The organism is Hydrogenophaga luteola (assembly GCF_042648585.1).
GTDB lineage: Bacteria > Pseudomonadota > Gammaproteobacteria > Burkholderiales > Burkholderiaceae_C > Hydrogenophaga > Hydrogenophaga luteola.
On record NZ_JBHRXX010000007.1, the window covers coordinates 552,431 to 660,768 of the forward strand.

At 67.9% G+C, this 108,338-nt stretch carries 113 protein-coding genes and 3 pseudogenes (2 of these 116 running past the window's edge); 62 read left to right on the forward strand and 54 right to left on the reverse strand.

From position 1 onward, the window contains the following. Both ACFOPI_RS17355 and ACFOPI_RS17360 read right to left on the reverse strand, forming a co-directional pair. On the reverse strand, positions 1–421 hold the 5' portion of the coding sequence (locus ACFOPI_RS17355) for an alpha/beta fold hydrolase (RefSeq protein WP_382176476.1). 398 nt of this gene lie to the left of the window's left edge; the window shows 421 of its 819 coding nt (coding positions 1–421); its start codon is at positions 419–421; its stop codon lies off the left edge, out of view. Next, a complete protein-coding gene (locus ACFOPI_RS17360; RefSeq protein ID WP_382176479.1) occupies positions 421–1,731 on the reverse strand; it encodes an O-acetylhomoserine aminocarboxypropyltransferase in 1,311 nt (436 codons plus the stop codon). The genes ACFOPI_RS17355 and ACFOPI_RS17360 overlap by 1 nt, the downstream gene beginning before the upstream one ends. A 120-nt stretch (positions 1,732–1,851) precedes the next feature. Between ACFOPI_RS17360 and ACFOPI_RS17365 the strand changes: the two genes are divergently transcribed. After that, a complete protein-coding gene (locus tag ACFOPI_RS17365; RefSeq protein ID WP_382176482.1) occupies positions 1,852–2,322 on the forward strand; it encodes a CBS domain-containing protein in 471 nt (156 codons plus the stop codon). Positions 2,323–2,382: 60 nt separating this feature from the next. Here the strand turns inward: ACFOPI_RS17365 and ACFOPI_RS17370 are convergent, their stop codons facing one another. Continuing rightward, positions 2,383–3,600 carry a polyhydroxyalkanoate depolymerase gene (locus tag ACFOPI_RS17370; protein WP_382176485.1) on the reverse strand — a complete coding sequence of 406 codons (1,218 nt, stop codon included), beginning with the start codon at positions 3,598–3,600 and terminating at the stop codon, positions 2,383–2,385. A 130-nt stretch (positions 3,601–3,730) separates the two neighbouring features. Between ACFOPI_RS17370 and ACFOPI_RS17375 the strand changes: the two genes are divergently transcribed. Continuing rightward, positions 3,731–4,387: a glutathione S-transferase gene (locus tag ACFOPI_RS17375; RefSeq protein ID WP_382176488.1), complete on the forward strand. Its 657-nt coding sequence runs from the start codon at positions 3,731–3,733 to the stop codon at positions 4,385–4,387. Between the two features lies 1 nt (position 4,388). Here ACFOPI_RS17375 and ACFOPI_RS17380 read toward each other — a convergent pair whose 3' ends face one another. Further along, a complete protein-coding gene (locus ACFOPI_RS17380) occupies positions 4,389–4,823 on the reverse strand; it encodes a cupin domain-containing protein (RefSeq protein WP_382176491.1) in 435 nt (144 codons plus the stop codon). A 111-nt stretch (positions 4,824–4,934) separates the two neighbouring features. Here ACFOPI_RS17380 and aroC point away from each other — a divergent pair, with 111 nt between their 5' ends. After that, a complete protein-coding gene (gene aroC, locus ACFOPI_RS17385) occupies positions 4,935–6,035 on the forward strand; it encodes a chorismate synthase (RefSeq protein WP_382176494.1) in 1,101 nt (366 codons plus the stop codon). Further along, entirely contained in the window at positions 6,028–7,197 is a 1,170-nt protein-coding gene (locus ACFOPI_RS17390) for an MFS transporter (protein ID WP_382176497.1), read from the forward strand. Before aroC ends, ACFOPI_RS17390 begins: the two co-directional genes overlap by 8 nt. Here the strand turns inward: ACFOPI_RS17390 and ACFOPI_RS17395 are convergent. Beyond that, the gene (locus ACFOPI_RS17395; RefSeq protein ID WP_382176500.1) at positions 7,194–7,982 is read right to left on the reverse strand and encodes an IclR family transcriptional regulator domain-containing protein; all 789 of its coding nucleotides are present in this window, start codon (positions 7,980–7,982) and stop codon (positions 7,194–7,196) included. The two genes, ACFOPI_RS17390 and ACFOPI_RS17395, sit on opposite strands and share 4 nt — an antisense overlap. A 161-nt stretch (positions 7,983–8,143) precedes the next feature. On the opposite strand from ACFOPI_RS17395, the gene ACFOPI_RS17400 reads away from it, so the two are divergent. After that, on the forward strand, positions 8,144–9,067 hold the full coding sequence (locus ACFOPI_RS17400) for a VOC family protein (protein ID WP_382176503.1): 924 nt from the start codon (positions 8,144–8,146) through the stop codon (positions 9,065–9,067). Between the two features lie 3 nt (positions 9,068–9,070). Continuing rightward, on the forward strand, positions 9,071–9,985 hold the full coding sequence (locus ACFOPI_RS17405; protein WP_382176505.1) for a sugar phosphate isomerase/epimerase family protein: 915 nt from the start codon (positions 9,071–9,073) through the stop codon (positions 9,983–9,985). Between the two features lie 44 nt (positions 9,986–10,029). On the opposite strand, the gene ACFOPI_RS17410 is transcribed toward ACFOPI_RS17405, so the two are convergent. Genes ACFOPI_RS17410 through ACFOPI_RS17440 form a run of 7 tightly spaced genes read right to left on the reverse strand, consistent with a single transcriptional unit; the run spans position 10,030 to position 17,929 of the window. After that, a complete protein-coding gene (locus ACFOPI_RS17410) occupies positions 10,030–11,610 on the reverse strand; it encodes an acyl CoA:acetate/3-ketoacid CoA transferase (RefSeq protein WP_382176507.1) in 1,581 nt (526 codons plus the stop codon). Between the two features lie 13 nt (positions 11,611–11,623). After that, positions 11,624–12,787: an acyl-CoA dehydrogenase family protein gene (locus tag ACFOPI_RS17415; protein WP_382176509.1), complete on the reverse strand. Its 1,164-nt coding sequence runs from the start codon at positions 12,785–12,787 to the stop codon at positions 11,624–11,626. A gap of 27 nt (positions 12,788–12,814) precedes the next feature. Further along, complete coding sequence (locus ACFOPI_RS17420; RefSeq protein ID WP_382176512.1) at positions 12,815–13,627, reverse strand: sugar phosphate isomerase/epimerase family protein; 813 nt, start codon at positions 13,625–13,627, stop codon at positions 12,815–12,817. 7 nt (positions 13,628–13,634) lie between these two features. After that, positions 13,635–14,261 carry an NIPSNAP family protein gene (locus tag ACFOPI_RS17425; RefSeq protein ID WP_382176514.1) on the reverse strand — a complete coding sequence of 209 codons (627 nt, stop codon included), beginning with the start codon at positions 14,259–14,261 and terminating at the stop codon, positions 13,635–13,637. Positions 14,262–14,279: 18 nt separating this feature from the next. Next, positions 14,280–16,013 carry an FAD-dependent oxidoreductase gene (locus ACFOPI_RS17430; protein ID WP_382176517.1) on the reverse strand — a complete coding sequence of 578 codons (1,734 nt, stop codon included), beginning with the start codon at positions 16,011–16,013 and terminating at the stop codon, positions 14,280–14,282. Positions 16,014–16,031: 18 nt separating this feature from the next. Beyond that, positions 16,032–16,865 (reverse strand): IclR family transcriptional regulator, encoded by an 834-nt coding sequence (locus ACFOPI_RS17435; RefSeq protein WP_382176520.1) that lies wholly within the window; start codon positions 16,863–16,865, stop codon positions 16,032–16,034. Between the two features lie 17 nt (positions 16,866–16,882). Next, positions 16,883–17,929 (reverse strand): Gfo/Idh/MocA family protein, encoded by a 1,047-nt coding sequence (locus ACFOPI_RS17440; protein ID WP_382176522.1) that lies wholly within the window; start codon positions 17,927–17,929, stop codon positions 16,883–16,885. A 127-nt stretch (positions 17,930–18,056) separates the two neighbouring features. Between ACFOPI_RS17440 and ACFOPI_RS17445 the strand changes: the two genes are divergently transcribed. From ACFOPI_RS17445 to ACFOPI_RS17465, 5 genes are all read left to right on the forward strand, one after another. Beyond that, complete coding sequence (locus ACFOPI_RS17445; protein WP_382176525.1) at positions 18,057–18,851, forward strand: shikimate dehydrogenase family protein; 795 nt, start codon at positions 18,057–18,059, stop codon at positions 18,849–18,851. A 2-nt stretch (positions 18,852–18,853) separates the two neighbouring features. Beyond that, positions 18,854–20,587, forward strand: coding sequence for an FAD-dependent oxidoreductase (locus tag ACFOPI_RS17450; protein ID WP_382176528.1), 1,734 nt, complete (start codon positions 18,854–18,856; stop codon positions 20,585–20,587). Between the two features lie 142 nt (positions 20,588–20,729). After that, on the forward strand, positions 20,730–21,743 hold the full coding sequence (locus ACFOPI_RS17455) for a Bug family tripartite tricarboxylate transporter substrate binding protein (protein WP_382176530.1): 1,014 nt from the start codon (positions 20,730–20,732) through the stop codon (positions 21,741–21,743). Positions 21,744–21,830: 87 nt separating this feature from the next. Further along, positions 21,831–22,340 (forward strand): tripartite tricarboxylate transporter TctB family protein, encoded by a 510-nt coding sequence (locus ACFOPI_RS17460; protein WP_382176533.1) that lies wholly within the window; start codon positions 21,831–21,833, stop codon positions 22,338–22,340. Next, complete coding sequence (locus ACFOPI_RS17465) at positions 22,340–23,827, forward strand: tripartite tricarboxylate transporter permease (RefSeq protein WP_382176536.1); 1,488 nt, start codon at positions 22,340–22,342, stop codon at positions 23,825–23,827. Before ACFOPI_RS17460 ends, ACFOPI_RS17465 begins: the two co-directional genes overlap by 1 nt. A 64-nt stretch (positions 23,828–23,891) precedes the next feature. Here ACFOPI_RS17465 and ACFOPI_RS17470 read toward each other — a convergent pair whose 3' ends face one another. After that, positions 23,892–24,797 (reverse strand): helix-turn-helix domain-containing protein, encoded by a 906-nt coding sequence (locus tag ACFOPI_RS17470; protein ID WP_382176539.1) that lies wholly within the window; start codon positions 24,795–24,797, stop codon positions 23,892–23,894. A gap of 105 nt (positions 24,798–24,902) precedes the next feature. Between ACFOPI_RS17470 and ACFOPI_RS17475 the strand changes: the two genes are divergently transcribed. The 3 genes from ACFOPI_RS17475 to ACFOPI_RS17485 are packed head-to-tail and all read left to right on the forward strand — an operon-like array spanning position 24,903 to position 27,851. After that, on the forward strand, positions 24,903–25,727 hold the full coding sequence (locus tag ACFOPI_RS17475) for an SDR family NAD(P)-dependent oxidoreductase (protein WP_382176541.1): 825 nt from the start codon (positions 24,903–24,905) through the stop codon (positions 25,725–25,727). Positions 25,728–25,737: 10 nt separating this feature from the next. Further along, entirely contained in the window at positions 25,738–27,432 is a 1,695-nt protein-coding gene (locus tag ACFOPI_RS17480) for an FAD-dependent oxidoreductase (protein WP_382176544.1), read from the forward strand. Continuing rightward, positions 27,429–27,851, forward strand: a complete 423-nt coding sequence (locus tag ACFOPI_RS17485; RefSeq protein ID WP_382176546.1) for an NIPSNAP family protein — start codon at positions 27,429–27,431, stop codon at positions 27,849–27,851. The genes ACFOPI_RS17480 and ACFOPI_RS17485 overlap by 4 nt, the downstream gene beginning before the upstream one ends. A 21-nt stretch (positions 27,852–27,872) precedes the next feature. Here the strand turns inward: ACFOPI_RS17485 and ACFOPI_RS17490 are convergent, their stop codons facing one another. Beyond that, positions 27,873–29,129 (reverse strand): Hsp70 family protein, encoded by a 1,257-nt coding sequence (locus tag ACFOPI_RS17490; protein WP_382176548.1) that lies wholly within the window; start codon positions 29,127–29,129, stop codon positions 27,873–27,875. A 184-nt stretch (positions 29,130–29,313) separates the two neighbouring features. On the opposite strand from ACFOPI_RS17490, the gene ACFOPI_RS17495 reads away from it, so the two are divergent. The 4 genes from ACFOPI_RS17495 (at position 29,314) to ACFOPI_RS17510 (ending at position 34,158) form a co-directional block, all read left to right on the forward strand. Next, the gene (locus ACFOPI_RS17495; RefSeq protein ID WP_382176551.1) at positions 29,314–29,778 is read left to right on the forward strand and encodes a (2Fe-2S)-binding protein; all 465 of its coding nucleotides are present in this window, start codon (positions 29,314–29,316) and stop codon (positions 29,776–29,778) included. Positions 29,779–29,780: 2 nt separating this feature from the next. Continuing rightward, positions 29,781–31,931 (forward strand): xanthine dehydrogenase family protein molybdopterin-binding subunit, encoded by a 2,151-nt coding sequence (locus ACFOPI_RS17500; RefSeq protein ID WP_382176554.1) that lies wholly within the window; start codon positions 29,781–29,783, stop codon positions 31,929–31,931. A gap of 83 nt (positions 31,932–32,014) precedes the next feature. Beyond that, the gene (locus ACFOPI_RS17505) at positions 32,015–32,728 is read left to right on the forward strand and encodes a YebC/PmpR family DNA-binding transcriptional regulator (RefSeq protein WP_382176557.1); all 714 of its coding nucleotides are present in this window, start codon (positions 32,015–32,017) and stop codon (positions 32,726–32,728) included. After that, positions 32,728–34,158 (forward strand): phospholipase D-like domain-containing protein, encoded by a 1,431-nt coding sequence (locus tag ACFOPI_RS17510; RefSeq protein WP_382176560.1) that lies wholly within the window; start codon positions 32,728–32,730, stop codon positions 34,156–34,158. The genes ACFOPI_RS17505 and ACFOPI_RS17510 overlap by 1 nt, the downstream gene beginning before the upstream one ends. Positions 34,159–34,165: 7 nt before the next feature. Here the strand turns inward: ACFOPI_RS17510 and ACFOPI_RS17515 are convergent, their stop codons facing one another. Together ACFOPI_RS17515 and ACFOPI_RS17520 are read right to left on the reverse strand one after the other, a co-directional pair. Continuing rightward, complete coding sequence (locus ACFOPI_RS17515; protein WP_382176563.1) at positions 34,166–35,047, reverse strand: pirin family protein; 882 nt, start codon at positions 35,045–35,047, stop codon at positions 34,166–34,168. Between the two features lie 67 nt (positions 35,048–35,114). Next, a complete protein-coding gene (locus tag ACFOPI_RS17520) occupies positions 35,115–35,714 on the reverse strand; it encodes an FMN-dependent NADH-azoreductase (protein WP_382176566.1) in 600 nt (199 codons plus the stop codon). Between the two features lie 115 nt (positions 35,715–35,829). Between ACFOPI_RS17520 and ACFOPI_RS17525 the strand changes: the two genes are divergently transcribed. Further along, complete coding sequence (locus ACFOPI_RS17525; RefSeq protein ID WP_382176569.1) at positions 35,830–36,780, forward strand: LysR family transcriptional regulator; 951 nt, start codon at positions 35,830–35,832, stop codon at positions 36,778–36,780. 18 nt (positions 36,781–36,798) lie between these two features. On the opposite strand, the gene ACFOPI_RS17530 is transcribed toward ACFOPI_RS17525, so the two are convergent. Beyond that, positions 36,799–37,590 carry an IclR family transcriptional regulator gene (locus tag ACFOPI_RS17530; protein ID WP_382176572.1) on the reverse strand — a complete coding sequence of 264 codons (792 nt, stop codon included), beginning with the start codon at positions 37,588–37,590 and terminating at the stop codon, positions 36,799–36,801. A gap of 112 nt (positions 37,591–37,702) precedes the next feature. Here ACFOPI_RS17530 and ACFOPI_RS17535 point away from each other — a divergent pair, with 112 nt between their 5' ends. Genes ACFOPI_RS17535 through ACFOPI_RS17545 form a run of 3 tightly spaced genes read left to right on the forward strand, consistent with a single transcriptional unit; the run spans position 37,703 to position 39,879 of the window. Next, complete coding sequence (locus tag ACFOPI_RS17535) at positions 37,703–38,710, forward strand: TRAP transporter substrate-binding protein (RefSeq protein WP_382176575.1); 1,008 nt, start codon at positions 37,703–37,705, stop codon at positions 38,708–38,710. An 11-nt stretch (positions 38,711–38,721) separates the two neighbouring features. Next, the gene (locus ACFOPI_RS17540; protein WP_382177217.1) at positions 38,722–39,168 is read left to right on the forward strand and encodes a type II 3-dehydroquinate dehydratase; all 447 of its coding nucleotides are present in this window, start codon (positions 38,722–38,724) and stop codon (positions 39,166–39,168) included. A 21-nt stretch (positions 39,169–39,189) separates the two neighbouring features. Further along, entirely contained in the window at positions 39,190–39,879 is a 690-nt protein-coding gene (locus tag ACFOPI_RS17545) for a hypothetical protein (protein WP_382176578.1), read from the forward strand. A gap of 6 nt (positions 39,880–39,885) precedes the next feature. Here ACFOPI_RS17545 and ACFOPI_RS17550 read toward each other — a convergent pair whose 3' ends face one another. Beyond that, a complete protein-coding gene (locus tag ACFOPI_RS17550; RefSeq protein ID WP_382176581.1) occupies positions 39,886–40,725 on the reverse strand; it encodes a DUF3047 domain-containing protein in 840 nt (279 codons plus the stop codon). 99 nt (positions 40,726–40,824) lie between these two features. Continuing rightward, positions 40,825–41,445: an NUDIX domain-containing protein gene (locus ACFOPI_RS17555; protein ID WP_382176584.1), complete on the reverse strand. Its 621-nt coding sequence runs from the start codon at positions 41,443–41,445 to the stop codon at positions 40,825–40,827. Positions 41,446–41,530: 85 nt separating this feature from the next. On the opposite strand from ACFOPI_RS17555, the gene ACFOPI_RS17560 reads away from it, so the two are divergent. Beyond that, positions 41,531–42,289 (forward strand): DeoR/GlpR family DNA-binding transcription regulator, encoded by a 759-nt coding sequence (locus ACFOPI_RS17560; protein ID WP_382176587.1) that lies wholly within the window; start codon positions 41,531–41,533, stop codon positions 42,287–42,289. A gap of 26 nt (positions 42,290–42,315) precedes the next feature. Here ACFOPI_RS17560 and ACFOPI_RS17565 read toward each other — a convergent pair whose 3' ends face one another. From ACFOPI_RS17565 to ACFOPI_RS17610, 10 genes and pseudogenes are all read right to left on the reverse strand, one after another. Continuing rightward, positions 42,316–42,873, reverse strand: coding sequence for a dihydrofolate reductase family protein (locus ACFOPI_RS17565; protein WP_382176589.1), 558 nt, complete (start codon positions 42,871–42,873; stop codon positions 42,316–42,318). A 10-nt stretch (positions 42,874–42,883) separates the two neighbouring features. Further along, the gene (locus tag ACFOPI_RS17570) at positions 42,884–43,336 is read right to left on the reverse strand and encodes a VOC family protein (protein ID WP_382176592.1); all 453 of its coding nucleotides are present in this window, start codon (positions 43,334–43,336) and stop codon (positions 42,884–42,886) included. An 80-nt stretch (positions 43,337–43,416) separates the two neighbouring features. After that, positions 43,417–44,235: a DUF6597 domain-containing transcriptional factor gene (locus ACFOPI_RS17575; RefSeq protein ID WP_382176595.1), complete on the reverse strand. Its 819-nt coding sequence runs from the start codon at positions 44,233–44,235 to the stop codon at positions 43,417–43,419. 9 nt (positions 44,236–44,244) lie between these two features. Continuing rightward, positions 44,245–44,688: pseudogene (locus ACFOPI_RS17580) on the reverse strand (class I SAM-dependent methyltransferase); the annotation flags it as partial. A gap of 12 nt (positions 44,689–44,700) precedes the next feature. Then, the gene (locus ACFOPI_RS17585; RefSeq protein ID WP_382176598.1) at positions 44,701–45,126 is read right to left on the reverse strand and encodes a GFA family protein; all 426 of its coding nucleotides are present in this window, start codon (positions 45,124–45,126) and stop codon (positions 44,701–44,703) included. A 128-nt stretch (positions 45,127–45,254) separates the two neighbouring features. Further along, positions 45,255–45,695, reverse strand: a complete 441-nt coding sequence (locus tag ACFOPI_RS17590; protein ID WP_382176601.1) for a hypothetical protein — start codon at positions 45,693–45,695, stop codon at positions 45,255–45,257. Between the two features lie 45 nt (positions 45,696–45,740). Beyond that, a complete protein-coding gene (locus ACFOPI_RS17595) occupies positions 45,741–46,280 on the reverse strand; it encodes a hypothetical protein (protein ID WP_382176604.1) in 540 nt (179 codons plus the stop codon). Between the two features lie 44 nt (positions 46,281–46,324). Beyond that, a complete protein-coding gene (locus ACFOPI_RS17600) occupies positions 46,325–46,876 on the reverse strand; it encodes a GNAT family N-acetyltransferase (RefSeq protein WP_382176606.1) in 552 nt (183 codons plus the stop codon). Positions 46,877–46,945: 69 nt separating this feature from the next. Further along, positions 46,946–47,281, reverse strand: a complete 336-nt coding sequence (locus ACFOPI_RS17605; protein ID WP_382176609.1) for a DUF4288 domain-containing protein — start codon at positions 47,279–47,281, stop codon at positions 46,946–46,948. A gap of 266 nt (positions 47,282–47,547) precedes the next feature. Beyond that, complete coding sequence (locus ACFOPI_RS17610; RefSeq protein ID WP_382176612.1) at positions 47,548–48,420, reverse strand: LysR family transcriptional regulator; 873 nt, start codon at positions 48,418–48,420, stop codon at positions 47,548–47,550. A 71-nt stretch (positions 48,421–48,491) separates the two neighbouring features. Here ACFOPI_RS17610 and ACFOPI_RS17615 point away from each other — a divergent pair, with 71 nt between their 5' ends. The 6 genes from ACFOPI_RS17615 to ACFOPI_RS17640 all read left to right on the forward strand — a co-directional run bounded on the left by ACFOPI_RS17615 (position 48,492) and on the right by ACFOPI_RS17640 (position 52,751). Then, on the forward strand, positions 48,492–49,187 hold the full coding sequence (locus ACFOPI_RS17615) for a class I SAM-dependent methyltransferase (RefSeq protein WP_382176614.1): 696 nt from the start codon (positions 48,492–48,494) through the stop codon (positions 49,185–49,187). 110 nt (positions 49,188–49,297) lie between these two features. Next, complete coding sequence (locus tag ACFOPI_RS17620; RefSeq protein ID WP_382176616.1) at positions 49,298–49,852, forward strand: hypothetical protein; 555 nt, start codon at positions 49,298–49,300, stop codon at positions 49,850–49,852. Between the two features lie 25 nt (positions 49,853–49,877). Then, positions 49,878–50,258, forward strand: coding sequence for a hypothetical protein (locus tag ACFOPI_RS17625; protein WP_382176618.1), 381 nt, complete (start codon positions 49,878–49,880; stop codon positions 50,256–50,258). Positions 50,259–50,278: 20 nt separating this feature from the next. Continuing rightward, positions 50,279–50,572: a hypothetical protein gene (locus ACFOPI_RS17630; protein WP_382176621.1), complete on the forward strand. Its 294-nt coding sequence runs from the start codon at positions 50,279–50,281 to the stop codon at positions 50,570–50,572. A gap of 137 nt (positions 50,573–50,709) precedes the next feature. Next, positions 50,710–52,350 (forward strand): sensor histidine kinase, encoded by a 1,641-nt coding sequence (locus tag ACFOPI_RS17635; protein WP_382176622.1) that lies wholly within the window; start codon positions 50,710–50,712, stop codon positions 52,348–52,350. Then, a complete protein-coding gene (locus ACFOPI_RS17640) occupies positions 52,347–52,751 on the forward strand; it encodes a response regulator (protein ID WP_382176625.1) in 405 nt (134 codons plus the stop codon). Before ACFOPI_RS17635 ends, ACFOPI_RS17640 begins: the two co-directional genes overlap by 4 nt. Before the next feature lie 8 nt (positions 52,752–52,759). Here ACFOPI_RS17640 and ACFOPI_RS17645 read toward each other — a convergent pair whose 3' ends face one another. The 8 genes and pseudogenes from ACFOPI_RS17645 to aroE (ACFOPI_RS17680) all read right to left on the reverse strand — a co-directional run. After that, on the reverse strand, positions 52,760–53,617 hold the full coding sequence (locus ACFOPI_RS17645; RefSeq protein ID WP_382176627.1) for a DMT family transporter: 858 nt from the start codon (positions 53,615–53,617) through the stop codon (positions 52,760–52,762). A 26-nt stretch (positions 53,618–53,643) separates the two neighbouring features. Beyond that, a complete protein-coding gene (locus ACFOPI_RS17650; RefSeq protein WP_382176629.1) occupies positions 53,644–54,477 on the reverse strand; it encodes a shikimate dehydrogenase family protein in 834 nt (277 codons plus the stop codon). 142 nt (positions 54,478–54,619) lie between these two features. Further along, positions 54,620–55,096, reverse strand: coding sequence for a type II 3-dehydroquinate dehydratase (gene aroQ, locus ACFOPI_RS17655; protein ID WP_382176632.1), 477 nt, complete (start codon positions 55,094–55,096; stop codon positions 54,620–54,622). 67 nt (positions 55,097–55,163) lie between these two features. Beyond that, positions 55,164–56,162: a TRAP transporter substrate-binding protein gene (locus ACFOPI_RS17660; RefSeq protein ID WP_382176635.1), complete on the reverse strand. Its 999-nt coding sequence runs from the start codon at positions 56,160–56,162 to the stop codon at positions 55,164–55,166. Between the two features lie 94 nt (positions 56,163–56,256). Continuing rightward, positions 56,257–57,537 (reverse strand): TRAP transporter large permease subunit, encoded by a 1,281-nt coding sequence (locus ACFOPI_RS17665; protein ID WP_382176638.1) that lies wholly within the window; start codon positions 57,535–57,537, stop codon positions 56,257–56,259. Positions 57,538–57,558: 21 nt separating this feature from the next. Next, on the reverse strand, positions 57,559–58,092 hold the full coding sequence (locus tag ACFOPI_RS17670; protein WP_382176641.1) for a TRAP transporter small permease: 534 nt from the start codon (positions 58,090–58,092) through the stop codon (positions 57,559–57,561). Positions 58,093–58,201: 109 nt separating this feature from the next. Then, the gene (locus ACFOPI_RS17675) at positions 58,202–58,792 is read right to left on the reverse strand and encodes a TetR/AcrR family transcriptional regulator (protein WP_382176644.1); all 591 of its coding nucleotides are present in this window, start codon (positions 58,790–58,792) and stop codon (positions 58,202–58,204) included. A gap of 221 nt (positions 58,793–59,013) precedes the next feature. Then, positions 59,014–59,238, reverse strand: a pseudogene (aroE, locus tag ACFOPI_RS17680) (shikimate dehydrogenase); the annotation flags it as partial. 297 nt (positions 59,239–59,535) lie between these two features. On the opposite strand from aroE (ACFOPI_RS17680), the pseudogene ACFOPI_RS17685 reads away from it, so the two are divergent. Further along, positions 59,536–59,778, forward strand: a pseudogene (locus ACFOPI_RS17685) (hypothetical protein); the annotation flags it as partial. 36 nt (positions 59,779–59,814) lie between these two features. On the opposite strand, the gene ACFOPI_RS17690 reads toward ACFOPI_RS17685, so the two are convergent. Next, positions 59,815–60,708 carry a DMT family transporter gene (locus ACFOPI_RS17690; protein ID WP_382176646.1) on the reverse strand — a complete coding sequence of 298 codons (894 nt, stop codon included), beginning with the start codon at positions 60,706–60,708 and terminating at the stop codon, positions 59,815–59,817. Between the two features lie 134 nt (positions 60,709–60,842). Here ACFOPI_RS17690 and ACFOPI_RS17695 point away from each other — a divergent pair, with 134 nt between their 5' ends. Next, positions 60,843–61,502, forward strand: coding sequence for a glutathione S-transferase family protein (locus ACFOPI_RS17695; RefSeq protein WP_382176649.1), 660 nt, complete (start codon positions 60,843–60,845; stop codon positions 61,500–61,502). Here ACFOPI_RS17695 and ACFOPI_RS17700 read toward each other — a convergent pair. After that, positions 61,460–62,131, reverse strand: coding sequence for an FMN-binding negative transcriptional regulator (locus ACFOPI_RS17700; RefSeq protein WP_382176651.1), 672 nt, complete (start codon positions 62,129–62,131; stop codon positions 61,460–61,462). The two genes, ACFOPI_RS17695 and ACFOPI_RS17700, sit on opposite strands and share 43 nt — an antisense overlap. Positions 62,132–62,179: 48 nt before the next feature. Further along, the gene (locus ACFOPI_RS17705; RefSeq protein ID WP_382176654.1) at positions 62,180–62,830 is read right to left on the reverse strand and encodes a LysE/ArgO family amino acid transporter; all 651 of its coding nucleotides are present in this window, start codon (positions 62,828–62,830) and stop codon (positions 62,180–62,182) included. A 73-nt stretch (positions 62,831–62,903) separates the two neighbouring features. Here ACFOPI_RS17705 and ACFOPI_RS17710 point away from each other — a divergent pair, with 73 nt between their 5' ends. Together ACFOPI_RS17710 and ACFOPI_RS17715 are read left to right on the forward strand one after the other, a co-directional pair. Next, on the forward strand, positions 62,904–63,800 hold the full coding sequence (locus tag ACFOPI_RS17710; RefSeq protein WP_382176657.1) for a LysR family transcriptional regulator ArgP: 897 nt from the start codon (positions 62,904–62,906) through the stop codon (positions 63,798–63,800). A gap of 54 nt (positions 63,801–63,854) precedes the next feature. Next, positions 63,855–65,837 (forward strand): acyltransferase family protein, encoded by a 1,983-nt coding sequence (locus ACFOPI_RS17715; RefSeq protein ID WP_382176660.1) that lies wholly within the window; start codon positions 63,855–63,857, stop codon positions 65,835–65,837. A 6-nt stretch (positions 65,838–65,843) separates the two neighbouring features. Here ACFOPI_RS17715 and ACFOPI_RS17720 read toward each other — a convergent pair whose 3' ends face one another. After that, positions 65,844–66,152 carry an AzlD family protein gene (locus tag ACFOPI_RS17720; RefSeq protein ID WP_382176663.1) on the reverse strand — a complete coding sequence of 103 codons (309 nt, stop codon included), beginning with the start codon at positions 66,150–66,152 and terminating at the stop codon, positions 65,844–65,846. Beyond that, positions 66,142–66,864, reverse strand: a complete 723-nt coding sequence (locus ACFOPI_RS17725) for an AzlC family ABC transporter permease (protein ID WP_382176666.1) — start codon at positions 66,862–66,864, stop codon at positions 66,142–66,144. The genes ACFOPI_RS17720 and ACFOPI_RS17725 overlap by 11 nt, the downstream gene beginning before the upstream one ends. An 89-nt stretch (positions 66,865–66,953) precedes the next feature. On the opposite strand from ACFOPI_RS17725, the gene ACFOPI_RS17730 reads away from it, so the two are divergent. Beyond that, a complete protein-coding gene (locus ACFOPI_RS17730; RefSeq protein WP_382176668.1) occupies positions 66,954–67,823 on the forward strand; it encodes a LysR family transcriptional regulator in 870 nt (289 codons plus the stop codon). Positions 67,824–67,866: 43 nt separating this feature from the next. Here the strand turns inward: ACFOPI_RS17730 and ACFOPI_RS17735 are convergent, their stop codons facing one another. The 3 genes from ACFOPI_RS17735 to ACFOPI_RS17745 all read right to left on the reverse strand — a co-directional run bounded on the left by ACFOPI_RS17735 (position 67,867) and on the right by ACFOPI_RS17745 (position 72,093). Continuing rightward, positions 67,867–69,777, reverse strand: a complete 1,911-nt coding sequence (locus tag ACFOPI_RS17735; RefSeq protein WP_382176671.1) for a potassium transporter Kup — start codon at positions 69,775–69,777, stop codon at positions 67,867–67,869. Between the two features lie 67 nt (positions 69,778–69,844). Beyond that, complete coding sequence (locus tag ACFOPI_RS17740; RefSeq protein WP_382176673.1) at positions 69,845–70,546, reverse strand: response regulator; 702 nt, start codon at positions 70,544–70,546, stop codon at positions 69,845–69,847. Then, positions 70,543–72,093, reverse strand: coding sequence for an ATP-binding protein (locus ACFOPI_RS17745; protein WP_382176676.1), 1,551 nt, complete (start codon positions 72,091–72,093; stop codon positions 70,543–70,545). Before ACFOPI_RS17745 ends, ACFOPI_RS17740 begins: the two co-directional genes overlap by 4 nt. Positions 72,094–72,199: 106 nt before the next feature. Between ACFOPI_RS17745 and ACFOPI_RS17750 the strand changes: the two genes are divergently transcribed. The 5 genes from ACFOPI_RS17750 to ACFOPI_RS17770 all read left to right on the forward strand — a co-directional run bounded on the left by ACFOPI_RS17750 (position 72,200) and on the right by ACFOPI_RS17770 (position 78,094). Continuing rightward, a complete protein-coding gene (locus ACFOPI_RS17750) occupies positions 72,200–72,934 on the forward strand; it encodes an ABC transporter ATP-binding protein (RefSeq protein WP_382176679.1) in 735 nt (244 codons plus the stop codon). Between the two features lie 10 nt (positions 72,935–72,944). After that, the gene (locus tag ACFOPI_RS17755) at positions 72,945–75,314 is read left to right on the forward strand and encodes an ABC transporter permease (RefSeq protein ID WP_382176682.1); all 2,370 of its coding nucleotides are present in this window, start codon (positions 72,945–72,947) and stop codon (positions 75,312–75,314) included. Further along, positions 75,311–76,522, forward strand: coding sequence for an efflux RND transporter periplasmic adaptor subunit (locus ACFOPI_RS17760; RefSeq protein WP_382176685.1), 1,212 nt, complete (start codon positions 75,311–75,313; stop codon positions 76,520–76,522). Before ACFOPI_RS17755 ends, ACFOPI_RS17760 begins: the two co-directional genes overlap by 4 nt. A gap of 500 nt (positions 76,523–77,022) precedes the next feature. Next, positions 77,023–77,490 carry a helix-turn-helix domain-containing protein gene (locus ACFOPI_RS17765; protein ID WP_127805221.1) on the forward strand — a complete coding sequence of 156 codons (468 nt, stop codon included), beginning with the start codon at positions 77,023–77,025 and terminating at the stop codon, positions 77,488–77,490. A 13-nt stretch (positions 77,491–77,503) separates the two neighbouring features. Then, complete coding sequence (locus tag ACFOPI_RS17770; protein ID WP_382176688.1) at positions 77,504–78,094, forward strand: RES family NAD+ phosphorylase; 591 nt, start codon at positions 77,504–77,506, stop codon at positions 78,092–78,094. Here ACFOPI_RS17770 and ACFOPI_RS17775 read toward each other — a convergent pair. The 5 genes from ACFOPI_RS17775 to ACFOPI_RS17795 form a co-directional block, all read right to left on the reverse strand. After that, positions 78,091–78,588 (reverse strand): VOC family protein, encoded by a 498-nt coding sequence (locus tag ACFOPI_RS17775; RefSeq protein ID WP_382176691.1) that lies wholly within the window; start codon positions 78,586–78,588, stop codon positions 78,091–78,093. The genes ACFOPI_RS17770 and ACFOPI_RS17775 overlap by 4 nt on opposite strands. 67 nt (positions 78,589–78,655) lie before the next feature. Then, positions 78,656–79,462 carry an alpha/beta fold hydrolase gene (locus tag ACFOPI_RS17780; protein WP_382176694.1) on the reverse strand — a complete coding sequence of 269 codons (807 nt, stop codon included), beginning with the start codon at positions 79,460–79,462 and terminating at the stop codon, positions 78,656–78,658. A 12-nt stretch (positions 79,463–79,474) separates the two neighbouring features. Beyond that, entirely contained in the window at positions 79,475–80,455 is a 981-nt protein-coding gene (locus tag ACFOPI_RS17785) for a Bug family tripartite tricarboxylate transporter substrate binding protein (RefSeq protein ID WP_382176697.1), read from the reverse strand. Between the two features lie 40 nt (positions 80,456–80,495). Further along, positions 80,496–81,509 carry an alpha/beta fold hydrolase gene (locus ACFOPI_RS17790; RefSeq protein WP_382176699.1) on the reverse strand — a complete coding sequence of 338 codons (1,014 nt, stop codon included), beginning with the start codon at positions 81,507–81,509 and terminating at the stop codon, positions 80,496–80,498. 1 nt (position 81,510) lies between these two features. Further along, positions 81,511–82,506 carry a Bug family tripartite tricarboxylate transporter substrate binding protein gene (locus ACFOPI_RS17795; protein WP_382176702.1) on the reverse strand — a complete coding sequence of 332 codons (996 nt, stop codon included), beginning with the start codon at positions 82,504–82,506 and terminating at the stop codon, positions 81,511–81,513. Positions 82,507–82,598: 92 nt separating this feature from the next. Here ACFOPI_RS17795 and ACFOPI_RS17800 point away from each other — a divergent pair, with 92 nt between their 5' ends. Next, positions 82,599–83,555: a LysR family transcriptional regulator gene (locus tag ACFOPI_RS17800; protein WP_382176705.1), complete on the forward strand. Its 957-nt coding sequence runs from the start codon at positions 82,599–82,601 to the stop codon at positions 83,553–83,555. Positions 83,556–83,585: 30 nt separating this feature from the next. Here ACFOPI_RS17800 and ACFOPI_RS17805 read toward each other — a convergent pair whose 3' ends face one another. Then, positions 83,586–84,488 (reverse strand): LysR family transcriptional regulator, encoded by a 903-nt coding sequence (locus tag ACFOPI_RS17805; protein ID WP_382176708.1) that lies wholly within the window; start codon positions 84,486–84,488, stop codon positions 83,586–83,588. 117 nt (positions 84,489–84,605) lie between these two features. On the opposite strand from ACFOPI_RS17805, the gene speB (ACFOPI_RS17810) reads away from it, so the two are divergent. The 8 genes from speB (ACFOPI_RS17810) (at position 84,606) to ACFOPI_RS17845 (ending at position 92,704) form a co-directional block, all read left to right on the forward strand. After that, entirely contained in the window at positions 84,606–85,556 is a 951-nt protein-coding gene (gene speB, locus ACFOPI_RS17810) for an agmatinase (RefSeq protein WP_382176711.1), read from the forward strand. 16 nt (positions 85,557–85,572) lie between these two features. Then, a complete protein-coding gene (gene speB, locus ACFOPI_RS17815) occupies positions 85,573–86,565 on the forward strand; it encodes an agmatinase (RefSeq protein WP_382176714.1) in 993 nt (330 codons plus the stop codon). After that, positions 86,562–87,431, forward strand: a complete 870-nt coding sequence (locus ACFOPI_RS17820; protein WP_382176716.1) for a sugar phosphate isomerase/epimerase family protein — start codon at positions 86,562–86,564, stop codon at positions 87,429–87,431. Before speB (ACFOPI_RS17815) ends, ACFOPI_RS17820 begins: the two co-directional genes overlap by 4 nt. Before the next feature lie 17 nt (positions 87,432–87,448). Beyond that, entirely contained in the window at positions 87,449–88,531 is a 1,083-nt protein-coding gene (locus tag ACFOPI_RS17825; RefSeq protein WP_382176718.1) for an isopenicillin N synthase family dioxygenase, read from the forward strand. 70 nt (positions 88,532–88,601) lie between these two features. Then, positions 88,602–89,399 (forward strand): ABC transporter substrate-binding protein, encoded by a 798-nt coding sequence (locus tag ACFOPI_RS17830; protein ID WP_079367141.1) that lies wholly within the window; start codon positions 88,602–88,604, stop codon positions 89,397–89,399. Positions 89,400–89,429: 30 nt separating this feature from the next. Beyond that, positions 89,430–90,974: an amino acid ABC transporter permease/ATP-binding protein gene (locus ACFOPI_RS17835; RefSeq protein WP_382176720.1), complete on the forward strand. Its 1,545-nt coding sequence runs from the start codon at positions 89,430–89,432 to the stop codon at positions 90,972–90,974. 15 nt (positions 90,975–90,989) lie between these two features. After that, the gene (locus tag ACFOPI_RS17840; protein WP_382176723.1) at positions 90,990–91,742 is read left to right on the forward strand and encodes a class II aldolase/adducin family protein; all 753 of its coding nucleotides are present in this window, start codon (positions 90,990–90,992) and stop codon (positions 91,740–91,742) included. Then, complete coding sequence (locus ACFOPI_RS17845; RefSeq protein WP_382176726.1) at positions 91,739–92,704, forward strand: 2-hydroxyacid dehydrogenase; 966 nt, start codon at positions 91,739–91,741, stop codon at positions 92,702–92,704. Before ACFOPI_RS17840 ends, ACFOPI_RS17845 begins: the two co-directional genes overlap by 4 nt. 198 nt (positions 92,705–92,902) lie before the next feature. Here the strand turns inward: ACFOPI_RS17845 and ACFOPI_RS17850 are convergent, their stop codons facing one another. Continuing rightward, positions 92,903–93,712, reverse strand: a complete 810-nt coding sequence (locus tag ACFOPI_RS17850) for an alpha/beta fold hydrolase (protein WP_382176729.1) — start codon at positions 93,710–93,712, stop codon at positions 92,903–92,905. A 499-nt stretch (positions 93,713–94,211) separates the two neighbouring features. On the opposite strand from ACFOPI_RS17850, the gene ACFOPI_RS17855 reads away from it, so the two are divergent. Together ACFOPI_RS17855 and ACFOPI_RS17860 are read left to right on the forward strand one after the other, a co-directional pair. After that, positions 94,212–94,589, forward strand: a complete 378-nt coding sequence (locus tag ACFOPI_RS17855) for a bleomycin resistance protein (protein ID WP_382176732.1) — start codon at positions 94,212–94,214, stop codon at positions 94,587–94,589. A 74-nt stretch (positions 94,590–94,663) separates the two neighbouring features. Further along, positions 94,664–95,098, forward strand: coding sequence for a GNAT family N-acetyltransferase (locus ACFOPI_RS17860; protein ID WP_382176735.1), 435 nt, complete (start codon positions 94,664–94,666; stop codon positions 95,096–95,098). 25 nt (positions 95,099–95,123) lie between these two features. Here ACFOPI_RS17860 and ACFOPI_RS17865 read toward each other — a convergent pair whose 3' ends face one another. Together ACFOPI_RS17865 and aroE (ACFOPI_RS17870) are read right to left on the reverse strand one after the other, a co-directional pair. Beyond that, on the reverse strand, positions 95,124–96,011 hold the full coding sequence (locus ACFOPI_RS17865; RefSeq protein ID WP_382176738.1) for an EamA family transporter: 888 nt from the start codon (positions 96,009–96,011) through the stop codon (positions 95,124–95,126). A 7-nt stretch (positions 96,012–96,018) separates the two neighbouring features. Further along, positions 96,019–96,840: a shikimate dehydrogenase gene (aroE, locus tag ACFOPI_RS17870; protein ID WP_382176741.1), complete on the reverse strand. Its 822-nt coding sequence runs from the start codon at positions 96,838–96,840 to the stop codon at positions 96,019–96,021. Between the two features lie 77 nt (positions 96,841–96,917). Between aroE (ACFOPI_RS17870) and ACFOPI_RS17875 the strand changes: the two genes are divergently transcribed. The 12 genes from ACFOPI_RS17875 to ACFOPI_RS17930 all read left to right on the forward strand — a co-directional run. Continuing rightward, positions 96,918–97,571 carry a DsbA family oxidoreductase gene (locus ACFOPI_RS17875; protein ID WP_382176744.1) on the forward strand — a complete coding sequence of 218 codons (654 nt, stop codon included), beginning with the start codon at positions 96,918–96,920 and terminating at the stop codon, positions 97,569–97,571. A gap of 81 nt (positions 97,572–97,652) precedes the next feature. After that, a complete protein-coding gene (locus ACFOPI_RS17880; protein ID WP_382176747.1) occupies positions 97,653–99,695 on the forward strand; it encodes a sensor histidine kinase in 2,043 nt (680 codons plus the stop codon). After that, positions 99,692–100,408, forward strand: a complete 717-nt coding sequence (locus ACFOPI_RS17885; protein WP_382176750.1) for a response regulator transcription factor — start codon at positions 99,692–99,694, stop codon at positions 100,406–100,408. Before ACFOPI_RS17880 ends, ACFOPI_RS17885 begins: the two co-directional genes overlap by 4 nt. A gap of 151 nt (positions 100,409–100,559) precedes the next feature. Further along, positions 100,560–101,378 carry a type II secretion system protein gene (locus tag ACFOPI_RS17890; RefSeq protein ID WP_382176753.1) on the forward strand — a complete coding sequence of 273 codons (819 nt, stop codon included), beginning with the start codon at positions 100,560–100,562 and terminating at the stop codon, positions 101,376–101,378. Positions 101,379–101,409: 31 nt separating this feature from the next. Then, the gene (locus ACFOPI_RS17895) at positions 101,410–102,306 is read left to right on the forward strand and encodes a pilus assembly FimT family protein (protein WP_382176756.1); all 897 of its coding nucleotides are present in this window, start codon (positions 101,410–101,412) and stop codon (positions 102,304–102,306) included. After that, positions 102,306–102,785: a hypothetical protein gene (locus tag ACFOPI_RS17900; protein WP_382176759.1), complete on the forward strand. Its 480-nt coding sequence runs from the start codon at positions 102,306–102,308 to the stop codon at positions 102,783–102,785. Before ACFOPI_RS17895 ends, ACFOPI_RS17900 begins: the two co-directional genes overlap by 1 nt. Continuing rightward, on the forward strand, positions 102,782–104,071 hold the full coding sequence (locus ACFOPI_RS17905; protein ID WP_382176762.1) for a hypothetical protein: 1,290 nt from the start codon (positions 102,782–102,784) through the stop codon (positions 104,069–104,071). The genes ACFOPI_RS17900 and ACFOPI_RS17905 overlap by 4 nt, the downstream gene beginning before the upstream one ends. Positions 104,072–104,090: 19 nt before the next feature. Further along, the gene (locus tag ACFOPI_RS17910; RefSeq protein WP_382176764.1) at positions 104,091–104,681 is read left to right on the forward strand and encodes a hypothetical protein; all 591 of its coding nucleotides are present in this window, start codon (positions 104,091–104,093) and stop codon (positions 104,679–104,681) included. Further along, positions 104,681–105,373 carry a hypothetical protein gene (locus ACFOPI_RS17915; RefSeq protein ID WP_382176767.1) on the forward strand — a complete coding sequence of 231 codons (693 nt, stop codon included), beginning with the start codon at positions 104,681–104,683 and terminating at the stop codon, positions 105,371–105,373. Before ACFOPI_RS17910 ends, ACFOPI_RS17915 begins: the two co-directional genes overlap by 1 nt. Continuing rightward, positions 105,370–106,164: a type II secretion system protein gene (locus ACFOPI_RS17920; protein ID WP_382176770.1), complete on the forward strand. Its 795-nt coding sequence runs from the start codon at positions 105,370–105,372 to the stop codon at positions 106,162–106,164. The genes ACFOPI_RS17915 and ACFOPI_RS17920 overlap by 4 nt, the downstream gene beginning before the upstream one ends. Before the next feature lie 44 nt (positions 106,165–106,208). Continuing rightward, positions 106,209–107,927 (forward strand): pilus (MSHA type) biogenesis protein MshL, encoded by a 1,719-nt coding sequence (gene mshL, locus ACFOPI_RS17925; RefSeq protein ID WP_382176773.1) that lies wholly within the window; start codon positions 106,209–106,211, stop codon positions 107,925–107,927. Further along, a protein-coding gene (locus ACFOPI_RS17930) for a tetratricopeptide repeat protein (protein ID WP_382176775.1) crosses the window boundary here: on the forward strand, positions 107,924–108,338 show its beginning. Its footprint extends 578 nt past the window's final position; only the first 415 of its 993 coding nucleotides appear in the window; it begins with the start codon at positions 107,924–107,926; its stop codon lies beyond the right edge, outside the window. Before mshL ends, ACFOPI_RS17930 begins: the two co-directional genes overlap by 4 nt.

The following is a 108,338-nucleotide window of genomic DNA, read 5'->3' on the forward strand; positions in this document are numbered from 1 at the left end:
CGGGCTCGTTGAGCGAAGCCTCGATCAGTGCCGGCGAGACCTTCATCGGGAAGGCAGTGCCAACCAGCACCATGTGGGTGATGCGGTCCTTCAGGCGTGCTGCCGCCTCCATGGCGATCAGCGAACCCCAGCTGTGGCCGACCAGCGCGGCCTTCTGCACGCCGGCCGCGTCGAGCAGGGCACCGATGAAATCGGCGGCTTCTTCGACAGTCGAAGGCGCTTCGCCAGCGCTGCGGCAGTGGCCGGGCAGGTCCACCGCCAGCACGTTCCAGCCGTGGTTCGCCAGGTAGCGGCTCTGCAGGATCCAGACGCTGTGGTCGTTGAGCACGCCGTGGATGAAGACGACGGTGGGTTTGGCCGCGTCGAAGGCCTTGCCGCCGGTGTAGCAGTAGGTGGTGGCGCCGTTGACGGTGAGTTCCATCACGCACCTGCCTTTTCTGCGGCTTTGAGGGCACGCTTGAGGTCGTCGATCAGGTCGTCCGCATCCTCCAGCCCGATGGACAGGCGGATGGTGCCGGGGCCGATGCCCGCGCCGGCCAGCGCTTCGTCGCTCATGCGGAAGTGTGTGGTCGAGGCCGGGTGGATCACCAGCGAGCGGCAGTCGCCCACGTTGGCCAGGTGGCTGAAGAGCTTGAGCGCTTCGATGAAGGCCTTGCCCTGTTCGCGCGAGCCTTTGATGTCGAAGCTGAACACCGACCCCGCGCCCCGGGCGCCGTGCTTGAGCAGCCGGTTGGCCAGCGCATGGCTGGGGTGCGATTCGAGCAGCGGGTGGCCGACGCGGCCCACCAGCGGGTGGCTGGCCAGGAACTGCACCACCTTCTTGGTGTTGGACATGTGCCGATCCATGCGCAGCGACAGGGTCTCCAGCCCCTGCAGGATCAGCCAGGCGCTGTGTGGGCTGAGGCAGGCACCGAAGTCGCGCAGGCCTTCGCGGCGTGCGCGCAGCAGGAAGGCACCCACGGTGCTTTCTTCGCTGAAGGTCATGCCATGGAAACCGTCGTAGGGCGCGGTCAGCTCGGGGAATCGGCCCGAGGCATCCCAGTCGAAGCTGCCGGCATCCACCACCACGCCGCCGATCACGGTGCCGTGGCCGGACAGGAACTTGGTGGCCGAGTGGTAGACCAGATCGGCGCCGTGCTCGAAGGGTTTGATGAGGTAGGGCGTGGTGAGCGTGCTGTCCACGAGCAGCGGCACCTTGGCTTCGTGGGCGATCTGCGCCACGGCGGGGATGTCCAGCACGTCGAGGCCCGGGTTGCCCACGGTCTCGCCGAAGAACAGTTTGGTGTTCGGCCGCACGGCGGCCTTCCAGCCGTCGATGTCGCCGGGTTTGACGAAGGTGGTCTCGATGCCGAAGCGGCGCAGCGTGTAGTGCAGCAGGTTCTGGCTGCCGCCATACAGCGCGGTGCTGGCGACGATGTGCGAGCCTGCGCCCATGAGCGTGGCAATCGACAGGTGCAGGGCGGCCTGGCCGCTGGCCACCGAGATGGCGCCGATGCCGCCTTCGAGCGCCGCCATGCGCTGCTCGAAGACCGCATTGGTCGGGTTGCTGATGCGGCTGTAGACGTGGCCGGCGCGTTCCAGGTTGAACAGCGCGGCCGCGTGGTCGCTCGATTCGAAGACGAACGAGGTGGTGAGGTGGATGGGTACGGCGCGGGCGCCAGTGGAAGGGTCGGGGGCCGAACCGGCGTGCAGCGCGAGGGTGTCGAAGCCGGGGTCTGAATGGCCGGGCATGCGTGTGTCTCCGAAGGTCACGTCCGGGCAGTCCCGGTGTGTTGTTCGCGCCGATTGTGGGCTATATTCATCTCCACGCCTGCTCAGCCGGCGACAGCATCCATCCTGAGGAGAAGTGCCATGAAGGTCAGCGACATCCTGCGCGTCAAGGGCAATGCCCTGTACACCGTCACCCCCGAGGACACCCTGGCCGACGCCGTCAAGCTCATGGACGAGAAGGACATCGGCTCGCTGGTCGTGATGTCCAACGGTCTGGTGGTGGGCATGCTCACCTTCCGCGAGGTCATCAAGACGCTGGTCAAGAACGACGGCCAGCTGGGTGGCACCACCGTCTACCGCGCCATGGACCCCGGCCCGCTGACCTGCACCATGGCCACCGAGATGGACGAGGTCCGCCGCATGATGCTCGACCGCCACGCGCGCTACATGCCCGTGATCGAGAACCGCATGCTCATGGGCGTGATCAGCTTCTACGACGTGGCCAAGGCCGTGGTGGATGCGCAGAACTTCGAAAACAAGATGCTCAAGGCCTACATCCGCGACTGGCCTGAGGAAGAGTCCGAAGGCAAGAACGAGCCGAACTTCCCCTGATCCGGCTCTCTTCATGCAAAACGCCCCGCTGGTCGGGGCGTTTTTGTTTGCGGGCCAGGTTCAGCCTTGGGCGGCGTGGATGTGCTCGCGCACCCGCGGGTAGATCTGCTGGTTCCACTTGCGGCCGCTGAACACGCCATAGTGGCCCACGCCGGTCTGGATGTGGTGGGTCTTGAGGTAGGGCCGGATGTTGGGGCAGAGGTCCTGTGCGGCCACCGTCTGGCCGACCGAGCAGATGTCGTCGCGTTCGCCTTCCACGGTCATCAGCGCGGTGCGGCGGATGGCTGCCGGATTCACGGTGCGGCCCTGGTACTGCAGCGTGCCCACCGCCAGGTCGTAGGTCTGGAACACCTTCTCCACCGTTTCCAGATAGAACTCGGCCGGAAGGTCGTTGACCGCCAGGTATTCGTCGTAGAAGGTCTGGATCGTGCGGGCTTCTTCGGTCCGGCCTTCGACCAGGTGTTCGTACAGATGGCGGAACGACTGCTGGTGGCGCTCCAGATTCATGCTCATGAAGGCCGTGAGCTGCACGAAGCCCGGATAGACACGGCGCATGACCCCTTTGTGGGGCAGCGGCACATGGCTGATCAGGTTCTTCTCGAACCATTCGATGGGCTTGCTGGTCGCCAGCCAGTTCACCTCGGTCGGGTTGACGCGGCAGTCCACCGGGCCGGCCATGAGGGTGAGGCTGCGAGGCGTCGCCGGGTGGTCGTCCTCGGCCATCACGGCGGTGGCGGCCAGGGCGGCCACGCAGGGCTGGCACACCGCGACCATGTGCGCCCCTTCACCCACCGTTTCGACGAAGCGGATCATGTAGGTGATGTAGTCCTCCAGCCCGAAGGCGCCATGGCGCAGCGACACGTCGCGGGCGTTGTGCCAGTCGGTGATCCAGACCTCGTGGTCTTGCAGCAGGGTGCGCGCGGTCTCCCGCAGCAAGGTGGCGAAATGGCCCGACAGTGGGGCGACCAGCAACACCTTGGGTTGTTCGGGCAGCGAGGGGTCGTCCTTGCGGAACCTCAGCAGGCTGCCGAAAGGCAGCTTGAGCACGCTCTCTTCGATCACCGGCACGCTGCGTTCGCCGATCTGCACGGCATCGATGCCATAGGCGGGCCGGGTGTGGGTCAGTCGCAGACGAGAGATCACGTCGCAGGCAGCGGACACCTGCCGCAGCAGGCTGCGCTCGGTCCGCTGCAGCCAGAGGGCGGCGCTGAGGTGCTGGGCCATCAGGCGCAGCGGGGAACCCAGATCGGTCTGGAGCTGATAGGCCTGGTAGAGCATGGTGGTTCCTGATGGGATAGGTGCCCCAAGGCAATTCCCGGGCCAGACCGGATCGCACCGCGCCGGTGCGTCCCGGGCGCCCACCCATGGCACAGGGCTTGCGTGACCGTGGTGCACAGAGGAACACGTCATGGCCAAAGCGGTACTCACCATCAGCAGCAAGAACTACGGCGCCTGGGCCTTGCGCGGCTGGCTCATGTGCAGGCTGGCGAAGCTCGATTTCGACGAGCACGTGATCCCGCCCGACGACCCGGCGATGAAGGCCGAGATGCTGCTGCTGTCGGCGTCCATGCGCGTGCCTTCGCTGGACCACGACGGCATCCACGTCTGGGACACGCTGGCCATCGGCGAATACCTTCACGAAATCAAGCCCAAGGCCGGCCTGCTGCCGGCCGACCGCAAGGCGCGCGCGCACTGCCGCGCCATCTGTGGCGAGATGCACTCGGGCTTCTCGGCGCTGCGCAGCTCGCTGCCCATGAACATCAAGGCTCACTTTCCGGGCTTCAAGGTCTGGTCGCGCGCGCAGGCCGACATCGACCGTATCGAAGCGATCTGGAACGAGTGCCTCGACACTTACGGCGGGCCCTACCTGTTCGGCGACAAGCCCTGCATCGCGGATGCGATGTTCGCGCCGGTGGTGACGCGCTTCATCACCTATGACGTGGCCATCGATCTGCCCTGCGTCGCTTACTGCGAGACCATCATGGCCTTGCCGGCCATGAAAGAGTGGGTCGCAGCCGCAGAGGAGGAGCCCGACGAGATCGACGAGCTCGACGCGGAGTTCTGACTCAGGGTTCGGTCCAGGATGCCGGCTCGGGAATGTCGCAGACCGGCTCCACGTCCACCGTCTTGAAGTCGGCCGGCGAGACGATTTCCAGGTATTCCATGTCGGGCGAGTAGTCGAACAGGTAGTGGCGGATGCCCGGGCGTTGGTGCACCACGTCGCCAGCCTCGACCAGGGTCACCTGATCCTCGTACATGAACTTGGCCCAGCCCTTGGTCATGATCACGATCTGGAAGTCGGCCTCGTGGCGGTGCCAGCCGGTGCCGCCGCTGCTCTCGGGCGGTAGGTTGGCCTTGACGAGATGGGCGATCACCTTGCCGTGTGTGGCCTGGGCCACGCCCAGGTCGCGGTAAAGAAAGAAGTCGCGCAGGCCACCGCCCTGAAATGAGGTGTCCGTGGGTTTGACGTGCGAGAAGAGGGTGCCTGTCTTGTCCAGCATGGTGCGCTCCTTTCGGTTTTGGGGCGGCCTGGGGCCGCGGGGTGGGGGTGTTTGTTGCGATGCACGAAGCGCGCCAAAGCCTGGCAAGCCCCTCTGGGATAATCCCCACCCATGAGCGGCAACACCTTCGGCACCCTGTTTTGCGTCACCAACTTCGGTGAATCCCACGGCCCGGCCATCGGCTGCGTGATCGACGGCTGCCCCCCGGGCATGAGCCTGACGGAAGCGGACATCCAGCACGACCTGGACCGCCGCCGCCCCGGCACCAGCAAGTTCGTCACCCAGCGCAACGAACCCGACGCGGTGGAAATCCTCAGCGGTGTATACGAAGGCCAGACCACCGGCACACCGATCGCCCTGCTGATCCGCAACACCGACCAGCGCAGCAAGGACTACGGCAACATCCTGCAGACCTTCCGCCCTGGCCATGCCGACTACGCCTACTGGCAGAAATACGGCATCCGCGACCCGCGTGGCGGCGGCCGCAGCTCGGCCCGCCTGACGGCGCCCACCGTGGCGGCCGGTGCCGTGGCCAAAAAGTGGCTCAAGGAGAAGTTCGGCACCACCTTCCATGCCTGCATGACGCAGATCGGCGAAGTGCCCATCGCCTTCGAGAGTTGGGACCATGTGCCGGAGAACCCGTTCTTCGCCCCGGTGACCGACGTGTCGGCGCTGGAGGACTACATGAACGCGCTGCGCAAGAGCGGCGATTCGTGTGGCGCGCGCCTGCGCGTGGTGGCGAAGAACATGCCGGTGGGTCTGGGCCAGCCGCTGTACGACAAGCTGGACGCCGACATCGCCTACGCGATGATGGGTCTGAACGCCGTCAAGGGCGTGGAGATTGGCGCTGGTTTCGCATCGGTGGCCGACAAGGGCTCGACGCACGGCGACTCGCTGACGCCGGGCGGCTTCGTCGGCAACAAGGCCGGTGGTGTGCTCGGCGGCATCAGCACCGGGCAGGACCTGGACGTGTCGGTCGCCATCAAGCCCACCAGCTCTATCCTGATCCCGCGCGACTCCATCGACGTGGCGGGTGCGCCGACCGAGGTCATCACCAAGGGCCGCCACGACCCCTGCGTGGGCATCCGCGCAGCGCCCATCATGGAAGCGCTGCTGGCTCTGGTGGTGATGGACCACGCGCTGCGTCATCGCGCGCAGTGTGGCGACGTTGAGGTGACCACACCCGACATTGCGGCCGCCGGTCGTGCCTGAGCAAAAGAAGCAACTCCTGCCTTTTGCCGCCCTGTCCGCGAGCTACTTCGCGCACATCGGTTTCTTCAACCCCTACCTGCCGCTCTGGCTGAAGGACCTGGGCTTCGGGCTGCTGGCCATCAGCGTGCTGACCTCGGTGCAGTCGGCCACGCGCCTCTTTGCGCCCTATGCTTGGGGCACGCTGTCGGACCGCACGGGGGAACGCGTCAAGCTGCTGCGCTACGGCGCCACGGCGGCGCTCATCTTCTCGCTGGCGTTGTGGTTCCCGCTCGGACCCCTGGCCCTGTTCGTGGTGTTGCTGCTGATGTTCACCCACACCAGCGCCATGATGCCCATGAGCGAAGCCGCGCTCGCCCACCTGGTCAGCCAGGGCGGGGCGTTCGACGCGAAACGCTATGGCCGGGTGCGGCTCTGGGGCTCGCTGGGATTTCTGCTCACGGTCATGGTGGCGGGCTGGTGGTTCGAGCGCTTCGGCCTGAGCCACTTTCCGGCCTGGACCCTGGTCACCTTGCTGGCGGTGGTGGCCAGCGTCTGGTGGCTGCCCGACCACAAGGAGGCGGCACACCACGAGGATGAGCACCCGGCCATCTGGCCTCTGCTCAGACAACCGGCGGTGCGCTGGTTCTTCGCGTCGGTGTTCTTCCACATCCTCGCGCACATCGCCATCTACGTCTTTTTCTCGCTCTACCTGGACAGCCTGGGCTACAGCAAGACGGTGATCGGTCTGCTGTGGGCGGTGTCGGTGCTGATCGAGATTGGCTGGTTCTTCACCCAGGGGCGCTGGCTGCCCAAGCTCAGTCTGACCGGCTGGCTGGTGCTGGCCTCCGCGCTGATGGCGCTGCGCATGGGTGTCACCGCGGGTCTGCCGCAGGTCTGGCCGCTGCTGCTGGCCGCGCAGGCGCTGCACGCCATCACTTTCGCCGCCCACCACACGGTCTGCATCGCGCTGATCTCGCGCCATTTTCCGGGCCGGTTGCGTGGGCGTGGGCAGGCGCTGTACACCGTGATCGGCTATGGCCTGCCGGGCACGCTGGGTGGCCTGGGGGGCGGTGTGCTGTCCTCTGCGCTGGGCCTGGCCAGTGTGTTCTGGCTGGCTGGGGCACTGGCCGTGATGGCGACACTGTGCGCGGTGCGTTTGCGGCGGTTGGAGCGCCACGCCTAGATCAGATTGCGCAGGCCGCGTGCCGCCTCCTGCAGCACCGGCAGCACGCGCTTGACCGCGTCCTCGCTGCTTTCCTGGTTGATCGGCATGGTGATGCTGATCGCGCCGTGCACCTCGTTGTTGCGGTCCAGCAGCGGCACCGCAATGCCGCGGTGGTTCAGTTCGAGCTGCTGTTCGGACAGCGCCCAGCCCTGGCGGCGGCAGCGCTGGAGTTCGCTGCGCAGCTGGTCCTTGCTGGAGATCGTGAACGAGGTGAAGGCGCGCAGCTCGTGCTGCTCCAGCCAGGCGTCGGAAGCCGCCTCGCCAGCCGCCGAGAGGATGGCCATGCCCGCGGCGGTCACCTGCGCCGGCACGCGCGAACCGAGCATGTAGCCGGCGTACATGTGGCGCTGCGAGCCGCTGCGCGCGATGTAGACCGCGTCGTCCCCGTCGATCACGCCCAGGTAGGCGATTTCCTGTGTGCCGCCTGCGATGCGCTGCAGGAAGGGCTGCACCAGCCGCGGCAGCCGTGCCGATTCGAGGTAGGCGTGACCCAACCGCATGATGCGCGGCGTCAGCCAGAACAGCTTGCCGTCGGTGCCCACGTAGCCCAGGTGAGCCAGCGTCAGCAGGTAGCGTCGGGCCGCGGTGCGGGTCAGGCCGCAACGCGCGCCGGCCTGGCTTGCGGTCAGCCGCGGGTGCTGATCGTCGAAGGCTTCGATCACGGCGAGGCCTTTTTCAAGCCCGGCGATCCAGTCGCGTTTCTCCAGCGGCGGGGCAGCGGTGGCGGTCAGGTTCAGAGACATGGAAAAACCCTGATATCGTGCGATTGACGTAGCATGCCGTTCGATTATCGACCGACTCAAGCCGCATGTCGGTGCAGTCGCCCACCAGCGCACCTACAGTGGCGGTGGACACCGGCGCGGCACCTGGCCTGGCCGTGCTTGAACCCCATGGAGACTGGAACATGAGTGATTTGCTGCTCAACAACACCGCAGCCAGCCGCGAGCCCCTGCAGGCCTCGTTCAGCGACGCCGCCAACCCGCTGGGCCTGGACGGTATCGAATTCATCGAATACGCCACCACCAAGCCCCAGGCCCTGGGCCAGGTGCTGGAGATGATGGGTTTCCGCCCGGTGGCGCGCCACCGCTCACGCGAAATCCTGCTCTACCGCCAGGGCGACCTCAATATCGTCGTCAACGCCCACCCTAGCGACGCCCAGGGCGCCAGCCACGGCAGCGATGTGCCCTCGATTTCCGCGATGGCGCTGCGCGTGCGCGATGCGCGCGCCGCCTACCACTACGTGCTCGAGCGCGGCGCCTGGTCGGTGCCCACGCACGCCGAGGTGATGGAGCTGAACATCCCGGCGATCCACGGCGCGGGCGGCAGCCGCATCTACTTCGTGGACCGCTACAAGGAGTTCTCGATCTACGACGTGGACTTCGTGCCCATTCCCACCGTCGACCAGAAGCCGCCGGCCACCGCTGGTATCCACTTCTTCGGCATCGTGCAGTACATCGGCCCCGAGCGCAGCAACGACTGGATTGCGTTCTACGAAGAGCTGTTCGGCACCGAGCTGATCCCCGACGAAGAGCGCTTCGGCATCATGCCCAAGGGCACGCTGCTGCGCACCCCGGCGCTGGACGCGTCCAAGCGCTTCATGCTGCAGCTGGTGGAGCCGCCGGTGAACGTGCACGACGCCGACGAGAAGCTGCAGCGCATCGGCCTGGGTGTGCCCGACGTGCTGGCGGCGGTGAAGGCGCTGCGCGCGCTGGGCGTCGAGTTCGTCGAGACCGAGGCGGCGCACACCGAGCAGCGCGGCGCGATCACCAAGACCTACCTGGGCTCGGTGGTGTTCGAGCTGGTGCACAGCGAGCGCGCCGGAGGCTGAGCCATGAAGCCGACCCACGCCGCCATCGCCGAAGCCATCTCCGGTTTCGGCATGGACACCATCACGCTCGCCGGCCCGCTGGAGGCCAAGCTCGCCGCCATGAAGGCCGCCGGCTTCTCGCAGGTCATGCTCAAGGCCAACGACATCAACGGCCACCCGGGCGGCATCGAGGCCGCCGTCGCGGCCGTCAAGGCCAGCGGCCTGCGCGGCACGGGTTTCCAGGTGCTGCGCGACTTCGAAGGTCTCTCGGGCCACCTGCACCACTACAAGATCGACATCGCCAAGGCCATGCTGGAAATGTGCGCGGCGCTGGACTGCAAGGTGCTGCTGGCCTGCTCGTCCACTTCGGCCCATGCCACGCAAGACCTGGATCATCTCGCGCGCGACCTGCGCAAGCTCGCCATGCTGGCGCTGCCGCTGGGCATCAAGATCGCCTACGAAGGCTTGTCCTGGGGACGCACGGTCAACGAGTTCACCACGGCCTGGGACGTGGTCTGCCGCGCCGACTGCCCCAACCTCGGCATCGGTCTGGACTCGTTCCACATCTTCGCCGCCAAGACCGCGCTGGACGAGATCGACTACCTCGACCCGAGCAAGATCTTCCTGGTGCAGCTCTCCGACTTCATGTGGCAGGAGGCCAAGACCTTCGAAGAGCGCATGGCGACCGCGCGCACCTTCCGCGTCTTCCCGGGCGAAGGCGTGCACAGCGAGCAGATCGTCGACCTCGTGCTGCGGCTGGACAAGCTCGGCTACGCGGGTGACTACAGCTTCGAGGTCTTCAACGACGACTACCAGCAGATGCCGCTGCCCATGGTGGCCGAACGCGGCAAGCGCGCCGCGCTCTGGCTGGCCGAGGACGTGCTGCGCCGCTCGGTGCCGCTGCCCAACCAGATGCGGCTGAAGCTCAGGGATCGTTGAACCCGCCCTGAGCCGCGCGGGCCTGGTGAGGGTCAGGCACGGGCTCAGCTGGCGACAAAGTGCGCCGCATCCATCACCTTCAGGTCTTGCGCCACCAGCGGTGCAAAGTCCATCTGGTCGAGGATGTCGCGCTGCAGGTCGATGCCCGGCGCGATTTCGAACAGCTCGACGCCCCGTGGCGTCAGGCGGAAGCTGCCGCGCTCGGTGAGGTAGAGCACTTCCTGCCCGCGCACCAGCCCCTGTGGTCCGCTGAAGGTGATCTGGTCCACCTTCTTCACCAGCTTTTTCACGCCGCCTTGCTGCAGCACGCGCATCTGGCCGTTGCCGGTCTGCAGCTTCACGCCCTTGGCGGCCAGCGTGCCGCAGAAGACGACCTTTTTCGCGTTCTGCGCGATGTCGATGAAGCCGCCGGGGCCGACGGTGACGCCGCCCAGGCGCGAGACATTGACGCTGCCTTCTTCGTCGAACTCGCCGAAGCCCAGGCAGGCCACGTCCAGCCCGCCACCGCCGTAAAAGTCGAACTGCGTGGCTGCGTCCAGCATGGCGGTGGCGTTGCGCGCGTAGCCAAACAGCACGCCGTCCATCAGCGTGCCGCCGTAGGTGCCGTGTTCGATGGTCTGGTAGATGCGGTGCTGCTCGTTGCGCGCCGCGATCAGCTTGGCCACCGCGTCGGGTACGCCCACGCCGTAGTTGATGACCGGACGCGCCTTGCCGGTGTTGAACAGCTCCACGTGGGCACGGCGGGCCACGGCCTGCCGTTCGCTGAAAGCTTCCTGTGAGGCGGCGAGTTCGCGTGCATGGTCTTCCGCTTCGCTGGCGTGGCGCGCGGCGCCAGTGAGTTCGCCGCTGAAGGCCGGGTCGAAGGGGATGTGATAGCTGGTCTGCTGCGCCGGGTCGACCACGATGGCGTCCACCCAGGCCGAGGGGATGCGCACCTCGCGAGCCTTGAGCGCGCCCTTGGGTAGCCGTTCTTTCACCTGCACGATCACCGTGCCCCCGCTGTTGCGCGCGGCCAGGGCGAGCGACTGCGCGTCGAGGTTGGCGGCTTCGTGTTCGAAGCTGATGTTGCCGTCTTCATCGGCCGCGCTGGCGCGCACGATGGCCACGTGGATGGGGAAGGGCTTGTAGCGCAGCCATTCGCGGCCGTCGATCTTGATCACCTCGGCGAGGTCGTCTTTCGCGGCATCGTTCATGCGCCCGCCGCCAAAGCGCGGGTCGCAGACCGTGCCCAAGCCCACGTGGCTGATGAGGCCGGGCCGGCCGGCGCCGATCTCGCGCATGAGCTGGCTGCTCACACCGCCGGGCAGGATGTAGGCCTCGATCTTGTTGCTGAGCGCCAGCTGCTGCATGGCCGGCGACCAGACCCAGTGCCCGCCGATGACCTTCTTCACCAGGCCTTCGTGTGCGAAGCAGTTCATGCCCTTGGTCTTCTTGTCGCCAATGCCCAGCGCGTGCATCACGGTCAGGTGGCGCGGTTGTTGTGTGGCGAGGTAACGCGCCTGCACCGCCTCGAACACGTGCGTGGCTTCCATCAGCCCGCCACCACCGCCCATCAGGCCCACGGTGTCGCCGTCTTTGATCAGGTTCGCTGCTTCGGCAGCGGTCATGAACTTGCTGTGGCTCATGGCGTGTCCCCGCTCAGCGGTTCACGTCGAAGAGCTGCGCGCCCTTCTTGAGTGCCGACTTGGCGATCACGCCACGGTGGATTTCGCTGGTGCCATCGAAGATGCGGTAGATGCGCGCGTCGCGGTAGTAGCGTTCGATCGCCAGTTCCTTGCAGAAGCCCATGCCACCGAACACCTGCACCGCGCGGTCCACCACGCGGCCCAGGGTCTCGGCCGCGTGCACCTTGACCATGGCGATCTGCTCGCGCGCGTCCAGGCCCTGGTCCAGCATCCAGGCGGCGTGGTAGACCATCCAGCGCGCGGCGTTGATCTCGATCACGCTGTCGGCCAGCATCTGCTGCACCATCTGAAAGTCGCCGATGCGGGTGTTGAACTGCTTGCGGTCGTTGGCGTAGGTCAGCATCAACTCGCACACGTGCGTGGCCTTGCCGACGGCGCGCGCGCCCACCTGCGCCAGGCGCACCACGTTGAGCGCGCCCATGGCGAGCTTGAAGCCCTGGCCCTGCTCGCCGAGCAGAGCGGCGTCCTCCAGCACCACGTTGTCGAAGAACAGTTCCAGGTGCGGCGTGCCGCGCAGACCCATCATGGCCTGGTCCTTGCCGACGGTGAAGCCGGGCAGGCCTTTGTCTACCATGAACATGCTGATTTCTTTCTCGCCCGTCTTGGCCGAGACCAGGAAGAAGTCGGACCAGAGGCCGTCGCTGATGAAGTGCTTGCTGCCGTTGAGCACCCACTGGCCTTGCGCGTTGCGCTTGGCGTTCGTCTTGATGCCCGCGGCATCCGACCCGGCGCCCGATTCGGTGATGGTGATGGCGCAGGTGCGCGTGCCTTCCACGGCGGGTTTGAGCCAGCGCTCGACCTGCTCGCCCTTGCAGTGCAGCAGCGGTTCGTAGACGTTGCCAAAGGCGCGGCGGATCAGCATGTCGCTGGTGTGGCCGAACTGCTCCTCACAGAGGATGCGGTCCAGGTTCGACAGGCCGCCACCGCCGAGTTCGGCCGGCATGTTGAGGGCGTACAGGCCCAGCTCCTTGGCCTTGGCGTGGATGCGGCGGGCGTCGGCCTCGGGCAGCGCGCCGGTGTTTTCCAGAGCGTCTTCCAGTGGGTGCAGTTCTTCGGCGATGAAGCGACGGATGGTGTCGATCATCATTTTCTGTTCGTCGTTGAGGGCGAAATCCATGGTGTGTCTCGTTGGGGTCGGGTGTGTTCAGCGGGGGGAGGTGAAGGGCAGGCTGGCGGCCAGGCAGGTGGCGGCCCATTGCGAGGGGTCTGCGTTCTTTTCGGCTTCGAGGTTCACCACCTCGACGCTCACCGGCAGGTCGGCGGGCAGGGCATCGAACAGCCCGCGCACGTCGATGGTCCCGTCCCCGGGCAGCAGGCGTTCGCAGCGCGCGGTGTGGATCATTTCTTCGGTGCTGAAGTGCGTGCCGGCCACGGCGTCGCAGATCTGCGCGTAGTGCAGCAGCTCGCGCGGGATGGCGCGGATGTCGTCCAGCGTGGTGGTGGAGCGGCCGAAGTGCAGCGCGTCGACCAGGATGCCGGCGTTGGCCGGCGTGCCGGCGTTCTGCACGATGCGCAGCGCACTCTTCGCGTCCTTCACTTCGGTCCAGGGCATGAACTCCAGGTCGGCCGTGAGGCCGTAGGGCGCCATCACCTCGCAGAGGCGTGCGTAGTTCGCCGTCAGGCGCGCCTCGTCGGGGTCGTCGCCCGCCACTAGGATGGCCTTGGCCTTGAGCGCCGCGCAGGCGTCGTACAGCGCGTCCCAGGTGTGGGGGTCGAAGGTCTCGCCGATGCGGATGATCTCGACATCGAAGATGCCCACACCGGTGTCGGCCATGGCGGCCTGCGTTTCGCGTAGCACATCGGGCCGGTCGATCAGGAACTGCTGCGGTGCTCCCGGCGCGTTGGGCCACAGGCGCAGGCCGACAAACTGGTAGCCCGTCGCGGCCGCCACGCGGATGGCTTCGGGCGGCGTGCAGCGGTGCGAACTCAGGTATGCAAGGGAATGAACACGGGACATGGTCAACTCACTTCAGAGGAGACACCGCGGTGGGCAGTGCGATGGTCGAGACCATGTCGGTCGTCAGGTGCGCCGGCCCACCCTTGGGCGGCCAGATGCCTTGCGCCACCGCATCGGCGCGGGCCTTGGACCGCGCGTCCAGCGTGGGGTAGGCCCAGATGTTGGTGAAGCGCAGCGGGCCGTCGAGCGCGACCATGGCGACCACGCAGGGCGAGAGCTGTTCGCGCGCCGGCACGTACTGTTCCCAGAGGTCAATGGTCGGCTGCACGCCGCCGGGCTTGATGCCGTAGGTGCGGATCTCGTAGACCGGGCCGGCGATGCCGCTCTCGGCGCTGGGCTGCACCGGCTTCATCCACGGGAAGCCCTGGTAGCTGTGCTGTTCGAGCTTCTGGAAGATCTCGCCACAGTTGAAAGGCGATGCGCTGTGCTGCGTGCGCTCGCGCTCGGCCTGCAGGTCGGCGAGCGATGAAAAACCGCGCAGCACGATCATCTGGTTGAGCACACCGATGTCGGTGAACCAGCAGGCCAGCAGCTCGCCTTTGGCCTCTGGAGCGGCGCAGAAGGTGTGCACGTTTTGAGCGACCGTGGCGGCGGTGCCGAAGGGAAGGGTCAGGGTGGCGAGTTCATAGAACATGGTGTGTCCTGGTGAGGTTCAGAGTGAAGGGGTGCGGCCAGCCGCGTGATGCGCGGCCAGCCAGCCAAACGTCATCGCCGGGCCCAGCGTGATGCCGCCGGCGGGGTAGTGGCCGGCCATCAGGGAATCCATGTCGTTGCCGCCGGCGTAGAGGCCGGGAATCGTTGCGCCCTGTGCGTCCAGTACCTGGGCCTGCGCGTTGACTTTCAGGCCAGAAAATGTGCCCAGGCTGCCCGCGACCACACGCACCGCGTAGAACGGCCCGCGTTCAATCGGTCCCATGCAGGGGTTGGGCCAGCCTTGTTCGGCCGCGAAAGGCGCGTCGCCCTGCATGCGGTTGTAGGGTGTCTCGCCCTTGGCGAAGTCTTCGTCTTGGCCGGCCAGGGCCATGGCGTTGTAGCGCTGCACGGTGCGTTCGAGGCCGTCGGCCGCGATGCCGCAGGCGTGGGCCAGTTCGGCCAGCGTGCGGCCGCGCTTCACGTAGCCGTTGGCCAGCATCGGTCCCAGCGGCATGGGTGCAGGCTTGGCGGCGCCCAGGCCGTAGTGGCGCATGAAGGCGTGGTCGCACACCAGCCAGGCCTGCACCGGCTGGCCGGCGGGTGTGGCGGCGATCAGCGCCTGCATCACGTCGTGGTACGAGTCGGCTTCGTTGGCGAAGCGTTGGCCGTCTGCGCGGACCATGATCAGGCCGGGCTTGGCGCGTTCGATCAGGTGCGGGAAGTGGGCGAACGTGCCGTCGCGCTGCGGCACGAGCGAGACGGGGGCCAGGGCCGCCGCCTGCAGACCGTCGCTGCCGACCCGACCGCCCGCGCTCTCGCCCAGGCGCAGGCCGTCGCCGGTGTTGCCGCGCGAGGCGGCGGACCAGTGTTCGGTGCCGGTGGGGGCGTGCGGCAGCAGGGCGCGCTTGCGCTCGGTGTCGTGCGGGAAGCCGCCACAGGCCAGCAGCACACCGCGGCTTGCATGGACCTCGACCGGGCCGGCGGGTGTGGTGAGCACAGCGCCGGTGACCCGCTCGCCATCGCGGAGCAGCCTGCGGGCAGGGCTGGAGGTGCGGATCTCGACGCCGGCCTCGAAGGCCGATGCCGCGAGCGCCGCCACGAGCGCGTTGCCGTTGACCAGGCGCATGCCGCGGCGATGCAGCAGCAGGTCTTTCCAGTGCGCGAGCACGCGCTTGGTGACGACCCAGAACGAGGCCGGCTTGCGCATCGCGTTGAGGAAGTGGCGAAGCTCGGCGCCGGAGGCGATGCCCATGCCCCAGAGGGTGGACTCGGCCAGCGGGGGCTTCAGGTCGGCGATGCGTTGTCCGAGACGGCGGCCGTCGAAGGGCGCAGCGCACAGCGAGCGGCCGCCGAGGGACGCGTGCGGTGTGCGGCCGTGGAAGTCGGGGATGGCGTTGCCGACGATGAAGCGCAGTGCGGTGTTCGTGCGGAAGAACTGAACCATCGCCGGCGCGGCTTCGAGGAAGGCGCGGGCTCGGGCCTCGTCGAAACGCTCACCGAGCTCGTGGCGCAGGTAGGCCAGCGGTTCGTCGACGGGTTCGACGATGCCCGCCTCGATTGCGAGCGGATTGCGCGGCAGCCACATCCAGCCGCCCGACCAGGCGGTGGTGCCGCCGAACTGCGGGTCTTTCTCCGCGACGATGACCTTGAGCCCAAGATGGGCGGCGGTCACGGCGGCCGAGAGCCCACCGGCCCCGGAGCCGATCACCAGCAAGTCGCAGTGGAGAGGGGACGAGGGTGACCGGTCGGGCATTGAAAAGGGTGAACGCCGTCAGACGGCGTAGATCGGCTTTCGGCTCTTGACGTCGCCCGGGGCGCCCGTCTCGGCCGTGAGGTTGAAGAAGGGCGAGGCCCCGCTGGCGGCGGCCAGCTGCTGCGCGACCGACAGCAGCTCGGGCGCCAGCGCCTGCATGCGTTCGAGCGTGAAGCGCACCGTGGGGCCGGCGATGGTGATGACGCCGATGGCCGGCTGGCCGGCAAAGCGCACCGGCGCCGAGATGGCCGACAGGCCCAGGCTGTAGGTGTCCACCGTGAGGCTGTAGCCGCGCTCGCGCGTCTCGTGCACGGCGGCCAGCACGGCCTGAAGGCTCGTCGGCGCGTTGGGGCCGAACTGCTCGGGCGCACCGAGGCCCTGCTTGGCCACCAGGGCCAGTGCGGCGTCGTCGCTGAGCGTGGACATCAGCGCCCAGCCGGAGGACGAGCAGGACAGTGTGGCGTCGCTGCCCATGTCCGGGTCGTAGCGCAGGCCCTGGCGCGCGCCCTGTGCACGCGCGACCCAGGTCAGGCGTTCGCCGTCCACCACCGACAGGCGCACCAGCTCGCCCGAGATCTCGGCCAGCTGGTTGAGCAGCGGCTGCGCGATGTCGACGATGCCGCTGTTGCTCAGGTACGAAAGCCCCATGCTCACCAGCTTGGTGGTCAGCAGGTACTCGCCGTGGCCTCGCGCCTGGCGCACATAGCCCAGACGGACCAGGTCGGCCAGCAGGCGGTGCACGCCGCTGCGCGGGATGTCGAGCCGGTCGGCAATCGCGGCGAGCTCCATGCCTTCGCCATGTTGCGACAGCAGTTCGAGGATGCCGAGGGTTCGTTCGAGGACGCCGTTCATGGTGGGTTCCGCTTCGTTCAGGGGGTCGAAACCGGACATGTTACGGACTGGCCGCTGGCGGCCGCGTCGAGCAGGGCTCGCGTGGCCTGCAGGGTGCGCAGGCCATCCAGCGCGCTGCACAGCGGCGCCTCTTCGCCGCGGATCACGGCGGCGAAATGTTGCAGCTGGCGCTTGTACGGGTCGGCCTTGAGGGCGGTGCGCTGCTCGCGCACGATGGGGTGGTGCCAGTGGCGCTCACCCAGGTAGCGCCAGAGCGAGAGGTCGGGCAGCGACAGCGAGCCTTCGGTGCCGGCGATGAACAGGGCGTTGACGTCCTGGCGCGGGTACTGGTCCTGCTCGCCGGCGCAGAAGTCCCAGCACCAGGGCGCGACGGCGGTGTCCGACAGCAGCACCGTGCCCAGCGCACCGTTTTCGAAGCGCAGCAGCGCGGCGGCCGTGTCCTCCACCGCAAAGCCGCGCACCGCGTTGCTGGCCAGCGCCTGCACCTGCTCGATCTCGCCGCAGAGGAAGCGCAGCATGTCGATCTCGTGGATCAGGTTGATCAGCACCGGTCCGCCGCCCGGCTCGCGCCGCCAGGCCATATCGAAATAGCCCTGCGGCTTGTAGAAGCAGGCCATGGCGTTGGCGCCGACGAGGCGGCCGAGCTTCCCGCTGGCGATGGTCTGGCGGGCCTGCTGGTTGATGGGGTTGTGGCGGCGGTGATGGCCCACCAGCACCGGCACGCCACTGCGCACCTGGGCGTCCACGAGTTGCTGCGCCTCGGCCACGCTGTCGGCCAGCGGCTTTTCCACCAGCACGGCGACGCCACGGGCCAGGCAATCCAGCGCCATGGGCACGTGTTGCGGGTTGGGCGTGGCGACGATGGCGCCCTGTGGCTGGAAGCGATCCAGAGCGCTCACATGGTCCGGCGCCCAGGGTGCGCCCAGCGATTCTGCGAGCGCGCGACCGGCGTCCGACGGGTCGGCGATGCCGGCCAGCGCCAGGCCGGGTGTGCGCCGGATGCGGTCGATGTGGGTGCGGCCGATGGCGCCGGCGCCCACAACCAGAAGTCGGGTGGTGTCCATGTGCGGTGTTTGTCTCCGGCCCGAAGTCTAGTCAAAAAAAGAACAACATTCAATACTTGAACACAATTCCACTTTTGCATATGATCCAGGTCAACTACCCGATCCACCCGAGATCCGAGCGAGACAGATGACGCAGAACCTCAGCGGCGCCACGCGCCTGCACTACATCGTGGGCGACCCGATCGCCCAGGTGAAATCGCCTGCGGGCGTGACCCAGTCCTTCGCCGACCATGGCCGCGACGCGGTGTGCGTGCCGGCCCATGTGTCGCCCGCGCACCTGGCCGACTGGGTGCGCGGCGCCTCGCTGGCGCAGAACGTGGACGGCATCATCGTGACGGTGCCGCACAAGTTCGCCTGCACCGACCTGTGCGCCACCACCTCGGACCGCGCCGCCTTCCTGCACACGGTCAACACCATGCGCCGCAACGCCGACGGCAGCTGGCACGGCGACATGTTCGACGGCCTGGGCTTCGTGACGGCGATGCAGGACAAGGGCTGCCAGCCCGCGGGCAAAAAGGCCTTGCTGGTCGGCGCCGGCGGCGCCGGCTCGGCCATTGCCTACGCACTGGTCATGGCCGGTGTGAGCGAACTGGCCATTCACGACCCCGACGACCAGCGCCGCGGCGCGCTGGTGGACCGACTGGGCGGTCTGGGGAGGTGCCCAGTCACCCACGGCAGCGCCGACCCAGGCGGCTTCGACCTGGTGCTCAACGCCACGCCGGTGGGCATGAAGGAGGGCGATCCGTACCCGCTGGACGTGTCGAAACTGGACCCGTCCATGTTCTGCGGCTGCGTGATCACCGCCCCGCCCGTCACGCGCTTCATCGCCGTGGCGCGCGAGAAAGGCTGCCCCACCATGACCGGTGCGGACATGTTTGCGCGGGTCCGTGACCTGATGGTGGACTTTCTCCTGGGCCAGTGACCATGCAAGTCCTGAACCCGTTGAACCAGCTTCCAGCCAATGCGACCTTTGACCTGGTCGTGGTCGGCGCGGGCGGTGCGGGCATGGCCACCGCGCTGTTTGCCGCGCTGGATGGCAAGAAGGTGCTGCTGGTGGAGCGCACGGAATTCGTGGGCGGCACCACGGCCTGGTCGGCCGGCACCACCTGGGTGCCGGGCACGCACCATGCGGCGAAGGTGAATCCCGGCGATACGCTGGCCGACGCGGCGCGCTACCTCACCAACGCCATCGGCGAACGCACGCCAGCCGCGCTGCGCCAGGCCTTTCTGGACCACGGTGCGGAGGCGATCCGGCAGATCGAAGAGCGCAGCGAGGTGAAGTTCCGCCCCTACGCCAAACACCCGGACTACATCTCCGACCTGGGCGGCTCCACACTGGCCGGCCGCGCGCTGGAGCCCGTGCCCTTCGACGGTCGCCTGCTGGGCGACCTGTTCAAACTCGTGCGCCCACCGATCCCCGAGTTCACCGTGCTCGGCGGCATGATGGTTGACCGCACCGACATCAACCACCTGCTGGCGCTGACGAAGTCGTTCGCCTCGTTCCGGCATTCGCTCAAGATCATTGCGCGCCATGGCCTGGACCGGCTGAGCCACCCGCGCGGCACGCGCCTGGTGATGGGCAATGCGCTGGTCGCCCGGCTGCTGTATTCGCTGTCGAAACAGACCCAGGTGACGCTGGCGCTGAACACTTCGGTGGAGCGTTTCGAGCGCGATGCCAAGGGTGTGCGCGGCGTGGTGCTCAAAGGGCAGGGTGGCTCGCGCAGCGTCACCGTCTCGGGCGGCGTGGTGCTGGCCAGCGGTGGCTTCAACCGCCACCCGGACCTGCGCGCGCAGCTGCTACCCGGCGCCGACATGGCCTGGTGCCCGGCCGCGCCCGGCCACACCGCCGAGGCGCACGCGTTTGCCAAAGAGGCCGGCGCGGTCTACGGGCAGGGCGCGCTGAGCAATGCGTTCTGGGCGCCGGTCTCCCTGCGAAAACGCGCCGACGGCAGCACCGCCGTGTTCCCCCACTTCGTGATGGACCGCGCCAAGCCCGGCATGCTGACCGTGAACAAAAAAGGCGAGCGCTTCGTCAACGAAAGCACCTCCTACCACCTGTTCGGCATGGCCATGCAGGCCACCGGCTCTGTACCGGCGTACCTGGTCTGCGACGCGGCCGCGCTGCAGAAGTACGGCATCGGCATGGTGCGCCCTGGCGCCAGCCCCAAGGACCTCGCGCCTTTCCTGGCCGACGGCTACCTCACGCAGGGCGCGACGCTGAACGAACTGGCCAGCCAGCTGGGCATCGACGCTGCCGGCCTGAAGGCCAGCGTGGACGAGATCAACCGCTGCGCCGAGACCGGCGTGGACCCGCGCTTCCACCGGGGCGAAACGGCCTACCAGCAGAACATCGGCGACGCCACCGCGGGCAGGAAGAACCCCAACCTGGGGCCGCTCAAGACCGCGCCGTATTTCGCCGTGAAACTCCACCCCGGTGACATCGGCGCCGCCACCGGCTTCGCCACCGACGGCAACGCCCGCGTGCTCGATGCCAGCGGCCAGGCCATCCCCGGGCTCTACGCCGTGGGCAACGACATGCACTCCATCATGGGCGGCGTCTACACCGCGCCGGGCATCACCATCGGGCCGGGCCTGGTGTTCGGCTGTCTGGCGGCGCGGCATGCCGGTGCACGGTCTCAGGGGAAACCCGGCTTCTGATCGATAGTCGATCATTCATGTTCATTTATCGAACCTCTGAGGGGGCTTTCACATGGACCACCCCCGGGCACGGTCCTACATTTCCAACCCATGAGTCCGGGTCACAGGGCTTGCACTTTCATCCAACCGAAGGAGACATCTGATGCAGCAGTTCAAACGTCAATTCCTGGGCGCGGCCGTCGCGGCCCTGGCCACGCTGGGCTTCAGCGGCCTGGCCCAGGCCCAGGGTTACCCGGAGCGCGACGTCACGGCCGTGATCCAGTGGGGCGCCGGCGGCGGCACCGACGTGGCCATGCGCGGTTACGCGCCCTATGCCGAAGAGGCCCTGGGCAAGAAGATCGTGCTGCAGAACAAGCCCGGCGCAGCCGGCGTGATCGGCGCCAACTTCGTGCTGCAGCAACCGTCTGACGGCTACACCATCCTCATGGGCGCCGAGCCGCAGGCCCTGTACCGCGTGATGGGGGTGGCCGAGTTCGACTACAACGAGTTCTACCCGATCAACATCGCCGCCGTGGCCAACACCATCCTGCTGGTCGCCAAGCCCGACGCGCCCTGGAACAACATGCAGGACCTGCTGAGCTTCGTGCAGGCCAACCCCAAGAAGGTCAAGCAGTACCTGGCCGGCCAGGGCACCGTGCCGTTCACCATGAACGCCATGATGAGCACGCTGACCAAATTCGAGACCATCAACGTGCCGTTCGACGGCGACGGCCCGGCCATCGCCGCGCTGCAGGGCGGCCACGTGGACATCGGCTTCATCGCCTCGGGCGCCGCCATCGAACACGTCAAGGCTGGTCGCCTCAAGGCCCTGGCCGTGGTGGACACCAAGCCTTACCAGGGCATCGCGCCCGTGACCGACGCGCCCTCGCTGCGCGGCATCAGCAAGTACCTGCCCTGGGGTTCCTGGTACGGCGTCTTCGTGAAGAAGGACACCCCGGATGCCGTCAAGGCCAAGCTCGTGGCCGCGTTCAAGAAGGCCGGCGACAACCCGCAGTACCGCAAGATGATGGAAAGCCGTGGCACCACCATGCTGAACATCAGCGGTTCCGAAGCCGAAGCCTTCATCAAGAAGTTCCAGTCCACCACCGCCTGGCTGTACCAGGGCGCCGGCGCGGCCAAGAAGAACCCGGCCGACCTGGGCATTCCCAAGCCCTGATCCCGCGGGCGCACAAAGACGGTCTGAGGCGAGGGGTCGCCCAGACCGTTTTTTTCACCCTTTGATCACCACAACGAGGAGAACACCATGCACACCAGCCACCCGCGGCTGCCCGGTGAACTGACCTTCATGGCCTTGGTCGTGCTGTTCAGCGCGTTCATGCTCTGGGCGTCGTACAACATTTCCCGCTTCGACTCGCTCTCGTCGCCGGGCTTCTTTCCCATGCTGTGCGCGGCCACCATGCTGGTGACCGGCCTGATGAGTCTGGTCAAGACCGCCCGGTCGAAGCTGGCGCTGGAGCCCAACCAGACGGTCTTCCAGCAGTTCGTGCAGAAGCTGGCGCCGCTGACGCTGGTGCTGTTCACCGTGCTGATCGTGGCCTACATGCTGCTGCTGGAAGTGCTGGGCTTCATCGTCGCGTCCTACCTGTTCCTGCTGCTGTCCATGCAGGTGCTGGGCAGCAAGCGCTTCGGTCTCAACCTGGTGATCAGCGCCGTGGTGCTGGCGGCCATCTTCATCGTGTTCCAGACGGCCTTCTCCGTGGTGCTGCCCGCCGGCAGCCTGGTCGGCCCCTACCTGCCGGAGTTCCTGAAATGATGGAAGCCATCGGATATTTCTTCATGTCCTGGCTGGACGTGAAGATGCTGCTGCTGACGGCACTGGGCACCTTTGCCGGCATCTACATCGGCGCCATCCCGGGCCTGTCGGTCACGATGGCGGTGTCCATCCTGATCTCGTTCACCTTCAAGTGGGACGTGAACCACGCGCTGGCGCTGATCTCCGGCATCTACCTCGGTGGCGTGTACGGCGGCTCGCGCAGCGCCATCCTGCTCAACATTCCTGGTGCTCCGTCGGCCATCGCCACCGGCATGGACGGCTACCCGCTGGCCAAGCGCGGCGAGGCCGGCCAGGCCATCGGCCTGACCACGGTGATCTCGGTCTACGGCGGCTTCATCGGCATCCTGGCGCTGGCCGTGGCCGCGCCACTGGTGTCAGACCTGGCGCTCATGTTCGGCCCGCGCGACTACATGCTGCTGGCCATCTGGGGCCTGCTGCTGGTGGGCAGCCTCTCGGGCGAATCGCTGGCCAAGGGCATCTTCTCGGGTGCCCTGGGCGCGCTGATCGCCTGTGTGGGCCTGGACCCAATGACCGGCGAGAACCGCCTGACCTTCGGCAGCATGCAGCTGTCGGCCGGCATCGCCTACGTGGCCGCCATGATCGGCTTCTTCGGCGTGTCGGAAGTGATTGCGCAGATCCACGAGCTCAAGCTCACGGCGATCAAGCAGAACGTCAGCAAGATCATTCCGTCCTGGAGTCTGGTGCGCAAACACCTGGGCCTGGCCACCCGCACGTCGAGCATCGGTGTGGTGGTGGGCGCCTTGCCTGGCGCGGGCGGCGACATCGCGGCGCTGATGGCCTACGACCACGCCAAGCGCACGGTGAAGAACCCCTCGCGCCCGTTCGGTGAAGGCGCCTACGAAGGCCTGGTGGCCCCCGAGTCGGCCAACAACGCGGCCGTGGGCGGCGCCTACGTGCCCATGCTCACGCTGGGCATTCCGGGCGACGCGGTCACGGCCGTGATCATCGGCGCGCTCTACATCCACGGCCTCAAGCCGGGCCCGATGCTGATGATCGAGACGCCCCACCTGTTCTGGTTCATCGTTGGCTCGCTGGTGCTGGCCAACCTGTTCCTGCTGGTGTTCGGCCTGACCGGCATCAAGATCTTCGCCAAGATCGTCGAGACGCCCAAGCCGGTGCTGCTGCCGCTGATCCTGGTGCTGTCGGCCGTGGGGGCCTACGCCATCAACAACAACCCGGTGGACGTGTACTGGATGCTGGGCTTCGGTCTGCTGGGCTACTTCCTCAAGATGTACGGCTTCCAGGTGGGGCCGGTCATCCTGGGCATGATCCTGGGCCCCATCATGGACCGCAGCTATCGCCAGGCCATGCTGTCCAGCGGTGAAGACTTGGGCGTGTTCGTCAGCGAGTTCTTCACCACGCCGCTGTCGGCGATTCTGTTGGCCTGTGTGGTGCTCACCGTCGTGAGTCAGGCCGACTGGTGGAAGCGGCTGAGGAATCGTTAACCTCCTGCGCGGCTGCGCCGCTTCCTGAAGACCCCTGGACCTGTTGGTCCCGGGGTCTTTTCTTTTATGGGGCTGTTGTGGCCAGCTGTGCCAGCGCCTGCGCGCGGAAGTCGCGCGGGCTCAGGCCGGTGTGGCGTTTGAAGAAGCGGCTGAAGTAGGCGTCGTCTTCAAAACCCAGCTCGGACGCCAGCTGCTGGATGCTGCCCACGGTGTAGACCAGTTCTCGCTGGGCCTCGTGCACTAGGCGTGCGTGGATCACGTCCAGCGCCGACATGCCCAGTACCTCGCGGCAGATGCGCGAGAGCTGGCCGGCCGTCAGGCCCAGCGCATCGGCGTAGGCCTGCACCGGGCGGTGCTGGCGGAAGTCGCGGTCCAGCAGGGACTTGAACTGCTGGATCTGGCGCTGCTTGCGACGGCCCGCCGTGTTGCCCACCGGGTCGCTGTCGGCCGGTCCCGCCAGCCGCGCCACCTGCACCAGCAGCGCCGTCAGCAGCGCCATGCCGGCGGCGGTCTGGCCTTCGCTGTGTGAGCGCGATTCCCGTTCGATGGCCATAAAGAGGGGCATCAGCGCTTCCAGCGCGCCCGTGTCGGGCAGGGCCAGCACGCGCGGCGCGCGGATCACGTCCACCAGACCCGGCATGAGCAGCACCGCCAGCGATTCCAGCACCTTCTGCGTCGCGGTGACCACCGGCCCGTCGACGTCGGTCGAAAAGTGAAAGCCGTGCGCCGCGCCAGCGGGCACCACGATCAGGCAGGGGGCGCGGGCAGCGATGCGCGCGCCGTTCATGCGCACTTCGCCCGAGCCCGCCGTGAGGCACAGCAGCTGCACGAAGGCGTCGTGCCGGTGCACCTGGATCTCCCACTGGTAGGGCGCCGAGCGCTGCGGAATCCACTCGAAATTGAACGAGTTGGACCAGGCCGGCGCGTCCTGGTCGCCGTAGAGCGCGTAGTTGGGAATGCGGGCGGTCAAAGGGACTCCGTGGAATGCACGAATTGTCCTGGTGCTGGCCGGGATCGTCAAACCTTCAGACGGGGCCGACGCGAACAATCGTGTCCATTCCAACTGGAGACAAACATGTCCGTTTCCCCTTCCCACTGGCTGGGCCTGCAGGGCCGCGTGGTGGCCGTCACCGGCGCCGCCAGCGGCATTGGTGCTGCGACCGCGCGCCAGCTGGCCGAGGCCGGCGCCCATGTGGCGCTGATCGACTGCGACGCCGACGGCGCGCAGCGCCAGGCGGCCGCGCTGGCCGGCGAATTCGCCGCGCAGGGCGTGCGCACCCTGGCCGTGGCCTGCGACATCGCCAGCGAAGAGCAGACCCTGGCCGCCGCCCAAAAAGTGCAGGCCGAACTGGGTGATGCGGTGGCCCTCGTCAACAACGCCGGCCTGCTGCGCCCGGGCGCGCTGGACAGCGTCAGCCTGGCCGACTGGAACACCGTGCTGGGTGTCAACCTCACCGGATACCTGCTGTGCGCGCGCGCCTTCAAACCCCAGCTGGCACGCACGCGCGGCGCGCTGGTGCATGTGGCGTCCATCTCGGCCAACTTCCCGCAAACCGGCAGCGGCGCCTACAGCGCGGGCAAGGCGGGTGTGCTGCTGCTCTCGCGCCAGATGGCGGCCGAGTGGGGGCCGCTGGGCATCCGCAGCAACGCCATCTGCCCCGGAATGATCCGCACCGCGCTGTCGGCGAAGTTCTACGAAGAGCCGGGCTTTGAAGCGAAACGCGCCCGCGTCACCGCCAGCCGCCGCATCGGCGAGCCGCAGGACATCGCCGATGTGGCGCTGTTCCTGGCCAGCCCGCGCTCGGCCTACATGAACGGCGCGGAACTGGCCGTCGACGGCGGCATGTCGTCGATGTTGATGGACATGGTGCCGCGGCCGGGCTTTAACCAGACAGCATGAGGAGACGCCAATGAACAACAAGACTGAGTACGACCTGATCGTCGTGGGTTCCGGCGCCGCCGGCCTGGCGTGCGCCATCACCGCGAAGAAGCGCGGCCTCGACGTCGTGGTGCTGGAGAAGGAGCCGGTGTTCGGCGGTACCACGGCGCTCTCGGGCGGCGTGCTGTGGATTCCGCTCGGGCCCCACGGCCGGCAGCAGAACCCGGCCGACACGCGCGAGGCCGTGCGCCGCTACATGATGGAAGAGACCGGCGCGTTCTACGACGAGGCCGCCGTCAGTGCCTTCATCGACAACGGCCCGAAGATGGTTCAGTTCTTCGAGCGCGAGACGGCGATGCAGTTCGTGCCCACGCTCTACCCGGACTACCACCCCGACGTGCCGGGCGGCGTGGACATCGGCCGCTCCATCCTCGCCAAACCGTTCGACATTCGCGAGCTGGGCGCCGACATGGCGCGCCTGAAGCCGCCGCTCAAGACCATCACCTTCATCGGCATGATGTTCAACTCATCGAACGCCGACCTCAAGCACTTCTTTCAGGCCACGAAGTCGCTCACCTCGTTCCTCTACGTGGCCAAACGCCTGGCCACGCACCTCAAGGAACTCGCGCTCTACCGCCGCGGCATCCAGGTGACCAGCGGCAACGCGCTGGCCGCACGGCTGGCGAAGTCGGCGCTGGATCTGGGCATTCCCATCCTCACGTCCACCCCCGCGAAGTCGCTGCTCATGGACGGCGAAGCGGTGCGGGGCGTGCGCAGCGAGAGTGCCACCTTCACCGCCCGGCATGGCGTGGTGCTGGCCTGCGGTGGCTTCCCGCACGACGTGAAGCGCATCGCACAGGCCTACCCGCACGTGGCGCGCGGCCACCAGCACCTCTCGCCCACACCCGTGGGCAACACGGGCGACGGCGTGGCCCTGGCCGAGCAGGCGGGCGGCGTGGCCGACATCCGTTTCAAGGACAGCGCGGCCTGGATGCCGGTGTCGAAGGTCGACTGCGGCAACGGCGAGGTGGGGGTGTTCCCGCACCTGCTGGACCGATACAAACCCGGCGTGATCGGGGTGCTCAAGAACGGCCTGCGCTTCACCAACGAATCGAACTCGTACCACGACGTGGGCGCGGCCATGATCGAGGCCTGCAAGGACATGGACGAGACCGCGATGTGGCTGGTCTGTGACAAGACCACGCTGGCCAAGTACGGCCTGGGCTTCGTCAAACCCGCGCCAATGCCCATCGGCAAGTTCCTGCGCAACGGCTACCTGGTCCAAGGCAAGACCCTGGCCGAGCTGGCGAAGAACTGCGGCATCGACCCGGCCGGCCTGGAGCAGACGGTGAAGGACTACAACGTCGGCGCCGCGCGCGGCGAAGACCCGGCTTTCGGGCGCGGTCGCACCAGCTTCAACCGCTACCTGGCCGACCCGGCCCACCAGCCCAACCCCTGTGTGGCGCCGGTTCAGAACGGGCCGTACTACGCGGTCAAGGTGATCATGGGCGACCTGGGCACCTTCGATGGCGTGCGCACCAGCGTGGTGGGCGAGGTGCTTCGGCGCGACGGGTCACCGATTGCCGGCCTCTTCGCCGTGGGCAACGACCGCGCCAGCATCATGGGTGGCAACTACCCCGGCGCCGGCATCACCCACGGACCGAACATGACCTTTGGTTTCGTCACCGGCAACCACATTGCCGACATCGCGGGAGCACGCCCATGAGCGCGCCGAGCAAGCCCGTTTCGCCGCCGGGCCGCCCCAAGGCGAAACAGCCCCCTCGGGGGGCAGCGACCCACACCCAGTGGGGGAGCGTGGGGGCCAAAGGTCTGGTGGACCACCGCACGTACACCATCACCTTGCGCAAGATGCCCGAGTTCCTGGACGTGTTCAACCGCCTGGCGATGCCCGTCCTGATGGAGACGCTCGGTCACCCGCTCGGCTTCTGGACCAGCTGGGTCGGGCCGCAGAACCAGTTCGTGCACTGCTGGGCCTACGAGGACCTGGCCGATTACGAGCGCCGTTGCCACGCCCGCGACACGCACCCCGACTTCCCGGCCTACCTGCAGGCCTCGGCGCACCTGATCACGGCGCAGGAAACGCGGCTGATCCGTGCGGTGGGCATGCCGTGCTGGAACGGCTGATCCTGCACCCACACGCCCGTTTCAGATTCTTGTGTACGCCAGCCCCGACGCCACCCCACCAAAAAGATCCCCCTCGATCAGTGGCACCCCCGGGAACGCATTGCGCAGCGTCTGCTGGAACGGCCGCAGGGCCGAGGAGCCGCCGGTGAGGTAGACCGCGTTCAGCTGGTCGCTTCGCAGGCCGGCGCGCTGCACACATTCCTGGGCGCAGACCACGGTGCGCTCCAGCAGCCCACCCAGGTGCTCGCGCAGCGCGGCCGTGCCCAGCGGCGCCGTGAGGGCGGCTTCAACGATGGACAGGTCCACGCTGGTGTCGGCGTCGGCCATCGAACAGCGGATCTTGGCCTGCTCAACCTCGTGGGCGATGTGGTGGCCATGGCGCTCGCGCAGCACGCGCATCAGCCGTTCGTGCAGGCGCACGTCGCTGTAGTTGACGCGCAGCGACTGTGCCTGGCTGACCGCCTTGGGCAGGTAGAGCCACTGGATCAGGTGCCAGGTGGAGAGGTCGAAAAAGGTGCGGCTGGGCACTTCGCGGCCCTGTGGTCCGAGGTGCCGGTAACCGAGCAGCGGCATCACCTGTTCCAGGCTGAGCCGGTGGTCGAAGTCGGTGCCGCCGATGTGCACGCCGGTGGTGGCGAGCACATCGTCCGTGCGGTCGGGCCGTGCGATGCGATCAGGCCCCAGCCGCACGACGGTGAAGTCGGAGGTGCCGCCGCCGATGTCGACGATGAGCACCAGGGACTCACGGTCCAGCCGGCGCTCGTGGTCCAGCGCGGCGGCGATCGGTTCAAGCTGGAAGCGCACCTCGCGGAAGCCGGCGGCTTGTGCGGCTTCCAGCAGCGACTCCTGGGCCGCCGCGTCTCGCGCCGGGTCGTCGTCCACGAAGTGCACCGGCCGGCCCATGACGACCCGTTCAGGAGCACTGCCCAGCGAGCGTGTGGCACGCTCGCGCAGTTCGGCGAGGAAGGTGGTCACGATCTCCAGGAAGCTGACGGGGCGGTGGTTCACCTCGGTGCTTTCATGGATCAGCGGGCTGCCCAGCAGGCTTTTGAGCGAGCGCATCAGCCGGCCCTCGGTGCCGGCCAGGTACTGGGCCACGGCGTCGCGGCCGAAGTGTGTGCGGTGGTCTTCACTGTTGAAGAACACCGCGGTGGGCATGGAGACGGCGTCGCCTTCGAGCGGGATCAGGCGCGACAAGCCGTCGGGTGCCGCCCAGGACATGGCGGAGTTGGAGGTGCCGAAGTCGATGCCGAGGGTGTCGTGGGAGTCTGGATGCATGGGAGGGGCCAACAAGGGGAGCGGCATTCTGCCACCGCGCCGGGTGGCCCGAAACGGAACAGCTTGTCCCCACAGCGTCGTCGGACAAGGGTTTGCCCGGCCAATGGTCCAGGTGCTGCTCGCTACATTGGGGCACGACCTTGGCGCCTTGATCGCCGGGCGAACCTCACAGGAGACAAACCCCATGCTGAACCTCACTGTCAACGGGAAAGTCGCGTCTGTCGACGCCGAACCCGACATGCCCCTGCTGTGGGCGCTGCGCGAAGACCTGCAACTGACCGGCACCAAATTCGGCTGCGGCATGGCGCTGTGTGGCGCCTGCACCGTGCACCTGGACGGCCAGCCGGTGCGCTCCTGCTCCACCCCGCTGTCGGCCGCGACCGGCAAGAAGGTGATCACCATCGAAGCCATCGGTGCCAGCAAGGCCGGCAAGGCGGTGCAGGCGGCCTGGGTCAAGCACGACGTGCCACAGTGCGGCTACTGCCAGAGCGGCCAGATCATGAGTGCGACCGCGCTGCTGACCGCCAAACCGAAGCCGTCCGACAAGGACATCGACGAGGCCATGAGCGGCAACATCTGCCGCTGCGGCACCTACAACCAGATCAAGGCGGCCATCAAGGACGCTGCGACCGCCCTGCAGGGAGCCTGATCATGAGCACCACCGTTCACAACGATTCCCACGCCTTCGAGACCAGCCGCCGCGGCTTCATGGCCGGCTCCGGCGCCGCGCTGGTCGTCGGCTTCACCCTGCCCGCGATGAGCGGCCGCGCGCTGGCCGCCACCGACACCGCCTTCACGCCCAACGCCTGGCTGCGCATCACGCCGGACAACCGGGTCACCGTGGTCTGCGGCAGTTCGGAGATGGGACAGGGCGTGCTGACAGCGATCCCGCAGTTGATGGCCGAGGAACTGGACGCCGACTGGGCCCAGGTGCGCGTGGAGCAGGCGCCGGTGAGCCAGGCCTTCAACAATCCGGCCTTCGGCATGCAGGCCACCGGCGGCTCGACCACGGTGCGCGGCCACTGGGACGTGATGCGCAACGCCGGCGCCACCGCGCGGGCCATGCTGGTGGCGGCCGCGGCCGAGCAGTGGAAAGTGCCGGCCGCCGAATGCCGCACCGAGGCGGGCCAGGTCATCCATGGCAGCAAGAAGCTGAGCTACGGCCAGCTCGCCGAGGCGGCCTCGAAACAGAAGGCGCCCGAGAAGGTGGCGCTGAAAGATCCCAAGGACTTCAAGATCGTCGGCCAGCGCAAGGCGCGGCTGGACACCGCGGGCAAGACCAATGGTTCGGCCAAGTTCGGCATCGACGTGAACCTGCCGGGCATGCTGGTGGCCGTGATGGCGCGCGCGCCGCTGCCGGGCGTGAAGGTGGCCAAGGTGGACGACACGGCCGCCAAGGCGGTCAAGGGCGTGAAGCAGGTGATCACATTGCCGACCGGTGTGGCGGTGCTGGCCAGCGGCTACTGGGCGGCGAAGAAGGGCCGCGACGCGCTCAAGGTGGACTGGGACTTCGGCGACAAGGCCGGGCTCGATTCGGCCAAGGTCATGGCCATGCTGACCGACGGCGCCAGCAAGGCCGATGCGGTGGCGCTCAAGGCGGGCGATGCCGGCATCACCCCAGCCAAGGTGGTTGAAGCCACCTACGAGGCGCCCTACCTGGCGCACGCCTGCATGGAGCCGATGAACTGCACCGCCTGGGTCAAGCCCGACGGCGTGGAAATCTGGGCCGGCACGCAGAGCCAGGGTCCGGTGCAGGGCATCCTGTCGCAGGTGGCTTCGGTGGACCCGGGCAAGGTCAAGGTCAACACCATGCTGCTGGGCGGCGGCTTCGGCCGGCGCTTCGCGCCCGACTTCGTGATCGACGCGACCCTGCTGTCCAAGATCAGCGGTGCGCCGGTCAAGCTGGTCTACACCCGCGAGGACGACATGGCCGCCGGCTTCTACCGCCCGGCTTCGGTGGCCAAGTTCACCGGTGGCCTGGACGCGCAGGGCAAGGCGGTGCTGCTCAAGGCCGGCGTGGGCTCGCCGTCCATCATGGCGGCCTCGGGCTTCATGAAGATTCCCGAGAGCGGTGTCGATAGCTTCGCTATGGAGGGCATCAACGACCACCCCTACAGCGTGCCCAACCAGCTCATCGCCTACGGGCGGCGCGAGCCGGGGCCGCAGGTCTGGTTCTGGCGCTCGGTGGGCCACTCGCAGAACAGCTTCTTCATGGAAGGCTTCATCGACGAGATGGCGCATGCCGCGGGCAAGGACCCGTTCGAGTTCCGCCGCGCGTTGATGGACAAACAGCCGCGTTACAAGCAGGTGCTCGAAGTGGCGGCCGAGAAGGCCGGCTGGGGCAAGCCGCTGCCGGCGGGCGTGTTCCGCGGGATCGCGGTGGTGCAGAGCTTCGGAAGCTACGTGGCCGAGGTGGCCGAGGTCTCGGTGGCCGCGGACGGCACGCCCAGGGTGCACCGCGTGGTCGCGGCCGTGGACTGCGGCATGACGGTGAACCCCACCATCATCGAACGCCAGATCGAAGGCGCCATCGTCTACGGCCTGACCGCGGCGCTGTACGGGAAGATCAGCCTCAAGGACGGCCGGGTCGAGCAGGGCAACTTCCACGACTACCCCATGCTGCGCCACAACGAAATGCCCAAGGTCGAGGTGCACATCGTCAAGAGCACCGAGAAGCCGGGCGGCATCGGCGAGCCCGGCACACCGCCGGTGGCGCCGGCCGTGGCGAACGCGATCTTCGCGGCCACCGGCAAGCGCCTGCGCAGCCTGCCCTTCGACACGGCGCAGCTCAAGAAGGCCTGAGCGCCTGCGCTCCCAGCCTCCCTGTGTGACGACCGGGGTCCACTAAACTCGTGGGCTCCGGTCGAACACACAAGGGACACCCCATGGGCGCGCAATGGAAAGCCAAACACAAGGACATCGCGGCGAACGCGAAAGGCAAGCTGTTCGGCAAGCTGGTCAAGGACATCATCATTGCGGCCCGCAACGGCGCCGACCCCGCGGCCAACGCCCGTCTGCGCCTGGTGGTGGAGCAGGCGCGCAAGGTGTCCATGCCCAAGGACACGCTGGAGCGCGCCATCAAGAAGGGCGCCGGCCTTACGGGTGAGGCGGTGCACTACGAACACGTGATCTATGAGGGCTTTGCGCCGCACCGGGTGCCGGTGATGGTGGAGTGCCTGACCGACAACGTGAACCGCACCGCACCCGAGATGCGCGTGCTGTTCCGCAAGGGCCAGCTGGGCACCAGCGGCTCGGTGTCCTGGGACTTCGACCACGTGGGCATCATCGAGGCCGAGGCCGCGAACAAGGACGCCGACGCCGAGCTCGCCGCCATCGAGGCCGGCGCGCAGGACTTCGAGCCCGCGGACGACGAGGGCGTGTGCACGTTCCTCACCGACCCGACCGACCTTGATCTGGTCAGCCGTGCTCTGCCGGGCCAGGGCTTCACCGTGCTGTCGGCCAAGCTGGGCTACAAGCCCAAGAACCCGGTGAACCCGGCCAGCCTGAGCGCCGAGGCGTTGGAAGATGTGGAAGCCTTTCTCGCCGCGCTCGACGAACACGACGACGTGCAGAACATCTTCGCCGGGCTGGGGGCCTGATGGTCTGGCGGCTCGTCCGGTGGACCGGCATCGCGCTGCTGGTCGTGCTGATCGGTGTGCCGGTGGTGTTCGCCATCGCCTTCCTGGGCATCCAGGAAGCGAGCGAGCGCCAGTGGCTGGGCCAGGCCCCGCAGCACGCCGCCATCGATGTGCGTTCGCGCGAGCCGCACGCGGTGGCCCTGCTGGACGTGGGCTTCGATTCGCTGGCGGCGCGGCTCAAGCTGATCGAGGAAGCCAAGCAGTCCATCGAGCTGGAGTTCTTCATCTACGAACTCGACGAGTCCAGCCGGCTGATCAGCCAGGCGCTGGCGCGCAAGGCGGCGCAGGGCGTGAAGGTGCGCATCCTGGTCGACTTCGCGATGCCGGTGTTCAAGCTCGCGCCGCAGGTGGCTCGCACGCTGGAGCAGGCGGGTGTGCAGGTGCGCTACTACAACACCTCGGGCATCGCGCGCTTCTTCGCCATGCAGCACCGCACCCACCGCAAGCTGCTGGTGGTGGACCGGCAGAAGGCCATCATCGGTGGCCGCAACATCGGCAACGACTATTTCGACCTCTCGAACCACTACAACTTCCTCGACAGCGACCTGCTGATCCAGGGGCCGATCGCGGGCGCCATCGTCGACAGCTTCGAGCTGTACTGGGCGTCCGACTGGGTGACCCACCCGCAGGACATCGCGGTGGACGAGACCGGTGCGCCCCGCATCAACCTGCTGGGCAACCGCACGGTGTCCGAAGAGCGCATCAGCGCCGATTTGCGGCAGCACGCGGCGGCGCCGCGGTTCAGCACCTGCCGCGACCTGCACTTCGTCACCGACTACCCCGGCTCTGGCGTGGAGCGGCGCAAGGTCTACCTGGCGATTGCCTCGCTGGTGCAGGAAGCCAAGCAGCACATCGTGGTCGAGAGCCCATACCTGGTGCTGCGCGACGACGGCGTGGCGCTGATGCAGGGTGTGCTGCAGCGCGGCGTGAGGCTGCAGTTCCTCACCAACACCCTGCATTCCACCGACGCGTTCTACGCCGTGGCCAGCCTGGCCGATTCGCTGGACCGTTTTTCGCTGGCGAACCTGGAGGTCTGGGGCTACGACGGCCGGCCGCTGAAACAGAACCAGCGCCCGCCCGCGTCCGAACGCTGGGGCGTGCACGCCAAGCGCGCCGTGTTCGACAACCGCACGGTGGTCGTCGGCACCTACAACATGGACCCGCGCTCGGCCAACCTCAATTCCGAGCTGATCGTGATCTGCCGCGACAACCCGGAGCTGGCGGCGGCGATGACAGCGAGCCTGAAGGCGCGGCTGGCGCAGTCGCGCGCCATCACCGGCACCCCGGGGGCGCGCGGCTATGACGCGCTGATCGAAGGCGCGGACCCGGACACCATCTTCCAGATGCGCATGGTCCGGCCCTTCGCCAGCTTTCTGGACTTCCTGCTGTAGCCGCCGCTCAGGCCGTGGCGCGCTCGCCCAGGCGGCCGTCGCGGAAGTCGGCCAGCGCCTGGTAGATCTCGTCGGTGGTGTTCATCACGAACGGACCGTACTGGGCGATGGGCTCGTTCAGCGGCCGGCCGGCGATCAGCAGCACCCTGGCGCCGGCCGCGGCCTCGATGCGCACTCCGTCGCTGGCCGGGTCGTTGGCCAGCAGCGCCATGCGCTGCACCGGCACCGCCGTTCCATCCACGCTGACCTCGCCGCGGTAGACGTAGACGAAGGCGTTGTGCGTGCCCGGCAGCGCCTGCTCGAAGTGCGAGCCCGCGGCCAGGTGCAGGTCGAGGTACAGCGGCTGCGTGCCCTCGCGGGTCACCGCGCCGGTCACAGCGTGACTCTCTCCGGCGATCACCGTCACCGCCACGCCCTCGGGCGTGGTGAACTGCGGCAAGTCGGCGTTCGCGAAATCGCGGTACCAGGGCGCGCACAGCTTGTCGCGTGCGGGCAGGTTGAGCCACAGCTGGAAGCCTTCCATCAGACCTTCTTCCTGCTGCGGAATCTCGGAGTGGATCACCCCATGGCCGGCGGTCATCCACTGCACGCCGCCGTTTTCCAGCAGGCCTTCGTGGCCAGCGCTGTCGCGATGCAGCATGCGGCCCGCGATCATGTAGGTGATGGTCTCGAAGCCGCGGTGCGGGTGGTCCGGGAAACCGGCGATGTAGTCGTCGGCCTGGTCGCTGCCGAAGGCGTCGAGCATCAGGAACGGGTCCAGCCGGCGCTGCAGGTTCTGCGTCAGCACGCGGGTGAGCTTGACGCCCGCACCGTCGGAGGTAGGGATGCCCGCCACCAGCCGCTCGACGCGGCGGGGCTGCTGCAGGCGGGAGGTTGAGGTGGCGGTCATGGACTTCTCCTGAAGGTGCGGGGTGTGAAAAGAGCGGCCACCCCGCGCAGCCGCTGTGGATGTGTGCTCAGCCGATGGCGGCGGCCAGGTCGGCCTCGGCCTGGGCGAAGCCCTTGGCGGCGGCCTCAGGGCCCATGTTCAGGCCTTCGGCGTAGATCGGGCGCACATCGGTCAGGCCCAGGAAACCGAGCACCGTCTTGAGGTAGGGCGTCTGGCTGTCGTGCGGCTGGTCGCGGTAGATGCCACCACGGGCCAGCGCCAGGTAGACGGTCTTGCCCTTGACCAGGCCTTCCGGGCCCTTCTCGGTGTAGCGGAAGGTCACGCCGGCACGGGCGACGGCGTCGATCCAGGCCTTGAGCTGCACCGGCACGCCGAAGTTGTACATCGGCACGCCCAGCACGATGGCGTCGTGCGCCTGCAGCTCGGCGATCAGCGCGTCGTACTCGGCCACCAGGGCGGCCTGGTCGGCGCTGCGCTGCTCGGCGGGGGTGAACAGGGCGCCCAGGGCGGCCTCGTCCAGCACGCTCACCGGGGTGGTGCCCAGGTCGCGCAGGGTCACGGTGCTGCCCGGGTGGGCGGCCACCAGGCGCTCGCTCACGCTGTTGGCGAGCTTGGTGGAATTGCCGGCTTCGCGGCGGGGGCTGGCGTTGATCTGCAGAATCTTCATGGCGGGCTCCAAGGAGTTGGGTGATTCGGAAAACGATCAGTAGTTGACCGATGGACTCGACTTTATGGGTTGCGAATGCACCTGAAAAGCCGTCGAAATGGATAAGATTGTTTCCATGGTGGAACAATCACTGCGCGAATGTGGGCCCGATGCCATAGAGCCGACCGACCTGCTCATCTTTGCCCGCGTGGCCGAACTGGGCAGCTTCAGCCAGGCCGCCGTGCGGCTGGGCCTGCCCAAATCCACGGTATCGCGCCGCGTGGCCGCACTGGAGCGGCTGATGGGCGAGCGCCTGCTGCTGCGCACCACGCGCCGCCAGTCGCTCACCGAGTTCGGCCTGCAGCTGCTGGAGCACGCCCGGCAGGTGGTGGCCGAGCTGGAGGCGGTGCACAGCCTGCGCGAGCAGCGCCGCGCCGCGCCCAGCGGCCGGCTGCGCGTGTCCATGCCCAGCGACTTCGCCAACCTGATGCTGGCCGACAGCCTGGCCGCCTTCACCGCGCTGCACCCGGCGATCACGCTCGACCTGGACCTTTCGCCGCGCCGGGTCGACCTGCTGGGCGAAGGTTTCGACGTGGTGGTGCGCATGGGCGAGTTGCCCGACGACAACCTGCTGGTGGCCACGCGGCTGGCGGTGTTTGCCAACGGGCTGTATGCCGCGCCGGGCTACCTGCAATCGCGCGGCGAGCCGCAGCACCCCGACGAACTGGCCGGCCACACGGCGTTGCGGCTGATGCGCGGCAACGGCGAGCCGGCGGTCTGGCCGCTGAGCCGCGGCAGCGAGCGCTGGTCTGCGGTGCCGAGCGGGCAGGTCAGCGCCAACTCGCCCGAGCTGCTGATGCGCATGGCGCGCGCCGGCGCCGGCATCGCCGCACTGCCCACCCATTTCGCCGAGGAGGCGGTGAACGCCGGTCAGCTGCGCCGCGTGCTGCCCGACTGGTGCCTGCCCGAAGCGCCGGCCTGGGCGGTCTACCCGGGCCGCAAGCTGGTGCCGCCCAAGACCCGCGCCTTCGTCGACATGCTCAAGGCCGCGCTCGCGCGCTGCGACTCGGCGCGCAGCCGCGCCTGAACCCGGGCCTGCAGGCGTTCAGCCCTTGCCCAGGGGCGGTCGGCCCATCAGGCTGTTGGTGCTGAAGATCGGACCGAGCTCTGCCGCGGCGGCCAGCAACCCGGGCGCGAATTCGTGCATGCGCTCGGGCGTCAGGCGCTGGCGCGGGCCAGCCACGCTGATCACGCCGATGGCCTCGCCGCGCCGCAGCACCGGCACCGCGATGGCACTCATGCCCGGCGCGAACACCTCGTCGATCACCGCGTAGCCGCGCACCCGCGCCGCGTGCAGGAAACCCAGCAGCGCCTTGACGGTGGTAGGCGCCTTCGGACCGTAGTCGGCCGGTTCGCCCAGCCCCTGGCGCATCACCAGCGTCAGCGCGTCCTCGTCGCTCATGGTCAGCAGCCAGGCGTGGCCCGAGGCGGTGCAGGACAGGCGCGCGTCCTGCCCCATGTCGGGGTCGTAGCGCAGTCCCTTGCGCACGCCCTGGGCCTTGGCCACCCAGGTCAGGCGCTCGCCGTCGACGATCGACAGCCGCACCAGTTCGCCAGTGCGCTGCGCCAGCCGTTCCAGCAGCGGCTCGGCGATGTCCACCACGCCCGCACCACTCAGATAGCCCAGGCCCAGCGAGGCGAGCCGGGTGGTCAGCAGGTAGTCGCCCTGGGCCCGCGCCTGCCGCACGTAGCCACGCGCCTGCAGCGTGGCCAGCAAGCGGTGGCAGGCGCTCAGCGGCATGTCCAGTTCGGCGGCCAGCGAGGCCAGCGGCACGCCGTCCGGGTGGGCGGCGAGGTGTTCCAGCAGGGCCAGTCCACGGTCGAGGGCAAGGCTCATTTTTTGGATAGAGAAACAGGTTTCCAGTCAGGAAAGACTTTCCCGTCGGCTTCCAAGAATACGGCGCAACGGCGCGCAACGGGCGGGCCGGTCCATCACCCAGGAGACAGACATGAAACTTCCGCTCACCCTGATCGTCGCGGCCGCGGCCCTGCTGGCCGGTGGCGCCGCGATGGCCCAGGACATCCAGGAACGCACCATCCGCTTCGGTCACCTCAACAACACCGACCACCCCACCAGCACTGGCGTGAAGAAGTTCGCCGAACTTGTGGCCGCCAGGAGCGGCGGCAAGATCAAGGTGCAGGAGTACCCCAGCAGCCAGCTCGGCAACGAGCTGCAGCAGCAGGCGGCGCTGCAAGGCGGCGTGCAGGAGATGCTGGTGGCATCGACCACCTCGCTGGCTGGCGTCGTCAAGGAATTTGGCGTCTTCGACTTTCCCTTCCTGTTCGGCAACGCGCGCCAGGCCGACGCGATGGTCGACGGCCCGCTGGGCAAGCTGCTCGGCGGCAAGCTGGCCGAGAAGGGCGTCGTCGTGCTGGGCTTCTTCGATCTGGGCTTTCGCAACGTCACCAACGGCAAGCGGCCCGTCACCAAGCCCGAAGACCTGGACGGCCTGAAGCTGCGCGTGATCCCCAACCCGGTGTTCCTGGAGACCTTCAAGACCTTCAAGGCCAATCCGATCCCGATGCCCTTCGCAGAGCTGTACGGCGCGCTGGAGAACAAGACGGTCGACGGGCAGGAGAACCCGTTCTCGGTGATCCTGTCGAGCAAGTTCTACGAGGTGAACAAGTACGTCAGCGCGACGAACCACGTCTACGCGACCAACCCGGTGCAGATCAGCAAGCGCTTCTGGGACAAGCTCTCGCCAGCCGAGCAGAAGCTGCTTCAGGACGCCGCGATCGAGGCACAGAATTACCAGCGCGTGGTCAGCCGCGAGGCCGCCGCCAAGGCCGTTGGCGAGCTCAAGGCCAAGGGCATGCTCTACAACGAGATCGCCCCGGCCGAGCTGGAACGCATGCGCACCGCGGTCAGGCCGGTCTACGACAAGTTCGCCGCGGCCTACGATCCGGCCGTGATGAGCCTCTTCAAGAGCGAACTCGAACGCGTCTCCAAGTTCTGAGCGCCGCCATGATCCAGATCCTCATCCTGCACGGACCCAACCTCAACCTGTTCGGTCGCCGCGAGCCCCACATTTACGGCAGCACCACCCTGGCGCAGATCAACGAGCGCCTGGAAGCCCTGGCCGCCGAGCTGGGCGTGAGCCTGGAGATCCTGCAGTCCAACCACGAAGGCGTGCTGATCGACAAGCTGCACGAGCGCATCGACACGGTGCAGGGCGCACTGCTCAATCCTGCCGGGCTCACGCAGCACGGCGTGCCGCTGCACGACGCGATCAAGGCCATGCCCTTCCCGGTGATCGAGGTGCACCTGTCCAACATCGCGGCGCGCGAACCCTGGCGCTCGCACTCCATCATTTCGCCCGCCGTGCGCGGCACGGTGCAGGGTCTGGGCTGGCGTTCGTACACCGCTGGCCTGCGTGCGCTGGTCGAGCTGTTGCGCGACACTGAGGGTCGCTGACATCACACCCAAGGAGACACCATGACCCACCGCGGACACGCCCAGCTCGCCATCTGGAGCGACATCGAACCCGGCCAGGAAACCGACTACCTGCACTGGCTCACGCGCGAACATGTGCTGGAGCGCGTCGGCGTGGACGGCTTCCTCTCGGGCCGCGTGTTCCGCGCCGAGGCCGGCGGCAAGCGCCGCTTCTTCATCACCTACGAGCTGCAGGACACGGGCGTGCTCGCCGGCCCCTCGTACCTGGCGCGGCTGAACGCGCCCACGCCCTGGTCGCAGCGCACCATGCCCATCCTGCAGAACTTCGCGCGCGGCGGCGGGCCGGTGGTGGCGCGCGCCGGGCTGGGCTGTGGGTCGGTGGTGGCGCCGCTGCGGCTGGACCTCGCAGCCGCGGGCCTGCAGGGCGCTGAGGCACAGCAGGCGCTGGTGCAGAAGGTCGCGGCGCTGGACGCCGTGGCCCAGGTCTGGCTGATGCAGGTGGACGCGGCCGGCACCGGTGTGCAGACCAAGGAGAAGTCCATGCGCCGCAGCGCAGAGGGCGTGTTCGACGGCGTGCTGGTGGTCGAGGCGCTGCACGCGGCGGCCGCAGAGGCGGCGCTGGAGACCTTGCTGAACGGTGAGCTGGCGACTGCGGGCGTGAGCGACAGCCAGCTCTTCAGCGCCTGCTTCCAGCTCGACCGGCGGCTGGCGGGGCTGGACGGCGCCAGCTGAGCAGGCTCAGTTCGCCGGCGCCGACATCGTCAGCTGCAGCGGCCCGTACCAGGCCGTGACCGCAGCCCCCGAATTGTTCGAATCGGTCATCAGGCCCAGGCCGATCATCGGCCCCGGCGCTTCGCCGAAGGCCAGCCGGAAGTCTGCCTCCACATCTCGGTCGAAGTCCACCCACTGGTTCAGCCGCGCCGGCCCCGACTCCACCACGATCTGGCGGATGCGCCCGGTGTAGGGGTTGGGGATCACGGTGCCGGCCGGGTAGCGGTTGTCCCACACATACATGATCGACGCGTAGGGCAGGGGCTTGCCGGCGATCAGGCCCGACAGCTCCGAGACGATGTGGTCGCGCGCCTTCCAGGTGCCGTTGTAGCGGTCGCCGTCGAAGCTCAGGATGAGCCGCGCCACCGAATCGTCCTCGCCCTTTTCACCCAGGTTGAACGCCGGGTTCAGCGCCGGCACGAACAAAGAGAAGTGCAGGCGCTTGGCTTGCGCGCCGGGGGCGGGCTTGAGCAGCAGGTTCAGCGTGCTGTTGGAGCCCATGGCTTCGGCCCGCACGGCCGGTCGGCCTTCGTGTTCGGTGGCCTGGTAGCGCGTGGGCCGGCGGCTTACAAACACCTGATGCTCCCAGTGCGTGGCCGGCGCGGCCCCGTCGATGTGGTTGCTGGCCTGCCAGGCGGTGCCGTCGAGGATCACCGGGCGCTGCTTGGGGCTGGCCTCGTCGGCTTCTGCGGTGGTGTCGTCGGCACCTCCGGCCGAGGGGGACGGGGCGCTGGCGCAGGCACTCAGGATGAGGGCCAGTAGGGGGCCCCAGAGGCGGGACGAGCGAGGGGAGAAAGCAGAAGACATGAGAGACGCGAGGGGCAGCGGCGAAAAAGCCGGGGCATATTGTGACGCCGCGGCCCGGGTTGGGTGGGTTACGAGTTGTGCCGCCCGGTTGGACAGCCCCTACAAGCGCTCCAGCCCCACCAGCGCCGCGTGCTGCAGCAGCATGATGGTCTTGCCGTCCTGGATCTCGCCGCGGCCGATCATGGCCAGGGCCCGGTCCAGCGGCAGCTCGATCACCTCGATGTCCTCGCCCTCGCTGGCGTCGCCGCCGCCTTGGTTCACGCGGTCCCCGGCCTCGTATTCCGCCACGAAGAAGTGCAGCCGCTCGGTGACCGACCCCGGGCTCATGAAGGCCTCGAACACCTTGCGCGGCATGCGCACCGCAAACCCGGTTTCTTCCTGCACCTCGCGCCGGATGGCGACCTCCGGTGCCTCGTTGTCCAGCAGGCCGGCGCAGGCTTCCACCAGCATGCCGTCGGCCAGGCCGTTGGCGTAGGCCGGAAAACGGAACTGGCGCGTCAGCACCACCGTGCCCCGCGCCCGGTTGAACAGCAGCAGCGCCGCGCCGTCGCCGCGGTCGTAGGTTTCGCGCTGCAGCCGCTGCCAGCGCCCGTTGCTGTGGCGGTAGTCGAAGGTGTTCTTCTTCAGCACGAACCAGTCGTCGGCCAGCACGCGCTGTTCGACGATGCGCACGCGCTCGTTCGCGGGCAGCGGGAGCTCTCGGTGGTGGGGTCTGGTCATTGTTTAATTTCGTGCAGTGTCGTGTAATATCGTGCAATCGTAGCGCGCCCGACTTCGTCGCACAAGACATCACCACAAGACCCTCATGCTCACCGCCCAGCGCAAACAGCTCATCCTCAGCCGCCTCGCCATGCACGGTCAGATCGTGGCCGGGGAACTGGCCGTGGAGCTCGGCACTTCCGAAGACACCATCCGCCGCGACCTGCGCGAGCTGGCGCAGCAGGGCAAGCTGCAGCGTGTGCACGGCGGGGCGTTGCCCGCGTCCGCGGCCACGGGCGACCTGCGGGTGAGGCAACAGGTGTCGTCCGATGAGAAGCAGGCGCTGGGGCGATTCGGCGCACAGCTCATCAAGCCCGGCCAGGTGGTGATGCTCGACGGCGGCACCACCGCCATCCAGGTGGCGCGGCAGCTGCCGGCCGACCTGCGCGCCACGGTCGTCACCCACAGCCCCAACGTGGCCGTGGAACTGGCTGGACACCGGCACATCGAGATCATCGTGCTCGGCGGCCGGCTGTTCCGGCATTCCATGGTGAACGTCGGCGCGTCGGTCATCGAAGCGGCGGCGCGCTACCGGGCCGACCTGTTCTTCCTGGGCGTGACCGGCGTGCACCCCGAGGCGGGGCTGAGCACCGGCGACGCCGAAGAGGCCGACGTGAAACGCGCGCTGCACGCCCGCGCGGCGGAAACCGTGGTGCTCGCCTCCAGCGAAAAGCTGCTCAGCGCTTCGGCGTTCGTCATCGCGCCGACGAAGGCGCTGTCGCTGCTGGTGGTGCCCGCCGATACGAAGCCCAAGACGGTGGCGGCCCTGCGGGCGGGGGGCGTGGCGGTGCAGAAGGCGGCCTGACTGCGCCCGGCCCTCGGACGACTCGGTCAGCGCCCGCGCCGGTAGTGCATGGCGACCGCGCCGCAGCGCAGCGGCGTCGATGAGAGCAAGTCAAGCCGACGCGTGCCGGGCAGCCCACCCTCGTACAGCCTCGGGCCGTGGCCGGCAATCCTGGGGTGCACGAGCAGCTGGTACTCGTCGATCAGATCCAGCCGGTCGAGTGCGGTGGCGAGCCGGCCGCTGCCGACGAGCACGCCATCCGGGGTCGCGGCCTTGAGTGCCTGCACGGCCGTGCGCAGGTCACCGGCGAGGTGGTGGCTGTGGGTCCACGGGAAGTCCTTGCGCGTCGACGACACCACGTACTTCGGCTTTACCTCCAGCTTGTTCGCCCATTCGCGCACCGCGGGTGGCGCCACGACTTCGCCGCGGGCCACCGCCGGCCAGTAACTTTCCATCATCTCGTAGGTGGTGCGGCCCCACAGCATCGCTCCGCACCCGTCCATGAGGCGCGTGAAGAAAGCGTGGGTCTCCTCGTCGGCGATGCCTTCCCGGTGGTCGACGCAGCCGTCCAGAGTGACGTTGATGCTGAAGGTCAGGAGTCCCATGGTGCTTCTGTCAGCGGTCCTGTCCGGTCATCAGGGCGGTGTATCGACGCTGCATCTCGTCGGGTTCAAGCTTCTCGATGGAATGGCCCAGCAGCCATGTGTGTCCGAAGGGGTCGCGCAGCCGGCACGAGCGTTCCCCGTAGAACTGGTCTGTGGGCGGCATCAGCACCTTGGCGCCGGCCGCCGCGGCTCGCTCGGCCATGGCGTCGGCGTTGTCGACGTGCAGGTGGATCGTGCAGCCGGTGAAGCCGTCGCCCTGTGGTCCGCGCATGCCGTATTCCGGGAACTCGTCGCAGACCATCAGCACCGCCGGGCCGAGCTGCAGTTCGGCATGGCCGATGCGGCCCAACGGTTCGACCAGGCGGAACAACTCGGTGGCGCCAAACGCCTGCTGATAGAAGGTGATTGCGGCCTGTGCGTCGCGCACCATGAGGTAGGGAAACACTTCGTGGATCGGGTTCATGTCACTTCTCCTTTGCTGCGGCGACCGGCCGCGGGGACCGCAGTCTGCAGGACGACGAGGGGTGGCGTATTGGATATTTTTCAGCGCGCCAGGGCCACGTGCGTGGGTTGGTCGGCGCTCACTGGTGCATAGGCACCGGGCCGAAGCCCCGACATGTGCCGGAACTCGCGGATAAGGTGTGACTGGTCGAAATAGCCGGCGCTGGCGGCGACCTGGGCCCAGTTCTGAGGCCCTGATTTCGCAATCAAGGGCAGCACCGCCCCGAAGCGTGTGACGCTTGCAAAGCGTTTGGGCGTCAGCCCCACGGCGCGTTCGAATCGGCGGATGAACTGTTCGGGGGAGCAGCCGGCTTCCTGCATCACGGGCTGCACGCGCGCCCTCGTGGGATCTCGCCGGAAAGTGGCGACTGCCATGGCCGCCAGCGGATCGGCCGGCGCGGCGTTGGTCAGCCGCCGGAGAAACCAGGTGTCCAGCCATTTCAGAGCCCGATGCGGTGTCGCCGCAGCCTGCAGTTGTTCGCGCAGATCGGCGGCGGCCGGCCCCCAAAGGTCTTCGAGCCGCTCGGTGCGGTTGCGCAGTTCGGAAAGTGCACCCCCGAAGAAAACGGCTGCACCGCCAGGAGCGAAATGCACGCCGACCACCGCAGACGGGCCTTCGGTTCCTCGCACGAAAAACCGGTCGGACGGACCCTGCACGATGGCGCCGCGCAAGCGCCGCATGCCGGCGCCAGGTTCGGTGCCATAGCGAATCAGGTGGTCCTGCAGCAAGGGCACGACGATGTCGGCGCAGCCGGTCGGCAGCATGCTTTCGCGGGTGTGCGGCAAGGGGCCACGCACGCTGTGCCAGTAGCAGTCGATGAAGGGCCGCAGGGGAGGCGATGGTTGAAGGGAAAGCAGCATCATCCGCCTCTAGGTTTGCAGCTCCCGCAGCGGGCTGCCTCCGTCAATGAAGAAGCGGCCACCCGGCACCAAAGCCGCAGCCACCCGCGGCAAGGCCATCCGCCCGGCCTCTGGATGCCGCCCATCGAAAGCGCCGACCCGGAGGGCGAACGCCAGGTCGAATGGAGACTCGCCAGCCTGCAAGGCAAAGGATTCGGCGGCCGCGACCCGAAAGTCCAACTGCCCGAGGTTTACTTCCTGTTTGGACCCGGCGAGTGCCTGCCGGATGGCCGCTGCCGAACGGTCGATGCCGAGCACGAACGCATCGGGGTAGCGACGAACGATTTCCCTTGCAGCAACGCCCGGGCCACATCCGATCTCGAGGACACGCACGCCCGGGCGCAGGGGCAGGGCGTCAATGGCTTGGAGGATGCGCTCGGAGACCGTGGACGCCATTCGACGTTCTCCCGATGGAAAGGTGGTGCATCACGCCTTCGGCTGCGGAGCCACCACCGGAGCACCTTCGAATTGCTCCAACGATGGATCAACGCAAGCCCAGCTGGGTGCACTGGCCACCCAGATGTTGGTGATGGGTTTGACCGCCGATGGCTCGTCCAGCGTGCCCACCCGAACCACCGTCAGGCCCGGGCGACCACTGGAGTCGGAGAACAGTTGGGTGCCGCAGCTTGGGCAGAAGCGGCGGGTCACCGTGTTGCCGCTGTCGGCCGTCTTCTCGTGCTGGCCCGGCGCTCCAGTGATCTGGATGGCATCGCTGGGGAAGACGACGTTGACCGTTCCGTTGGACGCGATCTTCTGGCAGTCCCTGCACCAGCAGATCCTGGATGGACCGGCCTCTGCGTTGATCTCGTATCGAATGGCGCCACAGAGACAACCACCGGTGAATGACTTCATGTGAGCTCCTTGTCAGTTTCAAATTCGGCATCTGCGGGAGAGCCTACAGACCGGAAGGGCTTGCGTCTACCGGGCCAACGGCTTGCAGAGCACACGGTTCCCATAGCCCACGCCGTCGATGACGTGCGTTAGTCCCACCACAGCAAGACCAAGCCTTGCCCGACGTCTCGCTCAACAGAAAAGCCTTCTCGTTTCGCCTCTACGGCAAACACCCTGAAGAGAGCTGCGCGCGCAGATTTCTCCTTTGGCAGGCTGACGATCAGGGTGTCCGCGTATGGGCCACCTTCCTGTTTGACGGTGTGCTCGTCGTCTCTTGGATCAGCAACGAACACCTGCGCTGCACCCAGACGATGAAGCTCCTTCACAAACTCCCGTGCGTTGGCGGTGGAGCCAAACCTGTTGGAAGCAAGTGCATATGGATTCTTGTTGGCGTCCAACCATGCGAGGGCGGGCACCTTGCGCATGGCCTTCAGCTCTCCATCGGGGTCTGCATTCGGTGGTGTGGCGCATGCAACCTGGGAAAGGAGCACGCTTGTCGAAAGGGCAATGACAGTGATGAGCCGACGCATGTTGTGAAGTCTTTGTTCAGGTTGAGACAAACCGGGGTTCTGGGCTTATAGAGGGCCGGGAGCCTCTGGCGACCGGCTATCGACTTGACTGCCCCTCGGCCGCATTTCTCTTCCAGTAGGGTCAGTGACCAGTACTGACTCGTGCAGGCACGACATCATCTGCTTCGTTGGCTCTGACTCGTTGTCGGTCTCAACCAGCGCCCAGCCGACGTCTTCGACACCCGGCTCGGAATCCTCCGGCCCGTCCAGCAGGTAGCAGATATCAAAGAGCAACTGGGCTTGCATGCCACGAGCCAGATCAACGATATCTTCTCGGGCAACCCCAGCGGCGAGCATTCGATGAATGGCCTGCCCGACGCCCGCGTAGGGTCCATCCGCATACCGCTCGGATTCGGACACTTGCTTGTCAATCCAAGTGTCGTCGCTCTCCGAAACCACTCGCGCCCATGCCTGGCGGAGAAACAGAAATCGATGCAGTTGATGAATGCCTTCTGACACTTGCGAGGATGCCCAGGCTTCAGGGTTTCGAGCGCCCAGCTCGCGGAAGAGTTTTGTCAGGTCTTCTTTGTTTTGTGGAACAGGCATTGGTGCTCCTTTGCTCTGGATTGGTTTGATTGGATCGCGTACTTCTACTCGCACCACTCACCCTGGGTCCCATCGTGAAGCATTGGCTTGCAGAGCACACGGTTCTCATAGCCCTCGCCATTGATGACATATTCCGTAGCCCCGATGTCCCGGAAGCCCTCCGACTGGTAGAACGCCAGAGCACCGTGGTTGCCGGCCCAGGCGGCGAGCCAGATCGCATCCAGGCCCCGTGCACGCGCCGACGCTTCGGCCTTGGCCATCAGTGCGCGCCCCAGGCCACGGCGCAGGAACGGGCGCTGCACGTACAGCCGGGACACCTCGGCGCCGTGCACGCTAGGAACCGGGCAGCTGGTGGCAAAGGCAATGTCCACGAAACCTACCGTGTACCCGCCGGCTTCGACCATCCACAGCTCGGCAGCGGAATCCCGCAACCGCCGTTCAAACACCTCGGCGGAGTAGACCGTGGCCACTTCCCGGGCAAGGGCGTTGTTGATGCCTTGGGTGGCGTAGGTGTCGAGGAAGACCTGCGTTGCGAGTGTGCTAAGGGGCAGGGCGTCAGCGGTGGTCGCGCGGAGGTAGATGAAGTCTTCGGGCATGGGGTTTTGGGCCGGTGTCGACCATTGGCGACAACCTTTCAGTTGCAGAGGCCAGTGTCGAAAGACCAACTAAACAACATGCTCATCATGGCTTCGTGGGTAGTAGCGGCGTATGAATGCATCGGCAGAAAGACTTGTCTTTGAGAGCCGCGAATACACCTCGACCCCTGAGCTGGGCTCTTCCTCCACACGATATGCATCCCACCAGCCCATCGACTCAATACTGAAGTTTGCCTTCGGGTCGTCTGCGCAGTACACCTGTGCCTCTGACTCTGCCATGGCAAGTGCCTCGTCGAAGTTCGAGGCCAAAAACAAAAGCACACGTTCTTCCACACTATCCGTAGAACCATCGGACTTGAAGTACCAACGGAACAGCCCCTTCACGGCGTACCACTCTCGTTCCATGTTGGCTAACTCCGCGTATCCCACAGATCCGGCTGAGTTGGTTTGCCTGTGCGGGGTGTTTGGGTCATGAGAATCTCAAGAACTAAGGTCAGATCAAAGGTTTACGTGCATCAAGCCGGTTCTTTCAACCGCGTGGTCCACCTCTACATCTCCGCAGTCTCGCACACCGCCGAGAGCAGGGAGGCACCAGACCCTGGACTTACCGGCAGTGTGGCGGATGGAGGTCATATGCCACTTGCAGTGGCACAACCAGCCTTTTTTTGACATCACCCCAACCCCTCCGCCAACGCCTCAAACACCACCCGAATCCTCCTCGACGTACGCAACTCCCGGTGCGTCACCAGCCAGACCGGGAACCGGATGGGCGGCAGGTCGTCGAGCACGCGGACCATGCCCGGCGTGTCGCGGGCAATCTCTTCCATCATCGCGCCGATGCCCAGGCCCTGTTGCACCAGCGCCCAGTGCGCCACGGTGTGGTCGGCGTAGCAGCTGAAGTTGGCTTCACTCAGGTTCAAGCCGTGCATGCGCAGGTAGCCCAGGTAGCGGCCCTGGCGGTCGGAGCCGACAAAGGGCAGGTGGGCGGCGTCGTCGGCGCTGCGCGGGTGGCCGTGGGTCTTCACCCAGGCTTCCGACGCATAGAAATAGGCCGTGGCTTCGCGGATGAAACGGGCGATCAGCTCCGGCTGCTCGGGCTTGACGTGGCGCACGGCGATGTCGGCCTCGCGGCGCAGCAGGTCGCTCAGCGCGTTGGATGGGATCACCTCGACAGCGATGCCCGGCTCCTGCTCGCGCAGCTGTTTGACCAGCGGCGGCAGCAGCATGGCGGCGACCGCGTCGCTGGCCGAGACCGAGACCACGCCGCCCAGGGCCTGCGAGCGGCCGGTGGCGGCCAGGCTCAGCGCATCGGCGGCCGCGCCCATGGCGCGCGCGTGCTCCAGCAGGTCCATACCGGTGGGGGTGAGCACCATGCTCTTGCCCACCCGCTCGAACAGGGTCACGCCCATGCGCTGTTCGATCGCGGCCACCTGGCGGCTGAGCGTGGGCTGGGTCAGGCCCAGCTTGCGTGCGGCGGCCGAGAGCGAGCCGGTTTCGGCGGTTTCAAGGAAGGCCTTGAGCTGGTTCCAGTCGAGGTTGTTCATGCGTTTACGTATATGTTCGCTGCAATTTACCGCAGTTCCTATCGGGCCTGTGCATGGATAGGATGCCGGTCATGCCGCTGTCCACCACCCCCTCCATCGACTCCCAACAGCCGCCGCAGAGCGGCGACGCGGTGTCCCGCAAGGCCCGTTTCTGGGACCGCATCGCTCGCAAGTACGCGGCCGACCCGATTGCCGACATGCCGGGTTACGAGGCCACGCTGCGGCGCGTGCAGGGCCTGCTGACGGCCGAGATGAACGTGCTGGAGATCGGCTGCGGCACCGGCAGCACCGCGCTGCGGCTGGCGCCGTTCACGCGGCGGCTGCTGGCCACCGACGTGTCGGCCGGCATGATCGCCATCGCCCGCGAGAAGCTGGCGGCTGAGCCCATCCCGCAGCTGGCGTTTGCGCTGGCCGACGCCGACGCGCCGGCGATCGGCCCGGGCGAGTACGACGCGGTGCTGGCCTTCAACCTGCTGCACCTGGTGAGCGACCTGGACGGCGCGCTGGCGCGCGTGGTGCAGGCCTTGAAGCCTGGCGGCCGGCTGATTTCCAAGACGGCCTGTGTGGCTGAGATGAACCCGCTGATCCGCTGGCTGGCGATTCCGGTGATGCAGGCCATCGGCAAGGCGCCCCACGTGCTGCTGTTCGATGCAGACACGCTGCAGGCCGCGATGGTCCGCCAGGGCCTGGAGATCGAGGCGGTCGAGCGCCACGGCACCAGGGGCAAAGACATCCGCGTCTTCATCGTGGCCCGCAAGCCGGGCTGAGTTCCTCCGCTTTTCACCACCACCCACCCGTTCCGGGCGGGGCGCCGGTCGCCCTGCCGGGGGGCTTTCGTCCGCGCTTTTTTCTTCTCGATCACCACAGGAGCTGTTTCATGCCACGCCTTCGCCCGCTGCCCGGCTTTGCACGCCGCTCCGCCACCGCTCTGGTGGTGCTCTCCGCCCTGGCCCTGGGGGCCTGCGGCGGCGGGGGAGGCGACGACACGCCCGACGGCGGCGCGGGCGGGGAGACGCCCTCGGCCTCCCTCAACGCGCTGGCCGGAGACTGGGTGCAGAAGGGCTGCGTGGCCACCGGCGGCCAGTCGTACAAGAAGATGCTGCGCGCCCGCGTCACCGGTGCGAACACGCTGGACTACTACGAAGGCGTGTTCACCTTTGGCGGCAGCGAATGCGCCGGCGGCGGGCGCCTGACCGGCCCGTCCAAGCTGGGCACGCTGAGCTTCGACCGATCCGAGGCGGGCGCCGGCGTGGCCGCGCACTGGGGCGTGTACCGCACCGTCATCGGCACGCGCCACGGCGCCATCTGGGCGCTGCGCTCGCCGCCGCTGCTGTGCCTGCTGGGCGACGAGATACCGAGCATCCAGCCCACGCTGTCGGCGGTGGCGGCCAGCCTGGCCACCGTGCCCGCCGACAACTGTTTTGTCCGATGAACCTTGCCCACCCTTGGAGCCTTTGATGCACCTTCGATCCATCGTCCCTGCCGCCGCCGTCCTGGCCTTGCTCACCGGCTGCGCCGCCACCATCGACCAGAGCGGCCTGGAGCAGCGCACCGCGCAGGCCATCGGCCGCACCGTGGGCCAGTTCACCATCAGTGACCGGTCGGAAGAAACCGGCGGCCGCATCAACTACAGCGTGCAGACCCGCGACGGCGCGGCCTACCGCTGCTACCTCTACGGCGTCACCGGCTTCCAGAAGGCGATGAGCTTCGGGCAGACCCCGCACTCCGACGCCATCTGCACCGCCATGGTGGGCAGCAAGGGCAGTGCGCCCGCCGCAGCGCCCAAGGCCGCAGGCCCCGAGTGCAACGCGCTGCTGCGCGCGGCCGGGCGCTGCTGAACCCGCTGAAGGAGCGAACGATGAACGTCCGGAAACTCACCGCACTGGCCCTGTTGGCGCTGGCCAGCGCGTCCGCCGTGTCGGCAGAACCCGACGCCGCCGAGCGCAAGTTCATCCGCCAGGGCATGGGGGAGGGCGAGGTGGTGCTGAAGATCGGTCCGCCCGACCACGAGGCCGTGCACCGCGCCGTGCGCGGCCAGCCCGAGGAAAAGTCCTGGACCTACTTTCCCCATCCCCGGGACCCACAGACGCTGACCGTCATCCGCTTCCACGCGGGCCGGGTGGCCGAGGTGGAACGCAAGATTGCCCGGTGATTCGGAAGGTCGATGGGCTCCGTGTGGATTACCACACAGGGACGGAGCCCTTGTTGCGGCCTGGCATCACAGCGTTTTCCGGCCAACAGTGAAACGGCACTTTGTGGGATAAAGGGCCGCCCTCCACCGTTGCCCTCATGGAAGCTGCACCGCCCATCCCCGATGAAGCCCGCCGAATCGCACAGCTGAGAAGCCTCGGTGTGCTCGATTCACTGCCCGAAGAGGCCTTCGACCACATTACCGCGCTGGCTTCGGCCATCTGCGAAACCCCCATCGCACTGATCTCGCTGGTCGACGAGAACCGTCAGTGGTTCAAGTCGCGCGTGGGGTTGGACGAGGTCCAGACGCCGCGGGAAGTGGCCTTTTGTGCTCACGCCATTCACACCCCTGACCAGGTGATGGTGGTGGAGAACGCCGAGCTGGACCGGCGCTTTCACGACAACCCTTTGGTCATCGGACATCCAGACATCCGCTTCTACGCCGGGGCTCCGATCGTGAGCGGAGATGGTCATGCACTCGGTACGGTCTGCGTCATTGATCGGAGGTCAAGAACCATCAGTGAGGCGCAGCAGTCTTCCCTGCAGTCGCTGGCCAAGCTGGTGATGACCTTGATAGAGCACGATGCGCAGCGACGCGCGCAGGAAGCAGAGAGAGCCAAGGCGGTCGCTCGCGAGTCGGAGATCCAGGCAGCCCTGACGGCGGCCGGTCTGGACTTGCTGTCTTTCGTCGACGCCGATTACCGCTACCGCTATGTCAACCGGTGCTACCTGGAGTACTGGGCCAGATCAGAATCCGAGATCATTGGTCGCCGCATCCCGGAGCTCATGGGTGAACGGCTGTTTCAGGACGTGGTCAAGGGACATTTTGACCATGCGCTGGCGGGGCAGGAGGTGGCCTATGAGGCACTGATCGATTTTCCTGGCACGGGGCCGCGCACAGTCCAGGTCAGCTATCTGCCGGTGCGAAGCGCTTCGGGCGAGGTTTCTGGGGTGGTGGTGCGGGCTCATGACATCGAGAAACTGCGTCAGCGCGAAGTGCGCCTGCAGGCTACTGTGGAGCAGCTTGAACACAAGGCGCTGGAACTGCAGCGGTTCATTCACATCGTCTCGCACGACTTGAGGGAGCCGATCAACACGATCAGCAACTTCGCCGGGCTGCTGGCCGAGGACCCGCAAATGTCGGCCTCGCCTGCTGCAAGCCGCTATCTGAACTTCGTCCTGGACGGCAGCCAGCGGATCAAGGTGCTGCTTGAAGATCTGGTCGAGCTTCTGGTGCTTGACCGACACGCGATGGGCTTTTCCCCGGTGGATATCAATGTGCTGGCCCGCCACGTGCAGGACGACCTGCGGTCCTCGATCGACCAGTCGGGTGCCTTGATTGAAGTGTCCGAGCTCCTGCCGGTGATGGGGGATGCCACGTTGTTGCGCATCCTGATGCAAAACCTTGTGGCCAACGCCATCAAGTTTTGTCCCCGGGATCGTTTGCCGGTGGTGCGCATCGAAACACTTGCCAGGTCCGATGGGCGCACCAGCCTGCGGGTGCTCGACAACGGCATCGGCATACCCGAGGACCAGACGGAGAGGATCTTCGACCTGTTCACGCGACTGAACAACAAGCGAGACTTCGCAGGCTCAGGCCTGGGCCTGTCCATCTGCCGTCGCATCGTCGATCTGCACCAGGGGCGCATCCATGTCATGTCGCAAGTGGGGGCCGGCAGCTGTTTCGAGGTGGAGCTTTCGTCCGCCGGTTCTCTTCCAACTTCCTCTGCATCCACATGACACGATTCGAACGGATTGTCCTGATCGACGACAACGAAGCGGACAACGTCTTTCACGAGATCATGATCCGGCGGGCCGGGTTTTCGGGCGAGGTGCTGGTTTTCATGAGCGGTCTCGAGGCACTGGAGTTCTTTCGCACTGATGACCTGAGCCAATCCACCTGCATCTTCTTGGACATCAACATGCCATTGATGTCCGGCTTCGAGATGGCCGAAGAGGCGGCGCCGCTGATTGGTAACAAACCCAGTCTGGTGTTGGTCATGCTCACCTCTTCGGGGTCACCAGCAGATTGGGACCGGGCTCAGTCCATGGACATCATCAAGGGGTATGTGACCAAGCCCTTGACCGCTACCATGGTTCGAGAACTGCTCGATGGGGCTGTGCCGGCCTTCCAGCGCTGACGTGAGACTTATCTCGCCCGCACGCCCAGCACGCCACACACCGCGATCAGCGCGATGCCCAGCACCGTCCACACGTCGGGCGCGTAGCCGAACACCACCCAGCCGGCCAGTGTGGCGAAGGCGATCTGGGTGTACATGTAGGGCGTGATGCGCGAGGCCGGCGCCTTCTGGTAGCCCTTGATCATGAAATAGTGGCCCAGCGAGCCGAACACGCCGATCAGGCCCACCAGCAGCCAGAGCATCGGGTCCTGCATCGGCGCCCAGCTCCAGGGCAGGGCCACCGTGCCGAACACCAGGCCGGTCAGTCCGGTGTAGAAGTGCATGGTGCCGGGGTCTTCGGTCTTGACCATCTTGCTGGTGACGATCTGGTAGAGCGCGTTGATGACCACCAGCAGCAGTGGCAGGAACATGCCGATGTTCAGGTCGCTGCCCTTGGGGCGCACGACGATCAATGCGCCGGTGAGGCCTCCGGCCACCAGCAGCCAGGTGAGCGCGCTCACGTGTTCGCGCAACAACACGGCGGCCAGCAGGGTGATGACCAGCGGCACGAGCATGAGGATCGCGGTGAACTCGCCCACCGGCACGTGCTGCAGGCTGATGTAGGCGACGGTGCCCGAGGTGACCATGAGCGCGCCGCGCAGCAGCTGCCACCACGGTGCCCGGGTGACGAACAGCGAACGGCCCTGGCTGGGCCAGAGCATGGCGGCGGTCATCCCGGCCTGCACCACGAAACGCAGCCACACGGCCATCATCACCGGCACCACGCCGCCCACATACTGGCTGGTGGTGTCGAGCAGGGCGAAACAGGCGGTGGCAAGGATGGCCAGGGCAATGCCCCGGCCGGGGTGGGGATAGTGGGGGTCCATGGATGTCGGCAGACCCCGCTCACGCGTCAGTAGCTCAGACGGGCCACGGAGCGCAGTTCTTCGGCAGTCGTAGTGGTAAACCCGAAGTATTCCAGATAGGCGGGAATCATCTCGAACAGCATGTCGGAACCCACTTGCACCTTGCAGCCTCTGGCTGCGGCGGCGGTGAGGAAGGCGGTCATCTCGGTGCGCATCACCACCTCGCCGACGAAGGTGCTGGCGTCCAGGCGCGAGACATCCAGCGGCAGCGGATCGCCTTCGTTCATGCCCATGGGCGTGGCGTTGACGACCAGGTCGAAGCCGGCCGGGTCGTTGTTGCCCGTCTTCACGTCGATGGCGGGGTAGTTGTCGCGGATGCGCTGGCCCAGGGCCTCGGCCGAGGCGGTGTTCACGTCGTACAGGCTGATGTGGGCAATGCCTGCACCGGCCAGCGAGGCGGCGATGGCGCAGCCCACGCCGCCACTGCCCACCACCAGCACGCGTGCGCCATCCAGCTTAAGGCCCTTGCGCAGCACGCCGCGCACGAAGCCGGCGCCATCGAACTGGTCGCCCACCAGGCGGCCATCGGGTAGGCGCTTGACGGCGTTGCACGCGCCAGCCACCTTCACGGTGGGTGTGACCTCGTCCAGCAGACCGACGGTGACCACCTTGTGCGGCATGGTGATGAGTGCGCCGCGGATGTTGGTGAGCGTGAAGACGCTCTTGAGGAAGGCGGGGTAGTCCTCGGGCTTGCAGCCGAAGGGCACCACCACCGCGTTGATCCCGTGCTTCTCGAAGAAGGGGTTGTAGATCATCGGCGACTTGAACGTGTGCGTCGGGTAGCCGATGTGGGCGATGAGTTCGGTGAGGCCGTTGATCATGATGGGCGGGACTGTAGGAGCGCGGGGCGCAAAACGGGCGGTCTGACGAGCTTGTTCTGTTTGTTCAGCGGTCGTTTGTGTTCGTTAATCGCGCAGTTTGCGGGAAAACCCGCAGACGTTCAGGACGCTGCGGACCGGGGGATCAGGGCTTTTTCGTGGCGGCAGAATTCACGAACTTGCGCACCAGGCCGTCCATGGCCACCAGGTAGCCGTCCACTCCGAAGCCGACCACGATGCCGGCGGCGGCGGGCGAAACCCAGGAGTGGTGGCGGAACTCCTCGCGCGCATGCACGTTGGAGATGTGGCACTCGATCACCGGCATCGGGTCCACGCCCTTGATGGCGTCGTGCAGGGCGATCGAGGTGTGGGTGAGCGCGCCGGGGTTGATGACCACGCCCAGCACCTCGCCGGCCTTGTACAGGCGGCCGTACTCGTGGATCTTGTCGATCAGTGCGCCTTCCCAGTTGCTCTGGAAGCACTCCACCTCGTAGCCGATCTGCTCGCCATGCGCCTTGCAGAAGGCCTCCACATCGGCCAGCGTCGTGTAGCCGTACTGCGCGGGCTCGCGCTGTCCCAGCAGGTTGAGGTTGGGGCCGTTGAGGATGAGGATTTTTTTCATGGCAGAGAGAGGCGGGTGAAGGTGACCGGCGAGCATAAACCGGGCGCCGGAGCGCCCGGCTCATGCATCACTTCCTGGCTTTTGCGAGTTCGGCCAGCAGCTCGGAGACCGTGGCTTCGCCCACGGCACCGGCGTGCTTGGTGATCACCGGCTTCATCTTCTCGACCAGCTTGACCTGCTCGCCGGGGGCCAGTTCGGAGACGGTCATGCCGGCCTTCTTCAGGTTGTCCAGCGTGCTGGCCACCGAAGCGCGGGCCTGGGTGCGCTGGAACTTGGCCGACTCGGCCACGGCGTCGCTGATGATCTTCTTCTCGTCGGCCGACAGGGTGTCCCAGAACTTCTTGCTGATCACCACCGACTGCGGGTTGTACTGGTGGTTGGTCAGGGTCATGTACTTCTGCACTTCGTGCAGCTTGGCGCCCCAGATGGTGGCGACCGGGTTTTCCTGTCCGTCCACGGCCTTCTGCTCCAGCGCGGCGTACAGCTCGGGGAAGGGCAGGGGCGTCGGGTTGGCGTCCAGGGCCTTGACCCAGTCGACGTTGATCGGATTGGGGATCACGCGCAGCTTCAGGCCTGCGATGTCTTCCACCTTGGTGATGGGGCGCTTGCTGTTGGTGATGTTGCGGAAGCCGAGTTCGTAGTAGCCCAGGCCGACCAGGCCCTTCTCTTCCAGCTTGGCGTGCAGCTTGTGGCCGAAGGGGCCGTCGACCACTGCGTCGGCTTCCTTTCCGTTGGCGAACATGAACGGCAGGTCGAAGACGGCGAAGTCCTTGACCTGGCTGGCGAAGATGCCCGAGTTCATCGAGGCCATCTCCAGCGTGCCGCCCTGCAGGGCCGAGACGTTGGCCTGGTCGCTGCCCAGCTGGCCGCCGGGGAACACGTTGACCTTGATCTTGCCGCCCGACTTGGCCGCGACGATTTCGGCGAACTTCTCCATGCCCTGCACGATGGGGTGACCCGCGGCGTTCTGGTTGGCGAACTTGATGACCTTGTCCTGCGCAGCGGCGATGCCGACGGTGGCCAGGGCGGCGGTGGCGACGAGGGTCTTGATGAACAGACGTTTCATGGTTGTCTCCGGCGATCAGAGGTGGGACGCAGGTGGAAGAATGCCCTTGCCTTGGCGTGCCCGTTCCGGGCAAGGGTGTGGAAATCGGGGTTGGTCAGCCGTAGAACCAGCCCAGCGGCACCAGCACGATCTGGGGGAACAGCACCATCAGGAACATCAGCGCGAACTGGGCGATCATGAAAGGCCAGACACCGCGGGTGACGTCGTCCATGCTGATCTTGCCGACGCCGGCCACGGTGTTGAGCACGGTGCCCACGGGCGGAGTGATCAGGCCGATGGCGTTGTTCATCACGAACAGCACGCCGAAGTAGACCGGGTCGATGCCGGCGGCCTTGATGATGGGCATCAGCACCGGGGTGAGGATCAGGATCGTGGGGGTCATGTCCATCGCCGTGCCCACCACGATCACCAGAATCATGATCGCGAACATCAGCAGGGTGGGGCTGTCCAGCAGGGGCTGCAGCAACTCCACCAGCTGGGCCGGCAGCTGGGCCACCGTGATCAGCCAGGCCGAGACCATGGCGCCGGCCACCAGGAACATGATGACCGCCGTGGTCTTGGCGGCGGCCAGGAACAGGCCATAGAGCTGGCTGATCTTGAGTTCGCGGTAGACCACGAGCGAGATGAACAGCGCGTAGACGGCGGCCACCACGGCGGCTTCGGTCGGCGTGAACACACCGAACTTCAGGCCCACCACCACGATGACCGGCAGGCCCAGCGCCCAGAGCGCGTCGCGCAGCGCATGGAACACTTCGGCGCGGGTCTTGCGGGGCGGCGGCGTCACGTTTTCCTTGCGCGCCACCCACCACCAGGTCAGGCACAGCGCCGCGCCCAGCAGCACGCCCGGCACGATGCCGGCCATGAACAGCTTGGAGATGGACACGTTGGCCGCCACGCCGAAGATCACGAAGCCGATCGAGGGCGGGATGATGGGCGCGATGATGGACGCGGCCGAGAGCAGGCCGGCCGAGCGTGCCTTGTCGTGGCCGGCGGTGTGCATCATGGGCAGGAGCAGGGCGGCGAGCGCCGCGGCGTCGGCCACGGCCGAGCCCGAGAGCGAGGCCATGATGACCGCGGCCATGATGGCCACGTAGCCCAGGCCGCCGCGCACATGGCCGACCAGCGACATGGCGAAGGCCACGATGCGCTTGGACAGGCCGCCGGCGTTCATGATCTCCCCGGCCAGCATGAAGAAGGGCACGGCCAGCAGGGGGAAGCTGTTGGAGCCTTCGATCAGGTTCTGCGCCAGGATCTGTGCGTCGAACATGTTCAGGTGCCACATCAGCGCGGCGCCACACAGCAGCAGCGAGAACGAGATTGGCACGCCGATCATCATGGCGGCGATGAGGGAGCTCAGGAAGATCGCAATGGTCATGGGAATGTCTCCTGGCGCTGATCAGGGGTGCGGGTTGCCGTGCGGCATGTCGTCCGACTCCCGGATGCCGATCAGTTCGTTGTCGGACATCTGGCCGGTGAGCAGGCGCACCAGGTTCAGCAGCAGGATGGGAGCGGCCAGCACGGCGAAGACAACGCCGCTGGCGTAGAAGTAGCCCATGGAGGTCTCCATGACGGCGCTGGTGGAGTCCCAGTTGATCTTGGTCTGCTCCAACGAGCCCTTGAAGATCAGCCAGCAGATGAACAGCATCAGCAGCAGCGACAGGCCCAGGCAGAACTTCTGGCCCACCACCGGCAGCCGCGCGATCAGCGAGTCGGTGCCCAGGTGGCCGCGTTCGTTGATGGCGACCACCGCGCCCAGGAAGGTCATCCACACGAACAGCCAGCGCGAAAGCTCTTCCGAGAGGGTGATGCCGGAATTGAAGCCGTAGCGCATGACCACGTTGCCGAACACCATGACCACCATCGCGGCCAGCGACAGGACCATGAGCACGGCCAGCAGCCGGCAATAGCCGTTGATGAGTTTCTGGACCAAGAGGTGTCTCCGAATCGTTGGAGTTTGTAATGTACGAACTGGTTAGTTTTTCATGTATCAGGGATTTCCCTAGGCGCCCATTCCAGGGCGCAGCGGCGCAGGGGGGCTTCTACTTCTTCACAAACCGCACGACCATCTCCACGATGGACGCGCGGCGGTGCGTGGCGATCGTGGGCGATGCGTAGTCGCGCTTGAAGATCAGCCCGAAGGTGTGGCGGTTGGAGACGTTGAAGAACGACAGCGCCGAGATCGAGGCGTGGATGTCGATCGGGTCCAGGCCGGGGCGGAAGATGCCTTGTTCGACGCCACGCGCGTAGAGCTTCTCGATGGCCGAGATGGCCTTGAGGTTGAGCGCCTGGATGCTCTTGCTCTGGGCCAGGAACTGGCCGCGGTTGATGTTTTCCGACATGACCATGCGGATGTAGGGCTCGTTGCCCGCGTGGTGGTCGAAGGTGAACTCCACCAGCCGCCGCAGCGCGGCTTCGGGGTCGAGGTCGTCGAGCTTGAGCTCGCTCTCGGTGGTGCGCACCCGTCGGTAGGCCTCTTCCAGCGCGGCCAGGTACAGGCCTTCCTTGCTCTGGAAGTAGTAGTAGATCATGCGCTTGGAGGTGTGCGTCTCGTCGGCGATTTCGTCGATGCGCGCGCCCGCCAGTCCCTTCTCTGCGAACTCCTTCATGGCCACCTCGAGGATGTTGGCCATGGTCCGTTCGGGGTCGTTGGTGCGGGTGGGGGTCCTGGCGTCCTGGGCCTTGCCGCGAACCGCCTGTCTCCGAGAATGTACTGGTTCGTTCATTCCGGCAGTATAGGGTCAGGTGGTTCATGTGGCGACTTCGGCCGGCGGTTCGTTCAGACCAGGGGCACGGTCAGGCGGTCGATGACGCCGTGTGTGTCGGGCCGCACGCCGCGCCACCAGACAAAGGCCTCGGTGGCGCAGGCAAAAGCGTCGAGCTTGAGCGGTGCGGTCACATTCATGCCGCGCCCGGCGGTGGAGCGGAAGGCGTCCATGTCGGCCTCGAACTGGCCAATGCGCCCTTCGATGGCTGTATAGACCATGTCCTGTCCGGTGGCCTCTGCGACCAGGCCGTGGATCAGGGGCGACTTGGTGTGACCGATGGGGTTGCCGATGACGGCGTGGGCGTCTGACATGGTGTCTCTCTATCTAGAGAACAGCACGCCGTCGGTTTGCAGCGTGGCGATGTCGGCGGCGCTGTAGCCCAGGCTGGCGGCCACTTCGGCGTTGTGCTGGCCCAGGTCGGGCGCGACACGTTGCATGGGCGCGCTGGTGCTGCTGCTCCGCCAGCATGCCGCGCGCCTGGATCTGCGGGTCGGTGAAGCTGAGCGTCACGCCGCTGGCGGCGGCCACGTCCATGGCCTCCTGCACCGCGGCCACCGCGGTGGCCTCGATCTCGGCAATCTCGTAGCCGGCGCGAGGCCCATGTGGGCATCGTGTCCACCACCGACCTGCTGGCGACGCTGCCCCGCCAGATCGGCGAAACCCTGGCCCGGTCAGCGGGGCTGCAGGTGCTGCCGTGTCCAGTGCCGATCCCCACCTTTGTGGTCAAGCAACATTGGCACGCGCGCTTTCAGCACGACCCGGCCAACCGCTGGTTGCGTGGGGTCTGTGCCGAGCTGTTCATGGACACCACCCGGGTGATGTCGGCTCACGACACGGAGGTGCCAGGGTGAGGCAAGCCCTGCCGTACGCCGATTCCGCGAGGCCGTTCAGGGCGCCGGGTCTGTCACCCCGAAGATGCGGCGCAGCGGGTTGAAGCCGGTCACCAGCGCCGAGGCCACCAGCACCAGGGCGCCGCCGACGAAGATGCCCGGCGACAGCGCCTCGCCCAGGAACAGGTGGCCCCAGGCGACGCCGAACACCGGGATCATGAACACCGGGCTCATGGCGGCCACCGGCGTCACGTTGCGGATGATGCGCAGGTGCGCCCAGTAGGCCAGGCCCGAGGTGACGATGCCCAGCACCGCCATGGCCGCCAGCGTGCCGGGTGTGAAGCGGGCCTCGGGCCACTGCCAGGCCGCGCCCGGCAGCACCAGCACCAGCGCCATCACGTGGATGCCCGCGGCTATGGACAGCGGCTGCATGCGCGCGGTGGCGCGCTTCATCACCGGCGTGGCCATACCGTAGCAGGCGGCGGCGCAGACACAGGCCAGGGCTGCGACCAGGGTGGTGCCGTCCAGCGGCACGGGCCCCAGCCGCACGATGAGGCCGACCCCGATGAAGCCGATCAGGCAGCCCAGCAGCTTGCGCGCGGTCAGCGTGTCTTCCTTGAACCAGGCCGATGACAGCGTGCCGAACAGCACGGCCGTGGTGTTGAGCAGGGCGCTGTAGCCCGCCGGCAGGTACAGGCCGGCCCAGGCATAGAGCATGAACGGTGCGGCGACGGACAGCAGCCCCATCACCGCGAGCATGCGCCACTCCTTCCAGGGCCAGGCGTGCCGCAGCACCGACATCAGCAGCGCCAGGGTCAGGGCGGCCAGGCCGACCCGGCCGGCGGCCAGTACCCAGGGCCCCATGACCGGCACGGCCATGCGGATGAACATGAAGGAAGCGCCCCAGAGGGCCGAGAGTGCGACGAGCTGCGCGAAGTGGCGGGTTCTCACCGATCCGATTGTGGGGCTGAACACTTCGCCGGGCTGTCCTGCGACCGACAGGGTGAACAGGTGTGCGTCGCGCCCGCTCCGCTACAGTGGCGGCGCAGGCCCTCCACCGACGGTCGTCCTTCACAGGTCACACCATGCCGCTCGCTCTCTACGGTCATCCCTTCTCCTCGTACACACAGAAGGCGCTCGTCGCCCTGTACGAGAACGGCACAGCGTTTGAATTCCGCTGCATCGGGCCCGACACGCCCGAGCACACAGTCGACTGGTTGCGGCGCTGGCCGATCGCCCGGTTCCCGCTGCTGGTGGACGGCGAGCGCCAGATCGTCGAGACCAGCCTGATCATCGAATACCTGCAACTGGCCCACCCCGGCCCCGTGCCGCTGCTGCCCGCAGATCCGATCGCCGCGCTGGACGTGCGCTTTCTCGACCGGTATTTCGATCTGTACGTGATGAGCGCGGTGCAGCTGGCGGTGGACACCGCGCTGCAGCGCTACCCGATGACGGTCGACAAGGGGCGGGCCATCACCAGCGAGCGGCTGGAGCGGGCCTACGTCTGGCTCGAAGGGCACCTCGCCGGCAAGACCTGGGCCGCTGGAGACGAATTCACGCTGGCCGACTGTGCAGCTGCGCCCTCGCTGTTCTACGCCGACTGGGTGCATCCGATTGCCGAAACACACCCGCTGCTGCGCGCCTACCGTGCGCGCCTGCTGGCACGCCCGTCGTTCGCACGAGCGGTGGACGAAGCGCGGCCTTACCGGTCGCTCTTTCCGCTGGGCGCGCCGGACAGGGACTGAGCTTCTCCCGCCTCGCGCATGGCCTTCGCGGCCTCCGCATTCCCTAGACCTTCCAGACCTGCCGCCGCGCCAAGCCGGTCGCGCGCCTCGCGGTTCTGGCCGAGCTTGTACTTGCCCACCAGCCGGGTGATTTGAATCTCCAGGCCGACGATGGCCCTGAGCAGGCCGTCGATGTAGTCGGTGGGTGCGTCGCCCATCTTCCAGGGCTTCTGCTGCTGCGAGCGCGCCTCGTGTTCTCGCGTCAGCCGCGCCACCAGCCCGCGCAGGAAGCGCTCGTCGTCGCGCACGCGCAGCACGCCATGGGCGTGCACCACCGCGTAGTTCCAGGTGGGCACATGCCGGTGGTGTTCGGGCTTGCTCGGGTACCAGTTGGGCGAGATGTAGCCGTCGGCGGCCTGGAAGACCACCAGCACCTCGGTGTCGGCCGCCTGCTGCCACACCGGGTTGGCGCGCGCCACGTGGGCGCGCAGCAGGCCGTGCGGGCCGGCGGCGGGGTCGAGTTCAAAGGGAATGTGGTTCGCGTCCAGCCCGTCGGGGCCGTGCGTGGCCAGGGTGCCCAGCGGATGGGTCCGCATGAGGGCGTGCAGGGCTTCGGGGCGTTGTTCTTGAAAGGCGGCGGGCAGGTACATGGCACCAAGGCTTGCATACGACAGGAGGAGAAGATTCTGCGCCGGTCCTCAGACGCTGGCTGGTGCCAAGGCATGCTGCAGCAGAAGCACCGCCAGCGTCCACATGGTCAAGCCGATCAGACCGTCCAGCACCTGCCAGGCGCGGGGCTTCGCAAACAGCGGCGCCAGCCAGCGCGCACCGAAGCCCAGGCCGCAGAACCAGACCAGGCTGGCGATGCTGGCTCCGGCGATGAACCAGCCGCGCAGGCCGGCCGGCTGCTGGGCACCGATGCTGCCCATCAGCATCACCGTGTCCAGGTAGACGTGCGGGTTGAGCAGGGTGAACGCGGCCACCTGGGCCAGCGCGGCGCCGCGGCTCAGGCCCGGGCCGCCGTCGGCCGCCTGCAGCTGGCTGGCGTGACGCGCCCGCTGCAGCGCCTGCCAGCCATACCAGGCCAGGAACGCCGCCCCGGCCAGCGCCATGGCCTGCGCGAACCCGGGGTGTGCCCCCAGCGCCTGGGCCATGCCCAGCACGCCAGCGCTGATCAACAGGGCATCGGCGAGTGCGCAGAACAGCACCAGCGGCACCACATGCTCGCGCCGCAGCCCCTGGCGCAGGAGGAAGGCGTTCTGCGCGCCGATGGCAACGATGAGACCAAAACAGAGCACCAGACCCTGCATGAACACGGGCAGCGCCTGGGAGAAGGAGGTGGACAACATGGCGCCAGCTTGCCAGTGCCGAAAGATGAAGACAAACTGTCTTTCCTTCATCTGCTTAAGAAAGACTGAATCCATGCTGGACTACGCCGCCCTCAACGCCCTGGCCGCTGTGGTGCGAGAGGGCAGCTTCGACCGCGCGGCGCGCGCGCTGCACGTCACGCCCTCGGCGATCTCGCAGCGCATCCGCCTGCTGGAGGAGCGCGTGGGCTGCGCCCTGGTGGTGCGAGGCCAGCCCTGCCGGCCCACCGACACCGGCCGCCGCATGTGCCAGCACATGGACCGCGTGCGCCTCCTGGAGGCGGAGCTGACCGACGCGCTGCCCGCCATGGCGCCCGAGGGTGGGGCGCGGGTCCACCTGCCCGTGGCCGTCAACGCCGACAGCCTGGCCACCTGGTTCGCGCCCGCGCTGGCGGCGTTCGCGGCCGAGGCGCCGGTGCTGGTCGAGCTGAGCGTGGACGACCAGGACCACACGGCCGAATGGCTGCGCACCGGCGCGGTGGTGGCCGCCGTCACCGGCACCGCGCGGCCCGCCACCGGCTGCAACAGCCAGCCGCTGGGCGTGATGCGCTATGTGGCCGCCGCCAGTCCAACGTTCGTGGCGCGGCACTTCGCCCAGGGTGTGGGCGCGGGCAGCCTGGCCCAGGCGCCCAGCCTGCTGTTCAACACCAAGGACGAGCTGCAGGCCAGCTGGGTGCGGCGCCTGTGCCACCGCCATGTGGAGCTGCCGCGGCACACGCTGCCCTCGTCGCACGCCTTCGTCACCGCCGCGCTGGCCGGCATGGGCTGGGGCATGTTCCCGCAGGGCATGGTCGCGCCCCAGCTGGCCGACGGCTCGCTGGTGGAACTGGTGTCCGGCACGCCGCTGGACGTGCCGCTGTACTGGCAGACCGCGCGGGCCGCGTCTGGCCTGCTCGACGGGCTGACCCAGCGGATGGTGGCTGCGGCGCGGGAGGCCCTGCGGCCCGGGTGAGCGGGCGGCCTTTGTTAGGATGCTGCGCCCCCTGTTGTTCCCCGATCCTGTTACATGTCCCACCTGCCGCACGCAGAGAACTACCGTTCCGACATCGATGGCCTGCGCGCCATTGCCGTTTCTGCCGTCGTGATCCACCACGCGTTTCCCGAGCTGTTTCCGGGCGGCTTCATCGGTGTGGACATCTTCTTCGTGATCTCGGGCTACCTCATCAGCTCGATCATTCTGGACAACCTGGCCCGCAACCGCTTCAGCTTCGCGGACTTCTACGCGCGCCGCGTCAAGCGCATCTTCCCGGCCCTGTTCCTGGTGCTTGCGTTCACGCTGGGCTACGGCTGGTTCGTGCTCTCGCCGCTGGAATACAAGGCCGTGGGCAAACACGCACTGGCGGGCAGCTTCTTCGTCTCCAACTTCGCGTTCTGGCAGGAGGCGGGGTACTTCGACGCCTCGGCGGTCGAGAAGCCGCTGCTCCACCTGTGGTCGCTGGCTATTGAAGAACAGTTCTACATGTTCTGGCCGCTGGTGCTGGTGGTGCTGCACCGCGTGGGCCAGCCCAAGCGGATCTGGATCGCGGCCCTGCTGCTGGCCTCGCTGGCGTTCAACCTCTGGCTGGTGCGCCTCGACGATCCGAACCCGTCCTTCTACAACCCGCTGGGCCGCTTCTGGGAAATGATGATGGGCGCCTTCCTGGCGGCCAGCCGCCCGGCGCCGGGCACCAAAGTGCAGCATGCCGGGGCCCGGGTGCAATGGCTCTCGACCGCGGGTGTGGTGCTGATGGCCGCGGTCATGATCAAGCTGGACCCCGAGCGGCGCTTCCCGGGCGGCTGGGCCTTTGCCGGCACCCTGGCCACCTGCCTGCTGATCGCCGCCGGCCCGCGCGGCTGGTTCAACCGCTACGTGCTGTCGAGCAAACCCATGGTCTGGATCGGCCTGATCAGCTACCCGCTCTACCTCTGGCACTGGCCGCTGCTGGCCTACCCGCACATCGAAAACGGTGGCGTGCCGCCGGCGCTGCACCAGGCGGGCTGGGTGCTGCTGGCCGTGCTGCTGGCCTGGCTGACCTACCGGCTGGTGGAAACGCCGATCCGCTTCGGCCACTGGCGCCAGTGGCGCTTCACCACCGTGGCGCTGAGTGCCGGGGTGGCCATGACCGGCCTGACCGGCTTCACCATCTACAAGCAGGACGGCCAGCCCGAGCGGCTGCAGCGCCTGGCGGCCAACCAGCCGGCGCAGGACGGCACGCCCGAACAGATCCAGGCCCTGCTCAAGACGCTCTCGTCCAAGGGAGGCCGGCCCGCCATCATCGAAGGCTGGCGCGATGGCGACTGCATGTTGGACTACAAGCTGCCGGCCAGCCACTACAAGCCCTTCTGCGTCGAACAGAAGCGCCCGCTGGTGTTCGTCTGGGGCGACTCGCACGCCGGCTCGCTCTACCCGGGCTTCAAGGCGCTGCAGGACAGCGGCAAGTACAGCTTCGGCCTGGGCGAGCGCACCGCGGCCATCTGCCCGCCCATCCTGGGCATCGACCCGCGCCCGCTGTGCAAGAGCCTGAACGACGACACCATCCGCGTCATCCGCGAGACCAAGCCGGACATCGTCGTGCTCTATGCGTGGTGGCACGAAGGCAAGGTCAAGGGCCGCTACAAGGACACCTCGGGCCTGGAGCCCACCGTGGCCGAGCTCAAGAAGGCAGGCGTCAAGCGCATCGTGCTGCTCGGCGCTGTCCCCTACTGGCGCGAAGACCTGCCCAAGCTGCTGCTGAAGGTGTGGCGCGAGCAGCAGCGCATTCCGCTTCGCCTGGGCGACGAGTACCTCGACCCCCACGTCAAGGCCGCCACCGCCGAGATGCGCAAACGCGCCGCGGCCATGGGCATCGAGTTCATCTCCGGCATGGACTACTTCTGCAACCGCCAGGGCTGCCTCACGCGCATGGAGCCCGGTTCCGCCGAGCCCCTGAGCTTCGACTACGGGCACCTGACGCTGCCCGCGGTGAAGTACTACGTCGAACAGATCGCGCCGCTGATCCTCAAGCAGTGAGCGCGCTCAGAACTGCCTGAAGAGCGCAGCGGCGGCGATCCCGGCCGCAATCGCCGGCAGCGGCTTCTTGAGCACCAGCATCACCACCGCCGTGGTGGCCAGTGCTGCGCGGGCACCCAGGTCGCCCTGCGCGGCCAGTGGCGCCAGCACGGCCACCAGCACCGAGCCCGACATGGCCGCGATGAAGCGCCGCAGGCGCGGTCCGATGGGCACGTAGGACATGACAAACACGCCGCCCCAGCGGGTGGCCAGGGTCACCAAGGCCATCACGGCGACGATCAGCAGCGGGCCCCAGCCCGAGGGTTCAACGCTCATCGTTCTCTTCCTTCCACAGCAGGCCCAGCAGGCCGCCGGCCAGCGTGCCTGTCACCACATGGCTGTTCTCCGGCAACCAGCGAAACGCTGCGATCGAGGCGCCGGCCGCTACCACCCAGATCAGCAGCATGCGCAGGTTCTTCTCGCCGCCCACCACCATGGCGAGCAGGAAACAACCCATCACCATGTCCAGGCCCCAGCGCCGCGCGTCGGCGATCAGGCTGCCCACCTGCGTGCCCAGCACGGTGCCCACGATCCAGAACACCCACAGCGCCAGCCCGCCGCCCAGCAGCAGGCCCAGACCCGGTTGCCCTCGGCCCAGGGCCTGCATGCTCAGCGCCCAGTTGGAGTCCGAGACCAGCGCCATCACGCCATAGCGCTGCGCAGGCGGCAGCTGGCGCAGCCAGGGGTAGAGCGTGGCGCCCATCAGCAGGTGGCGCGCGTTGATGGCGAACACAGTCAGCGCCAGGGGCAGCAGCGGCACCTGCGGTCCCCACAGGTCCAGCACCGCGAACTGCGCCGCGCCGGCGAACACGGCCGAACTCATCAGCACCGCCCACGGGGTGTCCAGGCCATGCTGCAGGGCTGCGAGGCCAAAGGCTGCGCCGAACACCAGCACGAACAAGGAGATCGGCACCATCTGCCGGAAGCCCGACCACACCAGCGGGCGGGTGAGGGCGCTTTGTGCAAGAACGTCGTCAGAAGCTGTCATGGGACGAGACTGTGCCGGGTTTCATGAATCCCGAAAAGCGCAAAATTCACATCGTTTCCATTCGATAACCGCATGAAAGGACGCCGTCCATGACACCGCAGGATCTGCAGATCGACTGGCTCAAGTGCTTTGTGGCGGTGGTGGACGCCGGTTCGCTGTCGGCCGCGGCGGGCGAGGTGCACCGCTCGCAGTCGGCGGTGAGCATGCAGCTCAAGAAGCTGGAAGACGCTGTGGGCAGGCGCCTGCTGGAAAGGGGGCCGCGCAAGCTGCAGCTCACGCCCGATGGCCAGACCCTGCTGGGCTATGCGCGGCGCATGCTGGATCTGCAGGCCGAGGCCCAGGCCGCGCTGTACGGTGCCGAACTGACCGGCCGCGTGCGCCTGGGCGTGCCCGACGACTACGCCGCGAAGTACCTCACGCCGGTGCTCAAGCGCTTCGCGCCCAAGCACAGCGGGGTGGAGATCGAGTTGCACTGCGAGCAGTCGCCATCGCTGATCCCGCGCGTGGCGCGCGGCGAACTGGACCTGGCACTGGTCTCGCGCGACCACGCGCGGCGCGGCACCCTGCTGTTCCACGAACCCATGGTCTGGGTCGGCTCGGCGCAGTTCGAGCTGTGGCGGCGCGATCCGCTGCCGATCGCGGTGTACGAGGAAGCCAGCCTCGCGCGGCGCGGCGCCATCCAGTCGCTGGCGCAGCAGGGGCGGCGCTACAAGGTGGTCTACAACAGCTCCAGTCTGGCCGGCCAGATCGCGGCGGTGGACAGCGGCCTGGCCGTGGCCGTGCTCACGCAGTGCAGCGCGCCGCCGCACCTGCAGGTGCTGGGCGCCGAGCACGGCCTGGGACCGTTGACGCCGATGGAGGTGGGCGTCTACCGCAGCCGAGAGTCGCGCGGCAACAAGGCGGTGGACGGTCTGCACGACCTGCTGGTGAAGACACTTCGCCAGGCGGCACCCGCCTGAGCGGGCGCAGCGGGTGGTCGCCGAGTGCGTCCCGGACCGAGACTCAGATCGGCACCCGCGTGCCCAGCTCCACCACCGCATTGCCCGGCAGGCGGAAGAACTCCACCACGCCGCCCGCGTTCTGGCTCATGGTGGCGAACAGCTTCTCGCGCCAGCCCGCCATGCCGCCGCCGTGTGAGGGCACCACGGTCTCGCGGCTGAGGAAGTAGCTGGTCTCGAACATCGGCACCGCCAGCCCGTGCGAGGCGGTCAGCTCCAGCGCCTTGGGGATGTCGGGCGTGTTCATGAAGCCGTAGTTCACCTGCACCCGCCAGAAGCCGTGGTCCAGCGCCTGCACGTCCACCCGGCGTTCCATCGGAATCCAGGGCACGTCGTGGAAACGCACGGTGAGGATCACGTTGCGCACATGCAGCACCTGGTTGTGCTTCAGGTTGTGCAGCAGGGCCTGCGGCACGGTGTCGGGGTCGGCCACCGCGTACACGGCGGTGCGCTCGGCGCGGTTCACGCTGCGCGGGTCCAGCTGGGCGATGAAGTCCTGCAGCCCCAGGCCGTCGCGGCGGATGCTCTCCATCAGCAGTTCGCGCCCGCGCCGCCAGGTGCTCATCAGCACGAACAGCAGCAGGCCGAGCGTGAGCGGGAACCAGCCGCCGTCGAGGAACTTGATCGCGCAACCGGCCACCAGCAGCGCGTCGATGAACAGAAAGAACGCCGTCGCGCCAATCGCCACCGGCGCGGGCATGCGCCAACCCTCGCGCACCACGAAGTAGGTCAGCACCGTGGTGATCATCATGGTCAGCGTCACCGCGATGCCGTAGGCGCTGGCCAGGGCCGACGAGCTGCGGAAGAACAGCACCACCGCCAGCACACCGGCCAGCAGCGCCCAGTTCACGCCGGGCATGTAGATCTGGCCCATCTCGCGTGCGCTGGTGTAGCGCACCCGCATGCGCGGCAAAAAGCCCAGCTGGATGGCCTGCTTGGTCAGCGAGTAGGCGCCCGAGATCACCGCCTGCGAGGCGATGATGGCGGCCAGCGTGGCCAGCACCAGGGCGGGCAGCAGCCAGGCCTCGGGGAACTGGCGGTAGAAAGGGTTCTGGATGGCCGAGGGGTCGCCCATCAGCAGCGCGCCCTGGCCCAGGTAGTTCAGCGCCAGTCCGGGCAGTACCAGACCGGTCCAGGCGATCTGGATCGGTTTGCGGCCGAAGTGACCCATGTCGGCGTACAGCGCCTCGGCACCGGTCAGCGCCAGCACGATGGCACCCACCGCCGCAAACACATGCCAGCCGCGGCCGGACAGAAATTCCCAGGCGTGCAGCGGGTTCAGCGCTGCCAGGATGGCCGGCTCCTGCGCGATGTGCCAGGCGCCCACCGCACCGAGCACGGTGAACCACAGCACGATGATCGGCCCGAAGAAGCGGCCCACCACCGCGGTGCCGAAGCGCTGCATCAGGAACAGGCCGATCAGGATGGCCACCGTGGCCGGCACCACCCAGGGCTTGAGCGCCGGGGTGACCACCTCCAGCCCCTCCATGGCCCCGAGCACCGAGATGGCCGGCGTGATCAGGCTGTCGCCGTAGAACAGCGTGGCACCGAACACGCCCAGCAGCAGCAGGGCGTTTCGCAGGGCCGGCCGATGCTCCACCGCGCGGGCCGCGAGCGCGGTGAGCGCCAGGCCGCCGCCTTCGCCGTGGTTGTCGGCGCGCAGGATCAGGATCACGTACTTGAGCGTGACCACCAGCATCAGCGCCCAGAAGATGGTGGAGACCGCGCCGATCAGGTGCGGCGCGTCCAGCGGCACGCCGGTGTGGGGCGCAAAGATCTCCTTGACGGTGTACAGCGGGCTGGTGCCGATGTCGCCGTAGACCACGCCGATGGCGGCCAGGGTCAGGGCAGCCATTCCCTGCTGGCCGGTGGTCCGGGGGGCCGCATCGGTGGCGGCGGTGTCGGGGTTCTGCATGAAAGCTCCGTGGAAACACAGGCCCTCACGATGCGCCGCCGCACATCAGGAACGCATAAGGGTGCGGTCAGTCCGGCTCCGCGAGGCGGTATCCGACGCCGGGTTCGGTCAGCAGGTGCTGCGGGTCGGCGCTGTCGGCCTCCAGCTTGGCGCGCAGTTGGCCCATGTAGAGGCGCAGGTAGTGCGTCTGGTCCACGTGTTCGGCGCCCCACACATCGGCCAGCAGCTGGCGGTGCGTCACCACCTGGCCGGCCTGGCGCACCAGCCGCGCCAGCAGCGCGTATTCGGTGGGCGTCAGGTGCACGTCGGCGTCGGCCAGCCGCACGCGGCGGGTCTTCAGGTCCACGTCGAGCGGCCCGTGGCGGTAGTGCAGCAGCGCCGGCTCGCTGTGGCGCCCGCGGCGGCGCAGGGCCACGCGCATGCGCGCCAGCAGCTCGCCGATGCCGAACGGCTTGACCAGGTAGTCGTCGGCCCCGTCGTCCAGCAGGCGGATTTTCTGGCCCTCGGCCTCGCGGGCCGAGATCACGATCACCGGCGTGCCGCCGCCGCGCCGCAGCTCGGCCAGCAGGGTCTGGCCGTCGCCGTCGGGCAGGCCCAGGTCCAGCAGCACCAGATCGATGGGCTCGTCCGGCGGGGCGTGCTGCAGCTGCGCCCGCGCGTCCGCCAGGCTGGCCGCGGTGCGCACGTCGTGGCCCTCGATGGACAGGGCTTCGCGCAGCGAGCTGCGCAGCACCCGGTCGTCCTCCACCAGCAGCACGCGGTGGCTCATGGCGTGGCCTCCTGTGCCTCCGGGGCCAGCGGTGGAGGCTGGCCGTCGCCGTGCAGCGGCAGCCGGCACTCGAAGCGGCAACCGCCTTCCGCGCGCGGGCGCAGCAGCAGCTCGCCCTGGTGCGCGCGGGCGATGGCACGGCACACCGCCAGGCCCACACCAGCGCCCCGGCCGCCGTCCGCCAGCGACTGCTCCGGCCCCGTGTCACCGCGCTGGAACACCTCGAACACCTTCTCGCGCCAGGCCGGCGCGATGCCCGGTCCGCGGTCGCTCACGGCCAGCACCAGGTGCCCGCCGTCGCGCGTGGCGTGCAGCTCCACGGGTGCCTCGGCCGGGCTGTACTTCAGGGCGTTGTCCAGCAGGTTGTCCAGCAGCTGCGACACCAGCATCGCATCGCACCACAGCAGGGGCAGGTCGGGCTCCACCCAGGCCCGCACGCGGCTGCCTTCGGGCCGGCGCCGCGCGCGCCGCAACACCGCGCCCACGATCTCTTCCATCGACTCCCAGTCGCAGCGCAGCGTCACCGCCGGGGCATCCAGCCGCGCCAGCTGAAGGGTGTTGTCGGTCAGCCGCGCCAGCCGCTCGCTTTCTTCCACGATGCCGGCGGCCAGGCGCTGGCGCTGCGCGCCGTCCATGCGCTCGCCCTGTTCCTGCAGCGCCGAGGCGGCGCCCATGATGGTGGCCAGCGGTGTGCGGTAGTCGTGCGAGATGGCCGCCAGCAGCGCGTTGCGCGTGGCCTGCAGCTGGGCCTGCTCGCGCGCCTGCTGCTCCTGCGCCGCCATCAGCGAGCGGTGCAGGGCGCTGCCCATCTGGTCGCACAGCGCCTGCAGGTGGGGGCGCAGTTCGTGGCCCTGCGGATGCCGGGCCAGGCCGGTGACCAGGGCTGCCCCCAGCGTGACGCCCTTGCCGCGCAGCGGCAGGTAGGTGTCGGGCAGTTCGTCGTAGCGGCCGCTGCCCGCGCCCATGGGCCGGCCGTCGCGCACGCACAGGGCCAGTCCGGCGCGCTGTTCGGCGTCCGGTTCGCCCACCTGCAGGGTGGTGCTGTCGTCCGGCTGGCCGCCCAGTGCGCGCAACACCGACACCGCCACCGAGCTTCCGGTGGCTTCCTGCAGGGCCGCGCGCAATGCCGCGGCGTGGGCGGCCGGGTCGCTGGCGTCGCGCAGCGTGTCGCCCCACTGTCGCAGCCGCGCCTCGCGACCGGCCACGGTCCGCGCGGTGTCGGCCAGGTGGCGCTGGCGGATCACCAGGCCGGCGATGATCCAGTTCACCAGCAGCAGCGCCATCAGCAGCAGCGCGTTCTGGTGCAGGTCGACGGTGAAGGTGAACTTCGGCGGCACGAAGAACCAGTTGAAAGCCAGCACCGCCAGGGCGCTGGCGCTCATGCTGGCCCAGCCGGGCAGCCAGAGGGCCGACAGGGCCGAGGCCAGCACCAGCAGCATGGCCAGGTTGGCCAGTTCCAGCCGCCCGTCCAGCCAGGCCATGGCCGCCCAGGCGGTGGCCCAGGCCAGCAGAGCGGGGATGGTGCGTGTGATGCCCGGGCTTTCCATGACCAGAGCCTAACGCCATGGGCGTCAGGAAAGCGTATGGACTGGAATGTCGCGGTGGATTGATCCCCGTCAGGCTGCCAAGATGCGGCTTGTGGGACATTGACGCATGGACTCAACCGTTTCTTCTGGCTCCGTTTTCACCGCCCGCGCCCTCACCAAGACCTATGGCGAGGGCGACACGGCGGTGCATGCGCTGCGCGGCGTCGACCTGGACATCGTGCGCGGCGAGTTCGTGGTGCTGCTCGGTGCCTCGGGCAGCGGCAAGTCCACGCTGCTGAACATCCTGGGCGGGCTGGACACGGCCACCAGCGGCTCGGCCAGCTGGACGCACGAAGGCCAGGTGCACGAACTCATCGGCGCGGGCGACGCCGAGCTGACGCGCTACCGCCGCGAGCACGTGGGCTTCGTGTTCCAGTTCTACAACCTCATCCCCAGCCTGACCGCCGAAGAGAACGTGGCCCTGGTGACCGACCTGGCCGAGGACCCGATGGACCCGGCCGAGGCGCTGGCCCTGGTCGGCCTGGCCGAGCGGCGCCACCACTTCGTCTCGCAGCTCTCGGGCGGCGAGCAGCAGCGCGTGGCCATTGCCCGCGCCATCGCCAAACGCCCTGCCGTGCTGCTGTGCGACGAGCCCACCGGCGCGCTGGACTGCGCCACCGGCGTGATGGTGCTGCAGGCCATCGAGCGCGTGAACCGCGAGCTGGGCACCACCACCGTCGTCATCACTCACAACGCGCCCATCGCCGACATGGCCGACCGCGTGCTGCGCCTGGCCGATGGCCGCATCGTCGAAAGCCATGTGAACCCGCACAAGGTGGCCGCGTCCACGCTGCGGTGGTGACACACACAAGATGAGCACGCTCCACACCAAACTCTGGCGCGACCTGCGGCGCCTGCGTGCGCAGGTGCTCACCATTGCCGTGGTGGTGGCCATCGGCGTGGCCGGCTTCGTGGGCATGTTCGCGGTGCACGACTCGCTCAAGACCTCGCGCGACGACTTCTACGCCGACAACCGGCTGGCCGACCTGTTCGCCGGCATCAAGCGCGCGCCGGTGTCGCTGGGTGAGCGCCTCCGCGCCATCCCCGGCGTGGCCGAGGTGAAGCTCGACGTGGTGTTCGACGCCCAGGTCGACCTGCCCGAGGTGGTGCAGCCCGTCACCGGCCGCTTCATCGGGCTGGACCTGTCGGCCACGCAGGCCGGGCGCCAGGGGCTGAACGCGCTCAGCCTCAAGCAGGGGCGCTGGCCCGAGCGCGGCGCCCAGCTCGAAGCCCTGGTCAGCGACCGCTTCGCCGCCGCCCGTCAGCTCAAGCCCGGGGACGTGGTGCACGCCATCCTCAACGGCCGGCACGAGCGCATCCACCTGGTGGGCACGGCCGCCACGCCCGAGTACGTGTTCGCCTCGCAAGGCGGCGCGCCCGACGACACGGGCTTCGGCATCTGGTGGATCGACGGCGCCCGCATGACCGAGCTGTTCGACATGCAGGGCGCGTTCAACCAGGCCTCGCTGCGGCTCGAAGCCGGTGTGCCTGAACGCGCCGTGCTCACGCCGCTGGACCGCCTGCTCGAACCCTACGGCAGCATCGGTGCCGTGGGGCGCGACCGGCAGCTCTCCACCAAGATCGTCAGCGACGAGCTGGCGCAGCTCAAGGTCATGGGCACGGTGCTGCCGGCCATCTTCCTGGCCGTGGCCATGTTCATCCTCAACGTGGTGCTCAGCCGCCAGGTGGCCACGCAGCGCAGCCAGATCGCCGCGCTCAAGGCCCTGGGCTACACCGACGGTGCCATCGCCTGGCACTACATCCAGCTCGCGCTGGTCATCGCGGGGCTGGGTGTGGCGGTGGGCCTGGGCTTGAGCCAGCTGATCGGCCGCGGCATGCTCAGCCTGTACGACGAGGTGTTCCGCTTCAACCGCCTGGCCTACGCCACCGACACCACGCTGGTCCTGCTCTCGGCCGCCATCGCCGGGCTGGCCGCCGCCGCCGGCACCTGGACCGCGATCCACGCCGTGGTGCGGCTGCGCCCGGCGCAGGCCATGCTGCCGCCCGCGCCGCCGGTCTACACCGCCACGCTGGTCGAGCGCCTGGGCCTGGGGCGCTTCCTGTCCACCAGCGCGCGCATGGTGGTGCGCAACCTTGAACGCCGGCCACTGCGCGCCGCCTTCACCGTCACCGGCATCGCGCTGGCGGTGGCGCTGCAGATCTCGGGCGCCTTCTGGCTCGACGCCATCGCCCACATCGTGGACGTGCAGTTCCGACAGGTGCAGCAGGGCGACGTGCTGGTCAACTTCCACCGCCCGGTGCCGGTGACCGTGGTGCGCGACCTGCAACGCCTGCCCGGTGTGCTCGACGCTGAGGTCTACCGCACCGAGCCCGTGAAGGTGACGCTGCGCGGGCGCAGCCACGACACCGCGGTGATGGCCCTGCGCGGCAACGCCAGGCTGATGCGCCTGGTGGACGAAGACCGCGGCGCGCTGGCCCTGCCGGCCCACGGCGTGGTGCTCTCGGGCCTGCTCGCGCGCGAGATCGGCGCCCGGGTGGGCGACCGCATCACGCTGCAGTTCCGCCTGTGGAGCCGGCGCAGCGTGGAGGTGGAGGTGGTCGACATCGCCCGCACCATGTTCGGCCAGCTGCTCTACATGAACCTGGACACCCTCAACCGCCTGGCCGGCGATGGCGACGGCGTGGCCGACGCGGCGCTGCAGGTGGACCCCGCCGCCATGCCCGCCTTCTGGGCCGCGGTGAAGGCGGCGCCCGGCATCAACTCGGTGTTCGACAAGGCCAGTTCCATGACCGAGTTCAACCACCGCACCGAACGCAACATGGGCGTGTTCAGCGGCATCCTCACGCTGTTCGCCGTGGCCATGGCGGTGGGCATCATCTACAACGCGGCGCGCATCTCCCTCTCCGAGCGCGCGTGGGAACTGGCCAGCCTGCGCGTGCTGGGCATGACGCGGGCCGAGGTCTCGGTGCTGCTGCTGGCCGAGCTCGCGGCCGAACTGCTGGTGGCGCTGCCTCTGGGTGCGCTGGCCGGCTGGGGCCTGGCCTCGCTCATGATGCAGCTCATGGCCAGCGACGCCATCGACTTCCCGGTGGTCATCGAACCGTCCACCTACGCCTCGGCCGCGCTCATCGTGCTGGCCGCCGGTGTGGCCAGCGCCCTGCTGGTGCGCCGCCACATCGACCGACTGGATCTGGTTTCTGTCTTGAAGGTACGCGAATGAACAAGTCGAACAACGGAGCGGCGAAAAAACGCCGCTGGCTCATCGGCGGACTGGCCGTGGCCGCCCTGGCCGCCATCCTCTGGGCCTCCTACCGCCCGCGCCCGCTGGACGTGGAAACCGCCACCGTGGCCGAAGGCCGCTTCGAGCAGGTGATCGAGGAAGACGGCCAGCTGCGCCTGCAGCAGCGCTACCTGGTCACCGCGCCCACCGCCGCGCAACTGCAGCGGCCCACGCTCAAGGTGGGCGACGCGGTGAAGGCCGGCGACGTGGTGGCCGTGCTCACGCCCAATGCGCCCGGCATGATCGACGCGCGCACCCGCAGCGTGCTGCAGCAGCGCGTGGGCAGCGCCGACGCCGCCGTGGCCGCCGCCCGCGCCAACGTGCAGCGCGCCCAGGCCGCGCTGGCCCAGGCCACGCTCGAAGCCGAACGCTCTGCGCAGCTCGCCAAGGACAACTTCATCGCCCCGTCCGCCCGCGACCAGAGCCGCCTGGCGCGCGAGGCCACGGCACAGGCCCTGAAAGCCGCGCAGGCCGAACAGGCCGCCGCCGGCCACGCCGCCAGCGAAGCCCGTGCCGCGCTGGGCCGCGCCGAACCGTCTGGTGCCGCGCAAGGCCTGTGGTCGCTCAAGAGCCCGGTCGACGGCCGTGTGCTCAAACTGCACAAGGACAGCAGCGAACCGGTTCAGGCCGGCGCGCCGCTGCTGGAGATCGGCGACACCGGCGCCATGGAGGCCGTGATCGACGTGCTCTCGGGCGACGCGCCGCGCATCGCCACCGGCGCCGCAGTCCAGCTGTCCACCGGCCGCAACCAGCCGCCGTTGGCCGGGCAGGTGGCGCGCGTGGACCCTGTCGCGTTCACCAAGACCTCGGCCCTGGGCATCGAAGAACAGCGCGTCAACGTCACCGTTGCGCTCAAGGCGCCACCGGAAGAACTGCAGAAGCTCGGCGACGGCTTCCGCGTCGACGCGCGCATCACCGTATCAGCGCAAGACAGTGCGCTGCTCGTGCCCTCGGCTGCGCTGGTGCGCCATGGCGAAGGCTGGCAGGTGTTCGTGGTGGAGGGCGGCAAAGCCCGCGCGAGGACGGTGACTTTCAGCGACCGCAACGCCGACAGCGCGTGGGTGAAGGACGGACTGAAAGCCGGGGAGACGGTGATTCTTTATCCGGGGAGCGGGATGAAGGACGGGCAGCCGGTGAGGGGAAGATAGAAGTTGTTGAAACGTTTTCTAACTTAACGAAATTGACAAAGCTATCTAATTAACTGAAAATTGTCCGGTCACAGAAGCATGAGACCTAACCATGTCCAGCCATTCCCTGCCAATCGATATCTCGCCTCACCTTGATGATCTCTACATCAGAGTAGCGCGGGCGCTTCGCAGCATCGAGCCAAGTGCCAAGGGGCAAGATCTTTTCGAAGATCTCTATCGAGCTCTCCTCCGTGCAAGTGATAGTGGCACTAGACGCGATTCCAGGCAGTGGATCTGTGAGGGCTTGCTCCCTTTTTTTGATCCAGCACCATGGAAGACGCAGTTGAACTCGCTGTCAGCTCTCGTCACGTCAATACGTATCGCGCTCCTCACGCAGTTGCTTGCTGGGCGACGAGTCGCTGGATTTAAAGCAGTAGCGCAGGCGATACCTTTGCAGGGGTTTTTTGAGACCAGGGTCAACAAGCGCAACGCGCCATAACAGCGGGCATCAGTGAACGCACATGAACACTTTGACTTTTCCTCTCTCTGTTGCCCTTGAAACCCCAACCCGCCGTACCGTATCCGCCGACCCCTACGCCAGCGGAGCGCAGACCGATGCGCTGCTGCGCTCGGGTGCGGCCTACCGGCGCGAGCGAATGCAGGCGGCCGACATGATCACCACCGACGAAGCCGCTGAACTGGCGGGCACCTCACGCGTGACCATCAACGCGTGGATCAAGTCCGGTCGGTGCCTCGGTGTGTCGCATCTGCGGCGTGGCTTCAAGCTGCCGCGCTGGCAGTTCGAGCCGTTTGTGTTCCCGTACCTCCAACCCATGTCGAAGGCGTTGGGCACCACCGACGGCTGGCCACTGCTGGCCTTCCTGGAAAGCCCTCACCCTGCACTGGATGGCCAGACGCCCCGCGTGGCGCTGGAGCAGGGCGTGGATGCGAAACGGGTACTGGGTCTGGCAACAGCAGAGGGACATTGATGCCCCCCTGCTCATGAACCTCAAAGAACTCAAACCTCCGCTGATTGAACTGCCTGCCGGGCAGACGTTTTTCCGGGTCCAATCGCTGCGTGCGCGGCCTGGCGCAGTCAAAACGAACGGACTTCTGTTGCCACCAGCTGGCTTGTTGTCCGGTCGGTTCTGTTTGACTGATCAGGTTACTGCCTACTTGGCAGACAGTGCAGATACCGCACTGTTCGAAGCGCAGTTCCGGCGCGACACGAAGAGCCGAAGCTTGGGCGAGTTGCGCAGGCGCGCTTTGCTTCAATTCACCACGGTGCAGTCTCTTCGGCTGGTGGATCTGCGCGCGCTGGCGGAGCCCTACCCACTGCTGTTGAGCTTGCGAATCGAACAGACCCAAGCCTTGGCGCGAGAGTGCTTCAGGGCTGGCCACCAGGGTTTGATTTATGCCTCGGCACAGCACATGCAGCACGCATGCATTTGCTTGTTTCCGGACGGGATTGCGGCATTGAAGCGACAACAGCAGTGGCCCTTGGTCAAGCCAGGTACGCGGCAACTGCTGCATGCCGTGGTGGACGCGGCGCGGCGCTCTGGTGTGCCACTGCTAGGGGAAGACGCGGGCTAACGATGGCGGGTTTGCTCACCCCGCCGAGCCCTCTCAATCGCCGCAATATCAATCCTCGTCATCCCCATCATCGCGTCGAACGCCCGCTTGGCCGCGGCGCGGTCCGGGTCGTTGATGGCGGCGGTCAGCGCGCGCGGGGTGATCTGCCACGACAGGCCCCACTTGTCCTTGCACCAGCCGCAGGCGCTTTCCTGGCCGCCGTTGCCGACGATGGCGTTCCACAGGCGGTCGGTTTCGGCCTGGTCGTTGGTGGCCACCTGGAACGAGAAGGCTTCGGTCTGCGGGAAGGCGGGGCCGCCGTTGAGGCCGAGGCAGGGAATGCCCATGACGGTGAATTCGACGGTCAGCACATCGCCCTGCTGGCCGGAGGGGTAGTCGCCCGGCGCGCGCATGACGGAGCCCACGGCGCTGTCGGGGAAGGTGGCGGCGTAGAAGCGCGCGGCTTCCTCGGCATGGCCGTTGAACCAGAGGCAGATGGTGTTCTTGGCGGGCATGGGCGTCTCCTTGGCGGGTGAAGGGCACTCACCATAGCCCGGAACCGCTGGTGACGGGAAGCACCCGTCACGCGCTGGCCGGCAGCCCCTGCAGGAACGCCATCAGCCGCTGGTTGAACACCTCGGCCTGCTCGAAGTAGGCCGAGTGGGCCGCCTGTTCCACCACGGCCACCTGGGCCGAGGGCATGAGGCCCGCCACCTCCTGCACGATGTCCAGCGGCACGATGGGGTCCTCGCGTCCCACGACCAGCAGCACCGGGCAGGCGAGGCGGCGCAGCGCCTCGGTGGGCACCAGGTTGGCCGGGTGGTTGAGGCCGCGCATGGCTTCGCGCCAGGCCTCGGGCGGGATGCTGTGGGCGCTGGGGTTGAAATGGTTGATCTGCGCGTACAGCGCCACCAGGGAGGGCCGGTTCTGGATGAACCAGGCACCCAACGAGCGCTGCTCGATCGACATGGCCGCCGCGGCCGTGATGCGGTGTTCTAGGATGGCCAGTTGCCGAGGGTGGTCGATGGCCAGCGAGCTGTCGCAGGGCACCAGGGCGCGCACGCGCCGCGGGTGTTCCAGCGCGGTGCGCAGCGCGATCATGCCGCCCAGCGACTGGCCGACCAGCACCGCGCTGTCGATGCCTTCGTGGTCCAGCAGGGCGACTAGGTCGTCCACCATCATCGGGACGTGCAGTTCTTCGGGCGGCGCGGCCGAGCGGCCGAAGCAGCGGATGTCCACCGTGAGGCAGCTGAAGTGCGGCGTGAACGCGGGCAGTTGCTGCCACCAGGTGGCGCCGTTGGAGCCGGCGCCGTGCAGGAAGACCAGGGCTGGGCCCTGGCCGTGGCGTTCGTAGTAGAGCGGGCGACCGTGCGAGGTGAAGAAGGGCATGGGCGCTTCCGCTCACTCGGCCTTGAGGTTGAGGCTGCGCACCAGCTGGCCCCAGCGCTCGGTGTCGCTGCGCACCAGCTGGGTATAGGCCTCGGGCGTGGAGGTGGCCGGGTCGATGCCGATCTTCTCCAGCTGGGCGCTGACGGCGGGCGCCGCCATGGCGCTCACGGTGGCGGCGTGGAGCTTGCGTACGATCTCGGGCGCTGTGCCCTTGGGGAAGGACAGGCCCACCCAGGAGCTGACGGTGAGCGACTGGAGGCCCAGCTCAGCGAAGGTGGGCACCTGCGGGTGCTGCGGCGCGCGCTGGGCGCCCGAGCTGGCGAGCACCTTGAGCTTGCCGGAGCGCACATGGGGTTCGGCACCGGCCAGGGGCAGCACGGTGATGGGCACCACGCCCGAGAGCACGTCCTGCAGGGCGGGTGCGCCGCCCTTGTAAGGCACGTGGGTGAGCGCGGTGCCGGTGGCGCGCTGGAACAGTTCCATGATGAGATGGCCGGTGGAACCTGCGCCCGAGGTGGCGTAGTTGAGCTTGCCGGGTTCGCGTTTCGCGCGTTCGACCAGCTCGGCCAGGGTGTTCACGCCCAGGTCGGGGCGCACCACCAGCCATTGAGCGCCTTCCCCCAGCACGGTCACGTGCGCGAAGTCGTTGACGATGTCGAAGCCCACGTTGGGGTAGAGGCTCTGCGCAATCGTGTTGAGCATGCCGGTCATGGTGACGGTGTAGCCGTCGGCCGCCGCGCGGGCGCCGGCCGAGGCACCCACGATGTTGCCGGCGCCGGGCCGGTTGTCCACCACCACCGGCTGCTTGAGCAGGGTGGACAGCTCCTGCGCCAGTGGCCGCGCTGTGAGGTCGTAGGCGCCGCCGGCGGGAGCGGGCACGATGAGCCGGATGGGCTTGTTGGGCCAGTCGCTGGCGGCGGTCTGGGCGTGTGCGGCGGGCAGGGTGGCGGCGATGGGCAGGGCGGCCAGGGTCAGCAGGGTGCGGCGATGCATGGGTGTGTCTCCGTTGGTGTTGTTCCGGGTGGGGTCGGGATCAGGCTGCGGCGGGCGGGTCGAGCAGCCAGCGCAGGTCCTCTTCCAGCCGTTGCCACTCGACACCCGACGCCATGTGGCCGTAGGGGCTGTCCAGCTCGCGGTAGCGCAGCGGGCCGGGGACGGCACCGAGCAGGCCGCGCACCGCGGGGTCGGGCGGGAAGATCGCGTCGGTGGTGCAGACCATGAACAGCAGGCGCGCGCGGATCTCGCCCACCCGCTCGCGCACGTCGAAGCGCTCGGCCGCCGCGGCCAGGGTGACCATGCTGTTGGGGTCGAAGCGCTCGGCCCACTGGCGGCAGGCCTTGTCCATGGCGGCCTGGCGTTGCGCGGGGTCGGGCATGCGGGCTTCGAACAGGGTCTCCAGGCCGTAGCTGCGCAGCGTCTGGCGGCGCAGCTCGGTCAGCATGTCCGTCATGCGCGCATCGCCGTAGTGCCAGCCGCCGTTCCAGGCCGGGTGGTTGGCAAAGCGTTGGCGCGTGGCCTCTGAACTCAGGCCCTTGGGGTGGGTGAGGCCGGACACCAGCGAGCCCACGGCATCGACCATGTCGGGGAACGACAGCGCCCACTGCAGCGCCTGCCAGCCGCCGTAGGAGGGACCCACGACCGCACGCAGGTGCCGCACGCCCAGCTGCTGCAGCAGGCGGTGCTGCACGGCCACGATGTCTTCGAGCGTGATGGCCGGGAAGTCCGGTCCCCAGGGTCGTCCGGTGGCCGGATTGGTCGTGTTCGGCCCGGTGGTGCCGAATGAGGAACCCAGCATGTTGCTGCAGACGATGAAGAAGCGGTCGGTGTCCAGCGGCCGCCCCGGGCCGAGCAGCGGGGCCCACGAGCTCTCGGCCACATGGTGGCCAGGCACGAGCATGGAAGGACCGCTGGTGTAGCCGTGGGTCACGAGGACCGCATTACCGCCGTCGGGCGCGAGCTGGCCGAAGGTGTTGAAGGCGACGTCCAGCGCAGGCAGTTCGGTGCCGCTGGACAGCCGGTGGGCGCCCAGTGAAAGTGTGTGCAGCATGTCAGTCGACCTTGATGCCGGCGGTCTTGATCACCTGTGTCCAGGTCTCGGTTTCGCGCTGGACGAACGGGGTGAATCTGTCCCTGCCGGCGGCGACCACGGTGGCGCCGGTGGCTTCGATGCGGGCCTTGAGCGGGCCGTTCAGCGCTTTGAGTGCGGCGGCCTCGATGGCCGCGACCACCGGCGCGGGAATGCCCTGTGGTCCAGAGATGCCGGCCCAGGCCGTGGCCTCGAAGCCGGGGTAGCCCGATTCCGCCACCGTGGGCACCTGGGGCAGCAGCGGGTTGCGCTGCGCGCTGCTGATGGCCAGCGGCACGACCTTGCCGGCCGCGCTGGGCGCGATGACCGCGTCCTGGTTGAGGAACATCAGCTGCACCTGGCCGGCCATGAGGTCGGTGAGGGCCGGCGCGCCGCCGCGGTAGGGGATGTGCAGCATGGAGATGCCGGCGCGCTGCTTGAACATTTCCATGGCCAGGTGGCCCGAGGTGCCGTTGCCCGAGCTGGCGTAGCTCAGGCGGCCAGGGTTCGCCTTGGCGTGTTTCACCAGGTCGGCCAGGGTCTTGAAGCCGGTGGAGGGGTGCACGATCAGCGCGTTCGCACCGGCCAGCGCGAGGGTGATGTGCACGAAGTCGCGGTTGATGTCGAACGGCAGCTTGGCCACCAGGCCCGGGCTGGTGGCGTTGCCGATCCAGGACAGCATCAGCGTGTGGCCGTCCGGTGCCGCGCGGGCCGTGGCCTCGGCGGCGATCACACCCGCGCTGCCGGGCTTGTTCACCACCACCATGGGCTGGCCCAGCAGCTTGCCCATCTCGTCGGCGATCATGCGCGCCGCGTTGTCGGAAGGCCCGCCGGCCGGCGCGGCGACGATGAACTGGATGGGGCGGTTGGGGAAGGGGGCCTGGGCCGATGCCACCGACGGGGCGAGGGCGTGCAGGGTGCCCAGGCCGCCCAGGGCGAGGATCTGCCTGCGCGTGAGCGGCGCGGGTGCTGAGGTCATGCTTGTCTCCTGTGTTTGTGGCCGCATGGTCGGGGCATTCCCCATCGGAGACAAGTAAAAAATGTGGGGCAGCCATTAGACTCTCCAATACCATGCCCGCCGCCTCCACCGTGCTGCTCAACCGCCTCCTGGCCCGGGGCAAGTTCCGCCATGCGCAGGTGCTCATGGAGCTGGCGGAGCTGGGCAGCGTGCAGCGCGCGGCCGACGCCATGGGCATGACGCAGTCGTCGGTGACGCAGTCGCTGGCCTACCTGGAGCAGCTGCTGGAGGTGCAGCTGTTCCACCGCCACGCGCGGGGCGTCCGGCCGACCGAGGCCTGCCTGGACCTGCTGCCGGTGGCCCGTCAGATCGTGGCCGGTCTGGGCGCCGGCGCGGAGGCGGTGGCCGCGCGCCAGCACCAGGGGCAGGGCGTGGTGCGGCTGGTCGCCTCGGGAGCGGCCATCAATGGGTTCCTGTTGCCGGCCCTGGCCGCCTTTGGCGAGCGCCACCCGCAGGTCGGCGTGCAGCTGCAGGAGCTGGAGCGCGACGATCTGCTGCTGCAGGTCTCGTCGGGGCAGGTCGACCTGGCGGTGTGCCGCCAGCCGGCGGTGGTGCCCAGCGGCTGGCGCTTCGACGCCGTGGCCGGCGACCACCTGGTGGTGGTCTGCGGCCCCCACAACCCGCTGGCGGGACGGCGGCTCCGTTCCTGGAAGACCCTGTCGGAGGCCACCTGGCTGCTGCCGCCGGTGGACAGCATCGCCCGCGTCCGGTTCGAGGAAGTGGCGGCCGGCTTCCCCCGGCCGGCCGCCACCTACCCGGTGGTGACGCGTTCGCTGTCCACGCTGGTCTGGCTGCTGCGCAACAAGCCGGTGCTGGCCTTGCTGCCGTACCGCTCCATGGCCGCCTGGCTCGGCCAGGGGCTGCTGTCCACGGTGGCGATGGACACGGGCTTCTCGCTGGAGCCGGTGGGGGTGTTGCAGCCGGAGCAGGGCACCCGCGCGGCGCCGGTCCTGCTGGCCCGGTGGCTGCTGAGTGCCGCTGCCGAAGTGCCGCCCGGCGGGGGCGTTTGACCCCGGCAGGCCGCCGCCCGCTGGCCCGGCTCAACCCCGCATCTTGCGCAGCAGCAGCTCGCGCATGATCTGGATCGGCGCCTCGCGCCCCCGGCCGCGCCGCGTGGCCAGCATGAAGGGCGACTGGAAGCCGAAACTGGCCGGCAGCAGCACGCGCAGCCGGCCCTGGTCCATCCACGGCTGGGCGTAGTGTTCGGGCAGGTAGCCCACGTAGCCGCCCGAGAGGATGAGGAACAGCTGCGCCTCCATGCTGTCCACCGTGGCCACGCTGTTCTTCATGCCGTGTTTGCCCAGCTCGGCCTTGCTCCAGTAGCTGCGGCGCACCACATTGAGTTCGGCCACCTGCGCCTCGGCGATGTGGCGCTGGGCGAACAGCGGGTGCCGGTCGCTGCAATAGAGCCACTGCTGTTCGCGGTGCAGGGGCTGGAACACCAGGCCCGGCGGGCGGGTGGGGAAGAATCCGATCGCCAGGTCCAGCTCGTTGTTGAGCAGGGCTTCCTGCAGGTCCGGAGGGTTCTTCACAAACAGGCCCAGGTGCACCGCGGGGTGGCGCTGGTTGAAGGCACCAATGGCGTCGGAAAGGCGCAATGAACTGTCGGTGACGGTGGAGTCGATCACGCCGATGCGCAGCGTGCCCGCCAGTCCGCCCTTGAGCGAGGCGGCGAAGCTGCCGAAGCCGTCGATCTCGCCCAGCAGGCGCTGCGCCTCGCCCAGCAGCAGTTCGCCCTTGTCGGTGAGCGAGAAGCCGCCGCGCCCCCGGTCGCACAGCTTGAAGCCCAGCACGCTTTCGAGCTGGCTCATGTAGGTGCTGATGGCCGAGAGCGTGAGGTTGAGTTCCTGCTGCGCCTTGGCAAAGCCCTGATGGCGGGCCACGCTGGCAAAGATGCGCAGCAGTTTCAGGTCGGGCGTGGGGACGGTCAGCGTGGAGGCCATTGGTTTCGAAAAGTCTGAAGTGAGTTTTTGGTTCTGAGCATTTGTCGTGCCAGCCCACGCCCGAAAAATGGGCACGAACCGAACGACAACTCCCAACGACACCGGAACCCGCTCCCGATGACTTCAACGCTCAACCAGCCCCAGGGTGGCAACGAGATGCCCCGTTTTGCCGGCCGGGGCACCATGCTGAGGCTGCCCTCGGCCGACACGCCCGAGGGCCTGGACGTGGCCTTCATCGGCGTGCCGCTGGACATCGGCACCTCGCTGCGCGCCGGCACCCGCTTCGGGCCGCGCAGCATCCGCAACGAGTCGGTGATGATCCGGCCGTACAACATGGCCACGGGCGCCGCCCCGTTCGATGGCCTGCAGGTGGCCGACCTGGGCGACGTGCCCATCAACACCTACAACCTGCTCGAATCGGTGCGCATCATCGAGGCGCACTACGACGCCCTGCTGCCGCACAAAGTGGTGCCGCTGACCCTGGGCGGCGACCACACCATCACCCTGCCCATCCTGCGCTCGCTGGTGAAGAAGCACGGCCCGGTGGGGCTGGTCCATGTGGACGCCCACACCGACACCAATGACGACATGTTCGGCGAGAAGATCGCTCACGGCACCACCTTCCGCCGTGCGGTGGAAGAGGGCCTGCTGGATTGCAAACGGGTGGTGCAGATTGGACAGCGCGCCCAGGGCTACACCAGCGGCGACTTCCAGTGGGGCGTGGACCAGGGCTTTCGCCTGTTCACCGCCGAGCAGTGCTGGTACCGCCCGCTGGCCCCGCTGATGGACGAGGTGCGCCAGATCATGGGCGACGGCCCGGTCTACCTGAGCTTCGACATCGACGGCATCGACCCCGCCTGGGCGCCCGGCACCGGTACACCCGAGGTCGGTGGCCTCACCAGCATCCAGGGCCTGGAGATCGTGCGCGGCTGCCGCGGCCTGAACCTCATTGGCGGCGACCTCGTCGAGGTCTCGCCGCCCTACGACCAGAGCGGCAACACGGCGCAACTGGCCGCCAACCTGCTCTACGAAATGCTGTGCGTCCTGCCCGGCGTTCCCGTGCGCTGATTCCAGAAAGCTGCTCATGACGACCACCACTTTCCCCCAGCCGCAGGACGCCGCCCAGGTGCCGCGTTTCGCCGGCCTGTCCACCTTCATGCGCCTGCCCATGGTCGGGCCCGACCGGCTGGACACAGTCGACATCGGCCTGATCGGCCTGCCCTGGGACGCCGGCACCACCAACCGCGCTGGTGCCCGGCACGGCCCGCGCGAGGTGCGCAACCAGTCGGCGCTGATGCGCAAAGTGCACCACGTCAGCCGCATCGCGCCTTACGACCTGGCGCGTGTGGCCGACCTGGGCGACGTGGCCCTGCCGCCCATGGACCTGATGCTGGGGCTGGACCTGATCGAGGCCTTCTACCGCCGCGTGCACGCGGCCGGCGTGCGCCCGCTGTCGGTGGGCGGCGACCACCTGGTCACGCTGCCGGTGTTCCGCGGTATTGCACGCAGTGGCGCGGTTGGCATGGTGCATTTCGACGCCCATTCCGACACCAACGACAGCTACTTCGGCGGCCAGCGCTACACCCATGGCACGCCGTTCCGCCGCGCGGTGGAAGAGGGCCTGCTCGATCCGAAGCGCACGGTGCAGATCGGCGTGCGCGGCTCGGTCTACGACCCGGCCGACCTGGACTTCGCCAAGGCGGTGGGCATCCGCGTGGTGCAGATGGAAGAGGTGGCGGCCCGAAGCAACGAGGACCTGCTGGCCGAAGCGCGCAGCATCGTCGGCGACGCGCCCACCTACATCAGCTTCGATGTGGACTGTCTGGACCCCTGCTACGCACCGGGCACCGGCACGCCCGAAATCGGCGGCATGACGACGCTGCAGGCGCAGCACCTGGTGCGCGGCCTGCAGGGCCTGAACCTGGTGGGTGCCGACGTGGTGGAGGTCAGCCCGCCGTTCGATGTGGGCGGTGTGACCTCGCTGGTGGGCGCAACCATGACCTTTGAACTGCTGTGCCTGCTGGCCGATGCGCACGGCCAGCGCGGCCGTCTGACCCCGGCCGGGAGCGCCGCATGAAGCTGGACCTGTTCCGTTCCCTCTGGGGTTGGCAGGGCGACTGGGCCACCTGCGCGGCCGAGGTGCGGCGCATGGGCGCGGTGGGTGTGGAAGCGCGCCTGCCCGGCGACCCCTTCGCCCAGCGCGCGCTGCGCCAGAGCCTGCAGGCCGAGGGGCTGGACTACATCGCCGTCGTCTTCACCGGCGGCGATGTGGTGCCGCGCCAGGACTGGACGCTGCAACAGCACTGGGACCGGCTGGAAGCCAGCATCGCCGGCGCGCAGGACGTGGGCGCGCGCTTCCTGAACGTGCTGCCTGGCAACGACCGCTGGCCACTGGCCAAGCAGGTGGAGTTCTTCGGCCGTGCACAGGCCCTGGCCGACGCGGCCGGCGCGGTGTGCAGCTTCGAGATCCACCGCGCCACCTCGCTCTACAGCCCCTGGGTGGCCTTGGACGTGATCGCCCAGCTGCCGCGGTTGCGCTTCACCGCCGACATCAGCCACTGGGTGGTGGTGTGCGAGCGCCTGCTGGACGACTCGGCCGACGACCTCTCGCCCTTCATCGAACGGGTACACCACATCCAGGCCCGCGTGGGCTACGACCAGGGGCCGCAGGTGCCGCACCCGGCCGCGCCCGAATACGCCCGTGCGCTGGCCTTCCACCGCAGCGTGTGGGAAAGCATCTGGGCCGTGCAACGCGCCCGCGGCCAGGCCGTGACCACGCTCACGCCCGAGTTCGGCCCCGATGGCTACACCCACCTGCTGCCCTTCACCCAGGCCCCCGTGGCCGACACCTGGGGCCTGAACCAGTGGATGGCCCGCGCCGAGGCCGAGCACTTCGCCCAGTGGTCCGCCGCCCAGGCCCAACCTGTGTCCCTCGCTGACTGAACCCACGCCAAAACGCCATGCCCAGCACCACCGCCAACTTCGAATCGCTGCCCGTCATCGACATCCGCGGCCTGTTCAGCCCGCAGCTTGCCGACCGCCAGGCCGTGGCCGACCAGCTCGGCCACGCGGCCCGCCACGTCGGCTTCTTCTACGTCAAAGGCCATGGGATTCCGGCCGAACAGATCGCCGGCCTGCGCCGCGCCGCCCAGCAACTGTTTGCGCAGAGCCTGGACTGGAAGATGGCCCACCACATCGGCCTGGGTCGCGGCCACAAGGGCTTTGTGCCCGAGGGCGAAGAGATCTACGGCACCGGCAAGCCCGACCACAAGGAGGCCTGGGACATCGGCTTCGAAGCGGCCGACGACCACCCCTTCGTGCAGGCCGGCCAGCCGCTGATCGGCGGCAACAAGTGGCCCGACCTGCCGGGTTTCCGCGAGGCGGTGGCGGCCTACTACGACAGCATCTTCGCGCTCGGCCGCACGCTGCTGCACGGCTTTGCGCTCGCCCTGGGCCAGCCCGAGGACGCGCTGGACCGCTACGTGACCTGCCCGCCGTCCAAGCTGCGCCTGATCCACTACCCGGTGGACCCGGCCGCGGAAGACACCCCCGGCATCGGCGCCCACACCGACTACGAGTGCTTCACCCTGCTGCTGGCCGACCAGGCCGGGCTGGAAGTGCTCAACGACCAGGGCCGCTGGGTCGACGCGCCGCCGCTCACCGTCGCCGGCGAGGAGCTGTACGTCATCAACGTGGGCGACATGCTGGAGGTGATGACCGCCGGCGCCTTCGTCGCCACCACGCACCGCGTGCGCAAGGTGCGGCACGAGCGCTATTCCTTCCCGCTGTTCTTCGCCTGCGACTACGCCACCCGCATCGCGCCGCTGCCGGCCTTCGACCCGACCGGCGAGAAGGCTGCGCAGTACGCGCCCCTCGCCATCGGCGAACACATGTGGAGCATGGCGCTGCAGACCTACCGCTACCTGCGCGAGAAGGTGGCGCGCGGCGAGCTGCAGCTGCCCGCCAACGCCCGCAGCACCACCAGCTTCGGCCAGTTCAAGACGCTGGACCCGGCGCCTGCCGAGCCCGCCGCGGCGCCCTGATGCCCGCCACCACGGTTTCCCGTTCCACGTGCCTTTCCCGTTCCTTCCCTTCCTCTCAGGAGTTCATGCCATGTCCCCACTGACCACATCCTTCACCCGCAACGCCCTGGCCGCCCTGGTGGGTCTGGGCTGCCTCGCCGGCGCCCAGGCGCAGACCATGGCCCCTGGCGTGCTCAAGGTCGGCCTTGAAGCCACGTACCCGCCCTTCGAGTCCTACGACGGCGACAAGATCGTCGGCTTCGACCCCGACCTGACCGCGCTGCTGACGCGCGAGATGAAGCTCAAGCCCGCACTGACCGACACCAAGTTCGTCAACCTGATCCCCGGCCTGGCCGCCGGCCAGCACGACGCCGTGATCTCGGGCCTGTACATCACACCCGAACGCCTGGCCCAGGCCGACGCCGTTCCCTACGCCAGCTCGGGCGCGCTGATCATGGTCGCCAAGGACAGCAAGGCCCAACCCAAGACCGAGAAGGACCTGTGCGGTCTCAAGGTCGGTCTGCAGGCCGGCACCTCGTGGGTCAAGCTGCTCAAGACCCTGTCGGACGACTACTGCAAGAGCGCCAACAAGGGCGCCATCACGGTGATGGAATTCCCCACCGCGCCCGAGGTTTCGCAGGCCATGATGTCCAAGAACGTCGACGCGCAGCTGGAGATCGCCGGTGCCGCCAAGATGATCGTGGAGAAGACCAAGGGCCGCGTGGCCATCAGCTCGCCCGACCTGGTCTACCCGCAGACCCTGGGCATCTACGTCAAGAAGGGCAACACCGCGCTCAAGCAGTCGTTCGAGACCGCGATGGCCGCGATCCGCAAGACCGGCGAATACGACGCGCTGATCAAGAAGTACGAGCTGACCCCGGTCAAGTAAGCCGCCGCCCACGCCACGAGGACGCCGCCCATGGAACTGGACTGGACCTACTTCTTCTCGCTCTTTTCCATGGGGGCGTTCTACCGCGCCAGCGCGATGGTGATCGCGCTCGGCTCGCTGTCCTGGCTGCTCGGCCTGGTGCTGGGCTTCGGCCTGGCCCAGGCCGAAGGCTCGCGCCACCTCTGGCTGCGCTGGCCGGCCAAGGCCTATGTCTGGTTCTTCCGCAGCGTGCCGCTGCTGGTGCTGCTGGTCTTTGTCTACAACCTGCCGCAGATCTTCCCGGCCACTGGCGTGGTGCTGGGCATTCCCTTTCTGGCGGGCCTGACCGGCATGGTGATGACCGAGGCCGCCTACATGGCCGAGATCCACCGCGGTGGCCTGCTGTCGGTGGCCAAGGGCCAGCGCGAGGCCGGCCACGCCCTGGGCCTGGGCTGGTTCGCCACGCAGACGCGCATCGTGCTGCCGCAGGCCTTCCGCATCGCGCTGCCCTCGCTCATCAACGAGTTCGTCACCATCATCAAGCTCACCTCGCTGGTATCGGTGATCTCGCTGCCCGAACTGCTGCTGACCGGGCAGCGCCTGTACACGCAGAACTTCCTCATCCTCGAAACCCTGCTGGCCGTGGCGGTGTACTACGTGGCCATCGTCACCGTGTTCGGCGCGGTGCTCAACGCGCTGGAGCGCCGGCTGGACCTGCAGCGCCGCAAGCCTGGCCCGGTGGACGAGGCGGACCTGGCCCGGCTGCGCGCCGGCCTGCCCGAAGCGCCGGTGGTGACGCCAGCCGAACGCGGGCCTGGCGCGCCGCCCGCGCTGGACCTCATGGCCATCCACAAGGCCTACGGCAGCCACGCCGTGCTCAAGGGGGTGAACCTGCGGGTCGGCGCCGGCGATGTCATCTCAATCATCGGCCCCTCCGGTTCGGGCAAGACCTCGCTGATCCGCACCGTCAACGCGCTGGAGAGCCTGGACCAGGGCGAGATCGTGCTGTTCGGCGAGAGCTACCTGCTCGGCGCCGCGCCGCAGGACGCGGCCCGCGTGCGCCAAGGCATCCGCCGCATCGGCATGGTGTTCCAGGGCTTCAACCTGTTCCCGCACCTGACGGTGCTGCAGAACATCCTGCTCGCGCCCGGCCTGCACGGCCAGGGCGACGCCACCACCCGCCAGCACACCGCGCAGCGCCTGCTGGACAAGGTGGGCCTGCTCGCGCACCTGCACAAGTACCCGCACCAGCTCTCGGGCGGGCAGCAGCAGCGCGTGGCCATCGCCCGCGCGCTGGCGCTGCGGCCGGACGTGATGCTGTTCGACGAACCCACCTCCGCGCTGGACCCCGAGCTGGTGGGTGAAGTGCTCAAGGTGATCCGCGACCTGGCGGAGGAGGGCATGACCATGCTCATCGTCACGCACGAGATGGAGTTCGCGCTGCAGATCTCCGACCGCGTGGTGTTCATGGAAAACGGCCAGCTGCTGCTGGACGCAGCGCCGGCCCGTCTGCAGCAAGCCGACGACGCCGAGCCCGCCCTGCAACGCGTGCGCCGCTTCATGGGCCTGGAAGCCTGCCCCGCCGTTCCGGCCTGATTCACGAAAGACCCCATGCCCCACACCACCCAGGCCGACGAGGCCACCCTGCGCCGCGACCTGGCCGCCGCCTACCGGCTGGCCGCCCGCTTCGGCTGGGACGACACGCTCTACACCCACTTCTCGGCCCGACTGCCCGGCGGCAGGAAGGGTCAGCAGCGCTTCCTGCTCAACCCCTTCGGCCTGATGTTCAAGGAAGTCCGCGCCAGCGACCTGATCGTGGTCAACCTCGAAGGGAAAGTGGTGCAGGGCGACGCCGCCATGAACCCGGCCGGCTTCACCATCCACAGTGCCGTGCACACCGCGCGCGACGACGCGCACTGCGTCATCCACACCCACACCGTGCCGGGCATGGCGGTGGCCGCGTGTGAACAGGGCCTGTTGCAACTCAACCAGATCTCGGCCGAGTTCCACCAGTCCGTGGGTGTGCACCCTTACGAAGGCGTGGCCTTCAACCTCGAAGAACGCAGCCGCATCCAGGCCGCGCTGGCCGACAACATGGCGCTGATCCTGCGGCACCACGGCCTGCTCAGCGTGGGGCCGACGGTGGCCGACGCCTTCTGCATCATGTATTACCTCAACAAGGCCTGCGAAATCCAGCTCGCCGCCGCGCAACTGGCCAGCATCGCCGGGCCGGTCACGCGCATACCGCCGGCGCTCAGCGCCCATGTGCGCAAACAGTTCCGCGGCGTGGAACACGAGCGCCAGCTCGTCTGGGCCGCGTGGCTGCGCGACCTGGACCGCAGCGAACCGGACTACCGCCTGTGAATGACGCCGCGCCGACCTTGCTGCTGTGCAGCGAGACCGACGACCTCTCGGGCCTGTGTGGCGAGTTCGAGCGCGCCGCCGCGCGGGACTGCCCCGGCCTGCGCGTGCGGTGCTGGACGCCGGACACCCCGACCACCGAGCTGCAAAGCGTGGTCGCCATCGCGGGCTGGTTTGTGCCCATGGGTCTGCCTGCCCGCCTGCCGCGCCTGCGGCTGCTGGCCTCCATCGGAGCCGGGGTGGAACACCTGTTGCGCGACCCGCACCTGCCCCCCGATCTGCCAGTCACCCGCATCGTCGACCCGGCGCAGGCGCGCGGCATGGCCGAGTACGTGCTGTGGGCGGCCTTGCACTTTCACCGCGACCTCGACCGCCTGCTGGCCCAACAGGCGCGACGCGAATGGCGCATGCCGGCGCAGCGCCCGGCCAGCGCCTACCGCATTGGCGTCATGGGCCTGGGCGCCATGGGCGCGGAGGTGGCCCGCATCCTGGCCGCGCACGGGTTCGATGTGCACGGCTGGGCGCGCAGGCCCGCGGCGCTGGACGGCGTGACCACCTGGGCCGGGCCGGAAGCGATGCGCCCCTTCCTGGCGGGGCTGGACATGGTGGTCTCGCTGCTGCCGCTCACACCCGAGACGCGCAATCTGTTCAACGCCGACTGGTTCGCCGCGCTGAAACCGGGCGCGGTGTTCGTCAACTGTGGCCGGGGCGAACAGCTGGTGGTGCCGGCGTTGGTGGACGCGCTGCGCAGCGGGCAACTGCGCGGCGCGGTGCTCGACGTGTTCGAACACGAACCCCTGCCGGCCGACGACCAGCTGTGGACCGAGCCTGGCGTGGTCATCACCCCGCACATGGCCTCGTCCGCGTCCGCCGAGGTGATCGCGGGGCAGATCGTGGAGAACACCGCGCGGGTGCTGGCGAGGCGGGCGCTGCTGCATGCGGTGGACCGGCTGCGCGGCTACTGAGCATCCATGGCCGGGCATGCCGGGCGACTTCTTCGGCCGCGCACCGGCGCGGGCGCTTGCAACGGATCGAGTGATGGTTGTGCAGCGGTTGCAGTCGATCGCGGTGGTGGACCGGCTTCACGGTACTGGGTTGCAAGCTGTCATCGGTTTATCAGCCGGCGCTGCAGCGCCAATCACCGGTATCGAGGGAAATCACCATCAAGCATGCACTTCGGCCATGTAGCGCCTCATGGCATCGATCACCAGCGCAGGGTGACTCATGTGGGCGGCGTGACCCGCCACGTCCATGACCTCCAAAGTGCTGCCCTTCAGTCGCTGGTTCAGATACTCACCCACCGCAAGGGGAACCAAACTGTCCTCTTGGTGTTGAAGAATGAGACAAGGGCGAGTCACCTGGGGCAGGTCGGCCCGGTTATCCGCAAAAAAGGTGGTTTGCGCAAAGACCCGCATCGCGGCCGGGTTGGTGGAGCAAAAAAGGTCGGAAAGCTCACCAGACAACGACTCGCCTTGCGCGGCCCCCATCACCAGGGACGATAGGTGGTTGGCCCAGCCGATGTAGTTCTGGTCCATGAGCGACATCAGGCCTTGGAGGTCGGCACGCTCGAAGCCTCCTGCATACTCAGGTGGATGGTTCAAAAAGCAGGGCGAGGGCCCTACCAATACCAAGCGATCAAACAATTCAGGGCGTGCAATCGAAGCCAACAGGCCGACGCTGCAACTGGCAGAGTGGCCCACGAACGTGACGCCACTCTGCAGCCCTTGCGCTTCGCACACGTCCAATACATCTTGCGCATAGCCAGCCAAGCTGCTGTAGCGAACGGCGCTAAAGGCCGACAGCTGCGACTTGCCGCTTCCAACAAAGTCAAACAAGACTTGGCGATGTGTGCCAGCGAAAGCGGGCGTGATGCGGCTCCATACGGCTTGGCTGCAGCCAAGCCCGTGAGCAAACAAGATCGGTGACCCACTGTCTCCCAAGGAGCGGACGTTGTTGCGTTTGTTGACGTCCATTGTCTTCAGCTGAAATTCAGGGTGGCAAACTTTATCGTGGGCAGTGCAAGAAAGTTCATAAGCGCTTCGGGCAGCAGGCGCTGGGCCTCCGAGACGTGCACGCCGCCGAGCTTGGCGCGTCCACCCTAAAACCTCCAATCACCGGAGCCGGAGGTGCGGCACAACTTTCTGATTGGCATGCCTCCCTCAACCTGCTTGAGGAAACCGATGCTTTGTTCTTCGGTCGGTCTGCTCTTCTTCATGTCCGTCATTCTCCTAGTCTTTGACAGACTACGCGAACTTAAGCCTCGTCCGGGGAGGGCAGATCGGCTGGGCACCTTGAGCGGCACCTCGCTGTTGAATGGCCGCCGCTGAAGGTGCGGCGGACGCTCGCCGAGAAGGATGACGAATGTCAGATGCCGGCGGCGGCTGTTATCGAGCTGCCAAACTTGAAGGGCTGCTCCCAGCCTCGACCTGCCATCCCTGGAAAACCAACAATTTCTCAACGCGCACACAACCCATGCCACCCCCCATCCTCCACCCCGCCATTCCGCAACTCCCAAGCGGAGACCTGCAGCGCACGGCCGACTTCTTTCGTGACCGGCTGGGTTTCACGGACTTCAGGCTGTTTCCCGAGCACGGGCACCTCATCGTCCGGCGCGGATCGGCAGAGATCCACTTCTGGTTGGCCGCGTCGGAAGACGAGGCGCGGCACCATGGAAGTGCCAGCAGCTGCTACATCCGGGTTCAGCACATCGAGCAGCTGCACCAGGAGCTGGTGCAGCTGCAAGCGCCATTTCGCTATGGCCTGACGCGCCAGCCTTGGGGCATGCACGAGATGCAGGTGGACGACCCTTTTGGCAACGCCATCCGCTTTGGTGAAGAGCTCAGCGACTGAGCCAATGACGCTCTACCGTCAGATCAGGTGGGCGCTACAGTGGGTGCCAGACCCACACCGAGACAAGCACCCCCATGAGCCTCGAATGGAGCGACAGCCAGGACACGATCGACTGGCACGAATTGCAGAACCTCTACCGCCTGGCCCCGCTGGGCGACAAGTCGGCCGAGCTGTTGCAGACGGTGTTCACGAACAGCCGTTTCAAGTGTTTCGTGCGCGACGGGGCGGGCCGGCTGGTCGCAGCCGGGCGCGTGCTGTCGGACGGTGCGGACTGTGCCTACCTGTGTGATGTGGCCGTCATGCCCGATCACCAGGGCACAGGGCTCGGGCGGGCGGTGGTGCAGCGGCTGCTGGACCACTGCAAGGGGCACCGCAAGATCATCCTGTACGCGGTGCCGGGCAAGGAAGACTTCTACCGCCGGCTCGGCTTCATGCGACTGCTGACGGGCATGGCCATCTTCGAGGACCAGGCCGCGGCCATCGCGCGCGGCCACCTGGGCGAGGTCTGAAGCCCTCCGGCGGCGCCGGGTGGCCTCACTGCACGATTTCGTCCGCCGGCCCGCGGTGCGTGTCGGGTTTGGCCGTGGCGGCGCTGCCCGCGGCAGCGCCCATCACCAGCAGAATGGCCAGCCATTGCAGGCCGGTCAGGTGTTCGTCCAGCACCAGCACGCCCATCAGCGCGGCCACGGCCGGCTCCATGCTGGCCATGACGCCGAAGGCGGCCGGCGTGAGGCGCTTGAGCGCCACCATCTCCAGCGATATCGGGATGGCGCTGGAGATGGCCGCCACGCCCAGGCCGAACAGCAGGATGCCGGGCTGGAGCAGCGCGCTGCCGGCGTGCCAGACGCCGAAGGGCACGACGGTGATGGCGGCCATGGTCAGGCCCAGCGCTACCGAATGGCCGGCGTGCAGATGGCCGACCTTTTTGCCGAACAGGATGTAGGCGGCCCAGAACACGGCGGCGCCCAGGCCGAACATCACGCCCACGGGGTCGAGGCTGGCCACGTCGTGGCCCAGTGGCAGCAGCAGGCCCAGGCCCACGATGGCGAAGGCGATCCAGAGGTAGTCGATGCCGCGGCGCGAGGTGAAGAAGGCCACGGCCAGCGGGCCGCTGAACTCGATGGCCACCGCCACGCCAAACGGAATCGTCTGGATCGACTGGTAGAACATCAGGTTCATGCAGCCCAGTGCCATGCCGTATCGCACCAGGCTTTTCGCGTCGGCGCGCGTGGTGGTCCAGCGCCAGGGGCGCCAGATCAGCAGCAGGATCAAAGCGGAGAAACCCACGCGCAGCGCGGTGGTGCCCAGCGCGCCGACCTGCGGGAACAGTTGTTTGCCAAACGAGGTGCCGATGCCCAGTGCCACGACCGAGCCGAGCACGGCCAGCAGGGGCACGACCTGTGCCCAACGGTTCGAACTCACGTTGCGATCAGACCAGGGGAATGGTGAAGCGCTCGATCACCGGCTTCGTGTCCGGCCGCACACCGCGCCACCACTCGAAGGCCTCGGCCGCCTGCTCGACCAGCATGCCGACGCCGTCGGCCAGCTGGGTCACGCCGGCCGCCTGCGCCTGCTTCAGGAAGGGGGTGAGGCCCTTGCCGTAGACCAGGTCGTAGGCGAGGGCGCCGGGCGCGAACACGCCCGCGGGCAGCGGCAGTTCGTCCTTGGAGAGACCGGTGGAGGTGGCATTGAGGACGACGTCGAAGGTCTCGCCCGCGAGTTCGTCGTAGCCGCCGGCCTGCAGCGCCGCGTGGGCTGCGAAGTCGGCCTTGAGGCCGTGGGCCTTGGCAGCGGTGCGGTTGGCCACCGCGATCACGGCCGGCTTCTGCGCCGCAATCGGCAGGATGGCGCCGCGCGTGGCGCCGCCCGCGCCGCAGATCAGCACGCGTTTGCCAGCCAGCGACACGCCCAGGTTGCGCTGGATGTCATTCACCAGGCCCAGGCCATCGAAGTTCTGGGCATAGATGCGGCCGTCCTCGAACTTCAGCGCGTTGACGGCGCCGGCCAGTCGGGCCGACTCCATCGGGTCGGTGGCGATCTCGAAGGCCTGCAGCTTGAAGGGGATGGTGACGTTCATGCCCCGGCCACCCGCGGCGATGAAGGCCTCGACCGTGGCGCGGAAGCCGTCCAGCGGACCTTCGATGGCCGTGTATTCGATGTCCTGTCCGGTGGCCTGCGCGAAGGCGCCGTGGATCAGGGGGGACTTGCTGTGGCCAATGGGGTTGCCGATGACGGCGTAGCGGTCGGTCATGGTGCGGGGCGCGGGAGGAAACAGGGGCTTTGGAAAGGCAGCCGGCGATTGTCGCGCATGGGGGCTACCATGCCCCGATGACCAAGACCCTCAAGATCGATTTCGTCTCCGATGTGTCCTGCCCGTGGTGCGCCATTGGCCTGGCCGGCCTGGAGCGCGCGCTGGAGCGGGTGCAGCCAGACATCGCGGCCGAGCTGCACTTCCAGCCCTTTGAACTCAACCCGCAGATGGGCCCCGAGGGCGAGGACGTGGGCGAGCACCTGACCAGGAAGTACGGCAGCACGCCGGAACAGCAGGCGCAGATCCGCGAGACCATCCGCCAGCGCGGCGCGGCGGCCGGTTTCAGCTTCAACAAGGACGGGCGCGGCCGCATCTGGAACACCTTCGACGCGCACCGCCTGCTGACCTGGGCCGAGGCCGAAGGGGCACCCGGCCAGCAGCTGGCCCTCAAGCGCGCGCTGATGGAGGCGCACCACGGCCGCGCCGAAAGCCCGGCCGATCCGGCGGTGCTGCTGGCGGCGGTGCAGCAGGCCGGCCTGGACGTGGACCGCGCGCAGCGGGTGCTGGCCAACGACGAGTTCAGCGACGAGGTGCGCGAGCGCGAGCAGTTCTACACCGGCCACGGCATCCACTCGGTGCCGGCGGTGATCGTGAACGACCGGCACCTGATTTCGGGTGGGCAGCCGGCCGAAGCCTACGAGCAGGCATTGCGGCAGATCGCCGCCGGTTGATGCCCCGTTGCGGGCCGCAGCCGTGACCTGGTGCGCGGCGCAGCGGTGATTCGTTGTCTAATTTGCAACAAATACCGCACCATGCCCGCCGACAGTTCTGCCTTCTTTCTGACCGAACCTCCCGACGAGGCGCCCCCGCACCAACCGGCTCCGCTGGGCTGGAGCGGCACCAGCAGCTTTCTGCTCGGCGTGCTGGTCATCCTGTGCATGGTGGTGATGTACGTGCAGGTGTCGTCGCTGGTGGACGGGGCACCCAGCCTGGCGCGGCACGGCCTGTACACCGATCAGCGGGCCGAGCTCGACATCACCGAAGTCACCACGCTGCCCACCAGCGCGTTTGCCCCCGTGCCAGACCAGGTGTCCCGCGGCTTCACCAGAGCCGCGCAGTGGTTTCGCCTGGAGATGCCGCCCGGCCTGGTGGGCGAGGCGGTGGTGGTGGTGCAGCCCAGCTACCTCGACGACGTCCGGGTGTACACGCCCGACCCCGGGGTGGTGACCGGCTGGCGCCTGTTCCAGCTGGGCGACCGCCACCCGGCGCCGGAGCGGTCCCGGTTGGACCTGGGGTTCTCGGTGGCTTTCAAACCCGTGGCAGGGCAGGCCGTGTTCGTGCGGGTGCGCACGCTCAATGCCCACAACATCCGTGTGCGCGTGCTCCAGCCCGCCGTGGCCGACCGCGAAAACGCCGTGCTGCTGGTGGGCTTTGGCGTGTATTGCGGAGCCGTGCTGGTGCTGGCGGCGGCGGCCGCCGTTGCGGCGCTGGCCTACCGCGACCGCCACTGGGCGGCCAATGCCGGGTTCCAGCTGGCCACCCTGGGTGCCATGGTGTTCTTCTTCGGCCTGGGCGGGCGGTTCCTGCTGCCTGGCGACCCCCTGCTGGCGGACCAGCTGGCGAGCTGGTTCGGTTTCGCCCAGTACTTCACCGGTGCGCTGTTCTACCGCTTGCTGTTCCGGGAATACGGTGCCCCGGCCTGGCTGCTGCACCTGCAGTCGCTGCTGATGCTGTTCCTGCCCCTGCAGGTGCTGCTGACCATCGGTGGCCGCTTCGATCTGGCGATGCAGGCCGGCAACCTGATCCTGCCGCTGGCGGTGCTGGTCATGGGGCTTGCGGTGGTGTTCGTGCGCAGCGACGACGTGGTGCTGCTGAACCTGCTGCGCATCAACACCATCAGCACAACCATGTTTTTCCTGCTGGCCTACGCCACCCACCAGGGTCTGATCGAGGCGCGGTTTCTGCACCTCTACCCCGGCGTGTTCATCAGCCTGATGACCGCGGTGCTGCTGCACCTGACGCTGCTGCGCCGTCGCGAGCTGCTGGGCAGGGAGCAGGAAGGCACGCAGCGCACCCTGGCGCTGGTGCGCCAGCAGGTGCAGTTCGAGCGCCGCCGCCGGCTGGAGGACGGGCGTTTCCTGGGCATGCTGATGCACGAGATGCGCTCGCCGCTGTCGGTGGTGGCCGTGGCCGCAGGCGCCCTGGAGCGCAAGTTGGGCGATGCCGGGGTGGGACAGCGCACCGGCCAGTCCATCGAGCGCGACCTGCGGCGCATCGGCACCTCCGTCGGGCAGATGCGCAGCGTGCTGCAGCAGGTGCAGGCGGTCAGCGAGCTGGAACACCTCATGGGCGGTCACGGCCCGGCGCAGAAGCCCGGCTTTGTGCAAGACCGCTGCGAGGCCGACGCCCTGATGGGCCGGCTGCGGGACCTGCTGGCGCAGGAGCCGCGGGTGGACGCCTCGGAAATGCGGCCCCGGGCACCCGGACGGCTGGTGCGCGGCTCCGCCCCGCTGGTGGAAATGATGGTCCGCAACCTGGTGGACAACGCACTGAAGTACTCGCCGCCGGAGTCTGTCGTGCGCTGCGCGTGCGAGCTGCGCACCGGCGTCTTCGACGTGGTCGGCCTGACGATCAGGGTGAGCAACCGGATCGGGCCGGTGGGCGCCCCCGACCCTGCGAGGCTGTTTGGCAAGTACTACCGCGCCCCTTTGGCCCACCAGCATTCCGGCTCCGGACTGGGGCTGTACTGGGTGCGGGGTACGGCTCGGCTGTGTGGCGGCGATGTCGAGTTCGAGCAGCGGGACGACGACGTGAGCTTCGGTCTGGTGCTGACCTTTGTCGGAGACAACGAATGACGCAGATGTGGGATGTGCTGGTGTGCGAGGACTTTGTCGACCTGCGCGAGGCGCTGGTCGACTATCTGGAGGAGACGGGCCAGTGGCGGGTCCGCTCGGCCGGCAACGGTGCCGTGCTGCGGCGGTTGCTGGTGGAGCGGGTTCCCCAGGTGCTGCTGCTGGACGTGGGCCTGCCGCACGAGTCGGGCATCGACATCGCGCGCTGGCTGCGGTCGGCCTACCCCGAGGTGGGCATCGTGATGCTGTCGGGCCGCTATTCCTCGTCCGACCGGCTGGCCGGCTGGCGGGCGGGTGCCGATGCCTACCTGCTCAAGCCGGCCGAAATGGAAGAGGTCGAGCTGGCGCTCAAGGCGGTGGTGCAGCGCAGCGGCCGCGTGCCCGATGCGGCGCCGGCCGCAGCGCCCTTGGTGCGCTTCAACCGCCGCCAGGGCACCCTGACCGGCTTCGACGGTCAGGTGCACCGGCTGGCGCCCCGCGAGGCAGCGCTGTTGCAGGTGCTGGCGCAGTCGCCGGGTTCCATCGTGGAGGTGAACACCCTGCGGCGGCTGCTCTGGACCGAGGAAGACGCCGAGACCGACGTGAACAACGCGCTGTTCTCCCTGGTGCGCCGCCTGCGCCGCAAGCTGGAGACCTGTGGTCTGGACGAGTCGGCCATATCGGTGATGCGCGGGCGCGGCTACCGTTTCAGCGCGACCCTGGCCATCGATTCCTGAGCCGCGCGCGGGGCGTGGCCTCACGCCGACGAATTTGTCACGCTTTTTCTAACAAGTTGTTACCTCTGAGGAGTTGTGACAGCTTGTGACAGATTGCGTACATCTGTAGTTCCTAAGCTTCATCCATCGCATCCTTGTCACGGAGAAGCTAATGAAATATGGATTCCGTCGCGGCCACGTTCCTTCCGGGCGACAGCGGCAATCGGGTTTCACCCTCGTCGAGCTGGCCGTCGTGCTGGCGGTGATCGGTCTGATCATTGGCGCCATGGCCATCGGCAAGGATGTCCAGCGCAACGCCGAGTACACCAAGATCAAGAACAAGTTCATTGATCAGTGGGAGCAGGCTTACAACCAGTACTACCAGCGCACCGGCGTGGTGGTGGGTGACGACCAGGTCGCTCCGCGCCTGATGGTCAATGGCGCCACCTACACCGCTGCTGCCGGCCAGCCGCTGTCGGGCGGCAACATGGCTGGCGCGACCCCGCCTGGCCGCACCTGCGACAAGGCCGACGGCCCCAACATGGCCACCCGCGGCGCCACTGCCGCTACCAACCTGCGCACCCTGATGACGCAGACCGGCATCCGCATGCCCCCCGGCCGCGCCGAAGGTTTCGAAGACCGCTATGTCTACCTGGACAGCAACGGCAACCCGCAGGAGGTGCAGGTCTGCTTCCAGTGGAACAACCCCACCTCGGCCGAAGGCGCGGGCAACGTGATGATCATTTCCGGCCTGACCCCCGACCTGGCCCGCATGCTCGACCAGATGGTCGACGGCAAGCCCGACGCCCAGGAAGGCCGCTTCCGCAAGCAGGCCATCGCCAACGGCACCGCCAACGCGCCCGGCGTGCAGTGGAACCGCACCAACGACGACTCGATTGATTCGACCGTGGCCTCTGGCTCTGGCGACAACGAACGTCTCGACGAGAACCAGGTGGTCACGATGGTCGCCATCTACAAGATGAACCAGTGATCCAGCGCCCAGCGGAACGAAAGACACCACCATGAAGAAGTTTTCGACCTCCCGCCGCGCCCGCCAGGCCGGCTTCACCCTGATCGAGCTGGCCCTGGTGCTGGCGGTGATCGGCCTGATCATCGGCGCCATCGCCATCGGCAAGGATGTGCAGCGCAACGCCGAGTACACCAAGATCTCGAACAAGTTCCTCGAGCAGTGGAAGATGGCCTACGACCAGTACTACCAGCGCACGGGCACGGTGGTGGGCGACTGCCAGCAGGCGCCGACCTACATGGTCAATGGCGCCGAGACGTCGATCGGTGGCTCCGGCGCCTGCGCGCGCCCTGGCCAGCAGGCAGTGGCCGGCATCCCCGAGAACTTCGGCAACACCGGACTGAAGATCTGCGAGGGCCAGGGCTACGCTGCTGGTCAGACCGGCGGCGGTGACGCCACGCTGGCGGCGCAGACCCTGCGCACACTCATGACCCGCCACGGCGTGCGCATGCCCGCCGGTCGCGGTGAAGGCCACGAGGACCGCTACGTCTACCAGGACACCAACGGCAACTCCACCGAGGTGCAGGTCTGCTTCCAGTGGAACACCGCCGGCACGACCAGCGGCGCCGGCAACGTGATGGTGGTGCGTGGCCTCACGCCCGACCTGGCGCGTTACCTCGACCAGCTGATCGACGGCAAGCCCGATTCGCGCGAAGGCCGCTTCCGCATCCAGGGCCGTGCCGGCCACACCCAGGCCGTGGACGCCAACGCGCCCGGCACCGCCTGGGAAGCCAACAACACGGTGGCCAGCAACATCGGCGGCAACAACCAGGTGGGTGGCGACGCCACCGCCATCGGCGCCAACAACCCCGGCGGCGCCACGGCCGAGGGCCGTCAGTACGACGAAGACCGCGTGACCCTGCTCACCGCCCACTGGGTGATGGACCAGTGATGGATGCCTCCCGACGTCTGCGCCTGGTCCTGCTGGGCGTCGCCACGCTCGCGCTGGCGGTGGCGGCCTGGTTCGCCTGGCAGGCTGTGGGCCGGTTGGGGCAGGCCCGGTCGGAAGCGGCTTCGGCGCGCGCCGAACTGACCCAGCTGCGCGGCCTGGTGCCCGCGCTGGAGCAGCACGAGCGCTACGCCAAGGACGCTGAGGACATCAAGGCCATGGTGGCCAAGGCGGGTTTCGATCCCGCCCGCTGGTCCAACCGCAAGCTGCAGCGAACCACCGCCCTTCTCAGCCGCCGCGACGCCGAAATCCTGCTGGTGCAGCAGATCGGTGCCAGCGGTGCGCAATGGTTTGCCGCCGACTACTTCGACGTGACCGTGGCCTCGCCCGGGGCCGGCCTGTTCTCCCCGGTGCTGCAGGACGACCGGGGCTTCAACGTCGAGATGGCCGGTGTCGTGTACTTCCCCCTGGTGAGCCGATGAAGCCCGAGCAGATTCTCCTAGTCTCCCAGCAGGGCTGGTTCCGTTTCGCCGCTGGCGAGATGCGCGAGATCGCACCCTGGCCCGAGCTCACCGGCGCCGCGGTGGTGGTGATCGACTTTGCGGACTCGCAGGTCGGCATCCAGTCCACCAAGGGCAAGCCCGAGTACGCCGCGGCCCAGATTGAAAAAGTGGTGCGCGCCGAAGGCGCGGTCGAAGGTCCCATACAGGTCTTCGTGCACAAGCAGATGCGCCACGCCGACAGCTGCCAGACGCTCTACACCGCGGTCGCGCTGGACGACTGGCAGCGGCACCAGGACTGGGCTCAGCGCCAGCGCGACCACTGCATGGTCGTGCCGCTGGTGGCAATGCTGACCACCGGCTCCGGCAAGGACGAGCCGCTGCGCATGGTGCGGACCGGGCAGCAGATCCATGCCTACGGCGAATCCGACAACAAGATGCACTACGCCACGGCGGCGGCCATCGGCACCGATGCGACCGACTACCTGGCGCCGGTGCGCACCATGATGGCCCAGCTGCGCGCCAGTGGCTGGCGGAGTGCCGCAGGCGTGCGATGGGGCGCCGTGCGGACCGACGATGCGGGCACCGAGCAGACGCTGCTGGCCAGGCTCGCCGAACTCGGCGGTCTCGAAGCGCGCCTCCTGCCACACGAATCCTTCCGCACCGAAGGCGGCAAGGCGGCTTCGGTGCTGCCGGGCCTGCTGGCCAGCATGCCGGTGCGCGGCTTCGTCGCCTCCGGTCTGCAGCGTCTGGCCTGGCTGAGCGAGGGCTATGTGCTGCCCCTGGCCGCCATGGTGGCCGTGGTCGCGCTGGGGCTGGGCGGCTTGGCCGTGTACGCCGAGCAGTCCGCGGTCCAGGAACGGCAGGCGGTGCGTGCGCTGAACGACGAGATGGAGCCGCTGCGCACCCGCGTGGCCGCGGCCACCGCCGCCGGAGGCACCGGGGTGGAAAGTGCGGATCTGGCGTTCGCCCGCCAGCTGGGCTTTGCCGCCACCCACGACCCGGTGCGCATGCTCACCACGGTGCGCCAGGCGGCCGGCGCCGGTGTGCGCATCCAGCGCGTCCAGCTGGCCAAGGCCGACCAGGCGTCCAAGGCGCGTTTCCGCATCGACGGTGTGGTGGCCAATGGCTCCAGCGTCGAACTCAGCCGCTTCCTGGGCGCCTTGAGGGCCCAGGGCTGGGAGGCCGAATCGACCACGCCCAACGACGGCTCCGTGGGCGCTTTCGCCTACCACCTGCGCCGCGTGGCGTCGGGTGGCAACAGCTGATGTCCGAACAGAACTCCCGATGAAATACGTTGCCCTCACACTGAGCCTGATCGCCGCAGCGCTGCTCCTGCTGGCCGCGGCGATGATCGGCAATCGCATCGGCGTCGAGCGCCACACGCTGGCGCCGGTGCAGATGTCGCTGCCTCCTCTCTCGCCGCAGGTGGTGGCCGACCAGGCGGAGCTCAAGGTCTCGCTGCAGGCCCTGCTGGACGCCGCGGCGCGCCGGCCCATGGGCCTGATGGCGGCCGGTTCCGCCGCGCCGGGCATCCGCCCGCTGGAGAACTACGACAGCCTGTTCGTGCTGCCGCCGCAGACGCCAACGCAGATGGCGGCGCTGGCGCCACAGCCGCGCGCCGGCCACGTGCGCCAGCCGCTGTCGTCGGTGCCGCTGCCCAAGGTGAGCGTGGTCGTCGAAGGCGCCGAGCGCAAGGCCGTGGTGGACGGTCACCTGGTCCGCGTGGGCGATGCCGTGGGCGACGGTCTGGTGGTGCGTGCCATCCAGGTCGGCGCGGTGACCTTCGGCTACGGCAAGGAAGAACTGGTGGTGGCGGTGCCCCTGGAGCGGCTGCGCGTGCTCGGCGCCTTCCCCGCGAAGGCAAAGGCCAACTGATGAACAAAGGGGTCGTTGCCGGGGCAGGACTGGGCCTGGTGCTGCTCGCCTTTCTGGGCGGGTACTGGCTGGCCAACAGCGGTTCGGCGCCCGCGCCCGCCGCTGGCAGCGCGTCGGCACCGTCTCCAGTGACCGCGGCAGGGCCTGCCGGTGAAGCTGCGTCTTCGGCCTCCGGCGCAGCGTCCACAGGTGCACCGGTGACGTCCGCGCCGGCGGCCGCCCAGTCTTCCGCCGCTGAGCCGGCCTCGCCCGTGGCGGGCGCCCCGGCGCCGGGTGCTGCGGGCCCGTCGGCCGCTGCACCGGCGGCGGGCGGCTCCAGGCTCACGCCCGAAGAGCGCCGCCAGCTGCGCGCCAGCATCCGCGCCAAGCTGGCCGCGTTGCAGGCCAAGGGCCCGAACGTCTCGATCGCCGAGGCCCAGGCCGTGATGGACGAGGTCGAGCAACTGGGCCGCGGCGAGTTCGATCCCCGCTATTTCAAGGCCGTGCGCGACATGCTCGGCTACTCGGGCCGGGTGCAGACGCTGAGCAAGGAGCTGCAGTCCATCGCGTCCAGCTCGAACGCCAAGGACGTCGCCCGCCGGCAGGCGATCCTGGCCGAGATGCGCGACCTCAGCGATCAGATCAGCCAGAGCGCCGCGCAGGTGCAGTCTTACGCGCGCCCGCTGCCGGCGCCGGCAGGAACGCAAAAGTGAGCACGTCCCTGCATCTCCGGCACACGCTTTCGCGCGCGGCCCGTGTGCGGCGCGTGCGCGGCTTTTCGCTGGTGGAGGTGGCGATCGTGCTGGTGGTGGCCGGGCTGGTCAGCTGGGCCGCGTTCACCGCCTTCGACACCGTGTCCGAACAGCAGGAGCGCGAAGGGGCGATGTCCCTGGCGCGCCAGATGCAGGGCAGCCTGCGCGCCTTCGCCATGCGCCATGGTCGCCTGCCGTGTCCGGACAGCGGGGCCACCGCGACCGGCTACGAATCACTCACCGGCGGCAACTGCACCGCCGGCAACCAGGTGGGCTGGTTTCCCTACGTGGCGCTGGACATGGAAGTGCCGCAGGAATCGCTGCGGGCCCGCTATGCGGTCTTCCGCGCCGCCAGCGCCACGCTGGCCTCGGACGCCGACCTCGCGGTGGCGGTGGAACGCACCGGCGACGCCGCCGGCGATGCCACCCAGCTGGATGTCACCGACCTGATCGTCGGTCTGGGCAACGCCGCCTCGCTGGCGCTGTCGACCTCGCGCGCCCACCTCACCGGCGACGCCGGTCCGGCCGGTGCCATCGACTGCGCGGCCAACACCGTCATGCCGGTCGCCTACTGGCTGGTGCTGCCGCTGCACGACCGCAGCGGTGACGGCCTGCGCCTGGACCCCCCCCACACCGCGGCGGGCCTCTGCGCCGCCAGTCCCAACGCCCCGATCCGGTCCACGTCCGACGACGTGGTGCTGGCCGAGTCGCCCGCGCAGCTTGCTGGTTGGCTGAGAAGAAGCATGCCCTGAGCACAGCCGCCCGTTTTCCGATGTCCCTCGCACACACCACTGCCATGCAAAAGACCCAACTGCCCTTCCCGACGACCGCACTGGTCAAGGCCACCGCCACCCTTTCGGTGGTGCTGCTGTCGGCTTGCGTGGCTCCGCCGCCGCAGAGCGCGAAGAACCTGAGCGACCCGGACACCGAGTCGGTGCGGCGCATCCAGGAAGTGGCGCAGGCCGAGTCGCGCAAGCTGCTGGAACAGCAGGAGCGCCTGCTGGCCGAGCTGCGCAAGACGGCTGCGGCCAAGGCGCTGGAGCCGCCGGCACCGCAGTACGACCCGCTGGAGGGCCGCACCATCAGCGTGTCGATCTCCAACGGCACCATCAGCCAGATCCTGACCGCGTTCGCCGACGCAGCCAAGGTCAACCTCATCGTCGAGCCGGCGGTGGTGCAGCAGGGCGCGCTGACCGACATGTTCCTCAAGGACGTGTCCCTGCGCGAGGCCTTCAACGAGCTGCTGCGCAGCTACGACGTGTCGGGCGAGATCCGCAACCAGACCATGCGCATCCGCCTGCACGAGGAGAAGTTCTTCGCGATGAACTTCCTCAACGTGAACTCGCAGATGTCGCTGAACTCCGGCGGCAACGTGTTCGGCTCCAACTCCAGCAATGCCAACTCGGCCATCTCCGGCGCCCTGTCGATGACGGCCTCGTCGACCCAGCGGGCCGACCCGTACACCGAGATCGAGAACAACCTGCGGGCCATCCTGGGCGAGAACCGCCCTGCGAACGAGTCGTCGCAGACGGCGGCCACCAACGCGCGCACCCCGCAGGAACCCACCCAGGTGCAGCAGCCCAACCAGAACCAGGCCTTCACCCTCAACCGCACCTCCGGTACGCTGTTCGTCAAGGCCCGCCCGTCGCAGATGCGTGCGGTGGAGAAGCTGATCAAGCAGACCCAGGACATGCTGACCAAGCAGGTCTACATCGAGGCGCAGCTGATCGACGTGCAGCTGGGCGACGGCTACCAGCTGGGTGTGGACTGGACCCAGCTGCGCAGCCGCCTGGCGCTGAACTTCGGCGTCGACGCGCTCAACCTCTCACCCACCGGTAACGGCAGCCTGCCCGGTTCGCGCGGCAGCTACCCCGGCAGCAGCCTGACCATTCCGGCGCGGGCCATCGGTTCGTCCAGCGGCCTGGCCACCGGCGGCATCGGCTACGCCGACACCAACGGCTCGGCGGTGATCAATGCGCTGCGCAACTTCGGCACCCTGCGCATCCTCTCCAATCCCAACATCCAGGTGCGCAACGGCACGCCCGCGATGCTCTCGGTGGGCACCAGCCTGAAGTACGTCTCGCGCTCCAGCGCGGCGCAGAACAACATCGGTGGTGGCGCCACCACCACCTCGTCCGAAGTGCAGACCGATTCGGTGTTCTCGGGCGTGATGGTCGGCGTGCTGCCCATGATGCGCGACGACGGCAAGATCGAGCTGCTGATCAACCCGGTGCAGAGCGATGTGGACCCCAAGACGCTGGAGCTGGTGCAGGTCAACCAGTTCAACTCGGTCAGCCTGCCGCAGGTCGCCTACAAGGGCCTCACCACCACGCTGAACGTGGGCGACGGCGACGTGGTCGTGGTCGGCGGCCTGATCGACCAGAAGTCCTCCGGCTCCAACAGCGGCGTGCCCTTCCTGGCCGACGTGCCGGTGTTCGGCAAGCTGGTGTCGCAGGAAGGCGATGCGCGCTCGTCCCGCGAACTGATCGTCGTGCTGCGCGTGCGCCTGCTATGAGTCTGATCTACCAGGCACTGAAGCAGACCGAGCAGGAGGCCCCGGCTCCCGTGGTGGCCAGCGCGGCCGCCCCAGCGCCGCGCGCGGTGCAGGCGGTGCCGGCTGCCGCCCCCGTCCGTCTGCGCGGCCCTCTGCTGCTGGGTGCCTTGGTGGCCGGCGCGGGCATCGTGGCGGGGCTGCTGCTGTCGCAGCGCGAACCGGTGGCCGGTGTGGCCGCCACCGCCGCGCCGTCGGCGCCCGCGGCCATGGTCCCGGTGCCGGCCGAGGAGGCGCCCCTGCCCACGGCTGCGGTCGCGCCATTGCCGGTCGCCGCGCCTGCCGCTGCTCCTGCCACCTCGTCCGCTGCTGCGCATGCCGCCGTGGCGGCCCTGCCCGTGGTCGAGCCGCCCCTGCCGACGGTGCCGCCGCGGC

Bases quoted from the DNA above. Each gene is read 5' to 3' on its own strand.
- ACFOPI_RS17360 (WP_382176479.1), bottom strand. From the start codon at position 1,731: ATGCCCGGCCATTCAGACCCCGGCTTCGACACCCTCGCGCTGCACGCC.
- ACFOPI_RS17365 (WP_382176482.1), top strand. From the start codon at position 1,852: ATGAAGGTCAGCGACATCCTGCGCGTCAAGGGCAATGCCCTGTACACC.
- ACFOPI_RS17370 (WP_382176485.1), bottom strand. From the start codon at position 3,600: ATGCTCTACCAGGCCTATCAGCTCCAGACCGATCTGGGTTCCCCGCTG.
- ACFOPI_RS17375 (WP_382176488.1), top strand. From the start codon at position 3,731: ATGGCCAAAGCGGTACTCACCATCAGCAGCAAGAACTACGGCGCCTGG.
- ACFOPI_RS17380 (WP_382176491.1), bottom strand. From the start codon at position 4,823: ATGCTGGACAAGACAGGCACCCTCTTCTCGCACGTCAAACCCACGGAC.
- aroC (WP_382176494.1), top strand. From the start codon at position 4,935: ATGAGCGGCAACACCTTCGGCACCCTGTTTTGCGTCACCAACTTCGGT.
- ACFOPI_RS17395 (WP_382176500.1), bottom strand. From the start codon at position 7,982: ATGTCTCTGAACCTGACCGCCACCGCTGCCCCGCCGCTGGAGAAACGC.
- ACFOPI_RS17400 (WP_382176503.1), top strand. From the start codon at position 8,144: ATGAGTGATTTGCTGCTCAACAACACCGCAGCCAGCCGCGAGCCCCTG.
- ACFOPI_RS17405 (WP_382176505.1), top strand. From the start codon at position 9,071: ATGAAGCCGACCCACGCCGCCATCGCCGAAGCCATCTCCGGTTTCGGC.
- ACFOPI_RS17410 (WP_382176507.1), bottom strand. From the start codon at position 11,610: ATGAGCCACAGCAAGTTCATGACCGCTGCCGAAGCAGCGAACCTGATC.
- ACFOPI_RS17415 (WP_382176509.1), bottom strand. From the start codon at position 12,787: ATGGATTTCGCCCTCAACGACGAACAGAAAATGATGATCGACACCATC.
- ACFOPI_RS17420 (WP_382176512.1), bottom strand. From the start codon at position 13,627: ATGTCCCGTGTTCATTCCCTTGCATACCTGAGTTCGCACCGCTGCACG.
- ACFOPI_RS17425 (WP_382176514.1), bottom strand. From the start codon at position 14,261: ATGTTCTATGAACTCGCCACCCTGACCCTTCCCTTCGGCACCGCCGCC.
- ACFOPI_RS17430 (WP_382176517.1), bottom strand. From the start codon at position 16,013: ATGCCCGACCGGTCACCCTCGTCCCCTCTCCACTGCGACTTGCTGGTG.
- ACFOPI_RS17435 (WP_382176520.1), bottom strand. From the start codon at position 16,865: ATGAACGGCGTCCTCGAACGAACCCTCGGCATCCTCGAACTGCTGTCG.
- ACFOPI_RS17440 (WP_382176522.1), bottom strand. From the start codon at position 17,929: ATGGACACCACCCGACTTCTGGTTGTGGGCGCCGGCGCCATCGGCCGC.
- ACFOPI_RS17445 (WP_382176525.1), top strand. From the start codon at position 18,057: ATGACGCAGAACCTCAGCGGCGCCACGCGCCTGCACTACATCGTGGGC.
- ACFOPI_RS17450 (WP_382176528.1), top strand. From the start codon at position 18,854: ATGCAAGTCCTGAACCCGTTGAACCAGCTTCCAGCCAATGCGACCTTT.
- ACFOPI_RS17455 (WP_382176530.1), top strand. From the start codon at position 20,730: ATGCAGCAGTTCAAACGTCAATTCCTGGGCGCGGCCGTCGCGGCCCTG.
- ACFOPI_RS17460 (WP_382176533.1), top strand. From the start codon at position 21,831: ATGCACACCAGCCACCCGCGGCTGCCCGGTGAACTGACCTTCATGGCC.
- ACFOPI_RS17465 (WP_382176536.1), top strand. From the start codon at position 22,340: ATGGAAGCCATCGGATATTTCTTCATGTCCTGGCTGGACGTGAAGATG.
- ACFOPI_RS17475 (WP_382176541.1), top strand. From the start codon at position 24,903: ATGTCCGTTTCCCCTTCCCACTGGCTGGGCCTGCAGGGCCGCGTGGTG.
- ACFOPI_RS17480 (WP_382176544.1), top strand. From the start codon at position 25,738: ATGAACAACAAGACTGAGTACGACCTGATCGTCGTGGGTTCCGGCGCC.
- ACFOPI_RS17485 (WP_382176546.1), top strand. From the start codon at position 27,429: ATGAGCGCGCCGAGCAAGCCCGTTTCGCCGCCGGGCCGCCCCAAGGCG.
- ACFOPI_RS17490 (WP_382176548.1), bottom strand. From the start codon at position 29,129: ATGCATCCAGACTCCCACGACACCCTCGGCATCGACTTCGGCACCTCC.
- ACFOPI_RS17495 (WP_382176551.1), top strand. From the start codon at position 29,314: ATGCTGAACCTCACTGTCAACGGGAAAGTCGCGTCTGTCGACGCCGAA.
- ACFOPI_RS17500 (WP_382176554.1), top strand. From the start codon at position 29,781: ATGAGCACCACCGTTCACAACGATTCCCACGCCTTCGAGACCAGCCGC.
- ACFOPI_RS17505 (WP_382176557.1), top strand. From the start codon at position 32,015: ATGGGCGCGCAATGGAAAGCCAAACACAAGGACATCGCGGCGAACGCG.
- ACFOPI_RS17510 (WP_382176560.1), top strand. From the start codon at position 32,728: ATGGTCTGGCGGCTCGTCCGGTGGACCGGCATCGCGCTGCTGGTCGTG.
- ACFOPI_RS17515 (WP_382176563.1), bottom strand. From the start codon at position 35,047: ATGACCGCCACCTCAACCTCCCGCCTGCAGCAGCCCCGCCGCGTCGAG.
- ACFOPI_RS17520 (WP_382176566.1), bottom strand. From the start codon at position 35,714: ATGAAGATTCTGCAGATCAACGCCAGCCCCCGCCGCGAAGCCGGCAAT.
- ACFOPI_RS17525 (WP_382176569.1), top strand. From the start codon at position 35,830: ATGGTGGAACAATCACTGCGCGAATGTGGGCCCGATGCCATAGAGCCG.
- ACFOPI_RS17530 (WP_382176572.1), bottom strand. From the start codon at position 37,590: ATGAGCCTTGCCCTCGACCGTGGACTGGCCCTGCTGGAACACCTCGCC.
- ACFOPI_RS17535 (WP_382176575.1), top strand. From the start codon at position 37,703: ATGAAACTTCCGCTCACCCTGATCGTCGCGGCCGCGGCCCTGCTGGCC.
- ACFOPI_RS17545 (WP_382176578.1), top strand. From the start codon at position 39,190: ATGACCCACCGCGGACACGCCCAGCTCGCCATCTGGAGCGACATCGAA.
- ACFOPI_RS17550 (WP_382176581.1), bottom strand. From the start codon at position 40,725: ATGTCTTCTGCTTTCTCCCCTCGCTCGTCCCGCCTCTGGGGCCCCCTA.
- ACFOPI_RS17555 (WP_382176584.1), bottom strand. From the start codon at position 41,445: ATGACCAGACCCCACCACCGAGAGCTCCCGCTGCCCGCGAACGAGCGC.
- ACFOPI_RS17560 (WP_382176587.1), top strand. From the start codon at position 41,531: ATGCTCACCGCCCAGCGCAAACAGCTCATCCTCAGCCGCCTCGCCATG.
- ACFOPI_RS17565 (WP_382176589.1), bottom strand. From the start codon at position 42,873: ATGGGACTCCTGACCTTCAGCATCAACGTCACTCTGGACGGCTGCGTC.
- ACFOPI_RS17570 (WP_382176592.1), bottom strand. From the start codon at position 43,336: ATGAACCCGATCCACGAAGTGTTTCCCTACCTCATGGTGCGCGACGCA.
- ACFOPI_RS17575 (WP_382176595.1), bottom strand. From the start codon at position 44,235: ATGCTGCTTTCCCTTCAACCATCGCCTCCCCTGCGGCCCTTCATCGAC.
- ACFOPI_RS17585 (WP_382176598.1), bottom strand. From the start codon at position 45,126: ATGAAGTCATTCACCGGTGGTTGTCTCTGTGGCGCCATTCGATACGAG.
- ACFOPI_RS17590 (WP_382176601.1), bottom strand. From the start codon at position 45,695: ATGCGTCGGCTCATCACTGTCATTGCCCTTTCGACAAGCGTGCTCCTT.
- ACFOPI_RS17595 (WP_382176604.1), bottom strand. From the start codon at position 46,280: ATGCCTGTTCCACAAAACAAAGAAGACCTGACAAAACTCTTCCGCGAG.
- ACFOPI_RS17600 (WP_382176606.1), bottom strand. From the start codon at position 46,876: ATGCCCGAAGACTTCATCTACCTCCGCGCGACCACCGCTGACGCCCTG.
- ACFOPI_RS17605 (WP_382176609.1), bottom strand. From the start codon at position 47,281: ATGGAACGAGAGTGGTACGCCGTGAAGGGGCTGTTCCGTTGGTACTTC.
- ACFOPI_RS17610 (WP_382176612.1), bottom strand. From the start codon at position 48,420: ATGAACAACCTCGACTGGAACCAGCTCAAGGCCTTCCTTGAAACCGCC.
- ACFOPI_RS17615 (WP_382176614.1), top strand. From the start codon at position 48,492: ATGCCGCTGTCCACCACCCCCTCCATCGACTCCCAACAGCCGCCGCAG.
- ACFOPI_RS17620 (WP_382176616.1), top strand. From the start codon at position 49,298: ATGCCACGCCTTCGCCCGCTGCCCGGCTTTGCACGCCGCTCCGCCACC.
- ACFOPI_RS17625 (WP_382176618.1), top strand. From the start codon at position 49,878: ATGCACCTTCGATCCATCGTCCCTGCCGCCGCCGTCCTGGCCTTGCTC.
- ACFOPI_RS17630 (WP_382176621.1), top strand. From the start codon at position 50,279: ATGAACGTCCGGAAACTCACCGCACTGGCCCTGTTGGCGCTGGCCAGC.
- ACFOPI_RS17635 (WP_382176622.1), top strand. From the start codon at position 50,710: ATGGAAGCTGCACCGCCCATCCCCGATGAAGCCCGCCGAATCGCACAG.
- ACFOPI_RS17640 (WP_382176625.1), top strand. From the start codon at position 52,347: ATGACACGATTCGAACGGATTGTCCTGATCGACGACAACGAAGCGGAC.
- ACFOPI_RS17645 (WP_382176627.1), bottom strand. From the start codon at position 53,617: ATGGACCCCCACTATCCCCACCCCGGCCGGGGCATTGCCCTGGCCATC.
- ACFOPI_RS17650 (WP_382176629.1), bottom strand. From the start codon at position 54,477: ATGATCAACGGCCTCACCGAACTCATCGCCCACATCGGCTACCCGACG.
- aroQ (WP_382176632.1), bottom strand. From the start codon at position 55,096: ATGAAAAAAATCCTCATCCTCAACGGCCCCAACCTCAACCTGCTGGGA.
- ACFOPI_RS17660 (WP_382176635.1), bottom strand. From the start codon at position 56,162: ATGAAACGTCTGTTCATCAAGACCCTCGTCGCCACCGCCGCCCTGGCC.
- ACFOPI_RS17665 (WP_382176638.1), bottom strand. From the start codon at position 57,537: ATGACCATTGCGATCTTCCTGAGCTCCCTCATCGCCGCCATGATGATC.
- ACFOPI_RS17675 (WP_382176644.1), bottom strand. From the start codon at position 58,792: ATGGCCAACATCCTCGAGGTGGCCATGAAGGAGTTCGCAGAGAAGGGA.
- ACFOPI_RS17695 (WP_382176649.1), top strand. From the start codon at position 60,843: ATGCCGCTCGCTCTCTACGGTCATCCCTTCTCCTCGTACACACAGAAG.
- ACFOPI_RS17700 (WP_382176651.1), bottom strand. From the start codon at position 62,131: ATGTACCTGCCCGCCGCCTTTCAAGAACAACGCCCCGAAGCCCTGCAC.
- ACFOPI_RS17705 (WP_382176654.1), bottom strand. From the start codon at position 62,830: ATGTTGTCCACCTCCTTCTCCCAGGCGCTGCCCGTGTTCATGCAGGGT.
- ACFOPI_RS17710 (WP_382176657.1), top strand. From the start codon at position 62,904: ATGCTGGACTACGCCGCCCTCAACGCCCTGGCCGCTGTGGTGCGAGAG.
- ACFOPI_RS17715 (WP_382176660.1), top strand. From the start codon at position 63,855: ATGTCCCACCTGCCGCACGCAGAGAACTACCGTTCCGACATCGATGGC.
- ACFOPI_RS17720 (WP_382176663.1), bottom strand. From the start codon at position 66,152: ATGAGCGTTGAACCCTCGGGCTGGGGCCCGCTGCTGATCGTCGCCGTG.
- ACFOPI_RS17725 (WP_382176666.1), bottom strand. From the start codon at position 66,864: ATGACAGCTTCTGACGACGTTCTTGCACAAAGCGCCCTCACCCGCCCG.
- ACFOPI_RS17730 (WP_382176668.1), top strand. From the start codon at position 66,954: ATGACACCGCAGGATCTGCAGATCGACTGGCTCAAGTGCTTTGTGGCG.
- ACFOPI_RS17735 (WP_382176671.1), bottom strand. From the start codon at position 69,777: ATGCAGAACCCCGACACCGCCGCCACCGATGCGGCCCCCCGGACCACC.
- ACFOPI_RS17740 (WP_382176673.1), bottom strand. From the start codon at position 70,546: ATGAGCCACCGCGTGCTGCTGGTGGAGGACGACCGGGTGCTGCGCAGC.
- ACFOPI_RS17745 (WP_382176676.1), bottom strand. From the start codon at position 72,093: ATGGAAAGCCCGGGCATCACACGCACCATCCCCGCTCTGCTGGCCTGG.
- ACFOPI_RS17750 (WP_382176679.1), top strand. From the start codon at position 72,200: ATGGACTCAACCGTTTCTTCTGGCTCCGTTTTCACCGCCCGCGCCCTC.
- ACFOPI_RS17755 (WP_382176682.1), top strand. From the start codon at position 72,945: ATGAGCACGCTCCACACCAAACTCTGGCGCGACCTGCGGCGCCTGCGT.
- ACFOPI_RS17760 (WP_382176685.1), top strand. From the start codon at position 75,311: ATGAACAAGTCGAACAACGGAGCGGCGAAAAAACGCCGCTGGCTCATC.
- ACFOPI_RS17765 (WP_127805221.1), top strand. From the start codon at position 77,023: ATGAACACTTTGACTTTTCCTCTCTCTGTTGCCCTTGAAACCCCAACC.
- ACFOPI_RS17770 (WP_382176688.1), top strand. From the start codon at position 77,504: ATGAACCTCAAAGAACTCAAACCTCCGCTGATTGAACTGCCTGCCGGG.
- ACFOPI_RS17775 (WP_382176691.1), bottom strand. From the start codon at position 78,588: ATGCCCGCCAAGAACACCATCTGCCTCTGGTTCAACGGCCATGCCGAG.
- ACFOPI_RS17780 (WP_382176694.1), bottom strand. From the start codon at position 79,462: ATGCCCTTCTTCACCTCGCACGGTCGCCCGCTCTACTACGAACGCCAC.
- ACFOPI_RS17785 (WP_382176697.1), bottom strand. From the start codon at position 80,455: ATGCATCGCCGCACCCTGCTGACCCTGGCCGCCCTGCCCATCGCCGCC.
- ACFOPI_RS17790 (WP_382176699.1), bottom strand. From the start codon at position 81,509: ATGCTGCACACACTTTCACTGGGCGCCCACCGGCTGTCCAGCGGCACC.
- ACFOPI_RS17795 (WP_382176702.1), bottom strand. From the start codon at position 82,506: ATGACCTCAGCACCCGCGCCGCTCACGCGCAGGCAGATCCTCGCCCTG.
- ACFOPI_RS17800 (WP_382176705.1), top strand. From the start codon at position 82,599: ATGCCCGCCGCCTCCACCGTGCTGCTCAACCGCCTCCTGGCCCGGGGC.
- ACFOPI_RS17805 (WP_382176708.1), bottom strand. From the start codon at position 84,488: ATGGCCTCCACGCTGACCGTCCCCACGCCCGACCTGAAACTGCTGCGC.
- speB (WP_382176711.1), top strand. From the start codon at position 84,606: ATGACTTCAACGCTCAACCAGCCCCAGGGTGGCAACGAGATGCCCCGT.
- speB (WP_382176714.1), top strand. From the start codon at position 85,573: ATGACGACCACCACTTTCCCCCAGCCGCAGGACGCCGCCCAGGTGCCG.
- ACFOPI_RS17820 (WP_382176716.1), top strand. From the start codon at position 86,562: ATGAAGCTGGACCTGTTCCGTTCCCTCTGGGGTTGGCAGGGCGACTGG.
- ACFOPI_RS17825 (WP_382176718.1), top strand. From the start codon at position 87,449: ATGCCCAGCACCACCGCCAACTTCGAATCGCTGCCCGTCATCGACATC.
- ACFOPI_RS17830 (WP_079367141.1), top strand. From the start codon at position 88,602: ATGTCCCCACTGACCACATCCTTCACCCGCAACGCCCTGGCCGCCCTG.
- ACFOPI_RS17835 (WP_382176720.1), top strand. From the start codon at position 89,430: ATGGAACTGGACTGGACCTACTTCTTCTCGCTCTTTTCCATGGGGGCG.
- ACFOPI_RS17840 (WP_382176723.1), top strand. From the start codon at position 90,990: ATGCCCCACACCACCCAGGCCGACGAGGCCACCCTGCGCCGCGACCTG.
- ACFOPI_RS17850 (WP_382176729.1), bottom strand. From the start codon at position 93,712: ATGGACGTCAACAAACGCAACAACGTCCGCTCCTTGGGAGACAGTGGG.
- ACFOPI_RS17855 (WP_382176732.1), top strand. From the start codon at position 94,212: ATGCCACCCCCCATCCTCCACCCCGCCATTCCGCAACTCCCAAGCGGA.
- ACFOPI_RS17860 (WP_382176735.1), top strand. From the start codon at position 94,664: ATGAGCCTCGAATGGAGCGACAGCCAGGACACGATCGACTGGCACGAA.
- aroE (WP_382176741.1), bottom strand. From the start codon at position 96,840: ATGACCGACCGCTACGCCGTCATCGGCAACCCCATTGGCCACAGCAAG.
- ACFOPI_RS17875 (WP_382176744.1), top strand. From the start codon at position 96,918: ATGACCAAGACCCTCAAGATCGATTTCGTCTCCGATGTGTCCTGCCCG.
- ACFOPI_RS17880 (WP_382176747.1), top strand. From the start codon at position 97,653: ATGCCCGCCGACAGTTCTGCCTTCTTTCTGACCGAACCTCCCGACGAG.
- ACFOPI_RS17885 (WP_382176750.1), top strand. From the start codon at position 99,692: ATGACGCAGATGTGGGATGTGCTGGTGTGCGAGGACTTTGTCGACCTG.
- ACFOPI_RS17890 (WP_382176753.1), top strand. From the start codon at position 100,560: ATGAAATATGGATTCCGTCGCGGCCACGTTCCTTCCGGGCGACAGCGG.
- ACFOPI_RS17895 (WP_382176756.1), top strand. From the start codon at position 101,410: ATGAAGAAGTTTTCGACCTCCCGCCGCGCCCGCCAGGCCGGCTTCACC.
- ACFOPI_RS17900 (WP_382176759.1), top strand. From the start codon at position 102,306: ATGGATGCCTCCCGACGTCTGCGCCTGGTCCTGCTGGGCGTCGCCACG.
- ACFOPI_RS17905 (WP_382176762.1), top strand. From the start codon at position 102,782: ATGAAGCCCGAGCAGATTCTCCTAGTCTCCCAGCAGGGCTGGTTCCGT.
- ACFOPI_RS17910 (WP_382176764.1), top strand. From the start codon at position 104,091: ATGAAATACGTTGCCCTCACACTGAGCCTGATCGCCGCAGCGCTGCTC.
- ACFOPI_RS17915 (WP_382176767.1), top strand. From the start codon at position 104,681: ATGAACAAAGGGGTCGTTGCCGGGGCAGGACTGGGCCTGGTGCTGCTC.
- mshL (WP_382176773.1), top strand. From the start codon at position 106,209: ATGCAAAAGACCCAACTGCCCTTCCCGACGACCGCACTGGTCAAGGCC.